Annotated in this window: 108 protein-coding genes (2 of these 108 cut by a window edge); 76 read left to right on the top strand and 32 right to left on the bottom strand. The window is 39.8% G+C overall.

Annotation, left to right across the window (positions count from 1 at the left end; translation table 11 throughout):
• On the bottom strand, positions 1 to 260 hold the start of the coding sequence (locus G3567_RS05125) for an MBL fold metallo-hydrolase (protein WP_164004242.1). 505 nt of this gene lie to the left of the window's left edge; only the first 260 of its 765 coding nucleotides appear in the window; its start codon is at positions 258 to 260; its stop codon lies beyond the left edge, outside the window.
• A 103-nt stretch (positions 261 to 363) separates the two neighbouring features.
• Here G3567_RS05125 and G3567_RS05120 point away from each other — a divergent pair, with 103 nt between their 5' ends.
• Entirely contained in the window at positions 364 to 882 is a 519-nt protein-coding gene (locus G3567_RS05120; protein ID WP_164004241.1) for a GNAT family N-acetyltransferase, read from the top strand.
• 69 nt (positions 883 to 951) lie between these two features.
• On the opposite strand, the gene G3567_RS05115 is transcribed toward G3567_RS05120, so the two are convergent.
• Positions 952 to 4,194 carry a S41 family peptidase gene (locus G3567_RS05115; RefSeq protein WP_164004240.1) on the bottom strand — a complete coding sequence of 1,081 codons (3,243 nt, stop codon included), beginning with the start codon at positions 4,192 to 4,194 and terminating at the stop codon, positions 952 to 954.
• 166 nt (positions 4,195 to 4,360) lie between these two features.
• Here G3567_RS05115 and G3567_RS05110 point away from each other — a divergent pair, with 166 nt between their 5' ends.
• From G3567_RS05110 to miaE, 3 genes are all read left to right on the top strand, one after another.
• Positions 4,361 to 4,534 (top strand): YqaE/Pmp3 family membrane protein, encoded by a 174-nt coding sequence (locus tag G3567_RS05110; protein WP_164004239.1) that lies wholly within the window; start codon positions 4,361 to 4,363, stop codon positions 4,532 to 4,534.
• Between the two features lie 118 nt (positions 4,535 to 4,652).
• Positions 4,653 to 6,482 carry a DNA polymerase III subunit gamma/tau gene (locus G3567_RS05105; RefSeq protein ID WP_164004238.1) on the top strand — a complete coding sequence of 610 codons (1,830 nt, stop codon included), beginning with the start codon at positions 4,653 to 4,655 and terminating at the stop codon, positions 6,480 to 6,482.
• Positions 6,483 to 6,486: 4 nt separating this feature from the next.
• Complete coding sequence (gene miaE / locus G3567_RS05100) at positions 6,487 to 7,068, top strand: tRNA-(ms[2]io[6]A)-hydroxylase (protein ID WP_164004237.1); 582 nt, start codon at positions 6,487 to 6,489, stop codon at positions 7,066 to 7,068.
• Between the two features lie 179 nt (positions 7,069 to 7,247).
• Here the strand turns inward: miaE and G3567_RS05095 are convergent, their stop codons facing one another.
• From G3567_RS05095 to G3567_RS05085, 3 genes are all read right to left on the bottom strand, one after another.
• Complete coding sequence (locus G3567_RS05095) at positions 7,248 to 8,198, bottom strand: aldo/keto reductase (RefSeq protein ID WP_164004236.1); 951 nt, start codon at positions 8,196 to 8,198, stop codon at positions 7,248 to 7,250.
• Between the two features lie 87 nt (positions 8,199 to 8,285).
• Positions 8,286 to 9,104: a lysophospholipid acyltransferase family protein gene (locus tag G3567_RS05090; protein ID WP_164004235.1), complete on the bottom strand. Its 819-nt coding sequence runs from the start codon at positions 9,102 to 9,104 to the stop codon at positions 8,286 to 8,288.
• 38 nt (positions 9,105 to 9,142) lie between these two features.
• Complete coding sequence (locus G3567_RS05085) at positions 9,143 to 9,781, bottom strand: NUDIX hydrolase (RefSeq protein WP_164004234.1); 639 nt, start codon at positions 9,779 to 9,781, stop codon at positions 9,143 to 9,145.
• Here G3567_RS05085 and G3567_RS05080 point away from each other — a divergent pair.
• Positions 9,769 to 10,485 carry a peptidylprolyl isomerase gene (locus G3567_RS05080; protein ID WP_164004233.1) on the top strand — a complete coding sequence of 239 codons (717 nt, stop codon included), beginning with the start codon at positions 9,769 to 9,771 and terminating at the stop codon, positions 10,483 to 10,485. The genes G3567_RS05085 and G3567_RS05080 overlap by 13 nt on opposite strands.
• A 2-nt stretch (positions 10,486 to 10,487) precedes the next feature.
• Here G3567_RS05080 and G3567_RS05075 read toward each other — a convergent pair whose 3' ends face one another.
• Positions 10,488 to 11,117, bottom strand: a complete 630-nt coding sequence (locus G3567_RS05075; RefSeq protein ID WP_164004232.1) for a trimeric intracellular cation channel family protein — start codon at positions 11,115 to 11,117, stop codon at positions 10,488 to 10,490.
• On the bottom strand, positions 11,117 to 11,833 hold the full coding sequence (locus G3567_RS05070) for an RDD family protein (protein ID WP_164004231.1): 717 nt from the start codon (positions 11,831 to 11,833) through the stop codon (positions 11,117 to 11,119). Before G3567_RS05070 ends, G3567_RS05075 begins: the two co-directional genes overlap by 1 nt.
• A gap of 32 nt (positions 11,834 to 11,865) precedes the next feature.
• Between G3567_RS05070 and G3567_RS05065 the strand changes: the two genes are divergently transcribed.
• From G3567_RS05065 to G3567_RS04975, 19 genes are all read left to right on the top strand, one after another.
• The gene (locus G3567_RS05065) at positions 11,866 to 12,852 is read left to right on the top strand and encodes a stage II sporulation protein M (RefSeq protein WP_164004230.1); all 987 of its coding nucleotides are present in this window, start codon (positions 11,866 to 11,868) and stop codon (positions 12,850 to 12,852) included.
• Positions 12,815 to 13,792, top strand: coding sequence for a hypothetical protein (locus G3567_RS05060; protein WP_164004229.1), 978 nt, complete (start codon positions 12,815 to 12,817; stop codon positions 13,790 to 13,792). The genes G3567_RS05065 and G3567_RS05060 overlap by 38 nt, the downstream gene beginning before the upstream one ends.
• Complete coding sequence (locus tag G3567_RS05055; protein WP_235923474.1) at positions 13,782 to 14,555, top strand: hypothetical protein; 774 nt, start codon at positions 13,782 to 13,784, stop codon at positions 14,553 to 14,555. Before G3567_RS05060 ends, G3567_RS05055 begins: the two co-directional genes overlap by 11 nt.
• On the top strand, positions 14,548 to 15,744 hold the full coding sequence (locus G3567_RS05050; RefSeq protein WP_164004228.1) for a DUF4350 domain-containing protein: 1,197 nt from the start codon (positions 14,548 to 14,550) through the stop codon (positions 15,742 to 15,744). Before G3567_RS05055 ends, G3567_RS05050 begins: the two co-directional genes overlap by 8 nt.
• Before the next feature lie 3 nt (positions 15,745 to 15,747).
• The gene (locus tag G3567_RS05045) at positions 15,748 to 16,734 is read left to right on the top strand and encodes an AAA family ATPase (RefSeq protein ID WP_164004227.1); all 987 of its coding nucleotides are present in this window, start codon (positions 15,748 to 15,750) and stop codon (positions 16,732 to 16,734) included.
• Positions 16,734 to 18,065 (top strand): DUF58 domain-containing protein, encoded by a 1,332-nt coding sequence (locus G3567_RS05040; RefSeq protein WP_164004226.1) that lies wholly within the window; start codon positions 16,734 to 16,736, stop codon positions 18,063 to 18,065. Before G3567_RS05045 ends, G3567_RS05040 begins: the two co-directional genes overlap by 1 nt.
• A complete protein-coding gene (locus G3567_RS05035; RefSeq protein ID WP_164004225.1) occupies positions 18,062 to 18,634 on the top strand; it encodes a non-canonical purine NTP diphosphatase in 573 nt (190 codons plus the stop codon). The genes G3567_RS05040 and G3567_RS05035 overlap by 4 nt, the downstream gene beginning before the upstream one ends.
• Before the next feature lie 68 nt (positions 18,635 to 18,702).
• The gene (locus tag G3567_RS05030) at positions 18,703 to 20,463 is read left to right on the top strand and encodes a DEAD/DEAH box helicase (protein ID WP_164004224.1); all 1,761 of its coding nucleotides are present in this window, start codon (positions 18,703 to 18,705) and stop codon (positions 20,461 to 20,463) included.
• Between the two features lie 62 nt (positions 20,464 to 20,525).
• Positions 20,526 to 21,296 (top strand): carboxypeptidase-like regulatory domain-containing protein, encoded by a 771-nt coding sequence (locus G3567_RS05025; protein WP_164004223.1) that lies wholly within the window; start codon positions 20,526 to 20,528, stop codon positions 21,294 to 21,296.
• 3 nt (positions 21,297 to 21,299) lie between these two features.
• Positions 21,300 to 22,016, top strand: a complete 717-nt coding sequence (locus tag G3567_RS05020) for an SIR2 family NAD-dependent protein deacylase (protein WP_164004222.1) — start codon at positions 21,300 to 21,302, stop codon at positions 22,014 to 22,016.
• 73 nt (positions 22,017 to 22,089) lie between these two features.
• Positions 22,090 to 23,427: an adenylosuccinate lyase gene (gene purB / locus G3567_RS05015; RefSeq protein WP_164004221.1), complete on the top strand. Its 1,338-nt coding sequence runs from the start codon at positions 22,090 to 22,092 to the stop codon at positions 23,425 to 23,427.
• A gap of 4 nt (positions 23,428 to 23,431) precedes the next feature.
• A complete protein-coding gene (menA, locus tag G3567_RS05010; RefSeq protein WP_164004220.1) occupies positions 23,432 to 24,346 on the top strand; it encodes a 1,4-dihydroxy-2-naphthoate octaprenyltransferase in 915 nt (304 codons plus the stop codon).
• A gap of 67 nt (positions 24,347 to 24,413) precedes the next feature.
• On the top strand, positions 24,414 to 25,295 hold the full coding sequence (locus tag G3567_RS05005; protein ID WP_164004219.1) for an SDR family oxidoreductase: 882 nt from the start codon (positions 24,414 to 24,416) through the stop codon (positions 25,293 to 25,295).
• Between the two features lie 90 nt (positions 25,296 to 25,385).
• Positions 25,386 to 26,150, top strand: a complete 765-nt coding sequence (locus G3567_RS05000; protein ID WP_164004218.1) for a ParA family protein — start codon at positions 25,386 to 25,388, stop codon at positions 26,148 to 26,150.
• A 4-nt stretch (positions 26,151 to 26,154) separates the two neighbouring features.
• Positions 26,155 to 27,057: a ParB/RepB/Spo0J family partition protein gene (locus G3567_RS04995; protein WP_164004217.1), complete on the top strand. Its 903-nt coding sequence runs from the start codon at positions 26,155 to 26,157 to the stop codon at positions 27,055 to 27,057.
• A complete protein-coding gene (locus G3567_RS04990; RefSeq protein ID WP_164004216.1) occupies positions 27,047 to 27,628 on the top strand; it encodes a DUF5683 domain-containing protein in 582 nt (193 codons plus the stop codon). The genes G3567_RS04995 and G3567_RS04990 overlap by 11 nt, the downstream gene beginning before the upstream one ends.
• Positions 27,629 to 27,633: 5 nt before the next feature.
• Positions 27,634 to 28,350, top strand: a complete 717-nt coding sequence (gene dapB, locus G3567_RS04985) for a 4-hydroxy-tetrahydrodipicolinate reductase (RefSeq protein WP_164004215.1) — start codon at positions 27,634 to 27,636, stop codon at positions 28,348 to 28,350.
• Between the two features lie 11 nt (positions 28,351 to 28,361).
• Positions 28,362 to 29,930: a signal peptidase I gene (gene lepB, locus G3567_RS04980; protein WP_164004214.1), complete on the top strand. Its 1,569-nt coding sequence runs from the start codon at positions 28,362 to 28,364 to the stop codon at positions 29,928 to 29,930.
• Between the two features lie 3 nt (positions 29,931 to 29,933).
• A complete protein-coding gene (locus tag G3567_RS04975; protein WP_164004213.1) occupies positions 29,934 to 30,566 on the top strand; it encodes a WbqC family protein in 633 nt (210 codons plus the stop codon).
• Here G3567_RS04975 and G3567_RS04970 read toward each other — a convergent pair.
• From G3567_RS04970 to G3567_RS04940, 7 genes are all read right to left on the bottom strand, one after another.
• A complete protein-coding gene (locus G3567_RS04970) occupies positions 30,556 to 31,590 on the bottom strand; it encodes an endonuclease/exonuclease/phosphatase family protein (protein ID WP_164004212.1) in 1,035 nt (344 codons plus the stop codon). The genes G3567_RS04975 and G3567_RS04970 overlap by 11 nt on opposite strands.
• Before the next feature lie 5 nt (positions 31,591 to 31,595).
• Positions 31,596 to 32,480 (bottom strand): rhomboid family intramembrane serine protease, encoded by an 885-nt coding sequence (locus tag G3567_RS04965; RefSeq protein ID WP_164004316.1) that lies wholly within the window; start codon positions 32,478 to 32,480, stop codon positions 31,596 to 31,598.
• 1 nt (position 32,481) lies between these two features.
• Positions 32,482 to 33,234, bottom strand: coding sequence for a rhomboid family intramembrane serine protease (locus G3567_RS04960; protein ID WP_164004211.1), 753 nt, complete (start codon positions 33,232 to 33,234; stop codon positions 32,482 to 32,484).
• Complete coding sequence (gene mutL, locus G3567_RS04955) at positions 33,235 to 35,082, bottom strand: DNA mismatch repair endonuclease MutL (RefSeq protein WP_164004210.1); 1,848 nt, start codon at positions 35,080 to 35,082, stop codon at positions 33,235 to 33,237. It abuts the gene before it with no gap.
• A gap of 3 nt (positions 35,083 to 35,085) precedes the next feature.
• Positions 35,086 to 35,379, bottom strand: coding sequence for a hypothetical protein (locus G3567_RS04950; protein WP_164004209.1), 294 nt, complete (start codon positions 35,377 to 35,379; stop codon positions 35,086 to 35,088).
• A gap of 89 nt (positions 35,380 to 35,468) precedes the next feature.
• On the bottom strand, positions 35,469 to 35,978 hold the full coding sequence (ribH, locus tag G3567_RS04945; protein ID WP_164004208.1) for a 6,7-dimethyl-8-ribityllumazine synthase: 510 nt from the start codon (positions 35,976 to 35,978) through the stop codon (positions 35,469 to 35,471).
• Position 35,979: 1 nt separating this feature from the next.
• Complete coding sequence (locus G3567_RS04940; RefSeq protein ID WP_164004207.1) at positions 35,980 to 36,747, bottom strand: tetratricopeptide repeat protein; 768 nt, start codon at positions 36,745 to 36,747, stop codon at positions 35,980 to 35,982.
• A 144-nt stretch (positions 36,748 to 36,891) separates the two neighbouring features.
• Between G3567_RS04940 and recF the strand changes: the two genes are divergently transcribed.
• The 4 genes from recF (at position 36,892) to G3567_RS04920 (ending at position 39,888) form a co-directional block, all read left to right on the top strand.
• The gene (gene recF / locus G3567_RS04935) at positions 36,892 to 37,986 is read left to right on the top strand and encodes a DNA replication/repair protein RecF (RefSeq protein ID WP_164004206.1); all 1,095 of its coding nucleotides are present in this window, start codon (positions 36,892 to 36,894) and stop codon (positions 37,984 to 37,986) included.
• Positions 37,976 to 38,401: a hypothetical protein gene (locus G3567_RS04930; RefSeq protein ID WP_164004205.1), complete on the top strand. Its 426-nt coding sequence runs from the start codon at positions 37,976 to 37,978 to the stop codon at positions 38,399 to 38,401. Before recF ends, G3567_RS04930 begins: the two co-directional genes overlap by 11 nt.
• On the top strand, positions 38,391 to 38,690 hold the full coding sequence (locus tag G3567_RS04925; RefSeq protein ID WP_164004204.1) for a DUF721 domain-containing protein: 300 nt from the start codon (positions 38,391 to 38,393) through the stop codon (positions 38,688 to 38,690). Before G3567_RS04930 ends, G3567_RS04925 begins: the two co-directional genes overlap by 11 nt.
• A 379-nt stretch (positions 38,691 to 39,069) precedes the next feature.
• Positions 39,070 to 39,888 (top strand): hypothetical protein, encoded by an 819-nt coding sequence (locus G3567_RS04920; RefSeq protein ID WP_164004203.1) that lies wholly within the window; start codon positions 39,070 to 39,072, stop codon positions 39,886 to 39,888.
• 91 nt (positions 39,889 to 39,979) lie between these two features.
• Here G3567_RS04920 and G3567_RS04915 read toward each other — a convergent pair whose 3' ends face one another.
• Genes G3567_RS04915 through galE form a run of 4 tightly spaced genes read right to left on the bottom strand, consistent with a single transcriptional unit; the run spans position 39,980 to position 44,547 of the window.
• Positions 39,980 to 40,402 carry a hypothetical protein gene (locus G3567_RS04915; protein ID WP_164004202.1) on the bottom strand — a complete coding sequence of 141 codons (423 nt, stop codon included), beginning with the start codon at positions 40,400 to 40,402 and terminating at the stop codon, positions 39,980 to 39,982.
• A 43-nt stretch (positions 40,403 to 40,445) separates the two neighbouring features.
• Positions 40,446 to 41,936, bottom strand: coding sequence for a histidine ammonia-lyase (gene hutH / locus G3567_RS04910; protein WP_164004201.1), 1,491 nt, complete (start codon positions 41,934 to 41,936; stop codon positions 40,446 to 40,448).
• 37 nt (positions 41,937 to 41,973) lie between these two features.
• The gene (locus G3567_RS04905) at positions 41,974 to 43,509 is read right to left on the bottom strand and encodes an NAD(P)H-hydrate dehydratase (protein WP_164004200.1); all 1,536 of its coding nucleotides are present in this window, start codon (positions 43,507 to 43,509) and stop codon (positions 41,974 to 41,976) included.
• Positions 43,510 to 43,533: 24 nt separating this feature from the next.
• Positions 43,534 to 44,547 carry a UDP-glucose 4-epimerase GalE gene (gene galE, locus G3567_RS04900; protein WP_164004199.1) on the bottom strand — a complete coding sequence of 338 codons (1,014 nt, stop codon included), beginning with the start codon at positions 44,545 to 44,547 and terminating at the stop codon, positions 43,534 to 43,536.
• Between the two features lie 83 nt (positions 44,548 to 44,630).
• Here galE and G3567_RS04895 point away from each other — a divergent pair, with 83 nt between their 5' ends.
• Positions 44,631 to 44,927 carry a DUF3817 domain-containing protein gene (locus tag G3567_RS04895; protein WP_164004198.1) on the top strand — a complete coding sequence of 99 codons (297 nt, stop codon included), beginning with the start codon at positions 44,631 to 44,633 and terminating at the stop codon, positions 44,925 to 44,927.
• Here the strand turns inward: G3567_RS04895 and G3567_RS04890 are convergent.
• From G3567_RS04890 to G3567_RS04880, 3 genes are all read right to left on the bottom strand, one after another.
• Positions 44,924 to 45,313 carry an acyl-CoA thioesterase gene (locus G3567_RS04890; protein WP_164004197.1) on the bottom strand — a complete coding sequence of 130 codons (390 nt, stop codon included), beginning with the start codon at positions 45,311 to 45,313 and terminating at the stop codon, positions 44,924 to 44,926. The genes G3567_RS04895 and G3567_RS04890 overlap by 4 nt on opposite strands.
• A 12-nt stretch (positions 45,314 to 45,325) precedes the next feature.
• The gene (locus G3567_RS04885; protein ID WP_164004196.1) at positions 45,326 to 45,751 is read right to left on the bottom strand and encodes an NUDIX domain-containing protein; all 426 of its coding nucleotides are present in this window, start codon (positions 45,749 to 45,751) and stop codon (positions 45,326 to 45,328) included.
• A 229-nt stretch (positions 45,752 to 45,980) separates the two neighbouring features.
• The gene (locus tag G3567_RS04880) at positions 45,981 to 46,562 is read right to left on the bottom strand and encodes a fasciclin domain-containing protein (RefSeq protein ID WP_164004195.1); all 582 of its coding nucleotides are present in this window, start codon (positions 46,560 to 46,562) and stop codon (positions 45,981 to 45,983) included.
• A gap of 393 nt (positions 46,563 to 46,955) precedes the next feature.
• Between G3567_RS04880 and G3567_RS04875 the strand changes: the two genes are divergently transcribed.
• From G3567_RS04875 to G3567_RS04860, 4 genes are read left to right on the top strand one after another with little or no spacing between them, the layout of a single operon-like run.
• Entirely contained in the window at positions 46,956 to 47,414 is a 459-nt protein-coding gene (locus G3567_RS04875; protein ID WP_235923472.1) for a GbsR/MarR family transcriptional regulator, read from the top strand.
• Positions 47,415 to 47,440: 26 nt separating this feature from the next.
• Positions 47,441 to 48,559: an efflux RND transporter periplasmic adaptor subunit gene (locus G3567_RS04870; protein WP_164004194.1), complete on the top strand. Its 1,119-nt coding sequence runs from the start codon at positions 47,441 to 47,443 to the stop codon at positions 48,557 to 48,559.
• Positions 48,560 to 48,564: 5 nt separating this feature from the next.
• Positions 48,565 to 51,723, top strand: coding sequence for an efflux RND transporter permease subunit (locus tag G3567_RS04865; RefSeq protein WP_164004193.1), 3,159 nt, complete (start codon positions 48,565 to 48,567; stop codon positions 51,721 to 51,723).
• A 3-nt stretch (positions 51,724 to 51,726) separates the two neighbouring features.
• The gene (locus tag G3567_RS04860; protein WP_164004192.1) at positions 51,727 to 53,121 is read left to right on the top strand and encodes an efflux transporter outer membrane subunit; all 1,395 of its coding nucleotides are present in this window, start codon (positions 51,727 to 51,729) and stop codon (positions 53,119 to 53,121) included.
• A 14-nt stretch (positions 53,122 to 53,135) separates the two neighbouring features.
• On the opposite strand, the gene G3567_RS04855 is transcribed toward G3567_RS04860, so the two are convergent.
• From G3567_RS04855 to G3567_RS04840, 4 genes are all read right to left on the bottom strand, one after another.
• Positions 53,136 to 54,467, bottom strand: a complete 1,332-nt coding sequence (locus tag G3567_RS04855) for a hypothetical protein (protein ID WP_164004191.1) — start codon at positions 54,465 to 54,467, stop codon at positions 53,136 to 53,138.
• 150 nt (positions 54,468 to 54,617) lie between these two features.
• The gene (locus G3567_RS04850; protein WP_164004190.1) at positions 54,618 to 55,877 is read right to left on the bottom strand and encodes an aminotransferase class I/II-fold pyridoxal phosphate-dependent enzyme; all 1,260 of its coding nucleotides are present in this window, start codon (positions 55,875 to 55,877) and stop codon (positions 54,618 to 54,620) included.
• A gap of 36 nt (positions 55,878 to 55,913) precedes the next feature.
• Positions 55,914 to 56,984, bottom strand: coding sequence for a PLP-dependent cysteine synthase family protein (locus G3567_RS04845; protein ID WP_164004189.1), 1,071 nt, complete (start codon positions 56,982 to 56,984; stop codon positions 55,914 to 55,916).
• Positions 56,985 to 57,059: 75 nt separating this feature from the next.
• Complete coding sequence (locus G3567_RS04840; protein WP_164004188.1) at positions 57,060 to 59,195, bottom strand: S9 family peptidase; 2,136 nt, start codon at positions 59,193 to 59,195, stop codon at positions 57,060 to 57,062.
• Between the two features lie 747 nt (positions 59,196 to 59,942).
• On the opposite strand from G3567_RS04840, the gene G3567_RS04835 reads away from it, so the two are divergent.
• The 5 genes from G3567_RS04835 to G3567_RS04815 all read left to right on the top strand — a co-directional run bounded on the left by G3567_RS04835 (position 59,943) and on the right by G3567_RS04815 (position 65,993).
• Positions 59,943 to 60,260 (top strand): YbaB/EbfC family nucleoid-associated protein, encoded by a 318-nt coding sequence (locus G3567_RS04835; protein WP_164004187.1) that lies wholly within the window; start codon positions 59,943 to 59,945, stop codon positions 60,258 to 60,260.
• Positions 60,261 to 60,458: 198 nt separating this feature from the next.
• Positions 60,459 to 61,244, top strand: coding sequence for a polysaccharide biosynthesis/export family protein (locus G3567_RS04830; RefSeq protein ID WP_164004186.1), 786 nt, complete (start codon positions 60,459 to 60,461; stop codon positions 61,242 to 61,244).
• Positions 61,244 to 63,718 carry an exopolysaccharide transport family protein gene (locus G3567_RS04825; RefSeq protein ID WP_164004185.1) on the top strand — a complete coding sequence of 825 codons (2,475 nt, stop codon included), beginning with the start codon at positions 61,244 to 61,246 and terminating at the stop codon, positions 63,716 to 63,718. The genes G3567_RS04830 and G3567_RS04825 overlap by 1 nt, the downstream gene beginning before the upstream one ends.
• A 14-nt stretch (positions 63,719 to 63,732) precedes the next feature.
• A complete protein-coding gene (locus G3567_RS04820; protein WP_164004184.1) occupies positions 63,733 to 65,013 on the top strand; it encodes a nucleotide sugar dehydrogenase in 1,281 nt (426 codons plus the stop codon).
• A complete protein-coding gene (locus G3567_RS04815; protein ID WP_164004183.1) occupies positions 65,010 to 65,993 on the top strand; it encodes an SDR family oxidoreductase in 984 nt (327 codons plus the stop codon). The genes G3567_RS04820 and G3567_RS04815 overlap by 4 nt, the downstream gene beginning before the upstream one ends.
• Before the next feature lie 119 nt (positions 65,994 to 66,112).
• Here the strand turns inward: G3567_RS04815 and G3567_RS04810 are convergent, their stop codons facing one another.
• The 3 genes from G3567_RS04810 to G3567_RS04800 are packed head-to-tail and all read right to left on the bottom strand — an operon-like array spanning position 66,113 to position 67,806.
• A complete protein-coding gene (locus G3567_RS04810; RefSeq protein ID WP_164004182.1) occupies positions 66,113 to 66,688 on the bottom strand; it encodes a YceI family protein in 576 nt (191 codons plus the stop codon).
• Between the two features lie 28 nt (positions 66,689 to 66,716).
• Positions 66,717 to 67,349: an NAD(P)H-dependent oxidoreductase gene (locus G3567_RS04805; protein WP_164004181.1), complete on the bottom strand. Its 633-nt coding sequence runs from the start codon at positions 67,347 to 67,349 to the stop codon at positions 66,717 to 66,719.
• Positions 67,342 to 67,806 (bottom strand): MarR family winged helix-turn-helix transcriptional regulator, encoded by a 465-nt coding sequence (locus G3567_RS04800; protein ID WP_164004180.1) that lies wholly within the window; start codon positions 67,804 to 67,806, stop codon positions 67,342 to 67,344. Before G3567_RS04800 ends, G3567_RS04805 begins: the two co-directional genes overlap by 8 nt.
• 161 nt (positions 67,807 to 67,967) lie before the next feature.
• On the opposite strand from G3567_RS04800, the gene G3567_RS04795 reads away from it, so the two are divergent.
• The 3 genes from G3567_RS04795 to dnaN all read left to right on the top strand — a co-directional run bounded on the left by G3567_RS04795 (position 67,968) and on the right by dnaN (position 69,874).
• Positions 67,968 to 68,279, top strand: coding sequence for a rhodanese-like domain-containing protein (locus tag G3567_RS04795; RefSeq protein ID WP_164004179.1), 312 nt, complete (start codon positions 67,968 to 67,970; stop codon positions 68,277 to 68,279).
• 4 nt (positions 68,280 to 68,283) lie between these two features.
• Complete coding sequence (locus tag G3567_RS04790) at positions 68,284 to 68,676, top strand: rhodanese-like domain-containing protein (RefSeq protein ID WP_164004178.1); 393 nt, start codon at positions 68,284 to 68,286, stop codon at positions 68,674 to 68,676.
• 76 nt (positions 68,677 to 68,752) lie between these two features.
• On the top strand, positions 68,753 to 69,874 hold the full coding sequence (gene dnaN, locus G3567_RS04785; protein ID WP_164004177.1) for a DNA polymerase III subunit beta: 1,122 nt from the start codon (positions 68,753 to 68,755) through the stop codon (positions 69,872 to 69,874).
• A gap of 209 nt (positions 69,875 to 70,083) precedes the next feature.
• On the opposite strand, the gene G3567_RS04780 is transcribed toward dnaN, so the two are convergent.
• On the bottom strand, positions 70,084 to 70,443 hold the full coding sequence (locus G3567_RS04780; RefSeq protein WP_164004176.1) for a DUF4870 domain-containing protein: 360 nt from the start codon (positions 70,441 to 70,443) through the stop codon (positions 70,084 to 70,086).
• Positions 70,444 to 70,580: 137 nt separating this feature from the next.
• On the opposite strand from G3567_RS04780, the gene mnmE reads away from it, so the two are divergent.
• The 8 genes from mnmE (at position 70,581) to G3567_RS04740 (ending at position 77,443) form a co-directional block, all read left to right on the top strand.
• Positions 70,581 to 71,993, top strand: coding sequence for a tRNA uridine-5-carboxymethylaminomethyl(34) synthesis GTPase MnmE (mnmE, locus tag G3567_RS04775; protein WP_164004175.1), 1,413 nt, complete (start codon positions 70,581 to 70,583; stop codon positions 71,991 to 71,993).
• A 263-nt stretch (positions 71,994 to 72,256) separates the two neighbouring features.
• Positions 72,257 to 72,892 (top strand): helix-turn-helix domain-containing protein, encoded by a 636-nt coding sequence (locus tag G3567_RS04770; RefSeq protein ID WP_164004174.1) that lies wholly within the window; start codon positions 72,257 to 72,259, stop codon positions 72,890 to 72,892.
• Positions 72,892 to 74,022, top strand: a complete 1,131-nt coding sequence (locus G3567_RS04765; protein ID WP_164004173.1) for a tyrosine-type recombinase/integrase — start codon at positions 72,892 to 72,894, stop codon at positions 74,020 to 74,022. Before G3567_RS04770 ends, G3567_RS04765 begins: the two co-directional genes overlap by 1 nt.
• Positions 74,012 to 74,890: a hypothetical protein gene (locus G3567_RS04760; protein ID WP_164004172.1), complete on the top strand. Its 879-nt coding sequence runs from the start codon at positions 74,012 to 74,014 to the stop codon at positions 74,888 to 74,890. The genes G3567_RS04765 and G3567_RS04760 overlap by 11 nt, the downstream gene beginning before the upstream one ends.
• Before the next feature lie 166 nt (positions 74,891 to 75,056).
• Positions 75,057 to 75,410, top strand: coding sequence for a helix-turn-helix domain-containing protein (locus G3567_RS04755; RefSeq protein ID WP_164004171.1), 354 nt, complete (start codon positions 75,057 to 75,059; stop codon positions 75,408 to 75,410).
• 62 nt (positions 75,411 to 75,472) lie between these two features.
• A complete protein-coding gene (locus tag G3567_RS04750) occupies positions 75,473 to 75,898 on the top strand; it encodes a hypothetical protein (RefSeq protein WP_164004170.1) in 426 nt (141 codons plus the stop codon).
• Positions 75,889 to 76,242 carry a hypothetical protein gene (locus tag G3567_RS04745; protein ID WP_164004169.1) on the top strand — a complete coding sequence of 118 codons (354 nt, stop codon included), beginning with the start codon at positions 75,889 to 75,891 and terminating at the stop codon, positions 76,240 to 76,242. Before G3567_RS04750 ends, G3567_RS04745 begins: the two co-directional genes overlap by 10 nt.
• Positions 76,232 to 77,443 carry a primase-helicase family protein gene (locus G3567_RS04740; RefSeq protein WP_164004168.1) on the top strand — a complete coding sequence of 404 codons (1,212 nt, stop codon included), beginning with the start codon at positions 76,232 to 76,234 and terminating at the stop codon, positions 77,441 to 77,443. Before G3567_RS04745 ends, G3567_RS04740 begins: the two co-directional genes overlap by 11 nt.
• Before the next feature lie 378 nt (positions 77,444 to 77,821).
• On the opposite strand, the gene G3567_RS04735 is transcribed toward G3567_RS04740, so the two are convergent.
• A complete protein-coding gene (locus tag G3567_RS04735; RefSeq protein WP_164004167.1) occupies positions 77,822 to 78,028 on the bottom strand; it encodes a hypothetical protein in 207 nt (68 codons plus the stop codon).
• A gap of 333 nt (positions 78,029 to 78,361) precedes the next feature.
• Here G3567_RS04735 and G3567_RS04730 point away from each other — a divergent pair, with 333 nt between their 5' ends.
• The 24 genes from G3567_RS04730 to G3567_RS04615 all read left to right on the top strand — a co-directional run bounded on the left by G3567_RS04730 (position 78,362) and on the right by G3567_RS04615 (position 110,506).
• Positions 78,362 to 79,183: a hypothetical protein gene (locus tag G3567_RS04730; protein WP_164004166.1), complete on the top strand. Its 822-nt coding sequence runs from the start codon at positions 78,362 to 78,364 to the stop codon at positions 79,181 to 79,183.
• Positions 79,184 to 79,629: 446 nt separating this feature from the next.
• Positions 79,630 to 82,602 (top strand): Eco57I restriction-modification methylase domain-containing protein, encoded by a 2,973-nt coding sequence (locus G3567_RS04725; protein WP_164004165.1) that lies wholly within the window; start codon positions 79,630 to 79,632, stop codon positions 82,600 to 82,602.
• 2 nt (positions 82,603 to 82,604) lie between these two features.
• The gene (locus G3567_RS04720; protein WP_164004164.1) at positions 82,605 to 83,144 is read left to right on the top strand and encodes a hypothetical protein; all 540 of its coding nucleotides are present in this window, start codon (positions 82,605 to 82,607) and stop codon (positions 83,142 to 83,144) included.
• Between the two features lie 49 nt (positions 83,145 to 83,193).
• Positions 83,194 to 84,168 (top strand): hypothetical protein, encoded by a 975-nt coding sequence (locus G3567_RS04715; RefSeq protein ID WP_164004163.1) that lies wholly within the window; start codon positions 83,194 to 83,196, stop codon positions 84,166 to 84,168.
• Positions 84,169 to 84,223: 55 nt separating this feature from the next.
• A complete protein-coding gene (locus G3567_RS04710; RefSeq protein WP_164004162.1) occupies positions 84,224 to 85,618 on the top strand; it encodes a GmrSD restriction endonuclease domain-containing protein in 1,395 nt (464 codons plus the stop codon).
• Between the two features lie 90 nt (positions 85,619 to 85,708).
• Entirely contained in the window at positions 85,709 to 86,395 is a 687-nt protein-coding gene (locus G3567_RS04705) for a GNAT family N-acetyltransferase (protein WP_164004161.1), read from the top strand.
• Between the two features lie 130 nt (positions 86,396 to 86,525).
• Positions 86,526 to 87,764, top strand: coding sequence for a hypothetical protein (locus tag G3567_RS04700; protein ID WP_164004160.1), 1,239 nt, complete (start codon positions 86,526 to 86,528; stop codon positions 87,762 to 87,764).
• A gap of 1 nt (position 87,765) precedes the next feature.
• The gene (locus G3567_RS04695) at positions 87,766 to 88,302 is read left to right on the top strand and encodes a hypothetical protein (protein ID WP_164004159.1); all 537 of its coding nucleotides are present in this window, start codon (positions 87,766 to 87,768) and stop codon (positions 88,300 to 88,302) included.
• 341 nt (positions 88,303 to 88,643) lie between these two features.
• The gene (locus G3567_RS04690) at positions 88,644 to 89,111 is read left to right on the top strand and encodes a helix-turn-helix transcriptional regulator (protein ID WP_164004158.1); all 468 of its coding nucleotides are present in this window, start codon (positions 88,644 to 88,646) and stop codon (positions 89,109 to 89,111) included.
• A gap of 95 nt (positions 89,112 to 89,206) precedes the next feature.
• Complete coding sequence (locus G3567_RS04685) at positions 89,207 to 90,589, top strand: alpha/beta hydrolase family protein (RefSeq protein ID WP_164004157.1); 1,383 nt, start codon at positions 89,207 to 89,209, stop codon at positions 90,587 to 90,589.
• A 467-nt stretch (positions 90,590 to 91,056) separates the two neighbouring features.
• Positions 91,057 to 91,263, top strand: a complete 207-nt coding sequence (locus tag G3567_RS04680) for a helix-turn-helix domain-containing protein (RefSeq protein WP_164004156.1) — start codon at positions 91,057 to 91,059, stop codon at positions 91,261 to 91,263.
• Positions 91,256 to 93,043 (top strand): DNA methyltransferase, encoded by a 1,788-nt coding sequence (locus G3567_RS04675; protein WP_164004155.1) that lies wholly within the window; start codon positions 91,256 to 91,258, stop codon positions 93,041 to 93,043. Before G3567_RS04680 ends, G3567_RS04675 begins: the two co-directional genes overlap by 8 nt.
• A complete protein-coding gene (locus G3567_RS04670; RefSeq protein ID WP_164004154.1) occupies positions 93,040 to 95,001 on the top strand; it encodes an N-6 DNA methylase in 1,962 nt (653 codons plus the stop codon). Before G3567_RS04675 ends, G3567_RS04670 begins: the two co-directional genes overlap by 4 nt.
• The gene (locus G3567_RS04665; RefSeq protein ID WP_164004153.1) at positions 94,994 to 98,209 is read left to right on the top strand and encodes an N-6 DNA methylase; all 3,216 of its coding nucleotides are present in this window, start codon (positions 94,994 to 94,996) and stop codon (positions 98,207 to 98,209) included. Before G3567_RS04670 ends, G3567_RS04665 begins: the two co-directional genes overlap by 8 nt.
• Before the next feature lie 230 nt (positions 98,210 to 98,439).
• Positions 98,440 to 99,906, top strand: a complete 1,467-nt coding sequence (locus G3567_RS04660) for a hypothetical protein (protein WP_164004152.1) — start codon at positions 98,440 to 98,442, stop codon at positions 99,904 to 99,906.
• A 181-nt stretch (positions 99,907 to 100,087) separates the two neighbouring features.
• On the top strand, positions 100,088 to 100,750 hold the full coding sequence (locus G3567_RS04655) for a hypothetical protein (protein WP_164004151.1): 663 nt from the start codon (positions 100,088 to 100,090) through the stop codon (positions 100,748 to 100,750).
• Positions 100,751 to 101,120: 370 nt separating this feature from the next.
• Complete coding sequence (locus tag G3567_RS04650; protein WP_164004150.1) at positions 101,121 to 101,561, top strand: hypothetical protein; 441 nt, start codon at positions 101,121 to 101,123, stop codon at positions 101,559 to 101,561.
• A gap of 283 nt (positions 101,562 to 101,844) precedes the next feature.
• On the top strand, positions 101,845 to 102,018 hold the full coding sequence (locus G3567_RS04645; protein WP_164004149.1) for a hypothetical protein: 174 nt from the start codon (positions 101,845 to 101,847) through the stop codon (positions 102,016 to 102,018).
• Between the two features lie 421 nt (positions 102,019 to 102,439).
• The gene (locus G3567_RS04640; RefSeq protein WP_235923471.1) at positions 102,440 to 102,955 is read left to right on the top strand and encodes a hypothetical protein; all 516 of its coding nucleotides are present in this window, start codon (positions 102,440 to 102,442) and stop codon (positions 102,953 to 102,955) included.
• A gap of 332 nt (positions 102,956 to 103,287) precedes the next feature.
• A complete protein-coding gene (locus G3567_RS04635; protein WP_164004147.1) occupies positions 103,288 to 103,848 on the top strand; it encodes a helix-turn-helix domain-containing protein in 561 nt (186 codons plus the stop codon).
• A 350-nt stretch (positions 103,849 to 104,198) separates the two neighbouring features.
• A complete protein-coding gene (locus tag G3567_RS04630; RefSeq protein ID WP_164004146.1) occupies positions 104,199 to 106,622 on the top strand; it encodes an InlB B-repeat-containing protein in 2,424 nt (807 codons plus the stop codon).
• A 59-nt stretch (positions 106,623 to 106,681) separates the two neighbouring features.
• Positions 106,682 to 108,634, top strand: a complete 1,953-nt coding sequence (locus tag G3567_RS04625) for an OmpA family protein (protein ID WP_164004145.1) — start codon at positions 106,682 to 106,684, stop codon at positions 108,632 to 108,634.
• Between the two features lie 320 nt (positions 108,635 to 108,954).
• Positions 108,955 to 110,064: an AI-2E family transporter gene (locus G3567_RS04620; protein ID WP_164004144.1), complete on the top strand. Its 1,110-nt coding sequence runs from the start codon at positions 108,955 to 108,957 to the stop codon at positions 110,062 to 110,064.
• 76 nt (positions 110,065 to 110,140) lie between these two features.
• Complete coding sequence (locus tag G3567_RS04615) at positions 110,141 to 110,506, top strand: cupin domain-containing protein (protein WP_164004143.1); 366 nt, start codon at positions 110,141 to 110,143, stop codon at positions 110,504 to 110,506.
• A 104-nt stretch (positions 110,507 to 110,610) separates the two neighbouring features.
• On the opposite strand, the gene G3567_RS04610 is transcribed toward G3567_RS04615, so the two are convergent.
• Entirely contained in the window at positions 110,611 to 111,153 is a 543-nt protein-coding gene (locus G3567_RS04610; protein ID WP_235923470.1) for a hypothetical protein, read from the bottom strand.
• Positions 111,154 to 111,338: 185 nt separating this feature from the next.
• On the opposite strand from G3567_RS04610, the gene G3567_RS04605 reads away from it, so the two are divergent.
• The 3 genes from G3567_RS04605 (at position 111,339) to G3567_RS04595 (ending at position 114,612) form a co-directional block, all read left to right on the top strand.
• The gene (locus tag G3567_RS04605) at positions 111,339 to 111,818 is read left to right on the top strand and encodes a DUF4199 domain-containing protein (protein WP_164004142.1); all 480 of its coding nucleotides are present in this window, start codon (positions 111,339 to 111,341) and stop codon (positions 111,816 to 111,818) included.
• Between the two features lie 143 nt (positions 111,819 to 111,961).
• Positions 111,962 to 113,284, top strand: coding sequence for a Na+/H+ antiporter NhaA (nhaA, locus tag G3567_RS04600; RefSeq protein ID WP_164004141.1), 1,323 nt, complete (start codon positions 111,962 to 111,964; stop codon positions 113,282 to 113,284).
• Between the two features lie 281 nt (positions 113,285 to 113,565).
• On the top strand, positions 113,566 to 114,612 hold the full coding sequence (locus tag G3567_RS04595; protein WP_164004140.1) for an alkane 1-monooxygenase: 1,047 nt from the start codon (positions 113,566 to 113,568) through the stop codon (positions 114,610 to 114,612).
• Positions 114,613 to 114,770: 158 nt separating this feature from the next.
• Here the strand turns inward: G3567_RS04595 and G3567_RS04590 are convergent, their stop codons facing one another.
• Positions 114,771 to 115,343, bottom strand: partial view of a S9 family peptidase gene (locus G3567_RS04590; protein WP_164004139.1) — the 3' portion only. Its footprint extends 1,851 nt past the window's final position; 573 of the gene's 2,424 nt are visible here — the last part of the coding sequence; its start codon lies off the right edge, out of view; it ends in the stop codon at positions 114,771 to 114,773.

Raw genomic sequence — 115,343 nt, 5'->3', positions numbered from 1 at the left:
AGGTTATTTTCTTTTAAAAAAGCAATTCCTGCCTCATCCAGATGGTCTGCATGCTGGTGACTGATGAGCACATGAGTCACCTTATTCAATAGAGCATCGGTATGATCCGGAAGCTTTACCAGTGGATTTCGTTTTGGCGGAAAACGCTCTTTGGTAAACGCCTCGATCGTTCCCACCTCGCCAAGCATGGGATCTACCAAAATAAAATCGGTTGTGGTTTCAAGGACTGCAGTTGCATTTCTGAGGTGATGATAGGTCATTATACTGATTTTGTTTGGAATTTGCTTTATGTTCAAAGATAATTCAACTTTGTTTATAAAGATATCTTGATGCTATTGCTTTTATTTGCAGAAAAATTAAAAGATGTCAATCCTCATCAAGGCCTTTAACTCATCTGAAGTAGAAACCCTGGCAGACTTAAGTGTGAAGACCTTTGTAGAATCTCACGGACACAGTGCTGAGCCTGCAGATATTCAGAAGTATATACAAACCCATTTCACCACCCGGAGCCTGTCTGAAGACTTGTTAAATCCTCGCATTTTTTTTAGCAAAATTTATGTGGAAAATCAACTTGCCGGCTATTCGAAATTGATTTTGAACGAATCTCATCCCGCTACTGAACTCTCACCTGCCGCCAAATTTGAAAGGCTTTATCTTCTGAAGGACTTCTATGGCCTTGGACTTGGTGAAGAACTTCTAAAGCATAATCTGGAGCTTGCGAAATTCCATGACCAAAAAGCCTTATGGCTTTTCGTCTGGACCGAAAATGAAAAGGGACTCCGGTTTTATCAGAAAAGCAATTTCAAAATGATAGGTCAGCATGATTTTAAAATCAGCGAGCAGCATTCCAACCCCAATTATGTGATGTTGAAAATGATTTAGATAAAAAAAACGAATCGCAAAAGAGTGTTCTCTTCCACGATTCGTTTTCTGTTCAATTCATTTTTTTCCTTAATCCTTATCGTAACCTTCAGGGCGCTTCCATCTTACCGGAGCTTCCGGTTCAGGCTGCAATTCAAATTCTTCGGTTTCTAAAAGCCTTAAGGCCTCCTCTACAGCTTTTTGCAACTGTATATCTATGCCTTTCAATGCATATTTTGGAGCATCTATGACTTCGATATCCGGAGCTACGCCAACACCTTCCACGGCCCACTCGCCTTCTGTGTCATAAAAACCACCCCGGGGAGCCACCATTCTTCCTCCATCTATAAAGCGAGGTGTATCCCAGGTTCCGACTAAACCACCCCAGGTCCGGGTTCCAATTAAGGGACCAATGTCTTTTTTCCTGAACATATAAGGCAGTAAATCCCCGCCGGAACCTGCTCGTTCATTGATGATCATCACTTTTGGACCCCATATGCCGGCAATAGGTGTTGTCCATGGACGATGATCTCCAACTTTAGAGTTGAAATACCCCATAGGTTCACGGGTCAAAATATCAATCATATAATCGGCTGCTGAACCTCCGCCGTTGTTTCTTTCATCCAGAACCACTCCTTTTTTATCTTGCTGCGCAAAGTAGTACCGATTAAAGCTTGTAAAACCGGGATTACTCGTATTGGGGATATACACATAAGCCAGCTTACCCTTAGACAGCTCATCTACCTTTCTTCTGTTGCTTTCTACCCAGTCTATATAGCGAAGGCCATTTTCGCTCCTTACAGGCTTCACATAGACTCGTTCTGCTCCGGATTTTGAGGGGGCGCTATTCACCAGTACCGAAACCGTTCTGCCGGCCGTCTGGGCGAAGTGCTCATAAATATTATCCATTGCAGAAATAGCACTGCCATTTACTTCTAAAATATAATCACCCGCTTTAACCTTTTGTCCTGTTAAACCCAAAGGGACTTCTAAATCAGGATTCCAGTGTTCGCCGTTATAAATTTTACTGATTTTATAAAAGCCGTTTTCAATTTCGAAATCAGCACCCAGCAAACCGACGGGAACGCGTTGCACATCCGGCATATCTCCACCAGATACATATGAATGACCAATGGCCACTTCACCACTTATGATATCCACCAGATAATTCAAATCTGTCCTGTGATTCACGTGTTTTACCCAGGGCTGATACCAGCTGTAAATCTTATCCCATGGCGCACCATGTACATTATCCACATATAGAAAATCACGCATAAAACGCCAGGCCTCCTTGAAAATCTGAGCGTATTCAGCCTGAGGTACGACATGCATTTTGGCAGACACCGATAAGTTATCTTCGGGCTTTGCTTTACCTTTTGTGTCGGTAATGGTCCAGGAATCTCTTTTTCGAAACAGCGTATAATCCCCATTTTTGGAGAGTACCATCTGACTTACACCCGCTTCAAAATCTTCTGCCTCTTCCTTTTTGACATCATAGCTGTGCACCTTTAAACCGCTTTGATTGGGAACGGCTTCGGCGATAAACAGCTGCTGTTCTTTCGCACTTCTGATGAACTGATAATTACGTACCGGTAAGTCCAGGGCCACTACTCTGTTTTGAATATTCTCGAAATCAATGTTTACAAGAATCTCTTCTTTCTTTTTGTCTTTATCATCCCCGGCCTTTTCCTCTTCCGGTTTTTTGATTTCTTCTTCGTCACTTTCCGGTAAATTAGGAGCCTTTCCGTCCGCACTTAAAACCGTGGCATACAAGGCCCTGTTTACAGACGGATCGTATGAACTCATGTCTAACCAACCCGAGCTCAGACCATAGTCGGTGCTGGCCAGAAAATACAGATATTTCCCGTTTTGATCCCATTGAGGCGAGGTGGCATCGGCCAGCGGATCCGAAACCTGCTGCGTTTTTTTAGACTGCGTATCATAAACAAAGATGGCTTTGAAATGGCTGTTTTGCTGCTTTTCATAAGCGATGTACCGGCTGTCCGGGGACCAGTTAGGATTGAGGGTCCGGTTTGGATGCGCATAGCGATCTGTATCCGCTTTTATAACTTCGCCATTTTCTAAATTGATGTACCATAAGTTATAGTCGGTGTCGGTATAGCTAATCAGTTTTCCATCGGGAGACCAGTCTGGTGTGAAATAGAAGGTAGGATTTTTGAGCGCGTAGGCTCTTTTATTTTCACCAAACTGATTGGCAACGACCAGCTCATATTCTCCGTTGTCATCTGAAAACCAGGCGATTTTATCACCCTGAGGCGACCAGATTGGAAACCGGTCGGCCACGCCGCTGCTCTGCGTGATATTTCTCCAGCTTCCCTCCTCTTTGGGAAAGGTAAAGATATCCCCTCTATGTTCAAAAACAGCGCGTTTGCCGTTAGGAGACAGGTTTGGGTTACTTACATTTCCGGCCGTGACCTCTTCCCAGCGTTCTCTGCTGAAATTTAAATCGCCCGCCACTGTTATGGCTAATTGTGTAGCCGTTTTATCCTTTGTATTCAGCCTGTGCAAATACCCGCCCTGTTCATACACAATCTGATCGCCAAAAGCATCCAGACTTTTGATGTCATATTTCTTATGAAACGTGATTTGTTCTTCGTTTTGAGAGGCGATATCATAACTCCAGATGTTACTCACATAGTCCCGTTCGGACAAGTAATACACTTTTTGTCCAATCCAGACCGGGTCAAGATGTCTTTCCCTGTCCAGTTGGGGAGTTCTGGTCAACTCTTGATTTTCCAGATTCAATATCCAGATGGGCATGGCCTGTCCGCCCCTGTAGTTTCTCCACTCGGGATCCCAGGACGTGATGGGCGTATAAGCCAGGTAAGTTCCATCTGGTGACACTTCTCCGTAAGACGCTCGAATATCTACCAGAGCTTCAGGAAAACTGCCCTGCACAGAGACCGTAAACAACTGAGACGTTTTGGTAGGATGTGCTTTCCTTCCTGTACGAAATAAAATCTCGCCTTCAGGAGTCCAGCCCTGAACATAATCTCCACCCGGATGGTACGTCAGTCGTTTGGGAGACCCTCCTTCTGCAGGAATGACATAGACATCGGTATTCCCGTCATATTCGGCACTGAAGGCAATCCATTTTCCATCATCAGAGAAATGAGGAGAAGATTCATAACCTTCATTACTGGTCAGGCGAATAGCATTCCCCCCACTGAGAGGTGCTTTCCACAAATCGTTAGCATAGACAAAAACCACGTGCTCTGCCGATAAAGTCGGCTGGCGCAAGAGCATGGTCCCCTGACTAAAAGCTTGAATTGAACTAAAGACTAGCGTAAGAACTAAACATAGATTCTTCATAAGAATGTGTATAAAAGTTGAGGAGTCTAATTTATGAAAATTGAAATCAAAACATTTAATAATCCAGATTCATTTTGATTTGGGGGAACATCCGAGTTAAATCTTAAATAGTTTGCTATCGGTAGGATTATTCAATAAGTTTATCCGAATAATCAAAATCAGACCTATGAGTATTCTTAGAATTATATTTGCAATCCTGCTTCCCCCGCTTGGTGTTTTTCTTACCGTTGGTATCCGTGGAGCCTTCTGGCTCAATATTTTACTCACCATTTTAGGCTTTGTTCCAGGTATTGTGCACGCCATATGGATCATCGCTAAAAACGATGAAAAAAGAGTATAACCAGCCTATAAGCAATCTCTGTACATTTTAAAACGATTGGAATCCTCAAGCTTTTAATATTTTAAATTAAAATGGAACTGGCGTTGCCGAATACTTTTCATAAAACTATATTTGTGACATGGAACATTTTGTTGTCTCTGCTAGAAAATACAGACCGGAAACTTTTGAAGACGTTGTTGGGCAAAAGGCCATTACCAATACCTTGCTTAATGCGATAAAGAACGACCATCTTGCTCAGGCCCTTCTTTTTACAGGACCCAGAGGCGTGGGTAAAACTTCCTGTGCAAGAATTCTCGCCAAGAAAATCAATCAGGATGCTACCGATGATGCGTCCACCGATTTTGCCTTCAATATTTTTGAACTGGATGCAGCTTCCAACAACTCTGTGGATGACATCAGAAATCTTACCGATCAGGTCAGAATTCCGCCGCAGACGGGAAAGTACAAAGTTTACATCATCGATGAGGTGCATATGCTGTCCCAGGCAGCCTTTAATGCCTTTCTGAAAACACTGGAAGAGCCCCCAAAACATGCCATCTTTATTTTGGCGACTACCGAGAAGCACAAAATTATTCCTACCATTTTATCGCGCTGCCAGATCTTTGATTTCAAACGCATTACCGTTGGAGATATCAAAGAACACTTGGCTGAGATCGCTAAAAAAGAAGGCGTTAATGCAGATGAAGATGCGCTTCATATCATTGCCCAAAAAGCTGACGGAGCCATGCGTGATGCCTTGTCCACTTACGACAGGGTCGTCAGTTTTAGCGGAAATGAACTGACGCGTGAAGCGGTTACGGAAAACCTGAATGTCTTGGATTATGAAACCTTCTTCAGAACGACAGATCTTTTACTTGAACACAATATTCCTGAGGTTCTGGTTTACTTTAATGACATTCTGGCCAAAGGCTTTGACGGACAGCATTTTATAGCCGGATTGGCCTCGCATTTCAGGGATTTACTGGTGTCTAAAAACCAGCATACCATTTCCTTACTGGAAGTTGGTGAACGCACCAAAACCAAATATTTTGAGCAATCACAGGCCACTTCTTATCCTTTTTTACAGGAGGGTATCGATCTGGCGAACAGCTGTGATTTCAACTACAAACTGAGTCAGAATCAGCGTCTACACGTAGAGCTTTGCCTGATGAAACTGGCTTCGCTTTCGGATCCTGATTCCACCGAAAAAAAAAAGGCTAAACACCACATCTTAAGTCCGAAAGCAGTCGAAGAAGCCTCTTCGCAATTTACGGAAGTAACTAAACCTCAGCCCACTACCACAAAACCGGTTGAAAAGGCTTCAGGGGAACCTGATGCTGAGAATAAAGAGAAGGCTTCAGAAACCTTTCCGGCTCAGGACGCAAACTTCACACCAACTGAAGCACAAAGCTCACCTACTGAAGACCTCAGGTTAACGGAGACAAATTCCGAAGAAATTCAACTGGCGGAAGAACCCCGGGAAAAAATCAAACCCACACTGAAGAATCTGCCCAACAAGGTGAACGGTCTCTCCATCAAAAGCATTCAGGAAAAGAAACGGCTTAAGGAACAGCTAAAAAAAGACAAGCCCGAAGAAGAGCAACTGACTTCGGAATTCAGCGAAGAAGACATGCTGAACGCCTGGACCGATTATATACAGGTCCTGAATAACAACGGGAGTAAAATTGTGGCTTCGGTAATGGGAACGGCCAAGCCAACACTCGACGGAGTCGTGATAAAACTTGAGCTGCCCAACGATTCCATGCGGTTGAATTTACTTCAGGACCAGGGCGAATTGATGACTTATTTGAAAGACAGGCTTCAAAACACCTCCATAAGTCTTGACATTTCTGTAAATCATAAATCTGAAAAGAAATACGTGTACACACCCCGTGAGAAATTTGAAAAATTGCGCGAGAAGAACCCGAATCTGGAATTACTGAGAACCACTTTTGATTTAGATATTTAAGGCTATGCTAGGACTAAAACTACCCACTGACCCGCGATGGGCGAACATCGCTGAAAAAAATATAGATGAAATCCTGATAGACCATGCCTATTGCGAGCAAAAAGCAGCCTCTACAGCCATTTCCCTGATCGTCTCTTTCCCGGAATACACCGAACTGGTCACTGCGATGACCGAGCTGGTCCAGGAAGAAATGAGTCATTTTAAAATGGTACATGACTTGCTGAAAGAAAAAAACATTCCTCTGGGCAGAGATCGAAAGGACGATTATGTGGCCCGCCTGGTGACCTTCTTCCCTAAAGGCGGCAGCCGCCAGACGCAGCTTGCCCATCGCCTGCTTTATGCTGCCCTGATAGAAGCCAGAAGCTGTGAGCGTTTCAGACTTTTGTCTGAAGAATTGAGCGACGAAAAACTGAGGCGATTTTACCGAAAACTGATGATTAGCGAGGCGAATCATTATACCATGTTTTTAAAATTTGCCAGACAGTATCACGATGTTGACGAGGTGAACCAGAAATGGTCGGATTTGCTGGATTATGAAGCCGAAATTCTCGAGTCTTTCCAGTCCGGAGCTTCTGTACATGGGTAGTAGTAAGCCTGCCTGCGTTCCTTGGCAAAGTCAGGTGTTGAGTCGAATTTAAAATTATTTTGGAATTAAAAGCATCGCATTCGATTTAATTTCAAATAAAAAAGTCAGAGCAAAACGAACTCAGTTAAAAGCGATTTCACCCTGACCTTCTAGTATTAAATATTCAGTATTCCCTAAGATTACTCATCGAAAACATTAGAATACAGGCCATCGGAAGTTTCAAAGATATTTCCTTTGACATATCTGTAGTGATTGCCCAGGCTGCTGAGCTTTTTCATATCATCGGGATCTAGGCTCACCTGTTGACTTTCGAAATTTTCTTCGATTCTGTCTTTATGAACAGATTTCGGGATGGTAGCCACATCTCTTTCAGAATGAAAACTGATTAAGATTTGAGCTGGAGTTGCGCTGTGCTTATCGGCAACTGCATTTACAACCTTATTATCCAAAAGCGTTGGCTCATCATCTGCTTTCATCGCTTCGGTTCTATCCTGGCTGCCTAGTGGTGAATAAGCGGTCACCAAAATGCCGTTAGACTGACAAAATTTGACCAGTTCTGCCTGACGCAGGTACGGATGAGACTCCACCTGATTCATTTCAGGAACAACATCACTTTCTTTCATCAACTTAATCAGTTTCTCCTTACTGAAATTGGAGACGCCCACGTGCTTCACTAAATTATGGTTTTTAAGATCTACCATAGCTTCCCAGGTTTCTTTGATGGGCACTTCTTCCAGAGAAAGAAATCCATCATCAGATTTCGGAAAGCCTTCCACATCCGATTTGAAGGCTACCGGCCAGTGCATTAGGTAAAGATCCAAATAGTCGAGTTGCAAATCCTTCAGGGTTTTTTCCAAAGCTGGTTTTACATCTTCTTTTCGGTGGGCATTGTTCCAAAGTTTGGAGGTTATGAACACATCCGTTCTTTTGATATTCCCCTCTTCGAAAGTCTCATTCAGGGCTTCCCCTACTTCTTCTTCATTACCATATATGGCTGCACAGTCTATGTGTCTGTAACCCGTTTTCAAAGCGTGTTTTACAGCCTTTTTGACTTCGCCAGGCTCAGATTTCCAGGTTCCCAGACCTATGACATCCAGCTGATCGTTATTGTTAAATCTTAAAGTTTTCATGATCTTTTAGTTTTGTTTGAAGTTAGATTCAAAACAGGGAATATCAAAAATCAAAACCTTATTTAGATAAGATTTAACTATGCCTTTTTATTTTTTTTTGTTTTTAGCGCTGTAACGGCGTTGTTCGTTGAGCGATTCGTGCGCCATAATCTCACTTTCCGGAATGACTTTTAAGAAAGAGGGATGCTGCTCTATGGCGAATTCAATTTTTTCGATGATGCTTTCTATTTCTTCGTTGTCATAATCGATTTCCAAAGGCTCTTTAATCACCATGGACTGAAGTATGTTTCGCTTTTTAATACGGATTCCCTTTTTATCGAAGGATCGTCTAAAACCATCGATAACGATAGGGACCACAACAGGTTTATATTTTTTGATGATAAAGGCGGTTCCTTTTCTGATGGGCTTCCAGGGCTTTGTAGTCCCCTGAGGAAAGGTGATTACCCAGCCGTCATCCAGTGCTTTTCCGATATTGGAAATATCACTCATTTTCACCTGCCGGTTCACGCTTTGTCCGTCTGCTCTCCAGGTCCGGTCGATACTCACAGAACCTGCATAAGCCAGTATTTTTGGCAGTAAGCCTTTTTTCATGGTTTCTGCTGCGGCCACATAATAGATGTTGAGTTTAGGATTCCATAAGTAACCTACATTTTTGATATTATCATCTCTGCCGCTCAGGGACGCATTAAACACATGGTACATCGCCACGACATCGGCAAAGTAAGTCTGATGATTTGACACAAAAAGAACATTCCTGTCGGGTAGATTCTTTATGATAGAAGAGCCTTCTATCTGAAGATCATTAAATCCCTGATAGCGCTGATGAGTCAGTCCTCCCATGATCCTGATGAGCCACTTCTTTAAAATTAAATAATGCCCAAAAGGATTTTTCTTGAATAAGCCCATATCTCAAATTTAATTGACAAATATAAGGATTTATAGACTTATGCTAATCGAGCAAAGAGTTCTCTTATTTCGCTTAAAATCATAGCCGTAGCTCCCCAAACCACGTGGCCTTTAAAATTATAGGCCGGGACTTCTACGTTTTTAGCATAGGACGCATCTATGATTGCAGTTTTAAAACTGCGTTCATCCAGACACACAGAAAGTGGAATTTCAATGAGGTTTTCAACTTCGCTTTCCTGCAACACAAACACAGGTTCTTCCTCAACCATGCTTAAATACGGATGTACCAAAAAATTGGAAGGCGGAATATAAAGTTTGGTTAAAGCTTTTATAACATGAATGGTGCTGGCGGAAACCCCAATTTCTTCTTCGGTCTCTCTTAAAGCCGTCTGCATCAGGTCTTCATCGACGTCTTCATACCTCCCACCCGGAAAACCGATTTGATTGGAATGCACGCCTTTGTAAGTTTTTCTTAAGATGAACGCCATATAGGCTTCCCCGTTTTTGGGGTATAAAAGCGAAACCACACCGGCATAATTAGGGTTTTTTCCGTTTAAATCGATGCGCTTAAGCTCATCCTGTCTGAATAATGGAGCAAGTTGGTACTGAAAAAATTCGCCTGGAAGCTCTGTTTTTTTTAATTTTGAAACCAAATCCGTTAACGATGAGAAATCCATTGCTGAGTTTATGTCTATTAGTTGTTTTTATCTCTTGTAAAGAAAACAAAGATAATTCAACTGAAGAAAGAGAGGTTAAGAAAGATACCCTTGTCGAAAAAATTGAAGTCAAAATTCCATCCAACGGCAGAACGGACAGGGATCTGTCTGACATCAAATTTGTAGAACAGGAAGAACTGATTCCCTTCCTGAAAGCTTATGGAGAAAACAATCCCGAAAGCATTGTGGATGTTGAAACGGAGTTTGGAAGCTTTAGGATTGAGCTTTTCCCGGGGCCCGTTCTCCATCGCGCTAATTTCTTAAGGTTAGCAAAACTCGATTACTTTAACACGACGGTATTTCACAGAGTGGATAGCGATTTTGTGATTCAGGGAGGCAATAGCGACAGAATGGCAACACACGAATTCAGAAGAGCCGTTGGAGATTATTTGATTCCTAATGAATCTACCCCGAAATATCCTCACGACTACGCTATGGTCTCAGCGGCCAAATATGCCGAACAGAATGTGAGCAATGCTTCTTCTCCTTTTGAATTTTTCGTGGTTACCAAACCGGACGGAGCCTACCATCTCGACGGGAAACACACTGTGTTTGGAAGAGTTATAGACGGGATGGACGTTGTTGAGATAATCGATGATTTAGAGACCGATGACAGTGAATGGCCGCTTAAAAATGTGGGTATGGACATGAAAGTGATCCGGTAACTCTACCAGTAATCTTCTATATCCTCGTCCCTTTTATAAACCGAAGGCAAAGACAGTTTGAAGATGACCGCTGAAAGTCTCACAAGAATAACCACAAATCCGGAACAGATAAAGATGAGACTGAGTGGCAGGTTCAGTCTTAAGAATACAAAATAACTAAAGCCGCCCAAAATACAGGCGGTGGCGTAAATTTCCCTTCTGAAAATCTGAGGGATTTCATTACACAGAATATCCCTGATCACACCGCCAAAACAGGCACTGACAGTTCCAAGAGCAATACAGATGATAGCCGGAAGCCCTTCTGCTATACCCTTTTCTACACCAGCCACCGTATAAAGGCCAATACCAAAGGTATCGAACAGGAAAAGCGATTTCCTCAGGTAAAACAGCTTTTTTCTAAAGAACACCGCTAATACCGCAGTGATGATAATGACATACACATAGGTCAGATTTTGCATCCACATCACGGGAACCCCTAATAAAACATCTCTTAAAGTTCCCCCGCCAACCGAAGTAACAAAGGCTATAATAAATATGCCAAAAACATCCATCCGTTTCTTCAAAGCAGAAAGTACTCCCGAAATGGAAAACGCAATTACGCCAAGTATGTCAAGTATGAGGGTATATTCCATTACTGGGTGCTATAGTATTGATAATCTTTCAATACGGTTTGTATAAAGGTTTTTGAGGACTGGCTGTTTTCAACCTGAAGCTGACCTGCAACTTTATCGGCGAGCTTGATGAGTATCGCATGGTCTCCATCCTTTTCAGCTTTATCATAAACGGATTTGATCCGTCTCACATCTTCATCTTTGAGCGTGGCCACCTGCGGATAATGAGGGAGATAAGACGCATCAATCTCGAATAAGGGCATCTTTTTGAATCCTGTTTTGCGTCGTTCTGTAATAACGGTCGTCCTGGCAGCAATATCTCCTAAACGCTGGCCTTTTCCATTTATTAATATCGCGACAATAGCAATGGCACCACTCACTAAACTTATTTCTACAATTCTAAGCAGCCACCGAATCAAATATCCTGAAAACTGAGGCCTGGAACCGTCGAGGTTAACGACTCTAAGTCCCATGGAGGCCTTACCAACACTTTGTCCATTCATAAAGGTTTCCATAAGCAGATGGTACAAAAAAGGAGGTAAACCCAGGACCAGGGAAGTCGCCATACTTTCAAACGGGGAAACATCCATCAGGCCAGACATGACAGCTGTAGTCGCAAGCACATAGGCCAAAATCACTATAGAATCGATGAGATAAGCCAAAATTCTATCCCAGACTGTAGCCACACTTTGTTGAATCTTTACATTTTGTGCGGTTTCGATTTGAAAATGACTCATAGATTGCGTTTCTTTGGATAAATTAAATTCAGATGCGAGAGGCGGCTTTTGTCAAGCAAAATAAAGACAAATGGTTAAAATTTGAAAGGCTTGTGCAAAATAATATGCGTATTTCTCCTGGCGAACTCTCCATACTCTATGTTGAGCTCACAGAAGATCTCAATTATGCCCAGACTTTTTATCCGCATAGTGAGACTCTGGCTTACCTGAACGAACTTTCGGCAGGAGTACATCAGAAAATCTACAAGACCAAAAAAGAATCCAAAAACAAGATTTATCAGTTTTACACTCAAGAATTCCCCCTGTTTTTCTATGAATACCGCTCAACCCTGCTGCTCGCCTTTTTACTGTTCCTGGGGTTTAGCGCTATTGGCGCTTATTCTGCAGCCTCAGACGACGGGTTTGTCAGACTGATTTTGGGGGATGCTTATGTGAATTCTACTTTAGAAAATATTGATCAGGGAGATCCTATGGCGGTCTACAAAAAAGCCAACCAGACCGATATGTTCCTGGGAATCACACTCAACAACATCAAGGTGGCTTTATTTGCGTTTGTCGCGGGGATTCTTGCTGGACTGGGAACTATCTACATCCTCCTGCAAAACGCCATCATGCTGGGCTCATTTCAGTACTTTTTCTATGATGAGGGCATCCTCTGGGAATCGGCCAGAACCATCTGGATTCACGGAACCATTGAGATTTCGGTCATCATTGTTGCGGCCTGTGCCGGACTGGTTATGGGCAAAAGCCTCCTGTTCCCCAAAACCTACACCCGCCTGGAATCCTTTACTCAGGGGGTTAAAGCAGGGCTTAAAATCGTGATCAGTACCATTCCTTTTTTCATCATAGCGGGTTTTCTGGAAGGATTTGTAACACGTCTGACGGGAATGCCAGACTGGCTCGCTATTTTAATCATCGCATCCTCATTCATTTTAATCGTCTATTATTACGTTATATTACCACTACTAATCCATAAGCAACATGCAAAACAACTACATCGACTTCAAAAAAGAGCGTGATCTAGGCGCTATTATTTCAGACACCTTCGGCTTTATTAGAGAGGAATACAAAACCATTTTCAGGCTTTATCTCAAGCACGTAGGTTGGTTGTTGTTATTACTTGTAGCCGCAAGCACCTATTATCAATACCAATCGCTCAAGTTTACAGGAAATTTGTCAATAGGAAATGATCCTGGAGCCTTTTTTCTTGAAATGATTTCATCAGCTGGTGTCGGCTTACTTCTTGTAATACTTAGCTCAATAGCTTATTCTGCCCTTAGTATTACTACCATCAATAGTATCATAAAAAGCTATGTCAAAAATGAAGGCGAAGTTAAAGACGACGAAGTCAGTCAATATATAGGAAAGTTTTTTTCAACAACCTTGGGTAGTTTTGTAGTTTATGGTTTAATGATTTTTTTAGGTATAATTATTGCCTTTTTAGTAATAATTTCAATTTTTCTTCTTACAAACAATATTAATATGGCTTTGTCGGTCATCTTTACCATTCGAATTTGTTTACTGATTATTGTTTTAATAGTTGTATATTTTATTAGCCCCCTAAGCTTAATGTTCTGCATTATTGTCTTTCAGGAAAAATCATTTTCTGATGCGTTTTCAGAATGTTTTAAACTCATCAAAGAAAATTGGTGGATTACCTTCGCTACTTTACTTATTATCACAATTTTAATGTGGCTCATCAGTAGTTTATTTCAAATCCCAATCGTAATCATGAGTTTCATGGAGACCCTTACGTCTTTACAAGAAGGCTCAGAAACGCCTGGCACTGCAAACCTGGCAACCAATTGGTTATTCATGATTTTTTACGTTTTGGCAACACTAGCCCAATATATTTTAGGGCTTGTCACGCTCATTAGTGTGGCCCTCATTTATTTCAACTTAAATGAATTTCACAACAAAACTGGAACCTTAGAAGACATTGACAGAATTGGAAGTTAAATCAAGTTCATTTTTTAAATTTTTAGCTCACTTTTTTATTCTGAATTTAATAGGAATTGGATTTATTTGGGCTTCTAGTCAGCTTCAACCTGGCGATAGCTTAGAGAATCGTCCAAAAGTTGTAGAATTTGATAAATCCATCATTGGATCTTATCAGGCAGATGATGACTATGACTATTTTAAATACACTGAAGAAGAATCAGCTTGGACAAAGCTTCAAAATTGGCTGAACTTACAATGGAGCAAATTTTTAGACTGGGTATTCTCTGGAGTTTCTGAAGGCAATTTCTGGAATTACCTGGCCCTTACTTTAAAGATTCTCTTAATCCTGGGGCTGGGCGTGCTCATCTTTTGGCTGTTTAACAAGTACTATGTGGTCCGGCAAAAATCACCACCGGCAGATCAGAGCCAGATCAATTTGTCTGAAGAGGAACGCTTAATCCAGAAAAAGGATTTATCTACGCTTATAGAAGACGCTGAATCTGAGGGGGATTACAGGCTTGCGTCCCGCTATCTGTTCCTGAATATTTTAAAGTATCTGAAGACGCATCATTTCATCGATTATCAGTTTCAGAAAACCAATGCTGATTATAAATCTGAAATCACCCAGCAAGACATCAAATCGGAGTTTACTTTCGCTTCCAGATTTTATGAATTTGTGTGGTACGGGGATTTTAAACTCGAAGTATCAGATTTTAAAAGTGCTAAAACGCGGTTTGAAAACTTAATCGATAAAATTCAAAAGACCAGAGTCCATGGATAAGAAAATGAAAGGCTTACTTTGGGGACTGATTGGACTTGTGCTTCTGCTTATCGTCCTGGACGAAACCGCCGAAGAACCCACAGACTGGTCGGCGAGTTATGTGCATACCGATGACAGAGCCCTGGCGGCTGAGATCTTTTACGATGGCCTGCAGTCGGTGTCAAAGGATATCCGGCATTTTGACAAATCGCCCTTTCAGGTATTTCAGGACAGCCTGCAAAACTCGGGAACTTACTTCTTTTTGAACCGATTTGTCAACCTGACTCCTGAAGAAAGTGAAGAACTATTGGACTGGGTAGAATCTGGTAATACAGCTTTCATAGCTTCAGAAGGTATTCCAGAGCTTCTTTTGGATACCTTAGATCTAGATATTAGTTTTCACGTCAGCAATTCCGCACTTGTATACCAGCCCAGCTTCAATCTGACAGAAGAGCCTCAAACCTTGGCTGAATTCAAAACCTCGCGAAAAACCTTTGAATACCTTTATTTTTCTGAAACAGACTCCGCTACGACCAAGGCTCTTGGTCTTGTAAAACCCAAAAATGCTGAACCTGAAAAAACAAAGCATATCAATTTTATCGAGGTCAGCTGGGGAGAAGGAAAATTCCTTTTACACCTCGCCCCTCAGGTCTATACCAATTATTTTATGGTAGACGGGGATAATGCAGAATACACCGCCCGGACATTGAGCTATTTGGATTTAAATCAGCCCTTGTTCTGGGATAACTACTATAAATCTGGAAAAGAACGGATTACCAGTCCTTTGTATTATCTGCTTTCCAATCCTTATTTAAAGTCGGCTTACTATCTCATCATTTTCACCTCGCTGTTGTTTGTGCTTTTTGGAGGAAAACGCAAGCAGCGCCCCATCCCTGTTATTCCGCCAGTTCAAAACCGCTCTTATGAGTTTGCGCAAACCATTGCCGGTATGTATATGGATAAAAAAGACCACAAAGCCATGGCGCAAAAACAAATCACAAGCTTTTTGGAACGCATCCGCTCTGCATATCACTTATCCACCAACGACATTACGACCGCTTTCCTTAGAGATCTGTCTTCTAAAACCAGTACGGATTATGAGGACTTAAAAGCATTATTTCAGTATATTGAATACATCAACACCTCTGAAATCATCAGCGAAGACGAATTAAAAACCTTAGATACAAAACTCACAACTTTCAACAGCTAGATTATGCAAGACGAAAATCCACTAGAATTCAATAACAGAATTCCCTTAGAAGAACTGAAATCGGCGACAGATGCCATACGTCATGAACTTTCGAAAGTCATTGTAGGACAGGATGATTTTATAAAACTGCTTATCGTAGGCTTATTGACCGACGGTCATGTCCTCATTGAAGGCGTTCCCGGCATTGCCAAAACCATCACGTCCAAGTTGTTTGCCAAATCCATCGACACTGAGTTTAGCAGGATTCAGTTTACACCCGACCTGATGCCCAGTGATGTGCTTGGAACTTCCATTTTGAAAGCGGACCAGTCTGATTTTGAATTTAAAAAAGGACCGATTTTTTCCAACATAGTCCTGATTGATGAAATCAACCGGGCCCCGGCCAAAACCCAGGCCGCTTTGTTTGAGGTCATGGAAGAACAGCAAATCACGATGGACGGTAAGGAATACAAAATGCCACCGCCGTTTATGGTGATTGCCACTCAAAACCCCATAGAACAGGAAGGCACCTATGCCCTGCCCGAGGCTCAGCTGGACCGCTTTTTATTCAAATTAAAAATCGATTATCCCAATCTGGAAGAAGAAGTCCAGATTTTGAAACTTCAGCACAATCGGAAGGCCAGGCTTCCTTTAAGTGAAATTGAAACGGTGATGAATGTGGAGACTCTGCTCAAGTTTAGAGATCAGATTCACGATATCGTGGTGGAGGACAAAATCTTCGATTATATCGCAGAAATCGTACTGCAAACCCGAAAGCATCCCCACCTGTTGCTGGGCGGTTCACCTAGAGCCTCGCTTTCCATTTTGAAAGTGGCAAAAGCCTTTGCTGCCATTCAGGGAAGGGATTTTGTGACGCCGGAAGATGTCAAACTGAGTCTGAAGCCCACACTGAACCACCGGATTATTCTTTCCCCGGAAAAAGAAATGGAGGGGACAACCCCTGAACAAGTCATCGATCTCATTCAGAAATCTGTAGAAATTCCAAGATAGTGCGTCAATTTATTTCATCCCTTTACTTTGGTAAGCGGGTCTATGCCATGCTCTATGGCTTAGCCGGCATGTTTTTGCTTTCCTTCTGGTTTGAAAGCCTGTTTGTCATCAGTACAGGCTTACTGATCATAGGGACAGTCCTGCTCATCATCGAAATGCTCAGGCTTTACCAGGGGAAAAAGTTTACTGCCCATCGCATTCTGCCTGAAAAGTTTTCCAACAGCGACGCCAATGCGGTTGAACTACATTTTGAAAACAACTACCGCTTCCCCATTCACCTGGAACTCATCGATGAAATCCCCGAGCAATTTCAGAAAAGAGATTTTTTAAAAAAATTATCACTGGCCCAGAATTCCAAAAGGGACTATACCTATACGCTTACCCCGGTCAAACGCGGGGAATACAAATTTGGTTATCTCAACTGTTATGTCAGTACCAGGTCCAGTCTTGTAAAACGGCGTTATAGGTTTGAAAATGAAGGTATGGTGAAAGTATACCCGTCATTTATACAGATGCAGGCCTTGGATTTCCTGTCCATCGACCAGAAAATGAGTCAGTATGGGATGAAGAAAATCAGGAGAATCGGGCATACCATGGAATTTGAACAAATCAAGAATTACGTCATCGGCGATGATATCCGCACCATCAACTGGAAGGCAACGGCTAAGCAGAATGCCCTGATGGTAAACCAGTACCAGGATGAAAAATCGCAGCCGATTTATAATTTGATCGATGTAGGCCGGGTGATGAAAATGCCCTTTGAAGGCTTATCCTTACTGGATTATTCCATCAATGCCGCCTTGGCCTTCAGCAATATTGCCTTAAAGAAAAAAGACAAGGTCGGTATGCTGACCTTTGCCGATACGATTGAAAATTTCGTTCCCGCCAATTCCAAAAAAACACATTTGAATACCTTACTGGAAACCTTATATGGCATTGACAGCGGCTTTCTGGTGTCAGACTTTAACCGACTCTATGCACACAGTAAAAGGAAAATCACGCAGCGCAGCCTGCTCATGCTGTACACCAACTTTGAACACATCACCAGCCTGAAGAGACAACTTCCCTATCTTCGCGCTCTGGCAAAATCTCATCTCCTGGTCGTCATCTTTTTTGAAAACACCGAATTGAATGAATTAGCCGGCAAATCAACGACAAAACTGACAGAAATTTACGAAAAGACCATTGCTCAGGAATTTATCTATAACAAACAGCTGATGGTAAAAGAGCTGGAGAAAAACGGCATACAAACTCTACTGACCAAGCCGAAAGACTTATCGGTCAATACCATCAATAAATACCTAGAAATAAAAGCAAAAGGACTCCTATGAAACTGATCTTCGCTACGCACAACCCCAACAAAGTCAAAGAAATTCAGGCTTTACTTCCAGAACACATTCAGATTCTCTCTTTAAACGATTTGGACTACCACCAGGAGATTGTAGAATATGGAGAGAGCATTGAAGCGAATGCCAAAATAAAAGCCGATACGATTTCAGAATTATATGATTTGCCGTGTTTTGCAGATGACACCGGACTGGAAGTGGAAGCTTTGGGCGGAAAACCGGGAGTCAAATCTGCGCGATATGCCGGTCAGGAAAAAAACGATGAAGCTAACAAGGAAAAGTTGTTGAAAGAACTGGAAGGAAAAGAAGACCGCTCAGCAAGGTTCAAGACGGTCATTGTTTTTAAGCATGGGGATAAGGAAAGGATATTCACAGGACGATGTGAAGGAGAAATCACAAAAGAAGCTTGCGGTTCAGAAGGATTTGGTTACGATCCCCTATTCAAACCCAAAGGCTATTCACAGACCTTCGCGGAAATGCCTGCTTCTGAAAAAAACAAAATCAGTCATCGCGGTTTGGCCTTCCGGCAACTCATAGAATTCCTAAAAGCCTAAAATAATAACAAATAGCCCTGATAACCAGTTTAGGAATACGTACCTTTGCACTTATTTTTAAATTACTTATGACTACATTTGAATCATTAGGCTTAAGCCCTGAAATCTTGCGAGCAATCGAAGATTTAGGATTTGAGTCCCCGAGTGAAGTACAGGCACAGACGATTCCTGTCTTACTCGAAGAGCCTACCGATATGGTAGCGCTAGCCCAAACAGGTACAGGTAAAACCGCAGCATTTGGTTTTCCATTAATTCAGAACATCGACCTTAATTCCAAAAAAACACAGGGTTTAATTCTTTCTCCAACGCGTGAGTTGTGTATGCAAATCACCAACGAGCTCAAGCAGTATGCCAAGTACTATCAAAATCTCAACACAGTTGCGGTTTATGGTGGCGCAAGCATAACCGACCAGGCCAGGCAGATTAAGAGAGGTGCACAAATTATCGTAGCGACTCCGGGACGTATGAAGGATATGATCCAGAGAAATATCATCGATATTTCAAACATCAACATTTGTATTCTTGACGAAGCCGATGAGATGTTGAATATGGGCTTCTTTGAAGATATCAAAGAGATTTTATCCCATTCTTCAGATCAGAAGAACACCTGGTTATTTAGTGCAACGATGCCAAAAGAGGTGTCGATGATCGCTAAAAAATTCATGAAAAGTCCGAAAGAAATCACGGTTGGACAAAAAAATATTTCTACAAAATCGGTAAGCCACGAATACTTCATCGTAGGTGGTCGTGATCGCTACAGTGCTGTAAAGCGTGTGGTAGATGCCAATCCCGATATCTATGCAGTTATCTTTTGCAGAACCAAAAGAGATACTCAAAAAGTAGCCGAAAAACTTATTGAAGACGGTTATAGTGCCTCTGCCCTTCACGGCGATTTGAGCCAGGCTCAGAGAGACATGGTGATGAACAGTTTCAGAAAGAAACAAATTCAGATGCTTGTCGCTACAGATGTAGCAGCACGTGGAATTGATGTGGATGATATTACTCATGTCATCAATTACCAGTTACCGGACGAAATCGAAACGTATACTCACCGTAGTGGAAGAACAGGTCGTGCCGGAAAAGAAGGTAAATCTCTGGTGATTGTTACTAAAAGTGAGGTTAGAAAAATTCGTCAGGTTGAAAAAATTATCGGTCAGAAATTTACTCAGGAAGAATTGCCTTCCGGAGATGAAATTTGTAAACGTCAGTTATTTCACCTTGCAGACGAAATCAAGAACACTAAAATCAATCCGGACATAGATTCGTTCATCCCGGATTTGGAAGCTCAATTTGAAGACTTAAGCAAAGAAGAAATCATCAAGAAATTTTTCTCTGTAGAATTTACGAGATTCCATAATTATTATAAAAACGCGCCCAAAATCACTCAGCATTCTGCCGATGAAGCCTATTCTTCTGGTAAGGATTATGGGGATGAAACGCGTTTCTTTATCAATATTGGTGAAAAAGACGGTTTCAACTGGATGTCTATGAAGGATTTCCTGAAAGAGCAGTTGAATTTGGACCGCGATGGCGTAGCCAAAGTGGATGTAAAAAACACATTCTCTTTCTTTAATGTCGCTACAGATGATGTTGAAAAGGTGGTGAGCACCTTCGACAACTTTATGCTCAAAGGCAGACATGTTAACGTCGAAATCACCAAAGACCAGAAAAGTGGTGGCTTTGGAAAAGGTGGCGGTGGTGGCCGTGACCGAGGAGATCGCAAACCTAGAAAACGCTTTGATAAAAACAAATCTTCAGATTTTAAAGGAAAAAAATCAGGCGGTTCAAGCGTGAAGAGTTCTTTCGAAAGAAGAAGAAAAAAGAGCTAAATTAATATTTAAAAAAGTCATTTCGAGGCAAAAGATTGCCTCGAAATGACTACTTTTAATAGATGGATTTCAAGTACACGATTACATATATATGCCTTGTTCTGATCTCAGTTACAGCCTGGAGTCAAGACAAAGAATTGATAAGCATCAAAGGCGTTGTGATGAATGCCGCCAATGATAAACCGCTTGAGAACGTCAATATTGTAAACATCAATACAGTAAAAGGTTCTACAACCAACGAAGAGGGTCAGTTCAATATCAAGGCAAGTATAAATGATACCCTATACCTTTCCTACCTTGGCTTTAGATCTATACAGGTCAAAATTACAGACGACTGGGTAAAGTTTGGAGATGTCAAAATCAAAATGACAGAATCTGCTATCGCTTTACAGGAAGTCAGATTACAGGAAGTTCAGCTTACCGGCTATTTAGAAATTGACGCTAAAAATATCCCTATCTACGATAACTACAGGTACAGTATCTCTGGTTTAGATTATGCCTACGAAGGCGGTAATTACCAAAGCAGCGCCATTTCAAAAGTTTTACAATCCATTTCCAATCCAGCGGATTTACTCTATAAGACCTTCAGCAAAAAGGATCAGCAGATGCGTCGTCTTCGAAAGATGAAAATGAACGAGAGCATTCAGGAGATTCTCCAGGACAAATTCGACAGAGAAACACTCTCAGCCGTACTCCAGATCAGCAAAGACGATATCGATCAGGTTCTGGACAGATGCAATTATTCCAGAGACTTTATCACGACAGCCAACGACTTGCAGGTTCTTGACGCTATAAGCAGCTGTTACGAGGAATACAGAGCCATAAACCGATAAACATTGAAACACATCAGCATACTTACTGGAGCAGGAATAAGCGCAGAAAGTGGTGTAAAAACATTCAGAGACCACGACGGACTCTGGGAAGGCCATGATGTGATGCAGGTCGCTACCCCCGAGGGCTTCGAGCAAAATCCAGAATTGGTTTTAGAATTTTACAACAAAAGACGCCAGCAGTTAAAAAACGTGCGTCCAAATGCAGCACATAAAGCCTTGGTCGATCTCGAAAAGCACTACCAGGTGGATATCATCACTCAGAATGTGGATGATTTACATGAGCGTGCCGGCAGCTCCCGAATCACTCATCTTCATGGGGAACTCATGAAAGCAAGAAGTGTATCTGATGAAAGCCTGATTTACGACTGGAGGGATGACCTCAGGCTCGGCAATGTCAATAGCGAAAACCAGCAGTTAAGACCTCATGTGGTCTGGTTTGGCGAGGAGGTTCCTATGATGGAAAAAGCCATTGACATTCTCAAACAAACCGATATGATCATCATCGTAGGGACCTCCATGCAAGTCTATCCGGCTGCCGGATTAATCGATTATGCTCCGAAACACACTCCCATTTACTTTATCGACCCAAGTCCCTCCATCACGCCTTCCAGGCATGTTCAGGTGTTTGCTGAAAAGGCGACGACTGGCGTTGAAAAAGTCGTTAAGCAGCTTCTTGACTTAAGTCGATTTAAAACAGGTTCCGAAGTGATTCAGTACTGAAAACTAAATCGGTTTTACAAAAAAGAAGTGGTCCTGATAGCTTATATTTGCGGGTAAAATTAAATTTGAATTCATGAATTCACTTGATGCTATTTCTCCTATCGATGGGCGCTACGCTAACAAAACGAAATCTCTAAATCGCTATTTTAGCGAACACGCCTTGATCAAGTACAGAGTCCGTGTGGAAATTGAATATTTTATTGCCTTGTGTGAACTGCCACTTCCGCAGTTAAAAGAGGTGGACAGGGCCCTATACCCGAGTTTGCGCTCTATTTATCTGGATTTCAGCCTTGAAGATGCGGAACACATCAAATCGATTGAAAAAGTGACCAATCACGATGTGAAAGCGGTGGAGTATTTCATCAAAGAGCGCATGGATCATCTGAATCTGAAAACCTCTAAAGAATTCATACATTTCGGACTGACTTCTCAGGATATCAACAATACGGCTGTGCCGCTTAGCTTACTTGAAGCCATTCACGAGGTTTATATTCCAGAGCTGGAACAGGTCATCAGCAAGATAAAAGCGAAAGCTGAGGAATGGGCTGCAGTTCCTATGCTGGCCAGAACTCACGGGCAACCCGCTTCCCCTACCCGACTGGGAAAGGAATTCGAGGTTTTTGTCGTGAGACTTCAGGAACAGCTAAGTCAGTTGACAGCTATACCTTCCTCCGCCAAATTTGGTGGCGCTACCGGGAATTTCAATGCGCATAAAGTCGCTTATCCGGACATCGACTGGCGGGCTTTTGGAAAAGAATTTGTTGAAAACCGATTAAAGTTAAAACATTCCTTTCCAACCACCCAAATAGAGCATTACGACAATATGGCCTCTAGTTTTGATGCCATGAAACGTCTCAATACCATTCTTCTCGATTTCGATAAGGACATCTGGAGCTATGTGTCAATGGATTATTTCAAGCAAAAAATCAAAAAAGGAGAAGTGGGTTCTTCCGCCATGCCGCATAAGGTCAATCCCATCGATTTTGAGAATTCTGAAGGGAACCTGGGTATTGCCAATGCTTTACTGGAGCATCTTTCAGCAAAACTCCCTATCAGTCGCCTGCAAAGAGACTTAACCGATAGTACCGTTTTAAGAAATATTGGCGTGCCGATGGGTCACATGCTGATTGCCCTGCAATCCACCGCCAAGGGACTGGACAAACTGGTTTTAAATGCAGATAAAATTGAAAGAGATCTAAATGAAAACTGGGCTGTTGTGGCTGAAGCCATTCAGACGATTTTGAGACGAGAGAATTTTGAAAATCCTTACGAAGCTTTAAAGGGCCTGACGAGGACCAATTCTAAAATAGATGAACAAAGCATTTCTTCTTTCATCGACTCCCTAGACGTTTCAGATGCAGTCAAGACCGAGTTAAGAGCCATCACCCCGTCCAATTATACAGGAATTTAAGATTATGAGTAAAACCGCAGCCTGGATTTCTGCAGCGCGATTACGCACTTTACCGCTTTCCCTGTCCGGAATACTGGTAGGCTCCGGCCTGGCTTTTCCTTATGGCGAATTTGATTCTGACATCTTCTGGCTGGCCATGCTTACTACTCTTGGACTGCAGGTCCTTTCCAATTTCGCCAATGACTATGGCGATGGCGTTAAAGGAACCGATAATGCGGAGCGCATTGGTCCGATGAGGGCTCTGCAAAGCGGTGTGATTACAGATAAGGAAATGAAAAAGGGAATCATTCTGACTTCTGTGGTGACCGCCTTGCTGGCATTAACGCTTATTTACGTGAGTTTTGGTAAAGACGATTTCTTATTGAGTCTGGCCTTTGTGGCTTTAGGCGCATCGGCTATTCTTGCTGCCATCAAATATACTGTAGGCCGTTCTGCCTTTGGGTATAAGGGCTTAGGCGATGTCTTTGTCTTTATCTTTTTCGGGCTCGTCAGTGTTTTAGGCGTGCATTTCTTAATGACCAAACAGGTGAATGTATGGCTCCTGCTGCCGGCCGTTAGTATCGGTTTGCTGAGCAGTGCGGTTCTTAACCTGAATAACATGAGAGATGAGAACAGCGATAAAAATGCTGACAAAAAAACCCTGGTGGTTCTCTTCGGAAAGCAATTTGCGAAAATCTACCATTTTAGCCTCATTATTCTGGCCTTTCTGAGCCTTCTTGTGTTTTTGATACTGCGTCTGGACAGCGAACCGCTCTGGATTTTAACACCGCTTCTAGCCTTTGTTCCCCTGGCCGTTCACTTAAAAAAAGTAAGTGCTTATAAAGATCCTAAAGTCCTGGATCCAGAATTAAAAAAAGTGGCCCTGAGTACATTTGCGCTCTCCATCACATTCTTCTTTCTGTTGATGTTTGCCAATTAAAGAATTCACTAAATTGAAATACTTGATTTTAAAACATTAATTTGTAAATTGAGAAAAAAAATATCTGATGGATTTTACAAAGAAAATGCTACGCGATGATGCCTTGAAAGGCAAAACTATAATTGTGACCGGTGGCGGAAGTGGTTTAGGCAAATCAATGACTCGCTATTTCCTGGAACTTGGAGCAAATGTAGTCATCAGCAGTAGAAATCTTGATAAACTGAAAACGACGGCTTCTGCGCTTGAGGAGGAAACCGGAGGTAAATGCTTACCCGTTCAGTGTGATGTAAGACACTACGACGAAGTGGAACACATGATCGACCAAGCCCACGACGCTTTTGGGGAAGTGGATATTCTGCTGAACAATGCAGCGGGAAATTTCATCTCTCCCACCGAAAGGTTGTCTGCCAATGCCTTTGATACCATCATTGATATCGTTTTAAAAGGATCCAAAAACTGTACTTTGGCGCTGGGAAAATACTGGATTGACAAAAAACAAACCAACAAAACCGTCCTCAATATCGTCACGACTTATGCCTGGACCGGATCTGCCTTTGTGGTCCCAAGCGCTACTGCAAAAGCGGGAGTGCTGGCCATGACCAGGTCTCTGGCTGTAGAATGGGCCAAATACGGCATCCGTTTCAATGCGATTGCTCCGGGCCCTTTTCCAACCCAGGGTGCCTGGGACAGATTATTGCCAGGCGAACTCAAAGAAAAATTTGATTTGGCTAAAAAAGTGCCTCTAAAGCGTGTGGGTGACCATCAGGAATTAGCCAATCTGGCTGCGTACCTGGTGTCCGATTTCGCGCATTACCTCAATGGTGAAGTGATTACCATCGACGGTGGCGAGTGGCTGAAAGGCGCCGGACAGTTTAATCTTCTTGAAGCCGTGACCCCTGAACTATGGGATCAACTGGAACAAATGATTCGGGCTCAGAAGAAAAGTTAATTTGAGGTTTTTTAAACCGGATTACTGAATTAGACTTATTCTAATGCCATAAATAATTGTAGTTTTACATCTTATAAATCAACTGTTTTAATGGGTAAAATAATTTCGATTGCGAACCAAAAAGGGGGTGTTGGTAAAACCACCACTGCTGTAAACCTAGCAGCAGCTCTAGGTGTTTTAGAAAAAAAAGTCTTGTTAATTGACGCCGATCCTCAAGCCAATGCAACTTCCGGATTAGGCATCGATATAGAATCTGTAGAGATTGGGACTTACCAGCTTTTGGAGCATACCAAAAAGGCTGAAGAGGCAATCATTGAAACCGATTCTCCCAACTTAGAGCTCATTCCCTCTCACATCGACCTTGTAGCGATTGAACTGGAACTCGTGGACGTGGAGCGACGAGAATACATGCTGAAAGAAGCTTTGATGCCTATCAAATCGAAGTTTGATTACATTCTCATCGACTGTGCTCCTTCGCTTGGATTGTTGACCTTAAACGCATTAACCGCTTCAGATTCTGTTTTGATACCGATTCAGTGTGAATATTTTGCTCTGGAAGGGCTTGGGAAATTATTGAATACCATCAAAAGCGTACAAAAAATACACAATCAGCAACTCAGCATTGAAGGATTATTACTGACCATGTATGATTCCAGGCTGCGTTTGTCCAACCAGGTGGTTGAAGAAGTCAAAAAACACTTCAACGACATGGTTTTTGAAACCATTATACAACGAAATGTCCGACTAAGCGAGGCTCCAAGTTATGGTGAAAGCATTATTAAATACGATGCCGCCAGTAAGGGCGCTAACAACTATTTAAGCTTAGCTGAAGAAATAATAAAAAAGTCAACATAGATTCATGGCCAAAACGACAAAGAAAAAAGCCTTAGGAAGAGGACTCTCTGCCTTACTTAATGATCCCGATAATGACATCAAATCTGCAGGAGATAAAAATGCGGACAAAGTCGTTGGAAATATAGTGGAGTTAAGCCTTGAGGCTATTGAAGTCAATCCTTTTCAGCCCAGAACCAGTTTTAGTGAAGAGGCGCTCAAGGAATTAGCCTCCTCAATCCGAGAACTTGGGGTGATACAACCGATCACGGTAAGAAAGTTAGATTTTAACAAATACCAGCTGGTTTCAGGGGAACGACGTTACCGGGCTTCCAAAATGCTTGGCCTGGAGACGATTCCATCCTATATCCGAATCGCCAATGACCAGGAATCTTTGGAAATGGCCCTGGTTGAGAACATTCAGCGTCAGGACCTTGATCCCATTGAAGTGGCGCTTTCCTACCAGAGACTCATCGATGAAATTGACTTAACCCAGGAAGAGTTAAGCGACAGAGTGGGCAAAAACAGATCTACCATTGCCAATTACCTGAGACTCCTGAAGTTAGACCCTATCATTCAAACAGGGATGAGAGACGGTTTTTTGAGCATGGGCCATGGCCGTGCGCTTATCAACATCAGCAGCACCAGCGTTCAGCTGGAGATTTACGAGCAAATTCTAAAAGACAAGCTTTCGGTGAGAGAAACTGAAGCCCTGGTCAAACGCACACAGGAGGGTTCCAAAACTTCCAAATCCAGGGAAAAGCCAAAAGTCGACGAAAAGAAACAAAAAGCACTCAAGCAGATTTCTTCTTATTTCGGTGCTAAGGTGGAAATGAAGATCAACAAAAAAGGCAATGGAAAATTGATTGTTCCCTTTTCTTCTGATGAAGATTTTCAGAGAATCAAAAAATTAATTCAAGGTGACTCGTAATTTTCTCTATTCGCTTGTTTTAATTTTCGGAGGTTTACTTGTGGTTTTGGGTCAGGAACAGGATTCCTTATCCATTAAAAGCAGCATGGTTTCCACTAAAGAGGCTTTCAAACTTGATCTTTACGATCCTTTAGCGCCTGCCAGATCTGCGTTTTATTCAGCCGTACTGCCTGGCCTTGGGCAGGCTTATAATGGCAGCTACTGGAAGATTCCTCTGGTCTATGCCGGCATCGGAACCAGCATGTACCTGGTGATCTTCAACGATAAACAGTACGATAGGTATCGCGAGGCCTACAAAAGAAGACTCGCTGGCTTTGATGATGATGAATTTCAGGGTATTTTAGAAAACGATGGGCTTATCAATGCCCAGAAGCAATTTCGACAAAACAAAGAATTTGCCATATTGGCCACAGTAGCTTTTTATTTGCTGAATATTGTAGATGCAAATGTGGATGCGCATCTGCGCCAGTTTGACGTCTCCAGAAATCTTTCGCTGCGTCCGAATTTTGAACCCAATTATTTGAGTGGGAATGTAGACTATGGCTTAACTTTGAATTTTAAATTAAATTAAATTAAATGAAACTCGCTATACTTGGTTACGGAAAAATGGGTAAAACCGTTGAAGAAATCGCAAACTCCAGGAATCATGAGATTGTCTATATCACTTCCGATGAACTGGATATCGCAGCATTGAAAAAAGCCGATGTTGCCATAGACTTCAGTATTCCCGAAGCCGCTTTTACAAATATCACCAGCTGTCTTGAAAACAAGGTTGCCGTGGTTTCCGGAACAACAGGCTGGCTCAATCAATACGAAGAGGCGGCAGACGTCTGCAGGTCAGAATCCGGTCGATTTCTCTATGCTTCCAATTTTAGTGTAGGGGTCAATGTTTTTTTTGAATTGAATTCCTATTTAGCCAAAATGATGTCGGCTCTGGAAGATTACACCGTCAACATGAAAGAAATTCACCATCTGGAAAAGAAAGATGCCCCAAGCGGTACAGCCATAAGCCTGGCAGACCAGATTATAAACGAATCGAGTTACCAAACCTGGAATCATCCCCCTCAAAACGACAAATTATCCATCGGTATTGAAGCAGAAAGAAAAGAAGGGGTGTTTGGTTTTCATGATGTCACTTACGACTCGGCTATCGATACCATTAGCATATCCCACAATGCAAAATCCAGAAAAGGCTTTGCTCACGGCGCAGTGATTGCCGCAGAATGGATTCTTAACCAGGAACAGGGCGTTTATTCAATGAAAGACGTACTTCAACTCAATACTCCAACTTAATTCATACGTTCATGTCATTTACGGATATTTTATTGTTCATCGTATTCATTCAGGTCCTTCATTTTTTTGGAACCTGGAAATTATATCAAAGTGCCGGAAAACACTGGTGGGAAGCTGCCATTCCCGTGTATAATGCCATCGTCCTGTTCAAAATCATCAACAGGCCCTGGTGGTGGGTCTTTTTGATTTTTATACCCATAGTCAATCTGATCATGTTTCCTGTGATTTGGGTAGAGACGGCCAGAAGTTTTGGAAAAAACTCGACCACAGATACGCTTTTACAGCTTTTTACGCTGGGGCTTTACACCTATTACATCAATTACTTCACCAAGCACAACTACATTGAAGACAGAAGTCTAAAAGCCAGGTCGAAAACCGGCGATTTTGTAAGTTCTATTCTGTTTGCTGTGGTTGCAGCAACGATTGTACACACTTACATCATGCAGCCGTTTACGATTCCAACATCATCCCTGGAAAAGACATTACTTGTAGGTGATTTTCTGTTCGTCAGCAAATTTCACTACGGAGCCAGAGTACCGCAAACGGCAGTTTCATTTCCAATGGTTCACGATACGATTCCATTTTTGGGAGTCAAATCTTATCTTAAAAAACCGCAGTTGCCCTATATGAGGTTACCGGGATTTGAAGATGTACAGCGAAACGATATTGTGGTTTTCAACTGGCCGGTAGATACGGTACGCATGTTTAGAGACGAGTCTGGAAGGCATTACCATAAACCCATAGATAAAAAATCAAATTACGTTAAACGGGCCGTGGGTGTTGCCGGAGATTCTTTGGAAATCATCGACGGAAAAATCTATGTCAACAATGCTCCTCTTCAGCTTCCGGACCGTGCTAAACCTCAGTTTTCGTATATCGTCTATGGGAAAGGACAAGGTTTTAACTCGCGCAGTCTCGTTGAAATCTATGGCATTACAGACGGCTTAGGATGGCTTGACAGAGAACGAGACATTTATCAGGTCAAAGCGATTACTGAAGAAAATTTAGAGAAATTTAAAAATCATCCCAACGTCAAATCGGTTCAGCGTATTATTTCCCCTGAAGGTGAAGGAGATCCCAAGATTTTTCCTAATAACGGGAAGGTCGACTGGAACCGGGATAATTTTGGCCCTATCTACATCCCTGAAGCCGGACAAACCGTAAAACTAGACCAGGACAGTTTTTCACTTTACCGGCGAATTATTGAGGTGTACGAGGGTTCAGAAATGGGATTTGAGAACAATCTGAAATTGAAAGGTTCACAGGTTTACCTTAATGGCGAGCCCATAGACGACTATACCTTTCAGCAGAACTATTACTGGATGATGGGCGATAATCGACACAACAGTGAAGATAGTCGCTTCTGGGGCTATGTTCCGCAAAATCACGTGGTGGGCAAACCCGTGTTCGTCTGGATGAGTCTGGACCCCAATGCCAGTAACCTGGTGGACAAAATAAGATGGGAAAGAGTATTCACGACCGTAGGCGGCGAAGGAAAACCCACCTCCTATCTGGTCTATTTTTTAATTGCCCTGGTTCTTATATTCGGTTACAATTATTTCATCAAAAAGAAAAAATAAATCTTGAAACCCGTTCTCATACACCCTTGCTATTTCGGCCCTGTAGACCTCTATGCCTTCATCGCTCAGGCCGATCAACTGGCCATGGAAAAACAGGATAATTATCAAAAGCAAACCTATAGAACACGTCAGTACATCTATGGCGCTAACGGAAAACTTTTGCTGAATGTGCCTATAAAACACCGGGAAAACAAGACGGGAAAACATCAGAAATACAAAGATATTCAGATTGAAAATGCCTTCAAATGGCAGCGTTTACATTGGAAATCCCTGGAAGCTGCCTACAGAACCTCACCTTACTTTGAGTTTTATGAAGATGAATTTGTGGATATATTTGAAAAAAAAGCGACTTTCCTGATGGATTTCAATCTGAAATGCATGCAGATTATTTTTGACTGTCTTAACCTGGATTTCGATTTTGTTTTTACTGAAAGCTTTGAATTGTCCACTGAGGCTTACGAGGATCAGCGTGCTTTGGTGAGATCAAAACGCAGGCAACAGGCAGAACTCGAAGACTACATTCAGGTGTTTCAACCCAAATTCGGTTTTATCTCTAACCTGAGTATCCTGGATTTGCTTTTTAACAAAGGGCCTTCAGCCTTAAATTACCTGGAATCCCAGAAGCTTAATCACTAAGTTTAAAGCTGGCCATGATGGGGTAATGATCGGACAACCTTAGATCATAATTTTTGAAATTGATATTTTGAATGCTTTTTTCATTGAAAATAGCATCGATACGAAGCGGCAAAAAATCGAAATCGAAAGTCTTTCCAAGTCCCTGCCCCGATTCTACGAAAGCATCTTCTAGATTGTGAGCCAAAAGCTGATTGGCCACATAGGAAAACGGGGTGTTGTTCATGTCGATGCAAACGATTTTTGGCAGGTGGGTAGTTTCAAAATTTTCGGTAAGCATTTTGGTTTGCTCCTGTTGTTTCACAAAGGACTTGCCCACCCTGCTTATCAGTTTTTGATGATTTTCTTTCTGCAGTTCCTTCACATCGGGAATGACTTTCAGAGATTCCAGATGCACGGCGTAGACCCTCAGCGTATCGTTTTGAATCAAAACATCGGCAAAAATCGCATTGTTATGGGTGTTGGGAAAATCAATAGATCCTTTATTGATAATTTTATACTTGCTGAAGATGGCAATCCCTATCCTGGAGGAAGTTGTCTTGAATTTTTCAAACGAATACGGAAAAGCATTCATGGCCAAATCCGGCGCCTTTTTATAATCCTGAAAGGCGACAATATCGGGAGATTCTTTAGCAATAAAATCTGAAATTTTCTGTTCCACATCCTCTTTATCAATCCAGTCGTATGCATTGAATAAACGCACATTGTAGCTCATGACTTTGAAGGTGTTTTCCGTCACTTCCTGAGCATTGTCTTTGAAAACAAATATCTTTTTCATGTAAGAATAACCTCCTAAAACCAGTACTGCAGAGACTATAAAGTGCAGCCTTAACTTCAGAAGCCAGTATACGGCAAAACAAAGATTAATGAGCATGAATACGGGCAGTCCCAAATTCAGAATAGAGAGAAAGGCAGAAAACTTGGGGGGAACAAAAGGCAGGATATAAGCGACGAGCAAACAGGCAGCAAAGAACAGGTTGACTGCAAAAACCAGGTTTTGAAAGAAATTGAGTTTTGCTTTTTTCATGACAATTACATGTCTTTACCTGCTTTAAACAGAAAATCTTTTTCTTCTTTAGAAAGACTATCGTAACCGCTTTTGCTGATTTTGTCTAAAATGATATCTATTTTTTTCTGATTATCGGTTCTGCTGGCGGGAGCTGACTTCTTTTTCCCCCTGGTCTTATGAACCGTTTTCATCTTGCCTTTTCTCGTATTAGGCTGAAAAAATTCGGCGAACCAATCGGTAAGAGACTGCAGCCACGAGCCTATATCATTTCCTTTGTTGAGTTGGGTGATATACAAATAGCCAATACCTGCCCCTCCTAAATGCGCCAGGTGCCCGCCCGGATTGGAAATAGGAATCTGAATCACATCCAGAACCACCAAAAAAGCAGCAATCCACCACAGCTTAAGGTTGCCTAGGAAAAACAATCTGACTTCCATATTGGGAGACTGAGTTGCTATAGCCACCAAAACGGCCATGACTGAAGCTGATGCCCCAATCAAATACGATCGCCCGGTTTCACTAAAGGCGGGCAATAAATTATAACTCAGAGTATAGATTAAAGCACCAAAAATGGCACCTAAAAAATAGAGGTTGAGCATGCGTTTACCAGAAAAGAACGTCAGAAACAGCTTCCCTGAAAAATACAGAATCAGCATGTTGGACAGAATGTGGAAAATACCCGAATGCATAAACGCATAGGTAATAATGGTCCAGGGTTTATAGGCAAGTTCCAATAAACCTTTAGGAAACACAAGCCATTCCACAAAAAAGTCGGCCGGAATCTGAAACAGAAATCCCAGGGTTCTGAACACAAAAGTCAGGATGAACATAAGCACGTTGATACCGATGAGTTTTTCCAGGGTATCGGCCGTGTTGTACTTGTAGATTAATTTTTGCGTCCAGTCCATATCAATTCCATCTATTTGCGTCAAATGCGTTTTTCTTCCAGTAATACATGGTGATGAATCCAATCACTGCACCACCAATATGCGCCCAATAGGCAGTATTGGAAGGTCCAAGCAAAGTTACTCCAGTTATGGCAGAAAACAGGTTTAATAGGAAATAACCTCCGATTAAATATTTTGCCTTGATAGGGATGGGAACGAATATGATATACAACGGGAGGTTGGGATAAACCACTGCAAAAGCGGCCAAAATTCCGAAAATCGCTCCGGAAGCCCCTACCATGGGCGTCACATAATTTCTGAGTAATTGATTGCTTACATCTTGCGGAATAGAGGGATAAACCCTGTATTCTCCTGTAGACATGACACTCTCAAAAAGCTGCGAAATCTCACTGGGAGTAACACCTGCGTCAAGATAGGCCTGATACGCGTCATTGAAAGCTATATAACTGAAGAGAATCTGCAGTCCCGCGGCACCCAGGCCGGCAGAAAAATAGATAAAGAGAAATTTATTCTGACCCAGGTATTGCTCCAGCAGACTCCCGAACATGTACAAGGCAAACATATTGAACAAAATATGTGAAAAACTTCCATGCATAAACATGTGGGTCAGGATTTGCCAAAACCCGAAATTAGGATGTTCCGGAAACCACAAGGCAAAAATCTTATAGGCATAATCTCCTAAAAAATTGGCTCCAAAAAAGAATAAAATATTGGCGATTAATAAAACTTTTACCGTTTCGGTTATTCTTCCCATTTACATAAATTTTTTATCGAAGTCTGCGGCAGACTGTTTCACGAAAACTAAGCGATTTAGCGGAGTTAACATGGGTTCTTTGCAAGAAAATAACAGATTTACAAGTTCTGTTTGTTCTTCCTTCTGAAGCAGAGTCCCATTTTTTATCGCCATGCTTTGAGCCAGTGATTTTGCAAGCCTGTCGGTTTGGTCAAATCCCGAATCCGGAATGTCATTTTCAAAATCGGATAAAAGCTGGTCCAGCAAAATTGAGGTTTCACTTTCAGGTAAACGGTTTGGAATCCCATTTATTTTGACAAAATCCTCACCGAATTCTGAAATGGAGAATCCAGCGTTAATCAGAGACTCCTTTAGCACCTTGAATACCCTTATTTCAATGGTGTTTAACTGGAGTTTCAGCGGAAACAACAGCTGCTGACTCAAAGCAGGCTGAGCCGTAATGTTTTTCAATAGCTCCTCATATAAAATTCTGAAATGGGCGCGATGCTGATCGATGATAAGCATTTCAGATTTTGTAGAGGTTATGATATATTTCCGCTGAAGCTGAAAGGTTCCGGAGGTTTGATAAGGGGTTGCCTGTCCCTGGAACAGGGAAGGTGAAATCTGTTCACTCTCCACTTCAATATCCATCAGGTCTTCTTTATCCTCCAGGATTTCGGTGTAAAGCGATTCCCAGTTGGCGGTAGATCGCGATGGAGATGCCCCTGCAGGTCTTGCGGCTTTGCCAAACTTGGTTTCAGATTCAAAGGGGTTGAAATTTCTATCGACGTCGATGGAAGGAATTTTGGCCTTGGCTTTGTGCAGACCATACTCTGTTTCCATGCTCGAGTCTTTGTTGAAGTCTAAGACCGGAGCTACATTAAATTGCCCCAGGCTGTGCTTTACACTGCTTCTTAAAATCGAATAGATAGCATGTTCATTATCGAATTTCACCTCCGTTTTGGTAGGATGAATGTTGATGTCTATAGACTGGGGATTGACCTGTAAATACAGGAAATAAGAGGGATAAGCCTTGTCTTTGAGCAAACCTTCAAAAGCGCTGCTAACCGCATGATGCAAATAGGGATGCTTGATAAATCTATCGTTCACAAAGAAAAACTGCTCCCCTCGGGATTTCTTGGCAAATTCCGGTTTCCCTACGAAACCGGTAAGTTTGATCAGGTCTGTTTCCTCTTTCACTGGAACCAGTTTTTCATTGGTTTTAGCCCCCATCACTCCAACGATGCGCTGCCTGTGATTGGCTGCAGGAAGATTGAAAAGTTCGGAACCGTTATGAATCAACTTGAAAGCCACAGAAGGGTGAACCAAAGCCACCCTTTGAAACTCGTCGATGACGTGCTTTTGCTCGACCGTTGTGGATTTTAAAAAGTTGCGACGTGCGGGAATGTTGAAGAATAAATTCTTAACGGCAATGGAGGTGCCTACAGGTGTGACACAAGGTTCCTGCTGCACTACGCTACTGCCCTCAATGATCAAATGGGAACCCAGGTCTTCGTCTTCGGTTTTGGTTTTCATTTCCACATGAGACACCGCAGCGATAGAAGCCAGCGCCTCTCCGCGGAAACCTTTGGTATGCAGTCGAAATAAATCTTCGGCCGAATTGATTTTTGAAGTCGCATGCCGTTCAAAAGACAATCTGGCATCGGTATCTCCCATACCCGAACCATTGTCAATGACCTGGATCAGGGTTTTGCCGCCTTCCTTTACCAGCAGTGTAATGGAGGTTGCCTGAGCATCCACTGCGTTTTCCAAAAGTTCTTTCACTACAGAAGCGGGACGTTGTACGACCTCTCCAGCAGCTATTTGATTCGCAACATGGTCTGGTAATAAGTGAATGATACTATTCATCGACTATTTTGAAGAAAAAATTGACAGATCAAAATCAATGATCCATAAAAAGATAAAGCTTAAGATAAGCGCGATAACAATAACGGTCCTGTTGATTCCCCGGTTCCCCCTGTTTCTGGAATTCTCCCGGGCTTCTGCCCAGTGAGAGCCAAAATCAATGGAATTGTGCGTCTCTTTATATTTGGCAAATTTCGAATCGAAATCATAAGGATTTCCAGTGTCTTTACCCTTGTAATACCGCGGGGTATAATTGTATCTGGAATTCTTCCTGAGTTGTAATGACTTGAGTTTAAACATAATTTTTGATGAATTTCCAAAATTAAAGAAATTCCATCAATTCTTTAAACTTAATGCCTTATTTAAAAAAAGAGAATTTAAATGCGGGCCTAGGTCGCTTTGTAGAATTTAGCATCTTTCCGAAGCTGACCCATTTTAATGGCTGCAATAGCGGCCTCTGTCCCTTTGTTGCCATGGATTCCACCGGAACGCTCTTCAGATTGTGCCTTGGTGTTATCGGTGAGGACACAAAAGATAACAGGAATATCCCCTTTCAGATTGAGTTCCATGATGCCCTGGGTTAAGCCCTGGCAAACGAAATCAAAATGTTTGGTTTCCCCCTGAATCACATTGCCAACAGCTACAATGGCATCCAGCATATCGAAACTTTCCTGCATTTTTTTACAGGCGTAAGGCAATTCGAAACTTCCCGGAACGTTCCATCTTACGATGTTTTCTTTCAGCACACCTACATCCAGCAGAGCATCAAACCCGCCCTGAAAAAGGCTTTCTGTAATGTCCGGATTCCATTCTGACACTACAAAACCGATTTTCATGTCTTTAGCGTCAGGAAGCTTATCCTTGTCGTAAACAGAAAGGTTTTTTTGTGATGTTGCCATATTAAAGCACTTCGGCCTGTCCTAAATAGACTTCTACGGTATTAGCCTCTTCAGAATCTGGAAATTCATCTTTAATTCTGTTCAGGTGCTTTTCTGCAGTATCTCCATCCTTAAGGCTGATGGCGGTTACGGCAGCTTTCATCAAAAACTTGGGCGTTGTAAACCCATTGGTTCTCATGTTTGCAGCCTGTTCAAAATAACCCAAAGCCTCTTCTGGCTGACCTAACTGTAAGAAAGCGTCTCCAATTGAGCCTTTGGCCAGTGGAGTTAATATTTCGTCGTCTACATTGAATTTATCAAGGTAATCGATAGCCTGCTGATAGTTTCCAATATTCAGATGAGCAATACCTGCATAATAATTAGCCAGTTCTCCTGCTTTGGTCCCGCTATAGTCTGAAGAGATGTCTTCAAAACCGAATTTTCCGTTACCGCCCTGCAAAGCTCTTGTGAACAGAGAATCCTGTTGTGCTCCTGTAGCCTGCAAAGCCGAGTCAAAGTATTGCTGTGCCTGGTTCATCTCATTCGCAGCTTCTTCTTCATTTGGCTCCTGAATAAATTTCTGGTAACCCAGGAAACCTAAAATAACTACAGCTATGACAATGATCACACCGAAAATAGGTTTTTGATATTGAGCTAAAAACTTCTCAGTAGAACTTGCGCCCTCGTCTAATGTCTTGAATACTTCAGCAGTTGTAGATTCGTTTTCAATCTTCTCTTCGCGTTCAGCTTTGTTATTCGGTTTGTAACCTCTTTTCTTGTATGATGCCATAATTGTATTTTGTTCGAGTGAGCAAAAATATAATTTTATTCCATATAGAATACACTATTTATTTGATATTTTTACATTTCAACTTTTATCTAATTCTGAAGTGAAAACCCAGTATTTACCGCAATTGAATATTGAAGTATAGATATGATTTTAAAAAAACTGACGCTTATTAATTATAAGAATTTTGAAGACCTCACTTTGGAGTTCGATTCTAAAATAAATTGCTTTGTAGGTAAAAACGGAATTGGCAAGACCAATATTCTGGATGCAATTTACCATCTGGCCTTTGGCAAAAGCTATTTCAATCCCATCACCAGTCAGAATGTAAAACATGGAGAAGAGTTTTTTATGCTGGAGGGGGATTTTATAAACGAGGATAAATCTGAAAAGATCATTACTTCATTTAAGAAAGGACAGGGCAAACTCATCAAAAGAAACGGGAAGGATTATGAGAAACTCAGCGATCACATCGGTACCATTCCTTTGGTCATCATCTCTCCTACCGACCGGGACTTGATTCTTGAAGGCAGTGACACCCGAAGAAAATTTATGGATGGTGTTATTTCACAGGGCGACAAATTGTATTTGAACACGCTTTTGAAGTATAACAAGGTGCTTTCTCAACGCAATGCGCTATTGAAGTATTTTGCAGCTAACCGAACCTATGACGAAACCAGCCTTGAAGTTTACGATGACCAGATTATAGAACTCGGGAAGCTTATTTTCGACAAACGCCAGGAGTTTATCGATGAATTTAAACCCATTCTTCAAAAGCGGTATCAGGAAATCAGCAACTCCAGGGAACAGATCAGTCTGACCTACAGAAGTCAGTTTAACGAAGAGGAATCCTTTGAAAGACTTTTGAAATCGGGTTTAAAAACCGATTTACAGCGTCAGTTTTCAAATTATGGCACGCATAAAGACGATCTGATTTTCAAAATCAAGACGCATTCGGTCAAGAAATTTGGATCTCAGGGTCAGCAAAAATCCTATTTAATCGCTCTGAAGTTTGCTCAATACGATTTCCTCAAATCGCATTACGGCGTAAAACCCATTCTGCTGATGGATGATATTTTCGACAAACTCGATGAGGATCGCGTTTCTCAAATCGTAAAAATGGTCACCGATGCGGAATTAGGACAAATGTGCATCAGCGATACTCACCCCGAACGCACGGAAGAGGTGGTCAGGAAAAACGCAACCCACTATAAAATGATAAATCTTGAACATGAAAATTAATTACCTACTGCTCAGCCTGTGTTTTATAGTCTCCTGCAATTCGAAGCCCGACATGGAAGAGGTTTCAAAACTCAACGGCTTTTGGGAAATACAAAAGGCGGAGACCCCTTACGAAGAGAAGACCTATACCATGAATCAAACGGTAGACTATATTCAGATTGAAGACTCCACCGGATTCAGGAAAAAAGTTCAGCCGAGTTACCTGGGCAATTACCAATCCTCACAAAACCGGGAATACTTCACTGTCAAGGATTACGAAGAGAGTTTGGTTCTGGAGTATCGCAGTGATTACGATACCTGGACAGAAACTTTGCTGAATCTCGAAGAAGACCAGTTTGTGGTTAAAAACGAACAAAATTTTATCTATACCTATAAAAGACACGAACCCCAAAGCATAGATTTTGATGAAGAATAAGCGCGCAAACGAGGAAAAGTCCATGAAAGATTTGATGGAGATTTTCAAAAACAAACACCGGTTAAATCCTGGTCTGGACAAGGTGGATGTTGAAAATGCCTGGATGACACAGCTTGGACCGGCTATCAAAAATTACACGAACGAAATCAAGTTCAGAAATAACACCCTCACCGTGCATTTGTCCTCCTCTACCCTGAGAGAAGAACTGAGTTATGGTAAGGAAAAAATTATAAAAACTTTGAACGAGAGTCTGGGCCGGGAACTCATTTCCAAATTAATACTAAGATAGACACCTCTCATTTACTAACGACCGGACTTGCAAAACACACTGCTATGGGGCTGCAGATGAATGCCAGGAGCAAAAAACGGGAACTGGAAGAAATTCGTTAACAACTGAGTGATGAGAAAAATGAAAGGCGAACCTCAGGACGGCAAAACCAAACAAAAAGATTTTTTTATAAAAAAACCGAGATTAAAGTTAACTGGGTGAGTCAGAGATGAAGGCTTTACTGGAAGATTGGTGACAGTTGTCCTGTACAAAAAACCTCTACTTGTGAGCTGGATTTCTTCAGAACTGATAAACTAAAAGTAATGTTAAGTTAATCCCCAAATTTGAGCAAGGCCAGTATTTAAGCTACATTTACGATGAATTTTAAAAATAAATAATTATGAAAACAATAAATCTATTAACTTTTGCTTTTAGTTTGTTGGTCCTTGTAGGCTGCAAGCAAGATAAAAAAGATAGCGATGAAAAAATGGATGCCGTTGGTGTAACCGACACAATCGTTACCATTACACCTCTTGAGCAAACCTCTCCGAAATATCCGGAGGCTACTCTAACCCACCCTGGTGGAGATGTCATAGAAGTTCCTGCTGGTTCTGTAAATTTTGATTTTACAGTAGAAAACTACGAACTCGGCGTTCAAACAGAAAATGCCGGTGAAAATGGCCTGGCTAATTCTGGAAATGGTCAGCATATTCATTTCATTTTGGATAATGGTCCCTATTCTGCGCATTATGAAAGTGGGTTTAGTAAAGAAATTGAAGAAGGCGAGCATGTGATGCTGGCTTTTTTATCCAGGTCTTACCACGAATCCGTTAAAAATCCAACCTCTTTTGTGGTTAAGAAAATTGTAGCCGGAAATCCTTCTGAAGATCAAAAAATGGATGTTGATTTCACAGCGGAACACTTGTTTTACAGCAGACCCAAAGGCACCTATACAGGTGAAGATACTAAAAAGGTTCTTTTAGATTTCTTTTTAGTAGGAACAGAAATCAGCCAGGAAGGTAATAAAGTAAAGGTTACTGTGAACGATGGTAGCGATTACCTAATTACTGAATGGGTACCTCACGTTATTGAGAATATGCCGATGGGTGAAAATAAGATTCAGCTTACCTTAGTTGATGAAAATCTAGAACCTATTCCGGGACCTTTTAATGCGGTGACACGTGTCATTACCCTGGAAGAAGCTGAGGAAGACATGTAATTATCAACACGTCTTAAGTCTTTAAACAAAAAACCATCCGCCTGAGGCGGATGGTTTTTTGTTGGTATGCTTATGTTTAAATCTACTGAAATCAATCCAGTTCAAAGTTTTTGGAAGAGGTCACAACATAGGAACTCGGTTCATTGTTGGACGAAGTTCTTTCCGCAGTAATGACAATTCTTTCGGGTTTAAAGGCTGTAGTGGTAGTTAAAGTCCCTTTTTTGACTTCAGAAAACAGACCGCTGGATATGTTCAGCTGCCCCAGATTTTTGGTTCCTCTGGAGGTTTCAATCCATACTACATACATTTCTCGTGGTGGCTCCAAACGATCCGGAGAGGCCAGGTTAACCGCAGTCAGGTCAATTTTGTAATTGTTGTTGTTATCCATTTTAATCTTTGCACTGACTTCAGCACCCGGAACGGTTTCAGAATTAGGGAAATCCACTCTGGTGGCACATGAGGTTATAAAGAATACTGCAAATACACTTAAAAGCGTAATCATTTTATTAGTCATAATTTATTTTTTGTGCAAACTTAGAAGTATTCTGCTCCACAGACTATATTTTATGATTTCTTATGAAATCTATTGCATTTTGTATTTCTGAGGCCATCACTTTATCTTCATTGACAAAAGGGACCCGAAGCCTAAAGGCTTTCAGTACAGCTTCAAGGCTGTCTGAACTTTTCAAAGGAAGCCTGAAATACATCGCCTGAGAGGCATTAAAAAGTTCAATCGCCAAAATGCGCTCCAGATTATCTACAACTCTGGAAAGCTTGGTCACGGCATTGGCACCCATGCTGACATGGTCCTCCTGACCATTGGAAGACACAATGGAATCGACACTTGCCGGTGTACAGAGCTGCTTATTCTGACTTACGATACTCGCCGCGGTATACTGCGGAATCATAAAACCGCTGTTAAGTCCGGGCGAATTGACCAGAAAGGTGGGTAAACCCCGAAGACCAGAAACCAGCTGGTATATTCTGCGTTCAGAAATATTACCGATTTCACTCACTGCAATAGCCATCACATCTGCTGAAATCCCCAAAGGCTGACCGTGAAAATTACCTCCGGATATGATTTTATCCGCCTCGGCAAATACATTGGGGTTATCGGTTACAGAATTGATTTCTGTGAGCAGGGTCTGCTCGACATAACGCAGCGCATCTCGGGTTGCACCGTGCACCTGAGGTACACATCTAAACGAATAAGGATCCTGTACATTTTGTTTTTGAGTTGAAGCCAGCTGGCTTCCCTGAAGTAAATCCCGAATTGTTCTGGCCGTCTCTACTTGTCCTTTGTGGGGTCTTACTTTATGCACCAGCGCATCAAAAGGAGCCATATTACAGTCGAAGGCGTCTATGGATAGGGCAGCAATCGTGTCGGCCCATTTCATCAGGCTTTTGGTTTTCAAAACATTCCTCAGCAAATGAGCACTCATAAACTGGGTGCCGTTCAGCAGAGCCAGGCCCTCTTTGGACTGAAGGACTAAAGGCTTCCAGCCAAATTTCTCCTCCAGAAGGCCTGCCTTTTCAATTTTATGATCGATACTGACTTCTCCTTTGCCAATAAGCGGTAAAGCCAGATGGGCCAAAGGAGCGAGATCTCCTGAAGCCCCCAGGGAGCCCTGTTCGTAAATCACCGGGAATACGCCGGCGTTATAAAAATCGATCAGCCGTTCTACCAGCTCCAGAGACACCCCCGAATACCCGTAACTCAAGGACTGTATTTTGAGCAACAGCATCAGTTTTACTACCGAATCGTCTACACGGTCACCTGTTCCGCAGGCATGAGACATCACCAGATTTTCCTGTAAGTAGGTGAGTTTATCCTCGTTAATTTTAATATTACACAAGGAGCCAAATCCCGTATTTACGCCATAAATTGGATCTTTTCGCTCTTTCTGTTTCTGGTTGAGATAGGCTCGTGCCTTATGGATATTGGAAATGGCCTCTTCGCTTAGCGCGAGTTTATAGGAGTCTTCAAGCAACTGCTGAAGCCTGGAAAAGCCTAAAACATCAGAGTCTATATAATGAACATGGGACATGAAATATCTTTTTTCAAAGATAAGATTTAAGACTTGTTTAGGCTTTCAGTTTTGAAAAAGAATCTCCGAAATATCTTATAATATCCGAAGCGGTCAGACTTTCTTCCGACATTTCTTCAGCAGCCAAATCCCCGGCTAAACCATGCAAAAACATACCCAATACAGCGGCATTCAGGCTTGAGTATCCCTGTGCCAGCAGACCGGTCAGCAATCCGGTAAGCACATCTCCACTTCCGGCGGTTGCCATTCCTGAATTGCCCGTGGAATTCACGAAGACCTGATCCTGATAAACACAAAGGCTGTAAGCATCTTTTGCCAGTACAATCACATCGAATTGTTTGGAGAAGTCTTTGATCAAATTTAGTTTTTCAAAATCGTCTTTCCAGCTTCCTACCAGTCTCCGGAGCTCACCCGGATGTGGGGTTAAGATGGATTTCTTCGGAACCTGCCCATCCAGGGTACGCAAGCGTTTCTTATCCTTAAGCGTTATGTGCTCAGCGATAAGATTCAGGGCATCCGCATCGATCACCAAAGGGCAGTCAGCCTTTTCCAGCCAGGCGCCTAAAGCGCTTAAGGCAGCTTCTGAAGTGCCGATACCGATGCCAATTCCGATGGCATCTGCGTTAAAACCAAGGTCCTGATCGCTGATAAAATCCTCCGATGCATTCTCCACAAGCATAGCCTCCGGCAAATGCTGTATCAGGGCCGAATGACCTCGACTAGGCATCAGCACACTGGTCTTGCCCACCCCGGAATGCATACAGGATTTGGAAGACAGGATAACACTTCCCAGCATCAACTCACTTCCACCAATCAGAACCGCATGACCGTATGTGCCTTTATGTGAAAATCTGGGTCTGGGTCGATAAAGCTTTTTTGCCAGACTTAAGTCAACGAGATTTAATTCAGAAGAAATTTCGCTGAGGCGTTTCTGGCTTAAACCGATGTCTATGATTTTCACTTCGCCTACAACCCCCGAATAATCGGGCAGATAAAAGGGAAGTTTGGGCGTTTGAAACGTAAGAATTAGATCCGACTGAAAAACGGCCTCGTCCTCACCCGGAGACTGATCCAGGTACATGCCGCTTGGGACATCGATGCAGATGCACTGGGAAGCCGAGCCGTTATGCTTTCTGGCCAGTTTCTGAACGAACTCTGGCATGGACCGATTGAGACCTACCCCAAAGATGGCATCTATCACAAGATCCTCTGAAGTGAATTCAGGGAGTTCAGAATCTTCAGTCAATTCCCGGATGTTAGACTTAGCCTGGTTTTTGAGACGAACAAGGTTTTTCTGGTTATCCGGAGACCTTGAGGAAGTAAAATTGACTAAGAAGACGTCGACATCCCAGCCATCCTGAGCCAAAAAATAAGCAATGGCAAGTCCGTCTCCCCCGTTATTACCAGGACCTGCGAGGACTTTTATTTGTTGAGTAGCTGAGTTTAGTCTGGTTTTAATCTCTTCGTAGGCCAAACCCGCGGCGCGTTCCATCAGTTCCCAAGAGCTTATGTTTTGTTCTTTGCAGCTATAGCTGTCCAGGTCTGCCAGTTGTGAAGCCTCTAAAATTTTCATGAGTTAAGGGTTTAAAAAATTATCTTATACCTGTTTCTTCTCCCATGCCCAGGCATCTTTTAAGGCCTGTTCCAGATTTCTTTGGTAATGCCAGCCCAGGGTTTTATTGGCTTTCTGAGTGTCTGCATAAGCGGCTATAACATCTCCCGGTCGCCTGTCTACAATCTTGTAATTCAGTTTTTCCCCGGAAGCTTTCTCAAAAGCCTCAATTACTTCCAGCACCGAAGAACCAATGCCTGTACCTACGTTGAAGACTTCAAAGTTCTCCTTACTTTGGGAACTCATCAGGCGTTCCAGAGCCACCACATGGGCTTCAGCCAAATCCATCACATGAATGTAATCCCGGATGCAGGTCCCGTCTTCAGTGGGGTAATCCTTACCATATACCGACAATTCCTGGCGTTTTCCAATGGCCGTCTGGGTGATAAAAGGGACTAAATTCTGTGGAGTTCCGATGGGCAGTTCTCCGATTTCGGCAGTAGGATGCGCCCCAATCGGATTAAAGTACCTCAGGGCAATGGCTTTCAGTTTATCGTGAGCAGCACAGGTGTCGGAAATGATCTCCTCGCCTATCTGCTTGGTATTTCCATACGGGGACATCGCTTTTTTGATGGGAGCCGATTCAGAAATAGGGAGTTCATCGGCCTCCCCGTAAACCGTACAGGAAGAACTGAAAATGATATTCTGTTCCGGTAAAAGGACTAAGTTCTGAAGCAGGTAGGACAGCGCTGCAAGGTTGTTTTCATAATACAAAAGCGGATTCTCTACACTTTCGCCTACAGCTTTGGAGGCTGCAAAATGAATAACTCCGGAAATGTCCTGATGTTTGGAAAAGAAATCCTGAAGACTGGATTTATCTCTTAAATCGAGTTTATGAAATGCAGGCGTTTTCGAGGTAATTTTGGTGATGCCCTCAAGTACTTTTAAAGAAGAATTGGACAAGTCATCCAGGATAAGGACCTCATAGCCTTTATCCTGGAGAGCGACAACGGTATGTGAGCCAATAAAACCAAGCCCTCCCGTAACTAGTATTTTCATTTTAGATGTGTTAAATTTAGTATGCAAATTACGAAAATTGACAGGTATAACTCAGGTAAATCCTATTTTTGAAAAAAATAATTATGTCAAAAGAGGACAGATCAATTACCGCATTTAGATGGATAAGCATTCTTGAAGCCGTTTCATTTCTCTTACTGCTTTTCGTAGCCATGCCTTTAAAATACATTTGGGATCTGCCGGAATATGTAAGCATTGTAGGGATGGCTCACGGCATCCTGTTTATTTTATACCTGTTGGGTGGCTACTGGATGTATGAAAAACTAGGCTGGTCTGTCAAAATTCTCTTGATCGTATTTCTCAGCTCTATTTTGCCTTTCGGTCCCTTTATCGTGGAACGCAGGTACTTACCTAAGCCTTAATGCTCTAATCTGTCTTTTACGAATTCGACTTTAGTTTTCCCGTGAGGTTTCGCATTGCCCGCTTCATCCAGGCTAACCATGACGATTTTGTCCACCACGATGATGGTCTGTCTGGTCATTTTATTTCTGACTTCGCATTTTAAGGTAAGAGAGGCGGATCCGAATTTGACCACTTCAATCCCGATTTCAACTATATCGCCTTGTCTGGCGGAACTTTTGAAATCGATTTCACTCATGAATTTGGTGACGGTTTTTTGATTTTCCAGCTGGATGATAGAATATAATGCCGCTTCTTCATCAATCCAGGCCAGAAGCTGTCCTCCAAATAAAGTTCCATTGGGATTTAAATCTCCGGGTTTGACCCATTTTCTGGTATGAAATCTCATAGTGTTTAAATTTTAAAGGGTTTTGTGCAGGGCATCCTGTATCATTTCAGAATGGTCGAAGGCTAATTCTGGCAAGTCCTGAACATCGAACCAGCGCGCTTCCTCGGCATCATCATTCCCTTTCACTTCCGCTCTTGTAGGGGTGACAGCCCTAAAAGCAAAGCTTATGGTTCTGCTTCTGGGATCCCGATCAATCTGATCGTAATAATCTAAAAACAAAAGGTCTTTTTCATCCAGATCCAGTCCGGTTTCTTCGTTCAATTCACGCTGACATGCACGCTTGACCAGCTCGTCTTTTTCAACAAAGCCACCTGGAACTGCCCATTGATTTTTATAAGGTTCCTTCTTTCTCTTGATCAGCAATACAAACCTATGCTGTTCTTCTTTTGAAATGACCACAGCATCCACGGTTATAAAAATAGAAGGGGAATAAGACATGAAATTTATACATTAAACCTGTTGTATTCAGTTGTGCTCTTCTATACCAGTTGAACTCTAATCATACTTAGTTAACAATATAAAAGTAACCAAAATAATTTAGCTGCAGCTTCCGCAAACCAGTTTATTCTGAACGGCTGCGGAACACCCTGACATTTTAAATCGCTCAAAACCGGGCATAAAAAAAACCCTTCATCGCTGAAGGGTTTCATCTGTAATAAGATAATGCTTATGATTTTGGCATAACTACAGCATCTATAGCATGGATTACTCCGTTTGATGCATCAACATCTGCCATAACTACTGTCGATTTATTACCGTTGGCATCCGTTAGAACAACGCTTTCTCCTTTCAGAGTCGCAGTTAGTTCTTCACCTTGTACCGTTGGAATTACAAAACTTCCACCGTTGTCATTGATAGCCGCTACAACATCTGCAGCCATAAATTCGCCGGAAACAACATGGTAAGTCAAAATACTGGTTAGCTTTTCTTTGTTTTCTGGTTCTACCAAAGTAGCTACAGTCCCTTCAGGTAATTTCGCAAATGCAGCATTGGTAGGTGCAAATACGGTGAATGGACCTTCACTGTTTAGAGTCTCAACAAGCTCCGCCGCCTGAACAGCTGTTACCAGGGTACTGAAGTCTTCATTACCCACGGCAATTTCGACAACAGTTTGTCCCTCAGACATTGTTTCTTCAGAATCCATAGCAGCTTCTTCCTGCTGTGCCTCGCTTTCTTTGCTTTCGTTGTTTTTACAAGAGGTAAACGCAATCATTGCAATTACACTCAAACTTAAAATTAATCTTTTCATAGTTATACTTTTTATTTGTTCAAAAGTATCTTAATTAAATTAGACAATATCAGACATTGTTTTAATTTATTGTTAATTCTACAAATCCTTTCATTTTATATCTGAAACCTAGACCATTCTATGCAACAGCATGGGATACCTGCAGGTATAACTTTTAGCATTGCTCCAGTTTTACATTTTTTTATTGGATCCAAACCCAGCATGAAGCTAAAGCAGTTCTAAATGGACTAAATTTTTTGATCCATGAGTCACCATCTGTTCGTATTTATTTTAAGACAGTAAATTCCAATTCCAACAATCAGAGTCTACCAGGTCTTGTGAAAAAACCAAAGCTTAACATTTATTTATAGTCAAGCAGTTCGTTTGAAACCGAACTAAAATTAGTTTTGGTGCATGAAATCGAATCACGATTCTACACAGACCTGCCATCCTGAGCTTGAAAAGGAATTGAGCCTGCATCTTGAGAAAGAACAGCATCTGCCTCCTTTGGCAGCAAAGATATATGCCCTGCTTATTTTAGAAAAAATTGAAGCACTTAGCTTCGAAGAGATTAAAGACTTTACAGGAGCCAGTAAAAGCTCGATTTCAAACCAGTTGAATTTTTTAATTGAAGAAGGACGCGTTGATTTCATATTTAAAGACGACAAGAGAAAACGCTACTTTAAGACCAAACGCGATTTTTTAAAAAAGACCCTGGAGTTACATTTGGAAGAAACCACTAAAGAAATCGACATGCTTTCCAAAATTATTCGACATAAAGTAGATCAGGATTTTAATAAAAAACTTGTCAGCATCTTCAGAACACATCTTGAAAACCAAAAAAAACATCTTAGAAACCTTAAAGATTCTTAAAGAAACAAGTCATAAACTAGATCCTTATGAAAAATAAACGCATTATTCTCCTTGCTGTTTCAGCCTTACTGGCAGCTTCCTGTCAAAATCAAGGTCAGCAGCAGACACCTCCTCCACCTGAGTTGCCCGTTATTGAAGTGGCTACCCGAGACATCACAACGAATTCTGAATATCCAACTCAACTGCAAGGCATTATAAGCAGTGATATCCGGGCCAAAGTTTCCGGATACATTTTAAATGTACTGGTTGAAGAAGGATCTGCGGTAAAGAAAGGTGAAACTCTATTTGAACTTGAGACCGAAAGTCTCAGCGGTGAAGCTTCCGCGGCAAGAGCACAGGTGAATGCAGCTCAAATTGAAGTTGAAAAACTCAGGCCCCTGGTGGAAAAAAATATTGTAAGTGAGAATCAGCTGCAAACGGCTAAAGCCCGGTTAGAAACCGCAAAAAGCAACCTGAACAGCATTTCAGCCAGTGTAGGTTATGCGACTATAAAAAGTCCGGTGGACGGTTATATAGGAAGCATTAATTACAGAGATGGAGCTTTGATCAACCCTGCCGACAGACTCCCTCTGACCAGGGTTGTAAAAACCGATAAAGTGTTTGCCTACTTCTCTGTGAACGAAAAAGATTATCTGAATATGCTCATGAAGTTCAATCAGAATTCTAAAGGGGAATCCAGTTTGATCTCTTCTTTTCCCGAGGTCGTTTTGATCCTGCCTAACGGACAGGTTTACGATAAAAAAGGAAAAATCACTAGCATCTCGAGCCAGGTCAACCCAGAAACGGGAACCCTCAGGTTTCGGGCAACATTCGAAAATGCCAATCTGATTTTAAAAGACGGCTTAACCGGTAAGATTCGAATTCCAAATTATATACAGGATGCTGTCTTGGTCCCCAGGGTTTCTACCTTCTCCAGACAGGGAAAAGAATTTGTATTCCTGTTTAATGCATCGGATTCTACCGTGACTGAAAAGGCTGTTGAAACCAGGCGGGCCGATCCCTACCTCGTCATCGGATCGGGACTTCAAAAAGGAGAAAAAATAGTAGGAAGTGGAGTCAATAAGGTGAAAAACAACGATAAAATCAACCCGGTCTCCTCTACCATGGATTCCATTGTCAATTCATTTGATACAGTTTTTAAATAGAAGATATGCTTAAAACATTTATAGAACGGCCGGTTTTATCTACAGTGGTTTCCATCATTCTGGTCATGCTGGGCATACTTGGAATTCAGGAACTCCCGGTTACCCAGTATCCTGATATTGCTCCACCAACGGTGCAGGTCACGACCAGTTTTCCGGGCGCTAATGCGCAGACTATTCTGGAGAGTGTTATCATTCCTATAGAAGAGCAAATCAACGGCGTGGAGGGCATGACATACATCACCTCTTCGGCCAGTAATAACGGAAGTGCAACGATTACAGTATTTTTTGAACAGCAGTACGACCCGGATATTGCGGCTGTAAACGTTCAGAACAGGGTCGCGCGGGCAAATGCCGTACTTCCCGATGAGGTCCTTAGAAGTGGGGTCATCACCTCAAAACAGCAAAATTCGGCTTTGCTTTATTCTGCCTTATATTCAACCAACGAGGATTACTCGGATACCTATGTTCAAAATTATCTGAACATCAATATAAAGCCAGAATTAGAGCGTATCAATGGCGTTTCCAATGTATCTGTGTTTGGGGGTAAAGATTACTCCATGCGGGTTTGGCTGGATCCGGAAAAAATGGCCAATTATGGTCTGAATGCCACCGAAGTCATCGCCGCCATAAGAGAACAAAGTCAGGAGGCTGCCCCGGGCGCCGTCGGGCAAAATGCCGGAAAAGCCTTTGAATATGTCATCACCTATAAAGGCAGACTCAAGACCTCTGAAGACTATGGCAATATCATCCTGAAGACGTTTGATAATAATCAGTTTTTAAGAGTAAAAGATGTAGCCAAAGTTGAACTGGATGCCTTCTCCTACAATTCGCTTTCACGAAGCAGCGGTTACCCCGGGGTAAACTTTGGTATTTTTCAAACCCCGGGGTCGAATGCCCAGGAAATCATTGAGAAGATCTATGTCAAAATGGAGGAGCTCGAAGAAAATTTTCCGTCAGGTATTGAGTACCTTGTAAATTATGACACCAACGAATTCTTAACGGCGTCGATCTCCAAGGTTAAAAAAACACTTATCGAAGCCTTTCTGCTTGTATTTCTGGTGGTGTTTCTGTTTTTACAGGACTTCAAATCCACTTTAATACCTGCCATTGCTGTACCCGTGTCTATCATTGGGACCTTCTTTTTCCTGAACCTGTTTGGTTACTCCATCAATTTACTCACCCTGTTTGCGCTTGTGCTGGCTATTGGTATTGTGGTGGATGACGCCATCGTGGTTGTGGAAGCGGTCTATGCCAAGCTGGAAGGCGGTGCACAGGATGCCAAAGAAGCTTCTGTGTCGGCCATGAATGAGATTGGCGGTGCCATCGTCTCCATTACGCTGGTGATGGCCGCGGTATTTATTCCCATCACTTTTATCAAAGGTCCCGCAGGCGTGTTTTATGAGCAGTTTGGGGTGACCTTAATTGTCGCTATTATCATTTCAGCCATCAATGCCCTGACCTTAAGTCCGGCCTTATGTGCCTTGTTTTTAAAGCCACCCAAAGCACAGAAAGAGCAGCCCGGCCTGTTACAGCGTTTTTATAACGCCTTCAATGCCGGATTCAATGCTATCCGAGGCAAGTACATTCACTCTTTAAAATTTCTGGTGAGACAAAAATGGGTGACGCTTCTTATTTTGGTCATAGCCGGAGTCTCCATTTATTTTGCCAACGAACTGACGCCAACAGGTTTCGTCCCTACAGAAGACCGGGGTGTTGTCTTTATGAACATGGGATTGCCGGTAGGTTCTTCCCTGGACAGAACCTTTCAGGCTACAGAAGATGTATATGACCGCATTCAGGATATAGAAGGAATTCGAACGGCTTCGCTTATTACAGGCAGGAACTTTTTCTCAGGGGCTGGAAGTTCCTATGCCCAGGGGTTTATCATACTTGACAACTGGGAAAAACGCACTACCGATGAGACCGAAATCGAAGCTATAGTCGACAAATTAAATCAGGTTACGGCATCGATACCGGATGCCCAGATTCAGTTCTTCACTCCCCCGAGTGTTCCCGGATACGGTGCAGCTGATGGTTTTGAAGTACAACTACTCGATAAAGCTTCAGGACCTCTAACCGGTTTGGATCAAAAAGCTGAAAAGTTTGTGGGCGGTTTATTTCAGAAACCTTCCATCGCTTTTGCCAACTCTTCGTTTAGTACAGAATTCCCTCAGTACGACATGGATTTAAATGTGCCCAAAATCAAAGCCAGTGGCTTAACTGTCAATGATGTTTTATCGGCCATGCAATCCTATGTAGGCGGTTTTTTTGTGTCTAACTTTTCAAGATTTGGAAAACAATACCGGGTATTTGTCCAGGCTTTGCCGGAAGACCGTGATGATGAAGAAAGTCTGAACAGTATTTTTGTTAGACTGCCTTCCGGAGAAAATGCACCGGTCTCTGAATTTGTCAGCCTCGAAAGGGCTTACGGACCTCAGGTGATCAACAGATTCAATCTCTACAATGCGGTAACCATTAACGGCAGTACCGCTCCCGGATTTAGCTCTGGTGACGCCATACAATCGATCCGAGAGGTAGCCGATGAGCAGCTTGGAAGCGAATTTGATATTGCGTTTTCAGGAATTACACGGGAAGAAATTGCAGCCAGCGGTCAGTCGATTGTCATATTCGGATTGAGTATTCTTTTCGTTTACTTTTTTCTGGCCGCTCAGTATGAAAGCTATTTACTTCCGTTCGCCGTGATTTTCTCATTGCCCATCGGCGTTGCAGGGGCCTTTTGGAGTACTTATCTCACAGGCCTGCAAAACAATATTTATTTCCAGATCGCCCTGATTATGCTGGTAGGTCTGCTGGCCAAAAATGCCATTTTGATTGTTGAATTTGCCATACAGCGGCGAAATGAAGGCATGAGTATTTACGATGCTGCTCTGGACGGTGCCAAAGTCAGGTTAAGACCCATTTTGATGACGTCCTTTGCTTTTATATTAGGACTGCTTCCGCTGGTGCTGGCTACGGGTGTAGGCGCCAAGGGAAACAACTCCATTGGAACCGGAGCTGCAGGCGGCTTACTGGTAGGTACTGTCATCGGGGTCTTTGTCATTCCTGTGCTCTTTGTCGTTTTTCAATGGCTTCAGGAAAAAGTAAGCCCCTCCAGCAGAGCCCGGGTCCAAAATGCTCAATCTAATTCTAAAGAATCTGAATAGACTATGAACTATATCTTTAAAACACTTCTCATCCTCTTTGCTTTGATTTCAATGCAATCCTGTTTTGTCACCAAAGACTATGAACGCCCTGAAGACCGCATAGAGGCTATAAGCTACAGAACCGATGAGCTGGCTAAGGATTCTGTCCCCCTTTCCAGACTAAGCTGGAAGCAGATGTTCACAGATTCCATTCTTCAACATCATATTGAAGAGGCCCTGGAAAACAATCAGGATATCCGGATAGCCCTGCAGCAAATAAGCATAGCCAATTCGTATTACAAGCAGGGGAAAGCCGGTTTTTATCCTTCCGTCGCCCTGAATGCCTCCTACACCCGGCAGGAATTATCCCCTAACTCTCAGTTTGGAGGTTTTTTCTCCTCTGTGGAACAGTATGAACTCAACAGCGGTTTATCCTGGGAAGCCGATATCTGGGGTAAACTAAGCAGTAACAAAAGAGCAGCTCAGGCCAGGTTTATGCAAACCCAGGCCGCGCATAAACTGGTAAAAACCAATCTGATTTCCAGAATGGCTTCCGGGTATTATCGATTACTGGCTCTGGATGAACAGGTGAAAATCACCCAGGAAACCCTAAAAAGCAGAACACAAAGTCTGGAAACTTCCAAAGCGCTTAAGCAGGCAGGAAATCTGACTTCCGTGGCGGTAAGTCAGACGGAAGCTCAGGTGTATGCCGCTCAGGCCATACTGCTCAGTTTGAAAAACGACATCAAACTCCTGGAAAATACACTTTCCATCCTGAAGGGGATATCCCCTGAACCTCTGGAACGAAGTGCGTTTTCGGTTCAGAACCTGGATCCCGAACTCACCACTGGAGTGGCGTCAGATTTACTTGAAAACAGACCCGATGTGATCGCTGCAGAATATGAACTGATCAATGCTTTTGAACTGACCAATGCGGCCAGGGCGAGGTTTTATCCTTCGGTGACGATATCCGCAACCGGCGGATTTCAAAGTTTGAATCCCTCCAATTTTATTTCACCCAATTCCCTGTTCTTAAATTTGATTGGAGGCTTAACGCAGCCCATCTTCAACAGAAGAGAGATTAAGACAGGATATGAAGTCGCCGGGAGTGAAAAGGAACAGGCCCTTTTGAATTTTGAAAAAACGCTGCTCACCGCAAGCAGGGAAGTCTCTGATGCCCTGCTCAATTACCAAAATGCCACACAACGCATTGAGGTCAAAACCAAAGAGTATGAGGCTTATCAAACCGCGCTGGAGGATTCCCGGGAACTGCTGAACAATGGTCTGGCCAATTACCTTGAAGTTCTAAACGCCCAGGAAAACGCCCTGAACACGAAACTTGAAGTCAGTCAGATCCGCTTTGATAAATTTAGTGCCATTGTAGACTTATACAGAAGCCTTGGCGGAGGCTGGCAATAGATTAAAATTGAAGATTAGAATAGTTTATAGGACAGGATCAAACTGATGGCTCCACTGGCCTCATGTTCGTAAAAATTTTCTTCTCCAAAAGATCTATCCAGATAATAATTTAATGAAATGGAATATTTGTCTTGGTAGTTAGCCCCAAATCCCAAAAAAATACTGCTGGTCATACCAAATTGATTCGCTGGTGATAAGACAATACCTATGTTTTCAGAAAGCAGGTCCAACTCAAAATTTTCTTCGAAATTAGACTCTATCAAATAATTGAAGGAAACAGCAACATGACCGAATAATTTGAAATTTTCATTCCATCTCGAATAATAACGTATACCCAGTGGCAATTCTAATGATGAAAACTCAAATTCAAACTCAGGAAGGGTTCTGGATGTCAAAAAATCTTCATCCAGCCTGTAACTACTGGTCTCCCCACTGTAATGCTGGTAATTAGGAGCAAAAAAGAGGCTCCATTTATTTCGTTGTATGGGAAGAAATAATTCATTTTCAAATCCTACGATATAATTCAATTTTGTTTTATAATGTATACGCTCACTGCTTTCTCCACTTACAGGTATGCTTACATTTCCTGAACTTGGTGGTGCTGGCTTATCATAATTGTACGTGAATTCATAAGATGTACTCACATCGCTGAGAAAGTTAAGCCCGGAAATCAGTTTGAAATCATACTTAAACCTGGTCCGCCTGGTATAGGTGGTTTCAAAATTATAGTCGTTACACCTGTAATAATCTTTAAATAAACTGATCAAATCTTTTGCAGTATACTCTAACTTTGAATAGCGGCTGATTTTAAACTTTACACAGTTCAATTCATCATAAAGCTGTTTTTGAAATGCTCTGCTTTTAATCGCTTTGCCTTTATCATTTATCGTTTTGTCATACCTAAGCAGAACAGGCTTCTCGTCACCGAAGAAAAAAAAGCGTTCACCACTTTTTTTATAAGAATACAGTTTGGTTTCAGAATCGATTAACACTTTTATGAAAACAGCTTCACCCTTTTGTTTGATCGTCTTTGAATCCTCGTAGGATACTAAATCTGAATTGAGTTTGAAGCGCTTGTAGTAATGCTCGGTGTTATCCAGCTTAAACTCGGTTATATCCTCGAGAGTTGCTGTCTGGGTTTTGGAATCCTCATCCATTTTATAGGTGATCTCCTCCGGGTTTTGACCCCAGTCCCTGTTGTAGATCAGACACTCAACTTTTGAGTTGTCTTCAGTTATAAAATATCCACTGACATACGCCGATTGTGACTGAGCAATAGACATGAAGGAACACAGAAAAAAAAAGAATGGAATGGTGTAGGATAAAAAGCGGGGATTGTAGTTCATAAGTTTAGAGATTGGTAGGATTAAGGATTAGGCACGATATTATAAAAAACAAAGCAGACTTGCTAGTTCTACGACCGAATAAACCTATCGGTTTAAGCATAAAAAAGCCGGGCAATGCACGGCTTTTTCGTGTTTAGTTTTCAGAAGGATTTACTCTCCCATTTTCTCCATTAAAGCCTGAGAAAGTCGTTTATAGGTTCCGTTTTCCAGTCGCTCTCTAATGGCTGAAAAGGCTTTAAGCGTTAAGTCGATATCTTCCATCGTATGCGTTGCCGTAGGAATCATTCGCAATAAAATCAAGCCTTTAGGAATGACCGGGTAAACCACGATTGAGCAAAATATACCATGATTCTCTCTGAGATCTTTCACCAGCGCCATGGCTTCAGGAATACTACCCTTTAGGTAAACCGGCGTCACACAGCTGGTGGTGGTTCCAATATCGAATCCATTGTCTTTTAAGCCATTTTGCAGGGCATTGACGTTATCCCATAGTTTGTCTTTAAACTCAGTAGACTTTCGCATAAGCTCCAGGCGTTTCAGGGCGCCTTCCACCAGTGACATCTGCAGGGATTTTGCAAACATCTGCGATCTTAAATTGTACTTTAAATAATCGATGATTTCTTTATCGGCGGCAATGAATGCCCCGGTACTTGCCATGGATTTTGCAAAGGTGGCAAAATAAACGTCGATCTCGTCCTGTACCCCCTGCTCTTCTCCTGCACCGGCACCGGTTTTACCTAAGGTCCCAAAACCATGCGCATCATCGACCAGCAGTCTGAAGTTGTATTTTTTCTTAAGCTCTACGATTTCCTTGAGTTTTCCCTGCTCTCCTCGCATTCCGAAAACCCCTTCAGAAATAAACAGAACCCCTCCTCCGGTTTGCTCTGCAATTTTTTCAGCCCGGGCCAGGTTCAGTTCGATACTGTCCAGGTCGTTGTGCTTATACGTAAACCGCTTACCTAAATGTAAACGCACCCCGTCAATAATACAGGCATGAGCATCTACATCATAGACAATCACATCATCTTTCCCCACAAGGGCATCGATGGTGGATAAGATACCCTGGTAACCAAAGTTCAGCACGTAAGCCGCTTCTTTACTGACAAAATCTGCCAGTTCTTCCTGAAGCTTTTCATGCAGCTCGGTATGGCCACTCATCATTCTGGCACCCATCGGATAGGCACTCCCCCATTTTTTGACGGCTTCCTCATCGGCTTTTCGCACTTCAGGATGGTTGGCCAGCCCCAGGTAATCGTTGATACTCCAGGTAATGACTTCACGCCCCTGAAATTGCATCCTGTTGCTTATCTGTCCTTCCAGTTTTGGAAAAACAAAATAACCTTCGGCCTGATCTGCCCATTTACCTAAAGGGCCTTTATCTCTGTAAATCTTTGAAAATAAATCTTTCATTATTTATCGTGTTTTGTTTGACTTATAGCTCAAATATCAGTTGTGGATATTTGTAATTTGTTGATTATCTAAACTTTTAACAGGGGTTTCGTCTTCTTCAAGTCCCGGATAATTCGTAAATCCCTGTGCTTTCATCCAGTCGTCTGAAAACACTTTACTCATATATCTGGAGCCATGATCGGGAAAGATAACGACTACTTTACTTTTAGCATCAAACTCCCCTTTCTGCGCGAGTTGTTTTACGCCCTGCATAACAGCTCCGCTGGTGTATCCTACAAACATACCCTCAGCCCTGGCTATATCACGAGCCATATAAGCAGAGTCTTCGTCATTTACTTTTGTAAATTTATCAATGCTTTCAAAATCAGTGGCCGTTGGAATCAGATTTTTGCCAAGACCTTCTATTTTGTAAGGGTAAATCTCGCTTTTGTGAAGCTTTCCGGTTTCGTGGTATTTTTGAATAACCGACCCAAACGCATCAATTCCTAAAATGCGGATGTTTGGATTTTTTTCTTTTAGAAACCGGGCTGTTCCTGAAATGGTACCTCCGGTTCCGCTGCAGGCGACCAGGTGAGTGATTTCACCTTCCGTCTGAGCCCAGATTTCAGGACCGGTTGTCAAATAATGGGCATCGATATTTAAATCGTTGAAATATTGATTGATATAAATGGATCCGGGGGTTTCCCTGTGAATGCGTTTGGCAACTTCATAATACGACCTGGGATCTTCCGGGGCTACATTGGAAGGGCAAACGGTGACGTCTGCACCCATGGTTTTTAAAAGTGAAATTTTATCCTGGGACGATTTAGAACTAACTGCAAGTATGCATTTATAGCCTTTTATGGCAGCCACCATCGCTATGCTGAAACCGGTATTACCCGAAGTGGTTTCAATAATGGTATCGCCAGGTTTTAAATCACCGTTTTCCTCTGCTTTTTCAATGATATAATGAGCAATCCTGTCTTTAGAAGATAAGCCAGGGTTCTGGGCTTCATACTTAGCTAAAAACTCTCCCTGAAAATCTTGAGTGATATTTTTTAATCTTATTAAAGGTGTGCAGCCCACCATGGATAATAAGCTGTCGTGAACATTCAAATTTTTATGCATAAAGCCAACGTCTTTTCACGTAAGTAATGTCTATAAACTAAATAACAGGGGGCAAATTTACAATTATTTTTGTGATTACTCGGTTATTTGCTCCAAATCCAGAATAAAAGCATAGTCTTTGGCCAGCTCTTTTAAAGCTTCAAAACGTCCGGAAGCACCACCGTGACCGGCATCCATATTGGTTTCTAAAAACAACCTGTTCTGATCTGTTTTCATCTCTCTCAATTTGGCAACCCATTTGGCAGGTTCCCAATACTGTACCTGAGAATCGTATAAGCCTGTCGTCACCAATAAATTGGGATAAGCTTTGGCTTCCACATTATCGTAGGGAGAATAGGTCTTGATGTAGTCGTAGTAAACCTTATCGTTCGGGTTCCCCCATTCATCGTATTCGCCTGTCGTGAGCGGAATGCTTTCATCCAGCATGGTCGTGACCACATCCACAAAAGGAACCGCAGCTACCACACCTTTATAAAGTTCCGGAGCCATATTGATGACCGCTCCCATCAGCAATCCACCGGCAGAGCCTCCCATGGCATACAGATGCTCGGGTGAGGTGTATTTCTGATCGATCAAATGCTTGGAAACGTCAACAAAATCGGTAAAGGTATTCTTCTTCCGAAGCAGTTTTCCACTTTCATACCAGTCCCTGCCCAGGTATTCGCCTCCTCGCACATGGGCTATGGCATAGATAAAGCCCCGATCCAGCAAGGATAATCTTGTCGTTGAAAAATAAGGATCCATGGTAGCGCCATAACTTCCGTAGCCATATTGTAAAAGCGGATTTTCACCATTTCGCTTGATACCCTTTTTGTAAACCAGAGACACAGGAATTTCGGTGCCGTCGGTTGCCGTGGCCCAGATGCGCTCAGAGATGTAATTGTTCTTATCGAAATCCGGATCCTGAACTTCCTGCTCTTTCAGGATGGTTTCGGTTTTGTCGACCATGTCAAATTCGATCATAGAAGCCGGGTTGGTCAGGGAATTGTAAGAATACCGCAATTTGTCAGTATCAAAATCTACATTGGTAGTGGTACTGGCCGTATAGGTTTCACTTGAAAATGGGAGGTAGTAATCTTCGGTTTTATCCCAGCTTTGCACATGAATCCGGGTCAGACCATTGGAACGCTCACTGGTCACCAGAAACTTATTGAAAATATCTAGGCCTTCTAATAAAACGTCTTTTCTGTGAGCAATCACCTCTTCCCAGTTCGATTCGGAAGTCGCCGCGACAGGGGTCTTCATCAGTTTGAAATTCTGGGCCCCATCTTTATTGGTGAGGATATAAAAATGATCCTTGTAATGCGCAAGATCAAACTCCAGACCTCTTCGGCGCGGGGTGAAGAGTTCAAAATCACCATCTGGCTGACTGGCATCCAGGATTTGATATTCATCAGACATGGTACTTGAGGAACCGATGATGATGTAGTCTTTGGATTTGGTTTTGTAAACGTAAGTGTTGAAGGTTTCATCTTCTTCTTCAAACACCAGCTTGTCGTTGTCAGGAGTATCCCCAAGTCTATGCTTAAAGATTTGACTGGATCTCAGGGTTTGCTCGTCTTTTCGGGTATAGAACAGGGTTTTGTTATCGTTGGCCCAGGTAGAGCCTCCGGTAGTGGTTTCGATTTTTTCAGGAAGGATTTCTCCTGTCTTCAAATTTTTGATTTGAATCGTATATTTTCTGCGACTCACGGTATCAATTCCAAAAGAGGCATAGGTGTTATCCGGGCTCACACTCAGTCCACCCAGATTGAAATACGCATGACCTTCTGCCATTTTATTCACATCAAACATAATTTCCTCTTCGGCGTCCATCGTCCCTTTTCTCCGGGTATAAATGGGATAATCCATGCCCTTTTCATACCTCATCTGGTACCAGTAGCCGTTGGATTTGTAGGGAACCGAAGAATCGTCTTCCTTAATCCTGGACTTCATTTCCTCAAACAGGTCTTTCTGAAAGGCTTTGGTATGGGCAGTAGACTCCTCGTAATAGGCGTTTTCAGCATTCAGATAAGCGATCACCTCCGGATTTTCTCTGTCGTTCATCCAGTAATAGTTATCGACTCGGTCTTCGTTATGTATGGAAAGCGTTTTTGGAAGTTTTTCAGCTACAGGCGGTACAACATTAGTGTTTATCATCTTCGAGTTATCGGTTTTGCAAGAAGCTGCAAATATAAAACTTAAGACTAGAACAGGAATTAATTGTTTCATAAGACTGGATTTAAAGTTATGGGCTTTCTCTTTTTTAAAAGCCCAACAATATAGCATTTTTACTTTTAAGGCTAACGTATGAACACTCAGGCCTGAAAATAGTACCTAAATTCAAAGAATACCCGCCTTTACAATGAATTAGCCTGCACAAAATGATTGTGCAGGCTAATCCTGTTCTGAAATTAATCGATGTTCTAAAATCGATTAGATTTCACACAGCTACCGGTTATCAAACCACCGAATCCTGCTGTATAGGTTCCGGGTGAATTGTAAGTCCTTATACTCAAACTTCTGTCCTCCAACTGATATACCTGCCTTGGTCCCAGCCTTTGACATGGATATGACAGCTATTCCGTCTTTGAATTCGACACCCTCTGAAACCCCTTCATCAACCATGACAACCGAAATTTCTGAAGAGAGTTTAAGGTTTCCGGTTTTGAACTTTTCAAAGGCTTCATAGGTCTGGAAAACAATAGCTTCGCTAAAGGCATGGCCGAAACCCGGTAAAGGCTTAATTTTGTTCAGTTTTTATAAAAAAAAGACTCTTTATTTTCAACTTGCTTACAGACTGGTTTAGAGGTAAATCCGTGTGACCCGACAAAAATAAGATTCCAATAAGCAAGCTTCTTCTAGGTCAGAAACAGGGATTCTTGCGTTTAAAGCGCTGTACTTAAATTTATGGGATTTATCCTTTTTAAGCATCCAACATTATAGTAATTTTGTCCTTCACCACAATACAAAAGAATTATGTTTGGAGATATGATGGGTATGATGAATAAAATCAAAGAAACCCAGGCTAAAGTTGAAGAAACCAAAAAGCGTCTGGACACGGTAACCTTGCAGGAAAAGAGCAGTGACAACTTACTGAACGTGAAAATCACCGCCAACCGGGAGCTCAAATCCATTGAAATTGATGACGAACTGCTTCAGGATAAAGAACAACTTGAAGACTATTTAATTCTCACCCTCAACAAAGCCATTAAAAAAGCGGGAGAGGTAAACGAAGCAGAACTCTCTGCGGTTGCCAAAGACGGTTTACCGGACATTCCGGGCTTAACCAGCTAAAACGGAATACCCGCGTTCTTTTATGAGTCTTTGCATATCTGTTATGAGTCAATTTTTAGCCCCTTTGCCTTTGCATGGATACGAAACTTTTAATGAAGTCTGGCTTAAGCACTTGGAAGCTTAACATATATAAATTTGAACTAAACTGATTTTTTTGAAATCAAAAACTATATTTGCTATATTAATTATAACCTCTGGATGAAATTATCTGCATTTGTTTTCATTGTAATCGCCTTCCTTTCACTGACTTCCTGTATTGGCACAAAACAGCTCACCTATTTAGCTGCAGAGGAAGAAATTTCAGACAGTCTGATATCCATTCAGCAGATGCAGCCCCCTTACAGGGTTCAGATCAACGATTTATTAAGCATACGCGTCAAAGCCCTGGACCAGGAACTGACCGGTATGTTCAATCCGATTGGGGATGCTGAAAATTCTACAGCAACAACCGAGGAAAAAGCCTATTTTGATGGTTTTCCCGTAGACCGGCATGGTGACATCCGGATTCCTACCTTAGGGACTGTCAAGGTTTTGGGCCTTACCCTGGAAGAAATCAGGTTGAAATTAAAGGACAAACTCTTAAATGAATATTTTAAAACCGAAGCGAATATTTTTATCACGGTAAAATTAGCCGGATTGCGGTATACGACCCTGGGAGAAATCGGTTCGGGTAGCCAGGTGATCTACAAAGAACAGGTTTCCATCATGGAAGCCATCGCCAATGCTGGCGGAATTAACCTGTATGGAAAACGAAGAGCTGTAAAAATTTTGCGGCAGTATCCGGAAGGACAACGCCTGCACAAAATAGACCTGACAAAAATCACGGCGGTTAACTCGCCCTTTTACTACATACAACCCAATGATTTGATTATCGTGGATCCCCTGCCCCAAAAATCCCTGGGCATTGGAGAAACCGGTTTTGGTACATTTGCAACCCTGTTTTCCCTGATTACGGGAATTACGTTATTATTGTTTAGACTCTGATGGAAGAAGATTTTGAAATTAGCGAATCGAATACTCAATTTGACTTTAAAGGATTTATAGTCAAGATATTCAGCTACTGGTATTTATTTGTCATCAGTATAGGCGTGGGGCTGGGCATTGCGTATTTCATCAATGTGCGCAAGCAGCCGATCTATCAAATCAGTAGTCTGATTACCATCAAGGACGATCAGAATCCGTTTTTCACTTCCAATACCAGCCTGACCTTTAACTGGGGCGGCGTTTCCGATAAGGTCAACACCGTCGTCACCACTTTGAGAACCCGTACGCACAATCAAAAGGTGGTGGACCGACTACATTACTATATCCAGTATATGGTAAATGGCAAGTATCAGAAAGAAAATGCTTACGGCAGGACTCCATTTATCGCTGTTGAAGACAGCCTGCATGCACAGCTTATTGGCAGACCACTCACCATCAGGTTCCTCAATGATGACGAGTTCGAACTGAGTCTGAATTTCGCAGAAGAAGAGGCTCCCGGAAACCTTAGTTTTTATAACTACTATACCAAGGAACAAGAAGTCTTTTATTTTGAAAAAGAGGACTACAAGGCCACCTTTTCGGCCTCCGAATATGTGGATTCACCCTTCTTTAAGGGTCGGATTTTAAGAAACAGCCGGCCGGTGGTCGTAGGAAAACCCTACTATATCCGATTCACCAATTATTATTCTACGGTCAAGCGGTTTCAGAATGTAAATGTAAGTCCGGAAAACAAAGGCAGTTCCATATTGAATCTGTCTCTAAATGGTAATAACAAACAGGAGCTCGTAGATTATCTCAATACCACGGTACAGGTGCTCAGTGAGGACATGCTGAACAGGAAGAATCTTTTTGCAACCAAAACCATACGCTTCATCGATAGCAGCCTGGCTCAAAAATCGAAGGAGCTCAAACTGGTGGAAGAAGAACTGAATGCGTTCAAAATCAGCAATGACATTATCGATTTAACTTCAGAAAGCAGCGAAATACGCCAAAGACTTACCAATCTCGACCTCGAGAAAAATGTCATCGAACGGCAGCTGGATTATTACAACCGACTGGAAGACTACCTAAGGAGCCGACAAAATTATACGGATGTTCCGGCACCTTCGGTAGCCGGCATCGATGAGCCAAGTATTAGTTCGGCTGTTGGAAAGATTTTAGCGCTTTCGGAACAGCGCAGTAAATATGCTTATTCCATCAAAAGCGATGCGCCCATCTTCGATGATATTGACCGGCAAATCAATGCGACAAAATCAGTCCTGCTTGAAAACATAGAGTCCTCCAAGAAAATCCTTCGGGAACAAATACGCAGTGTCATTGAAAATGTGGCCGAACTCGAAAAACAAATCCGAAAACTGCCTAAGGAGCAGCAGGATTTATTGAAAATTGAACGCCGCTATACCATCAATGAACAAACCTACAACCTGTTTCTAAGCAAGCGAAACGAAGCCGGTCTGATACGGGCAGCCAATGTGAGCGATGTGCAAATCATAGATAAGGCCATGGACACCGGCGGCGGACAAATCGGTCCAAATACACAGCTCAACTACGTTATGGCACTGCTCCTGGGTAGCTTTGTGCCTTTGGTCTTTGTTTTCCTCCTGGTCTTTTTAGATAATAAGATCAACAACCCCAGAGACATCAATAAGCTGTCTCCCATACCTGTACTGGGGGTGGTCGGTAAAAGCAAGGTCAAAGGCAATCTGGCTGTTTTTGGTATGCCCCGTTCGGCCATTGCGGAAAGCTTTAGAGGCCTGCGAACCAGTATGCAGTTTATTTTTAAGCAGCAGTTTATCAAAGGAAACAAAACCATACTGATTACCTCCTCCGTGAGTGGGGAAGGCAAAACATTCACCGCCATAAACATGGCTTCGGTTTTCTCTCTGAGCGGAAAAAAAACCCTGCTTATCGGTCTGGATCTTCGAAAGCCTAAAATCTTTGAAGATTTTGAAATCTCCAATGACCTAGGGATCGTCAATTATCTGATCGATCAGAATTCAATTGAGGAGATTACGCAAACAACCAAGTTTGACAATTTGGATATTATTGTTTCAGGGCCCGTCCCTCCCAACCCGTCCGAACTTCTGGTTTCCGATAAAATGGATATCCTGTTCGATACCCTGAAGGAAAACTACGACTGCATCATCATGGATACCCCGCCTATTGGACTGGTGTCTGACGCCCTGAATCTGGGGAAATATGCCGATGCGTCTATTTACCTCTTAAGACAGAATTATACCAAAAAAGCCATGCTAAGCGTGATCAATGAGCGGTATGAAAAGGGAGAGATCAAAAACATAAGCTTTATCCTCAATTATTTTCAGCATAAAGCCAAATATGGCTATGGCTACGGTTATGGTTACGGCTATGGCTACGGATACGGACGCTATGGAAACGCTTATTTGCAAAATGAAAACGACGCTTCCTTCCTGAAAAAAATACTCCGGAAATTGAAAAACACATTTAAATCTTAAACCCTGTCGCTTTGATGAATTCTCCTAAAATTGCAATTATTGGTCTGGGTTACGTGGGTTTACCCCTGGCCGTTGCTTTTGCTGAAAAGTACAGGGTTATAGGCTTTGATATCGATCAGCATCGCGTACAGGCCCTTAAGAAGGGCACCGATCATACCCTTGAGGTCCCTGAGGCGAAATTGCTGGAAGCCCTTCAGGAAAACAGCAGCGCCGGTTTAAAGTTGACAGCCGATCCCGAAGCGATGAGGGAGGCGACCATATTCATCGTCACCGTCCCCACCCCTACCGACAAAAACCGAAAGCCAGTCCTGACACCTTTGATAGAAGCCAGTGAAAGCATCGGAAAATTACTGAAAGACGGCGACATTGTCATCTACGAATCCACGGTTTACCCGGGAGTAACCGAAGAGATCTGCGTCCCCGTTCTGGAACTGCATTCGGGCAAGACCTTCAATAAAGATTTTTTTGCGGGCTATTCTCCCGAGCGTATTAATCCCGGAGACAAACTGCATACCGTGACCAGCATCTTGAAAGTGACTTCGGGATCTACCCCCGAAATCGCAAAAAAGATCGATGCCTTATACGCTTCTGTAATTACCGCAGGGACACACCTGGCCAGCAGCATTAAGGTGGCTGAAGCCGCCAAGGTGATCGAAAATTCGCAACGGGATATCAATATCGCCTTTGTGAACGAGTTGTCAAAAATATTCAGGCTCCTGGATATTGATACCAGTGCCGTTCTTGAAGCCGCAGCCACCAAATGGAATTTTACCAAATACACCCCGGGTCTTGTTGGAGGGCATTGTATTGGGGTAGACCCCTATTATCTGGCGCAGAAAGCATTGGAAGTCGGCTATAATCCTGAAATCATCCTGTCGGGAAGGCGGATGAATGACGGCATGGGTAAATATGTTGCGAATGAGGTCATCAAATTGATGCTGAATAAAGAGGCAAAGGTCAAAAATGGAAAAGCCCTGGTTTTGGGCATTACCTTTAAAGAAAACTGCCCCGATACCCGAAATACAAAAGCCATCGACGTCATCAGGGAATTAGAAACCTATAATATGCAGGTGGATGTGTGCGATCCCTGGGCGGATAAGGCTGAAGTGAAAACATTATTTGGAATCGATTTACTGACCTGCAGCGAAATTCATTCGACCTATGACAGCATTGTCCTGGCGGTTTCCCACCAGGAGTTTCTTCAGCTAGATATCAGCGCTTTAAAAAACGATAAAGCAGTCGTTTTTGATGTCAAATCTTTTTTGCCCACAACTATAATTGACGGCCGATTATGAAATTTGAAACCCGCTACCACGAGGCAGACCTCTCTAAAGTCAGGGTTCTGGTCACCGGAGGTGCCGGCTTTATCGGTTCCAATATCGTTGCGTATTTACTGGGCTTTGGAGCAAAACAGGTACGGGTCTTGGACAATTTATCCAACGGGTACAGAAGCAATATTTCTGAATTTGAAAGCGAACCTAATTTTGAATTCCAGGAGGGCGATATTCGAAACCCCGAAGACTGTCAAAGGGCGGTTAAAAATATGGATATCGTTTTGCATCAGGCCGCTTTGGGCTCGGTGCCACGCTCCATCGCCGATCCTGTCACCAGCAATGCAGTGAATGTATCCGGGTTTTTGAATATGCTGGTCGCCTGTAGAGCTTCCGAAACGGTGAAGCGTTTCGTGTATGCTGCTTCCAGTTCCACTTACGGCGACAGCCCTGCGCTGCCTAAAGTTGAACACAAGATAGGAAAGCCTTTATCCCCGTATGCGGTCACCAAATACGTGAATGAGTTATACGCCGAGGTCTTCGCCAAAACCTACGGGATGGAAATTATTGGCCTGCGTTATTTCAATGTCTTCGGACCCAACCAAAGCCCAGAGGGGGCTTATGCCGCAGTGATCCCGTTGTTTATGCAGGCGCTTAAGGACCGACAATCCCCGATTATCCATGGGGATGGAGAGCAGACCCGGGACTTCACCTTCGTGGAAAACGCAGTGCAGGCCAATATCAAAGCCGCTTTTGCTACACAGGACGCCACCAACCAGGTTTACAATGTCGCCTGTGGGGAACGCGTCAGTTTGAATGAACTCTGGGAAATCCTGCAGGAGGCTTCCGGTATAAAACTGAAGGCTAATTACGGCCCGCCAAGACCTGGCGATGTGAGAGATTCTTTAGCCGATATCGAAAAAGCCAGAACACGGCTGGGTTATGAGCCAAGGTTTAGCGTAAGAGCAGGCTTAAAACTGACCTGGGAGGCTTTCAAAACCTAAGCGGACTCCTGGGGTCATTTCTATATGTACAAATTTCAAAACAAGTACAGATCTTCAGGTTTTAGCATAAAAAAAAACCTGCCATCTCTGGCAGGTTTTAAACAAAACAAATCAATCAACTAAAATTTTAAATCGATCGCCAGATTAAATTCGTCATAGATCGTCTTATCTCCTAAATTGTCGAAGAAGGTGTTTGAACCATATCTTACGTCATATTTGGTTCTGTCTATCACCAGATTTGTGGTTGCTGAATTTTCATTCATTTCCAAATCAAAAGCAATCGGGTTGGTTTTCCCTTTTATGGTTAGATCACCGGAAATCCCGTAAATATTACCTTTCTTTTTAGCCACGGTGTTGATCACAAATTTGGCGGTTCCATAAGTATCTACGCCAAAGAAATCATCTGATCTTAAGTGGCCCATCAATTTTTCTCTGCTGTCGCCTTCCAGATCGGTAACGTTGATAGAGGTCATGTCTGCTGTGAATTCACCGCCTACAAGTTCACCCTCTTCCATCAGGAAGTAGCCGTCTTTCAGGTCGATGGTTCCCTCGTGAGAACCGGTCAGTTTTTCACCTTCCCAGGTAATGCTGCTATCCTTGATGTTTACTTTTTTCTTCTCAATCGCATTGGTAAACGCTACCAAGGTCAAGATAACTGTGGCGGCTAGTGCGCCTTTTAATACATTCATTTTCATAGTTTTAAAGTTTAAATTTGGGTTATAATTAAATTCTTGTAAATAATTCATCTTTGGATTTTCTAACTTTTTTCTCCTTTTGTAACTGATCGTCTCCACTTCTGTAGCCAAGGGTCGTAAGTGCGACTGACTTTAAGTTTTTCGATTTCAGGTCCAGTAAGTCGTCAAATTCCTCAGGATTAAAACCTTCCATAGGACAGGCATCTATTTCAAGATGAGCGGCTGCAGAAAGCAAATTGCCCAAAGCGATGTAAGCCTGACGGGCTGCCCACTCTTCTTTCTTTTTCTCTGAAAAAGTAAGCACAGAATTCTCAATCATATCCTTCAGCCCTTTGAATTCGTCTTCGGGTTTATTACGGATATCAGCGTTGCTTTTGATGAATTTATCGACATAGGCCTGATCTACATTCGTATTGTAGGCAAACACCAAAAGATAAGACGCATCTGTTATCTGCGGCTGGCTAAAAGCTGCCGGCTTCAGTTTGGCTCTCACTTCCGGGTCCTTGATGACAATCACTTCATAAGGCTGTAATCCGTAAGAGGAAGCTGATAAGCGGATTGCTTCCAGCAGGGTTTCCAAATCCTCTTCCGAAACCTCTTTTTCGGGATTGAATTTTTTTGTAGCGTAACGCCAGTGTAATTTTTCGATGTAATTATTCATATTGTCCTGTTCTTAATTTATGTAATAGTCTGTTTAATTCCTTTAAATCTGCCGGTGATAGCCGGTCTGTCATCTTCGTTTCCGCTTCATCAACCGCAGTATTGATCAGATCGAGCATCTTAATGCCTTCCTCGGTAATCGTGATATCGACTTTCCTCCTGTTGGATTCGCAGAGTTCGCGCTCCACGTAATTCTTCCGGATGAGTTTATCAACCAGTCTGGTGGTATTGCTCATCTTATTGATCATCCGCTCCTGGATGGTCTGCAAAGAACAAGGCTCTCCCTTTTTGCCTTTCAAAATGCGAAGTACATTGAACTGCTGCGTGGTAATATCAAAAGGCTTCAGCACCGAGGTGATTTCATCCGTGATCCAGTTTCCCGTGTATAAAAGGTTCAGTAAAGCCCTTTTACATTCAGGTAAAGGTTTTGATATCTTAAGCTCTTTTTCTATAATCATGTACTTACAACTATTGTAGATACAAATGTAATACGAGGCAGACTTTATAATTTAAAAGTTATGTTAAACTTTCCGCTCAAAAAATTAAGAGAAGATTGGGTCAAAATTTAACTAACTAACAGGAATATTGTACTTTTACATTTGGAATTCAAAATTAGATTATGGAAAATTTAAGTGAAAAAAAGTGGGTTGAAGGCTTCAAGGCTTCAGACCAGGCTGAAATTATAGATGTGAGAACTCCGGAGGAATTTAACGCCGGTTATATTGAAGGTGCAAAACTGATCAATATCCAGGATTCCGGAACATTCATGGCGGAAATTGAACAGCTTCCTAAAGACAAAGCCTATTATGTATACTGCAGGTCCGGAAAACGAAGTGAAATGGCCTGTCAGCTCATGAACAGGGCCGGAATAAAAAATGCTTACAATCTGGAAGGGGGAATCCTCGACTGGACGGGTGAGGTAAAACAATAAGCCCATGAGACGTCTACTATTACTTTCACTGGTATTCGGTTTATTCAGCTCCTGCGATGCTGACAAAAACCAGTCTACCCTGGTGTCTCCTCAGGAGATGAAGGAGCTAATGGTTATGGACTCGGTTCAGCTCATCGATGTAAGAACACTCGAGGAATTTCGGGAGGGGCATCTGATCGGGGCCCAAAACCTAGTTTACGATAATGAATTTGCTTATAAGATCAAGCAGCTCGATAAATCAAAGCCGGTGGCCGTCTACTGCAGAAGCGGGAGACGTTCTCAGGAATGTTCTCAGATTCTTAAGCAGGCCGGTTTTAAAAAAATCTACCAGCTTAGAGGGGGGTTGTCCCAGTGGGAGTACGAGGATTTAATCGTCAGCGACAGTTTAACCCCATGAATCACTAAGATTATTAAAGACTAGTCATTATTCATCAGAATAAAATATATTTGCACAGATCAAACACTTAAGTCACATGAAATTTATCATTTCCAGTACATATATGTTGAAAAACCTCCAGACGCTTGGAGGAGTCATCAACACCAACAACACCATGCCGATTCTGGATAATTTTTTATTCGAACTGAATCACAACTCCCTTAAGATTTCATCCTCCGACCTAGAAACCACGATGAGTGCCAAACTGGACGTGGAGTCTCATGATGAAGGAGAAATTGCGGTTCCGGCACGACTGCTTTTGGAGACCCTGAAGGCGTTTCCGGAGCAGCCCCTCACCTTCCACAAACTGGATAATCATACCATTGAAATCAGTTCGGAGCAGGGTAAGTATGCTTTGGCCTATGCCAATGCAGAGGATTTCCCTTCGCCGGTTAGCATTGAAGATGCCAGTGAAACGGTTCTGGTTGGCGATATTCTGGCCACAGCCATCAACAAGACCATCTTTGCCACCGGGAATGATGATTTAAGACCCGTGATGAATGGAGTCTTCTTTAGATTTACGGAAGAGGCTTTGATTTTTGTAGGAACCGATGCCCACAAACTGGTTAAATATGCCAGAACGGACATCAAAACCGATAAGCCTGCAGAATTCATCATGCCGAAGAAGCCTTTGAACCTGCTGAAAGGCGTGCTTCTGGGCAGCGAAGAAGAGGTACAGATCGAATTCAATGAATCGAATGCTAAGTTCAGCTTTGAAAATGTAGAACTGACCTGCCGCCTGGTCGATGGGAAATACCCTAACTATGAAGCGGTGATTCCACAGGAAAATCCGAACATCCTGACCATAGACCGCGCTTTATTCTTGAGCTCGGTAAGACGGGTGTCTATTTTCTCCAATAAAACCACGCATCAGATCCGACTTAAAATCGCTGGCGCAGAACTGAATATATCCGCTGAAGACCTGGATTACTCCAACAAGGCCGAAGAACGCCTGACCTGCGATTATCAGGGCGACGATCTTACCATCGGCTTTAACTCCAAGTTCTTAACCGAGATGCTGAACAATCTGACGTCTGACGATATCAAAATCAAAATGAGTTTACCCAACCGGGCCGGAATCCTGACCCCCGTGGACGGACTGGAACAGGGTGAACACATCACCATGCTGGTCATGCCCGTGATGCTCGGAAATCAGTAAAAAATCCTATAAAGACCGCTGTCTCAACATCTATTTCCTTGTCATTCTGAACCTGCCTGACTGCATCAAGCAAACAGGTAGGTTCAAAATCTTAGTTAGTGATAACCAAATCATTATAAGACCTTGAAACTCCCGAAGGATCGGAACAAGGTGACAATTTAGATATTTTGAGACGGCTGTTTCGGTATAAACGAACTGAGCATTTTAATCTATTTAAAAAATTCGATACTCAGTGGATAATGCGTCGGTTCCCCATTATTCGCTTTGATGGCATTGATGATCGGAAAAATCAAGGTCAGTAAGCCTACCAGAGCCAGGATAACAAAGCCAATCAGGATCAGCATTAAAGGCACGGCTACTATCGCTGCGATCAGCATGGTTAACTGAAAATTCAGTATTTGCTTCCCCTGCGCATCCATATGCTCGATCTTATCTTTTTGGGTTAACCAGATGATGAGCGGAACAATGAATCCTCCAAAGCCGGTAAACAGGTTGAGGAGTTGAGAAAGGTGAGCAAAAAGCAGCATTTGACGATCTTCCCTTAACACGGGATCTTGATAAACTTCCATGGTTTTGTTTTTTGATTGGACCTTAAGTTCTGTTTAATGTTACAAAATTTAACGATTAAATCCTAAAAAACCAAACCGAAATCTCATTTCCCTGCGAAAACCGATTCAAATTAAAAAACAGGCTGTAACTTTGCAGCATGATACATACCGATACCATTGTTGCGCTTGCTACTGCTTCCGGGAGCGGTGCTATTGCCATCATCCGCGTGAGCGGATCTCAGGCTTTAGAGCTGTGCAGTCCCCTCTTTTACGCGAAAAGCGGGGTTTCCATCCTGGATCAGAAAAGCCATACTTTACAATTGGGAACCATCCGCAGCGGGGAACGCATTTTGGATGAAGTCCTGGTAAGTGTGTTTCGGGGTCAGCGGTCCTATACCGGTGAACCCACCGTAGAGATTTCCTGCCACGGCAGTGCCTTTATTCAGAAAGAAATCATTCAGCTGCTCATTTCCAATGGCTGTCGGGCGGCACAAGCCGGGGAATTCACCCTAAGGGCTTTTCTCAACGGCAAGATGGATTTGAGTCAGGCCGAAGCCGTAGCCGATCTCATCTCCAGCGACAATGCGGCCAGCCACCAGCTGGCCATGCAGCAAATGCGGGGCGGGTTTACCAGTCAGCTGAAGGAATTGCGCCAGGAACTCCTGGATTTTGCTTCCCTGATGGAACTCGAACTCGATTTTTCAGAGGAAGATGTGGAGTTTGCTAACCGGGAGCAGTTCCAGGCCTTGGTGTTGAAGATCCAGAAGGTACTGTCCCGACTGATCGACTCCTTTGCCGTAGGCAACGTGATCAAAAACGGGATTCCCGTGGCCATTGTCGGCGAACCCAATGTAGGCAAATCTACCCTGCTCAATGCCCTGCTCAATGAAGAACGCGCCATCGTAAGCGAGATCGCCGGGACAACCCGGGACACCATTGAAGATGAAATCTCCATAGGGGGCATCGGCTTTCGTTTTATAGACACGGCCGGTATCCGTGAAACCCAAGACACCATTGAAGGCCTGGGCATACAGCGCACCTTCGAAAAGATCAAACAGTCACAGGTGATTGTCAAGCTGATCGATACCCCCAAGGTTTTTGATCAGAAGCATCAGCTCATCCCTGAGGAATGGCAGCGGGTGAAAGCAGACATTCAGCAGCTCAAAGACGCCTTCCCGGAGCGGCCTTTCCTCCTGCTGGCCAACAAGGCCGACTTGCTTACCGACGCTAATAAAGACAGACTGCGGGCGGATTTTAATGACCTGCTCTTTATCTCAGCCAAAGCCAAAACCGGCATCGAGGCCATACAGGAGCAGCTCCTCAGCTATGTGGATGCCGGTGCTTTGCGCAACAACGACAGCATCGTCACCAACTCCAGGCATTACAATGCATTGCTGCTGGCCCTGGAGGAAATCAACAAGGTTCAGGACGGCCTTAACCAGGGCTTAACTACCGACCTGCTTGCCATTGACATTCGTCAGGCCCTGTACCACTTCGGGGAGATTACCGGCGAAGTGACCAATGACGAACTTCTGGGCAATATTTTTGCGAATTTCTGTATCGGGAAATAAACATCAAAACATAACAAAATAAAACACAATAAAGCGCTGTAAATCAGCGCTTTATTTTTTTGCGTTTTTTCTTCTGTTTGTTAAATTGTTTTATTTTTTGGTTTTTTTGTACCTATTTGTACCTCGAGACGAAAAATTGATGTTTTTTAAAAACAAGCCTGGTTAACTAATACACTTATTACACTTAAGGATACTTGTTTCACTTATTACACATCGTTGGTCGTCTCTCCAAAAAGGAGAAATAACCGGCGAAATTATTAAATATGTCATCAAAATTAAAGATAAAAAAAACCTGTCAATTCTGTAAATCTGAGTTTATAGCCAAGACTACCGTGACAAAATATTGCTCTCACAAATGTGCCCAAAGAGCCTATAAACAAAGGAAAAAAGAAGAAAAGGTAAAAGTAGCTAATGAAAATTCTGAAGCTAAAAAATCAAATCAAAAAACTAGCTCAGAGATGAAAATTTCCTCTCCCGGGCAGGGGGGTGAAATTACTGGCGAAATTACCAACGATGTTGTTCAGAGGGGTGAAATTACTAGCGAAATTACCAACGATGTTATGACTGCAAATGAAGCCGCAAAGGCTTTAGGGGTCACTAGAAAGACCGTTTATAATATGATTAAAAACGGAAAAATTAGAGCCTATAATATCCACAAACGTCTGACAAGAATAGACAGAGAAAGTGTAGAGCAACTCCTCTACTTTGAGCCTGAAGAAAGTGAAGAATATGACTCCGAAGATTTTTACATTATTTCAGAAATAAGTAAGAAGTATAATGTATCCCCTTCTACCGTTTATGAGACCTTAAAGGAATACAAGGTCCCAAAAAGAAGCGCTGGGAAATTTGTGAAAGTTCCAAAAAACATAGTAGATTTAATTTTTAAAAAATTTATTTAATGGCTGTAAAAGTAAGTTTAAGACAGAAACCCATTAAAGGAGGAAAACTCAGTCTATACCTGGATTATTATCCTCCGATCATCAACAAGGATGGAAAAGAAACCAGAAGAGAATTTTTGAAAATGCACATTTTTGAAAAGCCAGCCAATTCAGAACAAAAATCTCACAACAAAACCACCTTATCCATCGCTGAAAAAATCAGAGATAGCCGGAATTTAAGTATTTACAATAAAGAGTATGGCTTTAAGGATAATGTCGTCTTAAACATAGATTTTATAAAATACTACGAGGAGTTAGTAGAACGCAAATCAAATACGGTTTCGAAAAAAAACCACCAATCCTGGGAAGCATCATTGATGCATTACAAGGATTACGCTAAGAAGATTTACACCAGGTCTTTAAACAAGAAGCATGTTGAAGGTTATAAAGAACATTTACAGACAGTCGTGAGTAAAAAGACAGGTCATGCACTTTCATCCGCAACTGTGGCCTCTTATTTCAAACATTTCCTTAACGTATTGAATCAGGCTTATGAAGAAGATGTATTAAAAGAAGATATCACAAAAGGAGTCAAAAATGTAAAGGTTGAGAACAAGCTCAGGGAGTATTTAACCCTTGAGGAGCTAACCAAGCTTTGGAATACGCCAGTGGAAAATAGTACCGTCAAGAACTTATGTTTTTTCTGTACTCATACTGGTTTTAGATTTGCCGAAGCCAGCAAACTGCAATGGGAAGATATCTCAAAAGACAATTCTGGTAATTATGTTGTAAGGGTCTATCACACTAAAGGCAAAAAATATACCTTAAATCCGATCTCAAAAGATGCTTACCAACTACTAATCGATGAATGTCCTGAGAAAGAAGGAAAAATATTTGACATCACCTATGATATTGCCATTAGGGCCGTCAAGGAATGGGTTAAGGCTGCTGAAATAAATAAGAATATTACACTACACAACTTTAGACATACCTATGCTGTTCTGCAAATCGAAAATGGAACAGATGTTTTTACTGTGTCTAAAATGCTGGGGCATAAAAATATAAATACAACCATGATTTACGCCAAAGTCACCGATATAGCGAAAACCAAAACTCTAGATAAAATAAAAATCAATACAGATGAAGAATAGTCAAATTTTTGAGAAGAAATATTTCGAAATCATTTCAAAAGAAGAAAAATCCATTTTACAAAAATTCAAAGAAGGAGTTAAAAATGAATTACAATTCAATTATGTGTCAAATGGAATATTAAAAACATACACCGATGAAATTAACTCCATCCTGGAGGATCAGTTAGTCAAAAATTCTCAAAGGTTTATCGAAACTAATTTTGACAAGTACGAAGGTGATCAGATTTCTAATATACTTGACAATGATTTCAATTCATTTGTCTCTGAGCATGAAAAAGAAATTAATCTACCTGAATTAATAGAAAGTATTGCGCGTCTATATGCCTATAAAAGAATTAAAAATAATGTTAGCAATAACCATAATCCTTACAGCTTTATGTACAAGCTGAATGATTTTGAGGAGTTTACATATAAGAATATAAAAAGTGAAAAGCCTGAGCTTACAGAAAAGCTGAGATTAAGAGTTTATCCAAGCGACAGGCCTGATAACAAAAAGCGTAAAAAGGACTATTCCATAGAAATAGAGAATACAAACAGATATTTAGACACATTCAGCGATAATGAGAAAAAGGTATTGTTGAAAGCATTATATAAATTCTTTGAGAGCAATTTTAAAAGTAAGTTCTATAATGATTTCAGGGATGTTATTCCAGCAACTGAATTTACCAAGATCGTTTTGATCATCTCAAAACTAAAAGAGCCTGAGGTGTTTTATAAAAGTTCAAATCAGTCAAGTATTACAAAGAAAATCTCAGAAGAATATACCAGGCCTGAAATTGAAATTTTACACGGCCTAAAAGACCGTCTTGCTAGCCAAAAAATGACTAAAACAAAAGAATATATAGCAGGTCTTATCGCAAATCGATAAGAAAATTTCCTAAATTTATAATTATTTTTAAAACCTTATACTACTGTATATCAGTATTATAAGGTTTTTATTTTTTAAGAAACACTTATCTCTCGCTAAGGAAACGACACAACCAAACAAAGCATAACCCAATACCTTCGTAGTGTAATTATAAAAAAATAACACAATGAAAAAGACATTATTTGTCGTAACCGAAAACGGTGAACTTCATCCCGTTCAAAACATCCAGGTCAAATTCGAAAACGAAACTGGAGAATTTACTACAAGTCCTAAATCTTCTAAATCGAATGCTGCTTCCAATGAGCATTTTGATGTAGAGGGTATTGCTGAATTTTTAGGCATGAAACCTTCAGGTATTTATGGCTTAGTCCATAAACGCAAAATACCACACATCAAAAAAGGCAAGCGTCTTTATTTCTTCAAAAACGAAATCCTGGAGTGGCTTCGCAACGGTAATGTTGAAACCGATCAGGATATTCAAAACCAGGCCAATGAATACCTAAGAAAACACAAAGTCTAATCCAAATGCTCTAGTTTTTTCAAACTAAGCGTAAAACAAACGTTTATTTAATTCATAATCCTATGGAAACACACACTTATATATGTGCTTATTGCTCTAAGGAATACGTTCCACGTCGTAGAAAAGTTCAAAAATACTGTTCAGATACCTGTCGTGTAAAAGCGCATTTTCAAAAGAACAAGCTTCCTAAAAATGAAACTGGACTTGCAAAACTTAAAACTGATGAGACCTATAAAGAAAAAATAAATTTAGCAGGCATCGGTAATGCTGCCATAGCCAATGTGGCTACCGACACCTTAAAAAGCCTGCTCACAAGTGAGGACAATAAGCCCTTAACCAAAGGAGATTTTAAAACCTTAATGGCTCAGTTTAAAAAACGATACGAGAAAGTTGACAACATACCTAGAAGAGCTGACGGCACGCAGGCCTATTTCGATAGCGAGACAAGAAAAGTAATATACCTTAAAACAACTTCAGCATGGAATTAAATAATAATGGAAAAACCTGTCTGAACAGCCAGTTGATTGACTCTGATTATGGTTTTCAGAAAACGATAACCAAGATCTTAAAAATCATATTCAATATTTTGAGAAATATGAAACTTGAAAATCGCTGTAGAGCTGATCTAAATCTTTGTTATGAATTGCTAGTTGGTATACTCAATAAAGAACAGCGACCGCTTAAACCTACAACCAGAAGATTAAGAGAAGAAATTAATCAGACACTTTTAGAAAACAAGGATGGAGATGGGGTCTTAGTAGTCATCTCAACGAAACCTGATTATAAATTTGAAAGAATGTCGAAGCTAAATTTTAATATTTATGGAAACTAATAAAAACGAATACATAAGAGTAGGCACAACCTATTACAAAATTGTATATGAACCTGATATTTATGACAGTAAGCAAAGTTTTAGACGGCTTGCTAAATGGGATAAAACATCAATAATTGATGATCATGGTAAAAATTTCCCAAGTAGTGTTAAGAAGTATGATGGCTTCATAAATTTTCCTTCACATGAAGGTTACAGAAGAAATGTTGGAGGATTTTATAACGAATACCATCAACTTAGTGGTCCTGTGAAGAAGGGAAACTTTCCATATACGCAAAAATTGCTTCAGCAAATATTTGGAGATCATCTGGAACTAGGATTAGACTATCTCAGTATCCTTTGGAAAAAGCCTACACAGCATCTACCCGTTTTATGTTTGGTAAGCAACGAAAGAAACACAGGTAAAACTACTTTCCTTAATTGGATGCGTATGCTGCTTGAAAATAATGTAGGTGTTATTAAAAAAGAGGATTTTAAAAGCCGCTTCAATGATGCCTGGGTCAACAAACTGATCATCGCTGTGGATGAAGCTAAATTCGATAAGAAAGAGGATACAGATTATATAAAGATGCTGTCTACCTCAAAAACTCAACAAAGGGAAAAGAAAGGTGTGGATCAAAAGCAGGAGAACTTTTATGGGAAAATAATATTGGCGTCCAATAACATTCACGACTTTATTGTAGTTGATGAAGAAGAGATCAGGTTCTGGGTTTTGGAGATCAAGAAACTTAGCGAGTATATAGAAGATTTTGATGAGAAAATAAAAGAAGAAATACCACATTTCAAGTATTTCTTAATGAATAGAAAAATAAAATATCCTAAATCCTCCAGAATGTGGTTTAAACCAGAAGATATCAAAACTGAAGCATTGGCCAGAGTTGTAAAAAACTCCTATGATATTGATGAAAAGGATTTAAAAGAAATACTGCTGGAGTATTTTGATGTCGCAGAAACGGAAACGGTTAAACTAACTTTAAAAGATTTGACTAACTTATTAAAAAATGATCGCAGTCATATTAGAAAGAGTGATATTACAAATATCCTAAACTATAAATGGAAGCTCTATCCATCAGAATCCACAACTTATAAGTTTTATTACAAAGTCTATGATGAGTTTAACAATACGCATAAAATACAAGTTTTAAATAAAAAAGGACGTGTTTACACCTTTCATAAAACTTTTATTGAAGGCTTAATTTAATGTTGACTTGTTGACATCATTGGCAAGCAGTTTAAAAAGTCAACAAGTCAACAACATATTTAAGTCTTAGAAATTAATTCTAAAAAATCATAAGACAAACTGATGAGTCAGAGCTTAATGACATAAGAGTTTCAGATAATGATGACGACTTTAAGAATGCTTAAAAAACTATATTGATTTCATGGAATGGGTAAAATGAGTGTCTCGATCTAAATATACAACGACTAAACCAAGGGTCTTTACAATTGACCTTTGGTTTAGCCGTTGCAAGCGTTGGTTTCTAATCAATAGTCCACCTTCAGCTCTTAGAAATACATTTTAAGGACAAAAAGTTTTATCCTTTGGCTTAAATGCAACCGGATTAGATGTTATCCGATATTAATCGTCACTGTTTCGATTCATGGCCCAAAACGCTAGTCCTGCCGCTGTGATTAAGCCCCCAACAAATAAAGCTATATTTCCATCGCGCTGTACTTTTTTAGCTTTACTGAGCTGTTTCGAGCCTATCCCCTTTTCTGCAATGAGATCTTCCAGTCCTTTAATTCTTCCTTCTAATTCTTTTTTAATCTTATCGTTAAATTCCATGATCAATTGTTTTTAAAATTTGCTTACCCTTAATATAAGAGAATCCCCTTAAACTTAAACTGGTTTTTTAAGTTTCTTAGGATAGGTTTGTGATACTTTTTGAAATTTTTCATGGCTCCTGACTTTTGGCTTTTGGCTATTAGCCGATGGCCGTTTGCTCTTATCTTGCAACTGAATACTGGATACCGGCTTTTGGATGTTAGCCGCTGGCCATTTGCTCTTTTCTTATATATTCTCACTTCATAAGTCCATAATTAACAGGTTGTTCTTATATTCGAAGGGACTTTTATGCTGAAATCCCCGGATTTCACTAGCTCAATCTAAACGAAACCTATGGGATTTTTACAAAGCGCAATCAATCAGGTCGGCCGGGATATGGGCCGGGTGGTGAGTAATACGGTCTTTAAAGACAGGCATTCCATTCCCATCAGGCGCGCCCGATCCTATACATCGGCCGAGACTCCATCCAGGCCGGCCGTTGCTCATCAAAACGCAAGACCCATTCAGGAGGTCCAGGATGAATTTAATAAAGCGATCAGCTTTAAAACCGGATACAGGCCCTCTACCTTAATTTCAAAACTAGGCGGCGCCTTTGTGGTGATAAAAAACGAAGCCAGGGCGTTTGTGGCCGATGGCTATTTAGACGTAAACGAAAGTCAGCAGCTTTTCGCGATGATGAAGCAGTTTATAGACAAATGCGGGGATGTGGAAGACGTCATTAGCTTTACCGAAGCGGAAGATGCCAAAGAGTACAAACAGCTTGAAAAAATCACCCTTACCACCAAAGACGTCTTTGTGGACGTCCTGAAGATCTCCGCAAAAGCCTGCAGGGAACGTGCCCTGGACTACGAACATCAGGCGAAGGCACTTAAGTCAGATAGCTTTGGCGGCTATGTAGGCTTACACCTCATTTGGATGCCGAGATACGCCAAGGGCGGGGAAAAGAAAGTGAACAGCGCGATCATCGCCAACATCCTGGATATCATCACGCTCACCTTCCCCCTCACCCGAAGCGTCCTGCTCCTCATTGGGGTAGTGACCTATCCGGGGGAAATCCGTAAAACCAAGCAGGCTAAAGAAAGCTTTAGCCTCCTGGCCGAACAGGAACAAATTCGTGCAGAAACTTACAAAGAAATAATAAAAAGCAATTCTTAGTATATAAAACTTTAAATGTAACTGCTTTGGAACAATTTGAAATTTTCGGTTGTAAAATATGCAACAGGTATACAACACATCCGGGTTAAATGATACAAAACTAGCAACGGCATTGCAACAACTTAACAACGGATCTGTAATAAATCCAGATTAACTGTTGCAAAAATGCAACGGCATTGCAACAGCTATAGCAACGGCTCTCATCAATAGCCGCTGGTTTTGACAGTTGAAGCCATCGATCAGACAATTTTTACTCATTTATTCATATTCCTGGAGTTAATATTTTGTAAGTTTTTCTTTAGCTGTAAGGTTCTTCAAAATGAATTAAATAAATAGGCTAAATCTGATCCAGCATCATTTTATCAATAAATGAAATTCCATTCACCATTTACTCAATAAGTTTACTATTTTAGAGGCACCAATCAATTTAGAAATTATTTTATCCGATGGCGTTATTCCAAAGCACTGTTATACAGAAATACATCAATGCCCAAGATCAAACCCTATTAAAAGAAAAGTGGGAAGCCTACCAGGCTCACTTTCATGATCCAAGTATTCAAGAGAATATTAGAAATGCAAAGGAAGAACAATACCAGGAAGGCTTTCTTAGAGATTTATTTGTAAAGATTTTAGGCTATACCCTCAATCCTGCAACTGATTATAACTTGACCACCGAACTTAAAAACGTCAAAGACTCTAAAAAAGCTGATGGTGGTATAATTGTAAAAGATAAGGTCGTTGGTGTTATTGAACTTAAAGGTACCAACACAACAGATCTTAGTAAAATTGAAGCTCAGGCCTTTGGCTACAAAAACAACCAGTCCAGTTGTACCTATGTGATTACCTCCAATTTTGAAAAGATCAGATTCTATATCGATAATGCCATTGAGCATGAAAATTTCAATTTATTTAAACTGACTGAAGATGACTTTAGCTTGCTTTATCTTTGTCTGGCTTATGAAAACATCAAGCGAGATATCCCCAAAAAAGTTAAAAATGATTCTCATAATCAGGAGGACATCACTACCAAACAGCTTTATAGAGACTACAGCGTTTTCAAAAGGGAATTGTATAACAATTTAGTAGAGCTTAATCCTAAATATGAGCCTTTATTGCTTTTTAAAAAATCACAGAAATTATTGGATCGTTTTCTGTTTTTATTCTTTGCTGAAGATAGACACTTACTCCCTCCAAATTCTGTTAGACTTATACTGAAGCAATGGAAGCAACTTCAAGAGATGGATGCTTATTCACCACTTTATAAACGGTTCAAAAAGTATTTTGGGTATCTCAACACAGGACACAAAGGCAAACAGTATGATGTTTACCCCTACAACGGTGGTTTATTTAGACCTGATGAGGTTTTAGATAAAATTACTATTGAGGATGACTTACTTTACAAATACACGCTTAAACTATCCGAATATGATTTTGACAGTGAAGTTGATGTCAACATCCTTGGTCATATTTTTGAAAATTCATTAAATGAGATTGAAGAAATTCAAACTCAGCTTGAAGAGAATCCTTCTGAAGTCAAAATCTCTAAACGGAAAAAGGATGGTGTGTTTTACACGCCAAAATACATCACTAAATACATTGTTGAAAACACAATAGGTAAGCTTTGTGAGGAGAAGAAAACACAAGCAAATCTTGTTGAAGAGGATTACAACATCAAGCGACAAACTAAAACCAAAAAGGATTTATTAAAAAAGCTGAATACCTACAGAGACTGGTTGTTACAAATTACTGTGGTAGATCCAGCTTGTGGCTCTGGGGCATTTCTTAATGAAGCTCTTAATTATTTGATTGCAGAACACCAATTTCTGGATGAACTGGAAACAAAACTCATGGGTGGTGGTTTAGTGTTTCCAAACGTAGAAAATAGCATTTTAGAAAACAACCTGTTTGGCGTTGACATTAATAATGAATCTGTTGAAATAGCCAAGTTGTCACTATGGTTGAGAACAGCACAACCCAACCGAAAACTTAACGATTTAAGTAACAATATAAAATGCGGTAACTCCTTAATAGATGATCCAGAAGTGGCTGGCAAAAAAGCCTTTAATTGGGAAAAGGAATTTCCACAGGTGTTTGCGAAAGGTGGCTTTGATGTGGTGATTGGTAATCCGCCCTATGTAAGTGTTAAAGCTTTAGACTCAGAGATTAAAAAATATCTTGCTCATAATTACGAAACTTCGAAAGGTCAATTTGATTTATATACCATTTTCTTTGAAAAAGGTTACTCCCTTATCAAAAATGACGGAATACTTTCTTTCATATCATCTAATACATTTATTAGCAATAAAGATTTCTTAGAATTTAGAAAGTTTATCCTTGAAAAATCAAAGGTTTTAGAAATTATAAATCTAGGAGAGACAGTATTCGAGGATGCTAATTTAGATGTAGCTATTTTGAGTTTTAAAAAATCTAACGAAAAACATGACATCAAGATAATTCAGAGCAGAGATAAATTTGATGAATTAGACTTTTCATTTATTAATCAAAACATCTTCTTAAAAGATAATTATGAAATGAGAATTAACGTCACAAATGATGACATTAAAATTATTTCAAAAATGAGAGAAAACTCAATTTTATTAGAAGAAATCATAGACCTGCCTAGAGGAATTGAGTTTGGTAGTAATTCTGAAAAAATCTTTAATGAAAATAAAGATGATGCCTACAAAATTATATTTGGAAAAAATATTGATAGATACGCAATAGATAATAATATTAGTAATTATTGTTTTTTCGAAGATAATAAGTCAGTCTTTAAAAGTTTAGAATATTACACTAATGAAAAGATTTTTATACAGAGAATAAGAAACCTATCTTTAAAAAGGAGAATAATAGCAGCTTATGATGACAATAAACATCTATGCACAAACACGTTAAGGATGGGTGTTTTAAAAAATGAACTTTTTGACTTGAAGTTTATTTTATCTTTAATTAACTCTTCATTGATTAATTATTTATTCTTAAAACTGTTCTTTAATAAAGATATTTATTCATACCAGCTTAAGCAAATACCAATTAAAGAGGCATCAAAACAAACTCAAGAAATATTTAATAAAAAAGCTAATCAAATGTTAGCTTTAAATAAAGAATTACAAGAAATATCATCAAAACTCCAGAGAAGCTTACAACGTCAATTTCCAGAAGAACTAGAAAAACTATCTAATAAGCTTCATGATTGGTATGAGTTAAGCTATGCCAACTTTATCAAAGAGCTTAAAAAGAAAAAGATTAAACTCAGCCTCTCCCAGGAAGCTGAATGGGAAGAGTATTTCCTTTCAGAACAGCAAAAAGCAACAAGTCTAACAACTCAAATCCACCAAACTGATAAGAAAATCGATCAGATGGTTTATGAATTGTATGGGTTGAGTGAGGAAGAGATTGAGATTGTGGAAAATAATTAGATATGGAAAAGGTAAGAGATTCGCTAGATTATCGTACTTATATCATGCATGCAGATTTGCACAAATTATCTGGTGATGAAATGATGTCAAATTTCTTAGAAATAAATAAGAAACCATACATGGAAGTCAGAGAAAAGCCAGTTGCATTTTTTAGAACAACTAAACTATTATATGCATTGTCATTAGAGTTAATATTAAAAGCTAGAGGTTTATACATAGAAAAAGAGAAAATTAAAACAGATATTATTAAAGACTTCAATGATTTTTTAAAAAGTTGGAAGGGTAAAACTAATGGACATGATATGTTAAAGCTCATTGAACATTACAAAATAAACTTAACCCAAGATGAAGAAAAACTTTTAGAAAATTACAGTGATTTTATGGTTTGGGCTGGTCGTTTTCCTTATCCCAAGCATGAAGAAAAAACTAAAAAAATGGAATTAGGTGGCTTTTCAAGTACTGGAAATTTAGGACAAAAAGACAAAATTTTATTATCTAGATTTATAGAAAAGCAAAAAAGAATTATGAGAGAAGAATTTTAGTCAATGTTGACTATTCTATCCTCATCTTTTAACTAAAAGCAAAATTTAAATGAACCATAACCAGAGTAAAAATTCATTTGATAAAGGTCAAGCTTTTGAAGATTTTGTAGAGAATGTTCTCTTTCCAGCCCAGCATTACGAGTTAATGCATAAAACCAATGATTATAATCAAAATAGTGATCGCTATGTCTATGACTCCAAAAAGCCAGATTTTAGGTTTAGGAGTAGACTAACTGGAAGAGAGTTTCATGTTGAGGCTAAGTATAGAAGTAAAGCCTATAAAAACGAATATGATATACTAAGTGATACACAAGTAAAGAGTTTTCAAACAATCCATACAGGTAAAGTCCCGATATTTGTAGCACTAGGTTATGGTGATAAGGCAAACAATCCAGAATATGTCAGCTTCATTCCTTATGCTATTAACCATGAAAAAAAAGTAACTGCAACAACAGCTCTTCAATACAATATACCAAAGCAGGCCGTAAAAAGCACACTTCTTGACACCTACTCAGAAAAGCTAAAACTAGAACCAAAGACAGAGACCAATATTACAAGTAAAAAGGTCTCGATACCAAATAAAAAAGCCTACTGGGTCGCCTCAGGAGTCTTAATTCTAATGGCGAGTATCTATTTCGTCATAGCTACTGGAACTGATCAAACTTCTAATCTTAAAGAACGCATAGAAACATACTACCAGTTAAGTGATGCTAATAATACTAAAGAATTAGCAAACTATATTTCTCCAGAAATGACCTATTGGTATGGCATTAAAAATCCAACAACGGTAGAAGTTTTAGAAAATATAGAAAACTATAGATCCGAATATCCTTATGCAGAATCTTCCTTAGACTGGGATAGTTTTAGCATAACAGAGAAACCAGACGGTAGATTTTACGCAACATATTCTCTTAATTATAAAGTCAAACCTAAAAATAATAATCAACTCAAGAACTTTGACTTAAAAGTCCTTACGATTTGGGATCAAGATCTGAAACTCGTTAGCATAAAAGAGTTGCAGTGATAGAAATCATAAGACACATAAATTAAGAATCAAATTAAAATACAACCCAGTAATTATGGCATTTAACCCTAAAACAGAATATACAATTGTACCAAAAGAGTTTAACATCGAAGATTTCTATAAATACAAGGAAGACTTCATAACAAGACCACCATATCAAAGAAAAGCTGTTTGGTCAAGAAAAAAGAAACAAGCTTTGATGGATAGTTTATTTCGTAGATACTACATACCAAAATTAGTCATAAGAGAAGTAAGATTAAGCGACGATAGAACAGTAAACGAAATAGTTGATGGTCAACAAAGAATCACAACAGTACAAGATTTTTTTGATAATAAATATAAGTTACCAAAGACTTTAGAGGATCTAAGTGAAGGCTTATCTGGGAAATATTATAAAGATTTAGAAACAGATGTTCGAAAGTTTATTGACAAATCACTTAAATATCAAGCTGATGTGATTAAAAATATTGACAAACCTCAGAATGTAGATCACCAAATAATAGCAACAGAAATATTCTGGCGTTTACAGCAAGGTGAAACATTAAATTATATGGAAGTAGCTCATGCGCAGTTATCTAGTTTAGGTAGAAACTTTGTAGTAAAATATGCTGATGATTTAACTTTCGATTATAACAACTACGAGCCAATAGATACCAACCCTGATAAGATGCCCTTTTTTAAACTATTAGATGTAAATAATGAAAGAATGAAGCATTTACAGTTTATGGCGAGATTTTTATTGATTGAAAAAAATGAAGGTTATGCTGACTTAGGTGAGAAAAAAATAACCGATTTTATAGAAGATACTAAAGTATCAGATGGTATTGGAGATTATAGTTATGAAAACAACTCCGATGCGGAAGGTGTAAGAAAAAACCTTAAAATATTTTATGATATTTTCAAAGACGACACTATTATAGACGAGAACAATGGTATCAAAGAATTATCTACTGAATATTTTATAGTTTCTGTATATATGTTAATTCGTCATTTGAGAATACATTACATCTTAGATGATGATACTCAAAAAATAGTGAGAGAGTTCATCTATTATTTCTATGCACGCTGGAAAAACTATGATGAATCCGACGATACAGATATGCTGACGTTTAGTAATAGAAGACAGCAAGGAGAAAATGATTTAGAGGTAAGAGATAGAATAATGCGTCAAATATTTTTCGAGTATTTACGTGATAATAATTTTTCTTTAAAAGAAAAAGATAATAAAAGGGCTTTTTCAGAATTACAAAGAATCATTATTTATCGTAAAGGGAAAGGTTTATGTCAAGAATGTTTGCGTGAAGGTAAACCAGAAAAAGAAGCAATTGTTAGTTGGTCTAAGTACCAAGCAGACCATGTCATACCACACTCTAAAGGAGGTAAAACTGCTATTGATAATGGAGAGTTACTTTGCTCACACCATAATCAATCTAAAGGAGCAAAAATGTAATGAGTACCAAATTAATCAAAGAAATAAAAGTTTTCTAAACCAAGCTACCAAGCCTAGAACCTTTGATATACCGATATAAAAAAATAATTTATGACCGATGATACAATTAAAGGATTTATAGATCAATTGAATAAAGAAGAATCAACCGAATCCATTTTCACACGTCAGATAAGTGAAAATGTTGATATTGCAAAGGTTTGGGAAGAGCAGACAACAGAGTCTGACCAGATCGCTATGTATACTGGTTCATACAGTTTTTTCTTTATCAAAAATCAATCAAATGAATATGTAGGAGCTATACTTGACATGATTAGAGATTTGCACTGGTATATTATTCCGAAATTTAGAAAGCAAGGTTACTTGAGCAAAGCTTTAAAAGAAACTGTTCTCCCCTACCTTTTTATTGAAGGAAGGGATACGCAAAGAGTTACAATAAACAAAAAAGACATTGGGGAAACGAATTATCAAAACTCTAAAAATGTAGCATTAGGTTTAGGTTTTAAGTCAATAAACACTGAAGAAACGGAATTTGAACTTCAAGAATCAGATTATAATTGGGATAATGAAAGCATTTTTGAAGTCAACTCTAAAGTGGACCCTGAAAGATTTAAAGTCTTAAGAAAAAGAGCTTTATATGCCTACAGATTATTAAGTAAAATTAGTGATGAACTTCTAATGACTGTTGACGATGATAAAGGTTTAAAAAAGATAGCAAGCAAAGTAAGTGATTACACGTGGAAAATAGAGGATATTGAGTGGGAAAACAATGAAGACTGACATTATAAATTGTATTTGTTCACTGGATAATTGATATAAACGTGTATTTTTATTTACACATAAGTAGCTGCGATAATAATAGGAAAATTTTCCTAAAATAAATGCAATCATTTAATAATAAGCATTATATTTGGGAAAATTTTCCCAACTAATGAATGAGTTTTCAATTTCTAATCTACTTAAGGAATCCTTTAAAAAAAAAGACACAATAAATCCACGTGATATTTTTGAGGAAAAATTAGCCGAATTAAACATAAGCGAAAATCAAGCATTTAATCTTATTGGTCTTGATAAAAATTCAGTTAATCCAATTTTAGATGGTTCAATCAAACATCCTAACCTATTTAATGTTTTAAAATTATCGGACTTTTTAGACATTCCCTTAAAAGAATTAATTGTATTTCTTATTGCTAATCAACAAAGTGATAAAATAAAAAAACTCGAAACTTCAAACGATTATCAATTCATCGAAAGAAATTTTGACATTGATAGATTAAATAGAGCTGGATTAATAAATTCCAAATCGGATTCTTCTGAAATTAAGCAAAACCTATTAGATTTCTTTGGCTTCAAATCAATACAAGAGTATGAGGATTACACTCTAAAACTCGATATGATTCTTTACAGTTCTACAAAAAGGAATTTTGCGGATAAAATGAGATATTTTTCGGTTTCTTCTGCATATATGATTTTTGAAAGAATAGCCAATCCGAATTATTACGATAGAGATAGCTTAAAGGAACTTATACCTAAAATAAAACCATATACACAAGATGTTGAGAAAGGTCTTTTAACTGTTTGTCAGGCTTTGTATAGTATAGGTGTTACAGTTTGTTTTCAAAAGCAACTTACAACATCTCAATTCAGAGGTGCAACATTCGCAGTAAACAGAAAACCTTGTATTGTACTTACAGATTTAAATAAAAATTTTGGCTCTATTTGGCACGCATTATTACACGAATTATATCACGTACTATTCGATTTTGAAAGTATTTTATCCCAAGGTTATCATCTAACAGGAGAACCAGATTTATTACTTATAAACGAAAAAAATGCTGATGAATTTGCACAAGACTTTTTCTTTGATTCAAATCTTTTAAGGTTTATAAAACCTCATATAAACAACGATTTAATGGTTAGTCAAATTGCCAAAAAGAATAATATTCATAAATGCTTGGTGTATTTTGCTTTTCAAATCGAAATGTATTTTAATCAAAATAAAAACTATTGGAAAGCCTTTGGTCAATACTTTCCAGATATTGATGAAACAATCAAACGATTATCGCCATTGGTTTGGGAAAAAGACTCAATACCTCAAAAAGCAAAAATCATAAAAGAAATATTTGAATTAAATAAAATAATAGAATAATATGGAAAATAAGAAAAAAACAGCCAAAGATATAGAGCTTGAGAAACTAAAAAATATTGAGAAATTAGAAATTCTTCAAAAAGCAAAAGAAACTCAAGGAAAGCAATTGACCATTAATATTGAAGATGGAGGATTAAAAGAAATTGACGAGTTAAAGGAGTTGATTGACCAGAAATTTGATAATCCAGAGGAAAAGCATTCTCTTTTTTATAACGGTATTCAAAACCTATTAAAAAAGTATCTGCCAAAAGGAAAAGAATATGCTGAACAAAGAAAGATAATCCACGAAGAAAAATTAATTTTCTTAAACCGTGGAGTAGCTTTAAAACCAGACGGAACAAGAGGTAGTGATTCCAGAATGACTTATGCAGAGGATATGAACGAGATGGCTAAACTTATTTCGGATTGGGTGTTAACATCACAAGATTTTGTTGATTTGTATTTGAAACTTTATGAGTTAAATGAAAAATACGATTATGGCCATCAAATTAATGACGATTCAAGTAATCCGTTTTTCAACCGAATGAACGAAAAGTAAAGTATTAAAACAATCGAGTAGACGGCTCCACCAGTAATTGACGGAGTGCGCCCTGCTTGGACGGACGGGCAGGTCTCACAACACCGTATGTTCGGGTCTCGTATACGGCGGTTCGATAATGAAACTTATGATTGTAATATTCGATTTAACTAAAATTATCTCTCATAATCACACCTCACAAAATTATAACTGCAAAAAATAAAATTCCGATAATAAAAATTAGATGAAAAATAGAGAACCTTTTACAGAAAGAGACAATTTAAAGTTAAATGGGATTTAGAGTCGACATAGATTCATGGTTTATTTTCAGTATTTTATTCATAAGTGGAATGTCCCTTTTTATGATAGGTTATATTGTTTTTCCTTATTTGATAAGAAAAAGACAAATGAACCGTATTGAGTTTAGATATATCAGAAAAAAGAATCAATATGAGCAACTGGAAAAAAGAGCTATTGAACGTGAGATTTCTAATTTAGAATTACGAAATCAAGTTTTAGAAACTGATTTGAGTAAGTCATTACAAGACATATTAAAGTCAGATTTAAACACTCTAAAAGTAATTTCCTTTTATTCTGATTTTGAAAAAGTCTATCCTGATTTTAATGACTCACTTTCTAAAAAAGTTCCTAATATAACACCTCACGAGGTAAAAATATGTTCATTGATAAGAATGAAATTGACAGCAAAAGAAATAAGTAGAATTATGAATGTTACACCTGCAAGTGTAAATAAAGCTCGATATAGGATTCGTAAGAAAATCACACTTGATACCAAAGAGGACCTTGATTTATTTATTGCAAATATCTAGATAACAGGTTTTTATGATTCTGTCTATCATTTGTCTATAGAACTATCATCTTCTTTAAACAACCTCTTTCTTATGTTTGGCTAAAATAACTAGACATGAGAACATTTGAGATACTTTTATTGACTATTGCTACTTTATTTCCTTTCTTTTTAACAACAGCGGTGTTTCGAAAACATAAACTCGCAATCACATCCATCATCATCTTAGTATTACTTTATAACCTTTTTTTTGAAGGGTTTCGATGGCAATTAATACCAGGACTCATAATCATTCTGCTTTCAATTATTTTCTATTATAAAGAAATAAAATTTTTGAAGGGCAGTTGGATGTCATATACACTCAAATTAATGTCATTGTCAATACTATTGGTTATAGCATGGGGACTGCCAATCATTTTTCCTGTGTTCGAATTACCTACTCCAACTGGGGATTATAAGATTGGTTCTAGATATGTAAAAGTAACCACAGATAGACCTGAAATTATCACCCAAAATACTAAAGACGTAAGAGAATTTATGGTCAAGATTTGGTATCCTGCCGATATAAAAAAAGAAAAAAAAGAATCTTATTTAGATAAAGGAAATAGACTTGGTTTTGCTAGCAAATATAAGCTTCCAAAATTTACTTTAGACCATTTAGATTATATACACACTAACACGTATATGGAACCAGATTTAGCAAATGGTAAATTTCCAGTATTGATTTTTTCTCATGGATTGCATTCAGAGGCTTATGGATATTATTCATTGATGGAAGAAATTGTAAGTCATGGTTTTGTCGTCATTAATATTAATCATACTTATGAAAGTAGTGGTTCCCTATTTCCTGATGGGGATATTAAATATTATAATTCAGAATTTGATAGAAAAACGAATGGTTCAAAAATGGCAGAGATGGCTTGGAATTCATTAGAAAACTACAACAAAGCAACTACTGATTTAAAAAAACTTAAAGCAGTAGAAGATTTAATTAAAAACTATGTTGCAGCAGATATTACCAGAAGATGGAGTGCTGATATCTCAACCCTTATTGACAAGCTAGATATATGGAATAAAAACTCATTTTTTACAAACCATCTGGATATGGATAAAATTGGGGTTTTTGGTCATTCCCAAGGAGGTTCTGCGGTAGGACAAGCTGTATTAGATGATAAAAGAATTGATGCAGGAATTAATTTAGATGGCGCTCAATGGGGAAATATGATTGACAAAAGTTTCAGCAAACCTTTTTTATTAATTTCTTCCGAGTGGCCTGAAAGTCATATGGACATTAATAAATTTTCGTATCGCAACCTGTCTAGTTCTACCTTTCAAAAACATGTAGTAAAAAATAGTGGACATTCTAATTTTATGGATATCCCCTTAATGATAAATTTTTCATACGTGAACGAAGCAGGTGAAATCAACCCATTGGTTGCTTATAAAGAAACAACAAACATGATAATAAATTTTTTTAATAAAAATCTAAACGATAACTGAAACCAAACGATACTTTCTTCATTTTAAGTGTTACTCACATATACGGAACTTACTTCCGTTCTTTAGTTCGTGCAAAAGAACTATACCATTGCATACATCCATACTAATCGCTTGAATGAATTTAAAGGTCTAGAAAGTAAGTTATTAGAGATGAGGCTCAATAGTTCTGATCTCGTCACAAACAAGCGATTGAAGAAGGTATTATATAGATGGGGGTTATAAATTGTGGTTATCCCGCTATAAATTGAAATAAACATGTATTTTTATGAACATATAACTAGTTGTATGCCATTTGAAAAAAGTAAAAGCCACCGCACGTTCAAGCACATTTGCTGCTTCGTGTCTCAGCAACAAAAGAGCTTTCACTACCCCACCGCCACCCAAACTAAATGATTATTTTAATACTCATTTAATGAGATAATAAATTATTATTCCTATTTTGCTGGCTGAATTAAACAATTCAAAAAATGAACCGAATAAAAGAGGTTTTAGAAGAAAAAGGAATCAAGCAAATCTGGTTGGCGGAGAAGTTGGAAAAGAGCTACAACATGGTGAACTCTTACGCACAAAACAGAAGACAACCAAGTTTGGAAGACTTATATAAAATTGCCGAAATCCTTAATGTAAATCCAAAGGAGTTATTGTACGACCAAATTATAGATAAAGATGAGTAGTAATATTGCGGACATATATAATTTGCCTATAAAAAGTACACGAAGTGGCTCTTTGTTTATGGCTTTTTCCTATCCTACCAAAATTTCACCAGAAACTATTGCTGTTTATATTCTAGCTCACACAAAACCAGGGGATACAGTATTAGATGTTTTTGGAGGCAGCGGAACAACTGGACTCGCAGCGTTATTATGTGATAACCCTAATGACAGGCTAAAAGAATTAATTAAAGAATCTAATATCGAAGTTGAATACGGTCCAAGAACTGCATATGTAAGTGAAATTAGCGGTCTTGGTTCTTTTGTATCAGAAGTAATGACTTCAAAAATAAATTCAATAGAATTTCAAAATGAAGCTACAACCTTATTAAAAAGAGTACAAGAAAGAGCAGAAAACTTATACGATACAGAAGATCCAAACGGTATCCGTGGGATTATTCGTCATGTCATTTATACAGAATTTTTAATCTGTAAGAATTGTAGTTATGAAACATCGTTTAGTGATGCTTGCGTAATAGAAGATCCAATTAGCATTCAGCACTCTTGGAAATGTTCCAAATGCAATTCAGAAAACTTAAATAATGATTCTAAAAGAGTACTTGAAAAGGTCTACGATCCTATTCTCAAAAAGAAAAGAGAAGTAAGGAAAAGAAGACCTTATAGGATATATGGTCAGACAGGAAATGTGAAGTGGAAAAGAACTGTTCAAAGAAGCGATCAGCCTGAGGAAGAATGGATTAATAAGGCAAATATTGCCTCAATACCGGTAAATGAGATTGAATGGGGTGATTTATATAGGTCAGGTTATCATAATGGAATTGATTATCTCCATGATTTTTATACCACAAGAAATATAACCGTATTATCTATTTTCTGGGACGAATTAAAAAATTCAAAGATAGAATATAGAGAAGCATTAAAACTATGGATACTCAGTTACAATTCTTCACATTCTACTCTAATGACTCGGGTTGTCTTAAAAAAGAATCAATCTGATTTTGTATTAACAGGTGCACAACCTGGCGTATTATACATAAGTAGTCTGCCAGTTGAAAAAAACATAATTTTAGGTTTACAACGGAAAATCAAAACTTTTTCAAGTGCATTTAAAATAGTTGAAAGTAGTAATTCTGTTGTCAATACTCTTTGGGGTTCAAGTAGCACTTTAGCGATCCCGGACAAGTCTATTGACTATGTTTTTACCGACCCTCCTTTTGGTGATTATATTCCATATTCAGAACTGAATTTTATTAACGAAGCTTGGTTAAATAGAATCACTGAAAAAAAAGAAGAAGCAATTATTTCAAAGTCCCAAAAAAAAGGAGCTAGTGACTATGAATTATTATTAACCTCTGTATTTACTGAAGTAAATCGAGTATTAAAGGATAATTCACATGCTTCCGTAGTGTTCCATTCTGCCAGTGCTAAAGTTTGGAATGCCTTAAAAGCAACTTTTAAGAATTCACATTTTGAGGTTATAAACAACTCCGTTCTTCAAAAAGAACAAGCAAGTTTTAAACAAACCAATTCAAAAATAAGTGTGAAAGGAGATGCTGTTCTCTTATTAGCTAAAGGACATACAAAAGTGAATAATCAATTTAATCATGTGTCAAATATTCTAACAGAACTTGTTAGAGTGGCTAAGCTTGATAACAATCCATCTGAATTAGAAAATGAAAGACTTTATTCAAGATACGTTGGGTACTGTATGTCTAATCACATGGAAGTTGAACTTGATGCTAAAGACTTTTATTCTCAGGTTTCTGAACTAATTAATGGATGATCAATAAGGAAAGAAATAAAAGGTTAGGACAGTATTTCACAGGACAAGAGCTTGCCAAGGTTCTATGTACAATTGCGCTTAAAATAAATCCTAAAATTACTTCGGCAATAGACCCAATGATGGGTAAGGGGGATATGCTCACTGCTGTGAATGAAATAGATAATTCTATTTTAACTTATGGAATTGAACTTGACAAACAACTCGAAAGCAAATTGACTTCTAATGTTAGAATAAGATCTAACATTGTTTTTGGTAATTCATTCGAAAAAAGCACTCATAACAAACTGGATAAAAGAGCATTTGATCTTGTTATCACCAACCCTCCTTACGTTAGGCACCTTAACCAGAAGCATGAATCACAATTCGAAAATTTCACAGCTGCTTCTAATCTTCAAATCCGAAAGGAGTTAATAAATGGTCTTGTAGCAAATCCAATAATAAAGGAAGATGAGAAAAAATTTCTTATTGATGTAGCGAAAAAATATTCTGGATTGTCTGACCTAACTGTCCCATCAATAATCCAATGCGCTGCATTTACAAAAGAAAATGGAATATTAGCGCTTGTTATACCTGAATCCTGTATCACCCGTGAATACAGCATTGCAACTTTGCTTGTTCTTTTCACACTGTTTGATATTAAAGTCATTGTAAAAGATGAAGGAAGAAAATGGTTTGAAGATGCTCAAGTCAAAACTCTACTGTTAATAGGTCAAAAACTTAAAAAGCCAAGAAAATCAATTGAATTTCATCCCAAAATATCCATTGTTGAAATTTCTAATGGCACAAAAAACTCACCCTTAGGTAAAAATCATTTCTCAAGTAATTACGATTTATTTGCATCCTCTTTATTAGTATCTAACAAATCCTTCGATAATAATAATAACGCTTCTCAATATTTCAGTTCCGCAAAATCCTACTTATCGCCTCTAATAACCAGGAACTCTTTAAAAAAATATCCTGAGTTACAATCTATTGCTTTCAATATTGACAATAACAAATTAAGCCTTGACGCAAGATTAAAACCCTTTGTCGACTATACTGACTTTATAAAACTTGCTGATCTTTCAATTGAGATTAATCAAGGACTCAGAACTGGAGCAAATAATTTTTTCTATAATGATTTTATATCTGAAAAGAATAACAAGATCAAGGTTAGCTTTAAACATAAAAATGCATCCAAAAAGTTTGAGGTTTCCAGTAACTGTCTAAAACCAGTTCTCAGAAAGCAAAAAGAAATATCAGATGGATATTTCATCCCTTCGTCCAGCCTTAATGGCCGTCTATTAGTTTTGAGTAATCACTATACTGCATACGACATTCAAAAATACGATCTTAAAAAGGAAGCGATAACAGAATTATCTACTGAGGTTTCCAAACATATATACAATTGTGAAACACTAAATATTGGAACTGAAGCTTTGCCCAAATATTTTCCAAAATTATCTGCGGTAAGAACAAACATTTCAGAGAGGAATGGGAAAATAAAAACCTGGTATCAACTTCCTGAATTAAAACAGAGACATGTTCCTGATATATGTATACCCAGGGTGAATTCAAAATCAGTAAAGTCATATATGGTTGAAGAGAACGTTGTAGTTGATGCTAATTTTTTGACAATTAATTTAAGGCAAGATTCAAATATTCCAGTTTATGGACTAATAGCAATACTTAATTCAGATTGGATTAAGGTACAGCTCGAACTAAGTGGTAATGTTCTTGGGGGAGGTGCCTTAAAACTTGATCGTAATCACCTTCTCAACATTTTTATTCCTAAGTTTTCTAAAACTGAAATAACAAAGCTTGATAAGCTCGGGAAAGAGCTTATTAATTCATTCAATTATGCTCCCATACTCATTAAAATAAATATTTTGATTAATTCAATATTGAAAATTTCCGACAATACTGTTTTAATCACGTTAATAGAAAAACGTTTAAAATTAAGATCTAAAAATGGCTGATATATATTCAGAACAACAATTACAAAGCAGTCAAGAATGTATAGATAGCTGCTCAGAAATGAGAAAAGATGGGGCCTTAGAGGATGCTCTTCGTCATAATCTATCTTCTTTTCTAAGGCTTATGTTTACCAATAACCCAAAATGGGTTGAATTACATATTAGGGGTTCTGAAGCTCAAGTTGAATTCTCAAGAAATCAAAATGAACATAGAGGTTTTGTTGACAGTTTAGTTGGGGCAACAGCAATAGAATACGAAGGAAATCTTCAAAATACAGCCAAGTTTAGAACTGGTTATAGACAAGTAGAAGAATATTGTGCAGGGCTACTGAATCTTGGATATCCTGCAGCTAATATAAGAGGTATTCTATCTGACACGGTACAGTGGTATGCTTATGATGTTAACATTTTAACTACTGACAAATTATCCAATTTTAGTGCTGAGGACTTGGAGTTAATTGAGATTGAAGATATCAATTGCGAAGTTGATACAAATTCAAATTTTACATTATTAGATTTCCTAGACAAACATCTTGGTCGGATCGGTTCAAGAATTTTAAATGCTGATTTGATTAATTCCGACCTTGGCTTTAGTTCAGAAATAGCCTCAGAATTCATTCCTCTTTTACAAAATGCTCTTAATGAAATCTCTACTTCTAAACCAGAGTACGCTGAACTTATACAGACCGTATGGAATAAATTTGTGAATTCAGTTCGAGAGAATGAAACTGCGGACTCATTCGATATAGAGTTCTATGTAGACGAATTCTTTTTGACAACAATCGCTAAATGCCTTTGCGCTAATGTGTTGTCTGAAAACGCTCTAATATCAAATGACGAAGAACTCAAAAGCATATTAAATGGTGATTTCTTCAAATTAAAAGGTTATGATAATGTAGTGGAATATGATTTTTTTGGATGGCTTAATAATTTACCTGTACATGCTACCATTATTAATCTAACTAGAAAAATTCAACTGGATCTTAGGGCATATGATTACACTTTAACCATTGAAGAAGATTTATTTAGTAATTTGTTTTCTGAGTTGGCAAATAAATCAAAACGATTACTTCTTGGTCAGGCCATGACCCCGTCTTGGTTGGCAAACTCAATTGTCAGAGAAGTTATCAATAATATTGATGTGCAGCCAAAATTAATCGACATGTGTTGTGGATCTGGCACATTTGTAGTAGAAACCATAAAAATTGTTACTGAGGAATTAGAAGAATTATCAGAAAGCCAAAAACGAGCCAAAATTATCTCATGTATAACAGGGTTTGATATAGATCCACTTGCAGTTATTTTGGCCAGAATTAACTGGTTAATGGTCGCTAAACCTTTTATCTCAATTACAGGTTCTGAAAAGATCACAATTCCTATTTACAATGCGGATTCATTATTTGCCGTAACTCCTGTCTCAACCAATGTAGATACAGGTAATTATTATTCATTAAGCTTACTTGATGAACAAGTTAATTTACCCAAGACATTACTGATGCCAGCCAACAAATCTCTGTTTGAGAAAATTTTAGATGTTGGTTATTCGTCAATCATTCAGCTTTCAGAAATACCAGAAGATGAGTTTTATCTCAATACTCTGAATACTATTCAAACACAACTAAGTATAACTTTATTAGATGAAGACCAATCACAAATCTTAGTATTTATGCGAGAATACTATAGTGCCATTTTCCGCCTTCACTCTCAAGGTAAAAATGGTATTTGGAATTTTCTTCTTTTAAATAGTTTTAGGCCTGCGTTGGTAGAAAACAGCTTTAATGGTCTAGTATCAAACCCGCCCTGGTTAACTCTAAGTAGAATTGCAGATAATCCATACAAGGAATTCCTTCAAAACCTTGCAAATGAACTAAGTATTAGACCGTCAGGATCATCATTTTTACATATTGAATTAGCAACTATATTTCTACTAAGTTCAATAGAACGTTACTTAACCGATAATGCTGAAATTGGTTGCATTTTACCAGGCACTCTTTTGTCGGGTGACCATCATCATCCATTTAGAAGTAAAGAATATGATAATTCCGAAATTGAATTTAAAATATCGAAGATTTGGGATTTAGATAAAGTAATATTTAACAATAGAGGTATTGCCGTATTTGGCAACAAGTCTGAAGGAGAGAATTCGAGACCTATCCCATACCACTTTGAAAGCCAAAATCAACAAGTCGAAGAGAGTCAATTGTATTATTCAACTTTAGATTCTAAAAGTGCTTGGACTCAATATAATATCAATAGAACTAGCGAAAATTCCTACGTCAATAATTTCACCCAAGGTGCTGATGTTATGCCTCGTTCAATTTACTTTCATGAAATATTAAACTATGATTCAACCAGTAATTCTACACATGTCCTACCAATCAACAAACAAACTTCAGACCATGCATATTTATTGAAAGATTCAAAAAAATTCTCGGATTTTAGAATTGAACCTAGTGATGTAGAGACTGCAACAGTATACCCTGTAATGATCTCAAATGCCTTGCTACCATTCCACATTACTAATCCGCCTTTAGCAATTTTACCAATTGAAAAACATCAAGGAGCTTGGAGAAGTATACTCGCTACATCATTAGTTACTATGTCAGCTGGGTTTCAACGTTGGTTCAACCGAGCTTCAGCAATGTATGGTCAAGGCAGTAACATAACAACTTTATGGAGTTGGCTAGATACCAGATCAAAATTAAGTGATCAATCTATTCCTCAAAGGGGATTTATAGTTTGCTCTGGTACAGGAGGTGAATATGTTTGTGCGCATTATTTAAGAGATGAACAAGTTGATTTTAGTAGATTAATTATTGATCAAACTGTTAATTATTACCATACAAACAATGAAAATGAAGCTAAATATCTAGTTGGTTTACTAAATAGTCCTTCCATTTCGAATGCTATTAGAGGCTTTCAATCTGAGGGGAATTTTGGTGCAAGACACATTCATTCATTACCATATAGAATAATAGAGCCATTTGAAGAAACTAATGATTTGCATATTTCGATAGTGAATTCAACAACAAATCTAATTTCAGAATTAGATGAGTTTTTCAATGATTCAACCGATCCTAAAGTTCTAAGATTAAGAAACCCGAATGAAAGCAGTATAGCATTTAAACGCAGAGCGATTAGATCCATAATAACTACATTACCTTCTTACAATGAATATTTAGAAGCCTGCGAAACTGTACTAAATAGCTAATGTCAGCCCATAGCATCCATACACATTGCCAAGTCGCTCAAAGCCAACCTCACGAGCCAAAACTTGTCAAAGAGTATGTTTGCCCCAACGCTGAAAACAAAATGAAAAATAAAAAACGGCATACAACAATGTGTATAGTGCATAGCACCCTGCGGGATGCAAAGACACCATACACAGAACGTTGTATGCCATTTGACCAAACCAAGAACAATCAATCAATAGAATAGTATATGTCCAATTTTAAATTACTTTTTTCTGATTATTTTGAAATTGACGAATCAACTTTGGAAAATTTTGGTGCTTTAAATATTTGCTTAAGTTCTGACTTACCAATGTTTATTGACCCTTTTTTATTATTCGCTTCTGAAAAACAACAATACAAAGAATTACACAAAAAAGTAGTTGAACATTTACTAATACTAAAAGAGCATGCTACTGAAAACAATGGATTAGGTGTAGACATAAACTTATTCAAGTTTCCAGAAATCAAACAAAATTGGTTAGGATTGTCAAAATACGGAAATGGTGGAAAGGGTTTAGGTAAAAAATTTGCAAATGGAGCTATAACTGCTTTTAATGGATTCTACAGTAATTTTGGCGAAGAAGAAATAACTGCCGAAACACATATAGAAAAACTGACTCTTGTTAATTCTGGAGTCGGAAAAGACTTTATAAGTGATTTTACAACTAATTTAATACAAGAATATCTTCTTGAATACACCGAAAAATTTGCAAAAAAATATTTGACAGAAAACCAAACGAAAAACTTTTCAGTAAGATGTCGTTTTGATAAAAAAACAAAATTATGGCAACCTCGAACTTTTAAATTACCATATTTTTTTAGAGAAAAAGGTGGTGATTTTATAATTCTAACACCTTTAGATATTTTAACCGTAGATGATGCTGTAATCAATAATTCTGATTTTTATTCAAGTTTTAACAACGTAACTCGGTCTTTAGAAAACTCATCTTTACGTTCAGCTATCAATGAATTTTTCAGGTCTCACTTACCTCGAAAACCAAAAAAGAAAGACAAAGAATACGCCTTTTTAAAAACGATTAGAAAATTTCCCGAATTAGTAGATTTTTATATAAAACTAAAAGAAGATAAAAAGCACGAAGTAAGCTTTGCTTCTTTGTCCCAGATTAAAGAGTTAAAAGAAAAATTAGTAGATGCTCTTACGCCATTATGCGAGTTATTAAATAAGAATAGTGATTTTTACGAATTACAATCTAATAGCTATGACGAATCTTTAAAAAGAGCTTTATATCTAAAAGATGTTATAGAAAATAATGATGGCTATCGGATTTTTTACGATGGACACAAGCCTATAGCAAAAGAAGATACCATACAAAGAATATTTAGGCTTACTTGGTATGCTTCACCATATGATGTCAACGCAGAAGTTAATAATGGTCGTGGACCAGCCGATTACAAGGTGTCTTTGGGAAGTGGAGATTCGACAATTATAGAGTTCAAATTGGCAAAATCGTCCTCGTTAAAAAGAAATTTGGAAAATCAAACAGACATTTATAAAGCTGCATCAAAATCAGCAAGTGATATTTCAGTAGTATTATGCTATACAGTATCGGATATTAGAAAAGTCAACAAAATTTTAAAAGAAATTGATAGAGAGAATCACGAGAATATAATAATAATTGACGCTACAAGAAAAGCGTCAGCATCAAAAGCATAACGAATTGAATAACAACAAACTGAACAAATAAAAACGGCATACAACAATGGCTATAAGTAATTGCTTGTTCTCGCCTACTTCTGAAAATCCTCGCGGATTTTCAGCTTGGTGTGTACTTGCAAAATTTGTTACTTTACCACGCAACAAACCATATACAACACGTTAGCCAAAATTTAAAAAATTGATTTTAGACTTCATTGAAAAAATAGAAATTTATTCAGGTATAACTCTTCTTGCTAATTTTCATTCCATTCTACAGCTTAAGGAAGGAATCTTTATGGTTTATAATAATATAAACCAAATCCAAAATAACTATTGGGAACTGCGATATCCTGATGCTTCCCCGGAACAATTAGAAATTTATAATAAAACTAAGTTATCTTTTAGCGGAGAATCAAATCAAGTGGATGCACAAACCGTCAATTTATTCCATTGGTATTCAATAAACCTAATTAATTACGCGAAATGTTGCGGACTAATTAAGTTCCTAAATGAAAAAATGATCCTTCCGGAGTATATTGCATTGGACAAAAAGTTAATCGCAGAACTAAGAGAGACCCAGTCAAATTATATAAATAATATCACCGAATTAATTCCTGTAGTTCATTTTAGAAATAAGGCGAGTGCTCACTTGGCTTTCACCGATCCAAAGAACTATGATAACCCTGCCACTTTAATTGAATCAATGTCCATTATCCCGACTTATTTAGAAGGCAAAATGACAATGGGAGCTTTAAAAAGAAAAAAAGGGCTTCACGTTTCTTCTTTTTCAGAACATCAATGGAACATCACAGACAATTTTGACAGTTTAATTCCAAGGTACTTTAAAGAAAAAATTGGCTAACAACGGTAACCGTTGCACCCGTCCGAATGGAACGGGCGTGCAAGCCACTAAATTCTAAAAAACAAGTCGTTTTAAGCCCTTTTCCAGGCTTTTGACTTTTTCTCTAGTTGGTTTTACGTTAAAACTTCTCACCAATAGCTTGCGTTGCAGTAAAACTTAGCGAGTCACTTAAGGGTCGAGTCTCAAATTTACTTATCCAAAAATGCAGCTTGATACTTATGAAGTCTTTTCTAATCAACGGTCGGGGATGTTTTGTTTAGATTCATCTTATAAATTTTTATCACACTTGGGATTTGTGAAATAAACGTTTATTTTTATAAGAACATAACAATTTGAATAACAGATCTAATAACCAATTAAAATTACACTCATGAGTGCAAAGACTATTATGATGATTTTTTTTCTAACTTTAACTACAATTCATTCATTCGGACAAATAAAACAAGATAGTATAAGTTCGATACAAGAAATCGAAAAGCAAGTTGAAAAAAATACAGAAATTCAAAAATTAGAAATTCCAATTTACAGATTATTCCCAACTGAGAACTATTGGACATTTCTTAAATTAGACACACGAAATGGAAAAATATGGCAAGTTCATTTTACTGTCTCTGATGATGCTTACGAAGGGGAACTTGTCCTAAATTCAAGTTCACTCATATGGGATGATAAGGAAATTAACGGTAGGTTTAATCTACACCCAACTAATAATATGTATAACTTCATACTCATTGACCAATTAAAAGGAACAACTTATCAAGTACAATGGAATAATGATGAAAATAAACGATTTGTCAGTCGGCTATATTAAACTAGATGATTAAATAAAAACATGGGGCAACAGCCTATATACTTAATAACAGGTTTTCTCTTAACAGTATATTATTTTTCAAGAAACTTTATAGCTCAACCGAATGGTTTAAGATTTGTTTTCAACACATATCATATTGGTGAAATGCTGAAAAATCGTCTTCTTATGAATACTAATTTTGTCTTTAAATTTTACAAAGCAGACCCGTACACTTCCCCTTAAAAAACCATGGTTGAGAAATATTTTTGAATTTCGCTACAATTACTATCAATACTTATAGATTATGGAATCAACTTACAAAAGATTTATCGATGTGACTCTGAAAGAGCTAAAGCATGAGTTGGTAAAAGAAATCAAAGAGGATTTTACCAGAGAACTAAGAGCCACTACTAAAAGATTTAAAATACAACGAACCGACAAGGTGGGGTTCCGGAAAAAGAGCCGCAGAACTTCTTGACGTTTCAATAATGACTTTAAATATGGAATAAAACCGGCTAATTAAAAGCTCATAAAATAAGCGGTATAGTGCGATATGATCTGGAAGATATCAATAAAAAAAGACTAGTTAAACACTCCCCTTTTTTACCTAAAAAACTATAGTTTTGATCAGATTTGTACCTCGAAAGGTACAAGAAAACCGAAAAATTGACAGATTTAAAATTTAAATATTTTTATAATATTGATTTACAGATACTTAAAAAAGGTACAAATCAAATAAGAGGAAAAAAGAGGGGTGATTTTGGCCAAATACTAATTTTTGTGCGCTCGCAGGCCCCGTCATTGCTGGAATGTTAATTTCTTCACGGAAAGTGGTAAAATTCTGTACCTTTTTGTACCTCCATATCCCGAAACCCTATATATACTGGCAAACCAACTTCTTGTATCGTAAATCGGGGCAGGATCTGGAAAAAAGAGTGATCAATAAAAAACTGGCCAGGATCGTTCGGGAGTTGGACGAGATTCCGGGCTATGAAATTTTCAAATACTATGATGAAGCCGGGCATAAAGTGGATGTCAAAAGCGAGGACCTCAATGCCTATATCCGGGAACACATGGGCGAAGCGTTTTCTGCCAAAGACTTCAGAACCTGGGCCGGCACCATGATTGCCGCCATTGCCCTGGATGAGCTGGGCGCTGTGGATCAGGAGGACCAGGACTTACTGGATGAAAATATTCGCAAAGCCGTGATACGGGTTTCAGAAAAATTGGGAAATACCCCCGCTGTAGCCCGAAGTGCATACATAGACCCCAGGGTGATTGAAGAGTATACCCAGGGCAAAACCCTGAAGTATTTCCAAACGGAAATCGATAAACTGCTCGATTCCAATCAAAGCCTTTCCAGGGAAGAGGTGGGTGTGTTGTATCTGCTAAAAAATGAACTCGATCCAAACTAAACCAGGCTTCAGGCATGCCGGCTCAAAGTAGATCAAGTTAAAAACACCTCTATAAAACTCATTTTTTAAAAATTCTGCTTTGGATAGCCATCGCTCTTGTCACTTCTGCCACAGTCCTGCCAAACATCATTTTACTTACCCAAAAACGGCTTTAATACTAAACCTGTTAATTAATAAACAATTGTTAAGGTTTAACAAAATAGAACCTTAACTATAAGCTACCTTATTAAAAAAAAGAGTGAACGTATAATCGGTCATTGAGGCTTTAATCCTTAAAGCAATGTACGATTGAGTGGCTGAGCATTTCAGCATAATGGGTTAAATAAATTACCATGAAGTTATATATAAAAGACATGCTTAATTTACCTGAAGAAGAACAGGTTAAAAAAGAATTGAATAAGTTAAAGATACCTTACGGATGTATTGCCGACGGGATTATCGACCTTCCTCAGGATTTGAATCCGCGTAAACACAGCAAACTCAAAAACAGCTTATTGCCTTATGGCTTAAAACTTCACGACACCAGCAAAGTCATCCTCGTAGAAAAAATTAAGGTGGTCATCAAAGAAATGCTTAGTTATGCCGATGGACTGCAGATCATGAGTTATTCAGATTATATAAGTATGAAATTACGCTATGACTACACCTATTTAGCCAATGTGTTTTCTATGGTTAATGGTATTTCCATTCAGCAGTTTATTATTCAGCGTAAAATTGAGCGTGTAAAATTCTATTTTTTAACTACTAATATCAGTCTTTCTGAAATCTCTTACCTCATGCATTACAGCAGTGTGGCTCACCTGTCCGGTCAGTTCAAAAAAGTAACCGGACTCTCCCCTTCCTGTTATAAGCAAATGATGAGTCAGAGAAAAGACTCCTTAAGCCTCGGCTAAGCCTTACCCGTTTTTTAAAGTTTTGCAAACAGCACAGCAGTATTCATCTTTGAAATTTTAAACCGCTGTGGTGTTTTTTTTAGTCCAAAATATTTATTTTTTCGTCAGGGCAATAATTCAAATATCTGCGCAAATTTTATAACTTATTTTGATTTAATTTATTTTTTTGATCAAAAAATAAGCACATCCAGAAGGTTTCAACCCAGTCCAGCCCTGCAACACATCCTCTTTCTAAAACAATATTCAAATGTGTGACTTATATAACATAAGCCATGGCATTGTCACCAGCTTTGTAAAGTGAAAATTAGTTCACGCCGGCTGAAAGCCAATAACAACTTAATCAAGAATCTATGCTTTTCAAAAAATTAAATCTAATCCCCGCATTCGCCATAGTGTTTGCTATAACACTTATGACCACAGGCTGCGCCAAAGACGATGCAGAAGAAATGGCAGGTCTTTGTCCCATTGTAGTCTCTACCATCCCCGTAGATGAAGCCGTCAACGTCCCCCTCGATCAGGTGATTTCGGCTACCTTCAATGAGGAACTGAATCCCGAAACATTAACTTCAGCAACCTATAGTGTAAGCGGAGCATCTGAACTCACTGGAACCCTCAGCTATTCAGAAATGACTGCTTTTTTTACTCCTGCTGAGAATCTTTTACCTTTTACAATTTACACAGGTACAGTCACAACAGGAATTGAAGATCCAATGGGTAATGCCTTACAGGAAAATTATGTGTGGAGTTTCACGACCATCCCACAGCTTTCCTTATCGGTTGCGCCAGAGGCTAGCGGAACGGTTTCCGGAGCCGGTTTATTCGATAATGAATCTACCGTAACAGCTGTTGCAGTTCCCGGTGAAGGTTTTGTGTTTGTAAACTGGACTCAGGCTGATGAAGTGGTTTCCACAAATTCAACCTATGAATTCCAGATGAATGGAAACACCGCCTTGGTTGCCAATTTTGAAATTGCAACTTACGCGCTGGAAGTCACTGCTGTAAATGGGAGTGTAAGTAAAACCCCGGATCAGGTTATGTACGCTCATGGAACAGAAGTGGTACTTACAGCAACTCCAGACTTAGGTTATGAATTTTCATCCTGGAGTGTAGATGCTTCTGGAAGCACCAATCCATTAACTGTTGTTATGGATAGTAATAAGGCTATCACGGCTAATTTTACGCTGATACCTTTAATTCCTTATACCCTAACGGTAACTGCTCAAAACGGTACTGTGGATAAAAACCCAAATCAGGCCACTTATGACGAAGGAACCGATGTCATTTTGACTCCAACGCCTGCAACAGGCTATGAGTTTTCATCCTGGAGTGGTGATGCTACCGGAACCAACAATCCACTCACCGTCACTATGGATGCGGATAAGGCCATCACAGCCAACTTCACACTGATACCCGTAAACACCTATACCTTAACGGTAACTGCGCAAAACGGAACCGTGGATAAAAATCCAAATGAACCAGCTTATGACGAAGGACCCGATGTCATTTTGACCCCAACGCCTGCAACAGGCTATGAGTTTTCAGCCTGGAGTGGTGATGCTACCGGAACCAACAATCCACTCACCGTGACTATGGATGCGGATAAGGCCATCACAGCCAACTTTACACTGATACCCGTAAACACCTATACCTTAACGGTAAATGCTCAAAACGGAACCGTGGATAAAAATCCAAATGAACCAGCTTATGACGAAGGAACCGATGTCATTTTGACTCCAACGCCTGCAACAGGCTATGAGTTTTCATCCTGGAGTGGTGATGCTACTGGAACCAACAACCCACTAACCGTCACTATGGATGCGGATAAGACCATTACAGCCAACTTTACATTGATACCTGTCAATACGTATACCTTAACGGTAAATGCGTTAAACGGTACGGTGGATAAAAGTCCAAATCAGGCGACTTATAACGAAGGAGAAGATGTCATTCTAACAGCTACGCCAGACAATGGCTATGAATTTTCATCCTGGAGTGGAGATGCTACTGGAACGAACAATCCACTAACGGTAACCATGAATGCTGATAAAGCAGTCACAGCTAATTTCACACAGGTAAATACAGGCCAAATTTGTGCCAGTCCTGCTGTAGATTTAGGCCTGGCTGGTGATTATGCCATGCTGGCAAAATCTGGTATTTCAACTACGGGTAACACCTCCATAACAGGTGACCTTGGAATTAGTCCTAACAGCTCAACGGCCATAACAGGATTTGGTTTAATTCTTCATTCCAGTGGTACGTATTCTACTTCAAGTTTAGTCACTGGTAGGGTTTACGCTTCAGATTATGCCTCTCCAACACCAGCCAATCTAACCACCGCTGTAAGCAATATGGAAACGGCATTTACTACTGCCAATGGAATGGCTCCGGATCAAACTGAACTTTTAGCTGGAAATATCAATGGTCAGACTTTAGCTTCAGGGGTCTATAAATGGTCTTCAGGACTTTCAGTAACCAATAGCATTACCTTAGATGGTGGTGGTGTGGACTGCGCTAAATTTGTTTTCCAAATTGCAGGAGACCTGACGATAGCCGACAACACTGAAATCATTCTGATCAATGGCGCTAAAGCCGATAATATCTACTGGGTAGTGGCAGGTGCAGGTGCTGTGCTTGGAACAGACGTTAATTTCAGTGGAAACATTTTATCTCAAACACTGATCTCTGTCAATACACGCTCTACAGTATTAGGAAGATTATTAGCACAGTCTGCGGTGACTTTAGACGCCAATGCAGTTGTTAAGCCTTCTAATTAAATATATCATTATCCCCTGCCAGATGGCGGGGGATTTATAAAATTCAATTCACTATACTTATGAAAAAAATACTTTTACTTATCATTTTTGCATTAGGTTTTCAAATGCAGACGACAGCCCAGGAGGTTGAATACGAGAAACCCAACTGGTATTTTGGAGTAGCCGCCGGTGCTAACTTCAATTTCTACCGGGGAACCACCCAAAACCTCAATGCAGGTTTAACTGTTCCTGCGGCTTTCAAAGACGGTAATGGAACTGGTCTTTATGCTGCCCCACTGGTAGAATATCATTTCACAAATTCGGTTTGGGGAATTATGCTGCAAACAGGATACGACAGCCGTCAGGGCGAATGGGACCAGGTGATTTCACCATGTAACTGCCCGATGGACTTATCCACAGATCTTAGCTACATCACCGTTGAACCAAGTGTGAGAATAGCGCCCTTCAAAAACGGGTTTTATGTTTATGGCGGACCAAGACTGGCATTCAATCTCGATAAATCATTTACCTATGAAAAAGGAACCAATCCAAATATCCCAGCACAGGTCGCAGGACCTGCAGTTAATGAAGAGTTTGGAGATGTGGAAAACACTATTTTGTCAATGCAGATAGGTGCAGGATTTGATATTCCTTTGACTTCCAATACCAGGAAGACTCAATTTGTGCTTTCGCCATTTGTGGCTTTTCAACCCTATTTTGGACAAAATCCACGTTCCACAGAAAACTGGAACATCACTACGCTTAGAGCTGGTGCAGCCCTAAAGTTTGGTCAGGGTAAAAAGTCGGTTGTTGAAGAAATCGAAATTATAAGACCGGTGGTTGATTTCAGCATTGTGTCTCCCCGAAATCTTCCGGCAAAAGCTACGGTTTCTGAAACCTTTCCGTTAAGAAACTATATCTACATGGATCAGGGGTCTACCAAAATCGCAAGTCGATATGTCTTACTGAAAAAAGACCAGGTTAAAGGCTTCAGGGAAGAGCAGGTTAATCTGAACACCCCTACAGACTTATCCGGGCGTGCGAAACGCGGGATGACTGTCTATTACAATATTATAAATATTCTTGGAGACCGTATGGTCAAAAATCCAAATTCTGCGATCACTTTGGTGGGATCTTCAGAACAAGGAAGTGAAGACGCAAAAGCAATGGCTCAATCGATTAAAACCTATTTGACCGACGTCTTTTCAATAAACCCGAACAGAATAGCCATTGAAGGCAGAATAGAACCTAAAGTGAGTTCAGAACGAAAAGGAAGAACTCAGGATTTGGATCTGTTAAGAGATGAAGACAGACGCGTGAGCATAGAAAGCAATTCTCCGGTTTTGCTTATGGAATTTCAAAGCGGTCCTACTGCTCCACTGAAACCTGTACAGTTTAAAGTTATGGAAGCACCTGTAGACAGCTATGTGGTCTTTAAAGCCGACGGTGCCGAAGAAGCCTTCACTAGCTGGAGACTCGAACTCACAGACAAAAACGGAATGCTGAAAACTTACGGCCCCTTTGTTGAAAATGAAGCGAGTATCCCCGGGAAAACCATTTTAGGAAATGAATCTCAAGGAGACTTTAAAGTCAAAATGATAGGAACCACAGAGGATGGTCTGGAAGTTATCGAAGAATCCGATGCAAACGTAGTGCTTTGGGGACCAGCTCAGGCTGATGAAGCCATGAGGTTCAGCATTCTCTACGAATTTGACGATGCTACTGCCATCAGGATGTACGAAAAGTACCTGACCGATGTTGTGGCACCAAAGATTCCTAAAAACAGTAAAGTGATTATCCATGGACATACCGATGTGATTGGTGATGCCGAAAACAATAAAAGACTGTCCTTGGCACGTGCCAATAATGTCAAAAACATTCTCGAAAAAGCACTCGTAAATTCAAATAGAAAGGATGTAAAATTTGAAGTACAGGGCTATGGCGAAGATACAAGCAAATCTGATTTTGGAAATAAACTTCCGGAGCAGCGTGCGTATAACCGTACAGTGATTATTGATCTATTCAAAATCTAAAAACCTGAATACCTTTAAAGTATAGTCAAAGGATCTGATTTAAAATCAGGTCCTTTTTCTATTTCATTTAGTATGGATTTGTTCCTGCAAGATTTCGGGTTTAGAAATACATTGCTTCAGGCACAGTCCTAACCTGAGCCTACAGCTTGGTTTTGAGAGGTGTTCCGGAGTAGAGACTAAAAAAACACCGGAGTAATTCTGAAAAATATCCCCGCATAAAAAAAGAGTTCATAAATTTAGAATGGTTAATTTTACTAACATAAATCAGGTTTTCGTTCAAATACTCCTTAGCTTATGCCTTTTCTAAAAAATAAACACTTATGAACGTATCATTTCAAAAATCGTTTTTCATCTTAGCTTTCCTCGCTTTGTTTATCGCTTTTTTAGTCGTGGGAAAACCCATACTCGTTCCTTTAGGCATAGCCTTGCTCCTTGCCTTTATCTTATATCCAGTTCATAAAAAGCTAACCAGCTGGGGAGTGGGAAATATTTTAGCCGGATTTCTTTCCATCCTCCTCATGATCATTATCATAAGTGGAGGACTTACCTTTTTTTCTGCAGAAATCATAGCCTTATCTGATGAGATCAGTAATTTCGGGGCGAAGCTCTCCAGTCTCTACACCGATGTCATTATCTATATCAATCAAAATGTAAGCTTTGTAGACCAGCTCGATGAGGACGAATTGTTAAATGATCTGACGTCCTGGCTCAAAGATTCTGCAGGAACGGTTTTGGGAGGAACATTCAACAGCACGGCCAGTTTCTTGACCGGCATGATAACCATGTTTATTTATTTGTTTTTATTTCTTATTTTCAATAAAGGCCTGGTGAGAGCCTTTATGAAATTTTCACCCGCCGATAAAAAAGAACAGTTCTTTACTATGCTAAAGAATATTCAGCAGGTTGGACAAAAGTACCTTTCAGGCATGCTGATTTTGATTTTAATTCTAGGTACGCTCAACAGCATTGGCCTTTGGATCATCGGGATAGACAGTCCGTTATTATTTGGTTTTCTGGCGGCTTCACTCTCCATTATCCCCTACATAGGCACAACCCTGGGAGCTACTATTCCAGTGTTGTACGCCTTTATGTCACATGACCAGCTTTGGGTCCCTTTTGCGGTGGCCATGTTATTTTGGTTTGTCCAGCTGCTCGAAGGCAATTTCTTGAACCCTAAAATCGTGGGAAGCAGTGTGAATGTCAATGCCTTTGCTGCCATTTTAAGCCTTATCATTGGGGCTTCAGTCTGGGGAGTAGCAGGCATGGTCCTTTTTCTTCCCTTTGCCGCCATGCTGAAAGTGATCTGTAAGGAGTATGAAAGCCTGGAGCCGGTAGGCATGTTGATTGGAAATGATAATTTTGAAGAAAACAAGAAAAATAAAAAGGGCCTGTTTAAAAAATTAAAAGAGAAATTGACCAGTAAGACATAGGTATTCCTCAGGATTTAAAAAATATACTAAAAGAGTCGCTCAACCAGCATAAAGCTGAAAGAAAACCTTTAAAAAAATGGAAATAAAAAAAGTAAATCTTCAACAAAAATTTGATTCTTTTTCAGAATTCTGGAACCCCAAGATCCTTGGAGAGCTCAATGGCCAGCACGTCAAAATAGCCAAGTTCAAGGATGAATTTATAATGCACCAACACGATGATGAAGATGAATTATTCCTGGTGATAGAAGGCAAGATCAAAATTGAACTTGAAAAAGAAACTCATGAAGTAAATGCAGGAGAATTTATTATAGTTCCAAAAGGAACCCCGCATAAACCATCAGCAGTAGGTGTTGCAAAAGTCCTGATGTTCGAACCTAAATCCACGCTGAATACGGGGAACACAGAAAATGAATTGACTGTAAAAGATCTGGATATTATCTAAGCAAGATCATAAACACGTCCTCAACCAATAAGCCGATTATTTTTCTGAATCAGGACTAAATATAGTTTGATTTTCAGAGCATACTAAGCTTCAAAATATCATTTTTAATTGTCGAGCGGGACTTTAATCGGATCAGTGGACTTTCGTTTAGTGGCCACCCACCCCAAAGTAAAGTTGAGTAAGGCTCCGTGGCCGGAAGGGACTCCAAAACCATCATAATACCCATAACCTAGCTCTATATTTATATTAAAGCCCTGTTTATTGGTCCTCTGGAGACCATATACGGCGCCGTAAAAAGCAAGAGAAAAGCCTTTATCCGCATCCAGATTATTTGCGATCTGAAGAGGATCCCAGAAGAATGTAGTGGCAGGGCCAATATAATTAGCTGAATTACCGGTTACAGTGTTACCAAGATCTTTACGCTGTTTAAAATTATGATAATAGCGCACACGGGTATGCCATGCAAATCCAAACGTATAACCGCTCTGGTAATATCCAAAGGCGGGCGACAGACTTGTGGATGCACTTAGATTTCTAAACAGCCCTAATTCATACCGAATGCCGGGTCCTAAAAAATTGAAAGTCACTTGGTGCCGTTCTAGATCAAGGAGGCCTCCAGCTCCTTCTGAAGCATATTGAGACGACATTGAAATACTATTTAACAGGATGAAGCAGGTAACAATTGGCTTTAAGATTTTCATTTTAAAAAGATATAGATTCAAAAGTTAAGACTCAGCAGGGTTCTAAAATGAATATCAACTGGATTCCATTAAAAATTCTGAGCTAATACTACGTAAAAATAATCTAACTTAGTGACTCAAGTAATAAGGTAATGAAATCAATAAAAATTGAATTAAAATGGGGTTTTATATTCATAGGATCCCTGTTGCTTTGGATGCTACTGGAAAAATGGGCAGGTCTTCATGACACCTATATCCATCTGCACCAGTATTTCACGATGCTATTTGCGATCGTCGCTGTAGCCATTTACGTGCTGGCTCTAAAAGAGAAGCGTAACATCTTTTATGGTGGAAAGATGACCTATTGGCAAGGTTTAAGATCTGGTATAATCCTCACCCTGGTCATTACGATTTTCAGTCCTGTTACCCAGTGGATTATTTCTGAGATCATAACTCCAGAGTATTTTAAAAATGCTATTGAATACGCTGTTCAAAAAGGATATTACAAAAGTCTGGCAGCTGCAGAATCCGAATTTAATCTTAAGACATACATCATCAAATCTAGCATCTGGGCCCTTGCTACCGGGATTGTCACTTCTGCAATCGTAGCTGTGTTTACAAGGAAGAAATAAGATATTGAGCGCTTCAGGTTTTTTTTACAAATTGAGTATATCTCAATAGAAGTAAAAGATCGCTTACAATCTGATTATTATCACATTTGAATGCAGCTTTATTCATTAACTTAGTGGTTTTAGTTTGTTTAGATGTATCTACAATGAAAAAATCCAACCTCGACACCCTACTCCTACTACCCATCAAACATTTCATCCAGAAAAAAACATCTGTGGGCAATTTGCTCATCATTTCTGCTGTCCTGGCCATACTGGTCGCCAATTCTCCCTGGTCCGATCTCTACCATAGTTTTTGGAAGCAATACGTGTACATCGGTTTTGAAGATGTTGTGATTAAGAAAAATATACTGCACTGGATCAATGACGGTTTGATGTCTGTTTTCTTTTTCCTGGTCGGTCTGGAATTGAAACGGGAGTTTGTACACGGACATTTGTCAAAGCCTAAGGATGTCCTGTTACCCCTGTCGGCCGCCCTTGGGGGTATGCTGGTGCCTGCCTTAATCTTTTTTAGCATTAACCAGGGAACCGAAGCCATATCAGGATGGGGGATTCCTATGGCCACAGATATAGCCTTTGCACTGGGGATTATTTACCTCCTGGGAGACAAGGTCCCCATAGCCCTTAAAATATTTCTAACGGCACTGGCCATCATAGATGATCTTGGTGCCGTAATTGTCATTGCTTTTTTCTACACCGCAGACCTGTCCCTGTTCAATCTTGCCCTGGGGGCTCTGTTTTTAATCATTCTCCTCGCAGCCAATAAATTAGGCATCAGAAATACTATTTTTTATGCCATTTTCGGTATCGGTGGCTTGTGGCTTGCAGTATTGTTATCTGGAGTCCACGCCACCATTGCAGGCGTTTTGGTAGCCTTCACCATACCCAGTAAAGAACGAATCAACACCCGTCTCTTTTTAAGAAAAGCCCGTCAGCTTTCTTATAAAGTTCGAAGCATCTTCAGGGAGGAAGAGGATGAAGATGAAATTTCAAATCAAATCGAAAAATTCTCTTCCCTTTCAAAAGAGGCTACAGCTCCCTTACACCGACTCGAGAACGCCTTATATCCTGTCGTCAATTTTGTAATCTTGCCCCTATTCGCCTTTGCCAATGCGGGAGTCACCATAAGTCAGGATGCCTTAGCCAACTTTTTTTCGCCGGTAGCGCTGGGCGTTATGCTGGGTTTGATTTTTGGAAAAACCATAGGAATAGTGCTGTTTACCAAACTGATGCTGTCCCTGAAAATCAGTTTATTGCCGGAAGGGGTAAGCTTCAAACATATCTTTGGAATCGGCATCCTGGCCTCCATAGGATTTACCATGTCCATTTTTATCACCGAACTGGCTTTTGAAAGCGATCTTTATAAAACCCAGGCCAAAATCGGCATCCTCTCGGCTTCTGTCCTGGCCGGCATCGGCGGCTATTTTTATCTGAAGTATGTCGGAAAAGACAAAGAGCCTCAGGCTTGAAAGTGATCTGTTTTTTTCTTCGGAATTTGATAATGCCAGCTTGAAGCCTGAACCTATGGCTTCAGGCTTTAGGTGAACTGAAGACGGGTGTTTTACCTGACGATTATGTGAACACGCAGAACAAAGCATAACCTCTGAATACCTTTGAAAAATTGAAAAGCAATTTTCAAAAGCCTGTCAAATGAAAAATTACCAGGCCTTTCTGTGATTCAGGAAATCCCTGCTCCTGTATTAAATATTTCACTACCTTCATAATTCGCTTACAGCATTAAAATCTAAACGTGAAATTCACTGACCTGAAATACCTGACAGCCTATCTCCTTCCGTTTTCTGCCATTCTAGGAATACTCTATCCGGCGAAATTCAGCTACCTCACTCCTATTGTCACTTTTGGAATAATTCCGGTTTTGGAGTTGTTCACGCCTCAGTTTACTCAAAACTTGTCGGAGACCGATAAAACCTCAAAGGCAGGTCATCCTTTTTTTGACTGGCTATTGTATTTCAATTTACCGCTGGTCTACTTTATCTTAGCCTTTTCATTAGTTAGCCTGGAATTTAAAGAACTGAGCCCGGTTCAGCTTCTCGGTTTGGTTATAAGCACAGGTATTGTTCTGGGGAGTAATGGCATCAACGTGGCTCACGAGTTAGGTCACAGAGATGATTGGTGGAGTCAGCTTGCTGCAAAATTGCTTTTGCTGCCCTCGTTTTACACGCATTTTACCCTGGAGCATAACTTTGGGCACCATGCCAAAGTGTCGACACCAGAAGATCCGGCAACAGCCAAACTCAATCAGAGTGTTTTTTCGTTCTGGTTCACCTCCTCAATTCGGCAGTATCAAAGCGCCTGGCGACTGCAAAAGCAAATGCTTACTGCTAAAAATCGAAAGTTTTGGTCTCTAAAAAACAGCATGCTGATCAATTCTGTTTTGCAACTGGCATACATCAGTGTGCTGTTTATTGTTTTTTCATGGACAACGGCACTTCTGGCCATCGCCATGGGAGTTCTAGGTTTTCTATTGCTGGAAAGCATCAATTATATCGAGCATTATGGTTTACTGAGAAAACAGCGAGAAAGCGGCAGGTATTATCCAGTCAAGGAAATTCATTCCTGGAATTCCAATCATCTCCTGGGCAGGATTTTGCTTTACGAGCTCACCCGACACAGCGATCACCATTACAGAGCCTCCAAAAACTACCAGTTACTGGAGTATTACTCCACAAGCCCCGAATTGCCCTATGGTTACCCCACCAGTATTCTTATAGCCTTTATCCCTCCGCTTTGGTTTGCGCTTATGAATCCCAGAATTCCCAGGGACATGCGAGAATAAGACCGTCCTAAATCGATGAAAATCGTATAGATATATCAAGTGGTGACGCCTGCTTCAGAAATCATCTACACCCAGCTGAAGGCTACAGATGAACTAAAACAAAAAAGACTAGGAGTAAAACTCCTAGTCTTTTCTTAAAACGAAATTCAGAATATACCTTACTCCTGCAGTTCTCTGTTTTTAACATATTTCTCTAGCCACTCATCCTGCTCCCACAACATGTGCATGATGCTTTCTTTGGCAGCATATCCGTGACTTTCCTTAGGCAGCATCACCAGTCTGGCGGGTGCGCCAAGGCCTTTCAGGGCATTGAAATAGCGCTCACTTTGCATGGGATAGGTCCCCGAATTATTGTCGGCCTGACCGTGAATCAGCAATAAGGGGGTTTTCATTTTATGGGCATTCATAAAAGGTGACATGGTGTTGTACACCTCAGGGGCTTCCCAGTAACTGCGCTCTTCAGACTGAAACCCGAATGGCGTTAACGTCCTGTTGTAAGCACCACTACGCGCAATGCCTGCTGCAAATAAATCGGAATGCGACAATAGATTAGCCGTCATAAAAGCACCATAACTATGTCCGCCAACCGCTACTTTGTCTCTGTCGATATAACCCAGCTCGTCTACAGCATCTATTGCTGCTTTAGCATTGGATACCAATTGGGTTTTAAAGGTGTCGTTGGGCTGCTCATCTCCTAACCCGATGATAGGAAAGGCCGCATCATCCAGAAC

This window comes from Psychroflexus aurantiacus, from assembly GCF_010820555.1.
Classification (GTDB): Bacteria; Bacteroidota; Bacteroidia; order Flavobacteriales; family Flavobacteriaceae; genus Psychroflexus; species Psychroflexus aurantiacus.
The sequence above is the reverse complement of the archived record's forward strand: the minus strand, read 5'-3'. Positions and strand labels throughout refer to the sequence as shown.

Excerpts from the sequence above, each read along its gene's own strand:
- G3567_RS05120 (WP_164004241.1), top strand. The coding sequence starts at position 364 with ATGTCAATCCTCATCAAGGCCTTTAACTCATCTGAAGTAGAAACCCTG.
- G3567_RS05115 (WP_164004240.1), bottom strand. The coding sequence starts at position 4,194 with ATGAAGAATCTATGTTTAGTTCTTACGCTAGTCTTTAGTTCAATTCAA.
- G3567_RS05110 (WP_164004239.1), top strand. The coding sequence starts at position 4,361 with ATGAGTATTCTTAGAATTATATTTGCAATCCTGCTTCCCCCGCTTGGT.
- G3567_RS05105 (WP_164004238.1), top strand. The coding sequence starts at position 4,653 with ATGGAACATTTTGTTGTCTCTGCTAGAAAATACAGACCGGAAACTTTT.
- miaE (WP_164004237.1), top strand. The coding sequence starts at position 6,487 with ATGCTAGGACTAAAACTACCCACTGACCCGCGATGGGCGAACATCGCT.
- G3567_RS05095 (WP_164004236.1), bottom strand. The coding sequence starts at position 8,198 with ATGAAAACTTTAAGATTTAACAATAACGATCAGCTGGATGTCATAGGT.
- G3567_RS05090 (WP_164004235.1), bottom strand. The coding sequence starts at position 9,104 with ATGGGCTTATTCAAGAAAAATCCTTTTGGGCATTATTTAATTTTAAAG.
- G3567_RS05080 (WP_164004233.1), top strand. The coding sequence starts at position 9,769 with ATGAGAAATCCATTGCTGAGTTTATGTCTATTAGTTGTTTTTATCTCT.
- G3567_RS05085 (WP_164004234.1), bottom strand. The coding sequence starts at position 9,781 with ATGGATTTCTCATCGTTAACGGATTTGGTTTCAAAATTAAAAAAAACA.
- G3567_RS05075 (WP_164004232.1), bottom strand. The coding sequence starts at position 11,117 with ATGGAATATACCCTCATACTTGACATACTTGGCGTAATTGCGTTTTCC.
- G3567_RS05070 (WP_164004231.1), bottom strand. The coding sequence starts at position 11,833 with ATGAGTCATTTTCAAATCGAAACCGCACAAAATGTAAAGATTCAACAA.
- G3567_RS05065 (WP_164004230.1), top strand. The coding sequence starts at position 11,866 with ATGCGAGAGGCGGCTTTTGTCAAGCAAAATAAAGACAAATGGTTAAAA.
- G3567_RS05060 (WP_164004229.1), top strand. The coding sequence starts at position 12,815 with ATGCAAAACAACTACATCGACTTCAAAAAAGAGCGTGATCTAGGCGCT.
- G3567_RS05050 (WP_164004228.1), top strand. The coding sequence starts at position 14,548 with ATGGATAAGAAAATGAAAGGCTTACTTTGGGGACTGATTGGACTTGTG.
- G3567_RS05045 (WP_164004227.1), top strand. The coding sequence starts at position 15,748 with ATGCAAGACGAAAATCCACTAGAATTCAATAACAGAATTCCCTTAGAA.
- G3567_RS05035 (WP_164004225.1), top strand. The coding sequence starts at position 18,062 with ATGAAACTGATCTTCGCTACGCACAACCCCAACAAAGTCAAAGAAATT.
- G3567_RS05030 (WP_164004224.1), top strand. The coding sequence starts at position 18,703 with ATGACTACATTTGAATCATTAGGCTTAAGCCCTGAAATCTTGCGAGCA.
- G3567_RS05025 (WP_164004223.1), top strand. The coding sequence starts at position 20,526 with ATGGATTTCAAGTACACGATTACATATATATGCCTTGTTCTGATCTCA.
- purB (WP_164004221.1), top strand. The coding sequence starts at position 22,090 with ATGAATTCACTTGATGCTATTTCTCCTATCGATGGGCGCTACGCTAAC.
- menA (WP_164004220.1), top strand. The coding sequence starts at position 23,432 with ATGAGTAAAACCGCAGCCTGGATTTCTGCAGCGCGATTACGCACTTTA.
- G3567_RS05005 (WP_164004219.1), top strand. The coding sequence starts at position 24,414 with ATGGATTTTACAAAGAAAATGCTACGCGATGATGCCTTGAAAGGCAAA.
- G3567_RS05000 (WP_164004218.1), top strand. The coding sequence starts at position 25,386 with ATGGGTAAAATAATTTCGATTGCGAACCAAAAAGGGGGTGTTGGTAAA.
- G3567_RS04995 (WP_164004217.1), top strand. The coding sequence starts at position 26,155 with ATGGCCAAAACGACAAAGAAAAAAGCCTTAGGAAGAGGACTCTCTGCC.
- dapB (WP_164004215.1), top strand. The coding sequence starts at position 27,634 with ATGAAACTCGCTATACTTGGTTACGGAAAAATGGGTAAAACCGTTGAA.
- lepB (WP_164004214.1), top strand. The coding sequence starts at position 28,362 with ATGTCATTTACGGATATTTTATTGTTCATCGTATTCATTCAGGTCCTT.
- G3567_RS04970 (WP_164004212.1), bottom strand. The coding sequence starts at position 31,590 with ATGAAAAAAGCAAAACTCAATTTCTTTCAAAACCTGGTTTTTGCAGTC.
- G3567_RS04965 (WP_164004316.1), bottom strand. The coding sequence starts at position 32,480 with ATGGACTGGACGCAAAAATTAATCTACAAGTACAACACGGCCGATACC.
- G3567_RS04960 (WP_164004211.1), bottom strand. The coding sequence starts at position 33,234 with ATGGGAAGAATAACCGAAACGGTAAAAGTTTTATTAATCGCCAATATT.
- mutL (WP_164004210.1), bottom strand. The coding sequence starts at position 35,082 with ATGAATAGTATCATTCACTTATTACCAGACCATGTTGCGAATCAAATA.
- G3567_RS04950 (WP_164004209.1), bottom strand. The coding sequence starts at position 35,379 with ATGTTTAAACTCAAGTCATTACAACTCAGGAAGAATTCCAGATACAAT.
- ribH (WP_164004208.1), bottom strand. The coding sequence starts at position 35,978 with ATGGCAACATCACAAAAAAACCTTTCTGTTTACGACAAGGATAAGCTT.
- G3567_RS04940 (WP_164004207.1), bottom strand. The coding sequence starts at position 36,747 with ATGGCATCATACAAGAAAAGAGGTTACAAACCGAATAACAAAGCTGAA.
- recF (WP_164004206.1), top strand. The coding sequence starts at position 36,892 with ATGATTTTAAAAAAACTGACGCTTATTAATTATAAGAATTTTGAAGAC.
- G3567_RS04930 (WP_164004205.1), top strand. The coding sequence starts at position 37,976 with ATGAAAATTAATTACCTACTGCTCAGCCTGTGTTTTATAGTCTCCTGC.
- G3567_RS04925 (WP_164004204.1), top strand. The coding sequence starts at position 38,391 with ATGAAGAATAAGCGCGCAAACGAGGAAAAGTCCATGAAAGATTTGATG.
- G3567_RS04920 (WP_164004203.1), top strand. The coding sequence starts at position 39,070 with ATGAAAACAATAAATCTATTAACTTTTGCTTTTAGTTTGTTGGTCCTT.
- G3567_RS04915 (WP_164004202.1), bottom strand. The coding sequence starts at position 40,402 with ATGACTAATAAAATGATTACGCTTTTAAGTGTATTTGCAGTATTCTTT.
- hutH (WP_164004201.1), bottom strand. The coding sequence starts at position 41,936 with ATGTCCCATGTTCATTATATAGACTCTGATGTTTTAGGCTTTTCCAGG.
- G3567_RS04905 (WP_164004200.1), bottom strand. The coding sequence starts at position 43,509 with ATGAAAATTTTAGAGGCTTCACAACTGGCAGACCTGGACAGCTATAGC.
- galE (WP_164004199.1), bottom strand. The coding sequence starts at position 44,547 with ATGAAAATACTAGTTACGGGAGGGCTTGGTTTTATTGGCTCACATACC.
- G3567_RS04895 (WP_164004198.1), top strand. The coding sequence starts at position 44,631 with ATGTCAAAAGAGGACAGATCAATTACCGCATTTAGATGGATAAGCATT.
- G3567_RS04890 (WP_164004197.1), bottom strand. The coding sequence starts at position 45,313 with ATGAGATTTCATACCAGAAAATGGGTCAAACCCGGAGATTTAAATCCC.
- G3567_RS04885 (WP_164004196.1), bottom strand. The coding sequence starts at position 45,751 with ATGTCTTATTCCCCTTCTATTTTTATAACCGTGGATGCTGTGGTCATT.
- G3567_RS04880 (WP_164004195.1), bottom strand. The coding sequence starts at position 46,562 with ATGAAAAGATTAATTTTAAGTTTGAGTGTAATTGCAATGATTGCGTTT.
- G3567_RS04875 (WP_235923472.1), top strand. The coding sequence starts at position 46,956 with ATGAAATCGAATCACGATTCTACACAGACCTGCCATCCTGAGCTTGAA.
- G3567_RS04870 (WP_164004194.1), top strand. The coding sequence starts at position 47,441 with ATGAAAAATAAACGCATTATTCTCCTTGCTGTTTCAGCCTTACTGGCA.
- G3567_RS04865 (WP_164004193.1), top strand. The coding sequence starts at position 48,565 with ATGCTTAAAACATTTATAGAACGGCCGGTTTTATCTACAGTGGTTTCC.
- G3567_RS04860 (WP_164004192.1), top strand. The coding sequence starts at position 51,727 with ATGAACTATATCTTTAAAACACTTCTCATCCTCTTTGCTTTGATTTCA.
- G3567_RS04855 (WP_164004191.1), bottom strand. The coding sequence starts at position 54,467 with ATGAACTACAATCCCCGCTTTTTATCCTACACCATTCCATTCTTTTTT.
- G3567_RS04850 (WP_164004190.1), bottom strand. The coding sequence starts at position 55,877 with ATGAAAGATTTATTTTCAAAGATTTACAGAGATAAAGGCCCTTTAGGT.
- G3567_RS04845 (WP_164004189.1), bottom strand. The coding sequence starts at position 56,984 with ATGCATAAAAATTTGAATGTTCACGACAGCTTATTATCCATGGTGGGC.
- G3567_RS04840 (WP_164004188.1), bottom strand. The coding sequence starts at position 59,195 with ATGAAACAATTAATTCCTGTTCTAGTCTTAAGTTTTATATTTGCAGCT.
- G3567_RS04835 (WP_164004187.1), top strand. The coding sequence starts at position 59,943 with ATGTTTGGAGATATGATGGGTATGATGAATAAAATCAAAGAAACCCAG.
- G3567_RS04830 (WP_164004186.1), top strand. The coding sequence starts at position 60,459 with ATGAAATTATCTGCATTTGTTTTCATTGTAATCGCCTTCCTTTCACTG.
- G3567_RS04825 (WP_164004185.1), top strand. The coding sequence starts at position 61,244 with ATGGAAGAAGATTTTGAAATTAGCGAATCGAATACTCAATTTGACTTT.
- G3567_RS04820 (WP_164004184.1), top strand. The coding sequence starts at position 63,733 with ATGAATTCTCCTAAAATTGCAATTATTGGTCTGGGTTACGTGGGTTTA.
- G3567_RS04815 (WP_164004183.1), top strand. The coding sequence starts at position 65,010 with ATGAAATTTGAAACCCGCTACCACGAGGCAGACCTCTCTAAAGTCAGG.
- G3567_RS04810 (WP_164004182.1), bottom strand. The coding sequence starts at position 66,688 with ATGAAAATGAATGTATTAAAAGGCGCACTAGCCGCCACAGTTATCTTG.
- G3567_RS04805 (WP_164004181.1), bottom strand. The coding sequence starts at position 67,349 with ATGAATAATTACATCGAAAAATTACACTGGCGTTACGCTACAAAAAAA.
- G3567_RS04800 (WP_164004180.1), bottom strand. The coding sequence starts at position 67,806 with ATGATTATAGAAAAAGAGCTTAAGATATCAAAACCTTTACCTGAATGT.
- G3567_RS04795 (WP_164004179.1), top strand. The coding sequence starts at position 67,968 with ATGGAAAATTTAAGTGAAAAAAAGTGGGTTGAAGGCTTCAAGGCTTCA.
- G3567_RS04790 (WP_164004178.1), top strand. The coding sequence starts at position 68,284 with ATGAGACGTCTACTATTACTTTCACTGGTATTCGGTTTATTCAGCTCC.
- dnaN (WP_164004177.1), top strand. The coding sequence starts at position 68,753 with ATGAAATTTATCATTTCCAGTACATATATGTTGAAAAACCTCCAGACG.
- G3567_RS04780 (WP_164004176.1), bottom strand. The coding sequence starts at position 70,443 with ATGGAAGTTTATCAAGATCCCGTGTTAAGGGAAGATCGTCAAATGCTG.
- mnmE (WP_164004175.1), top strand. The coding sequence starts at position 70,581 with ATGATACATACCGATACCATTGTTGCGCTTGCTACTGCTTCCGGGAGC.
- G3567_RS04770 (WP_164004174.1), top strand. The coding sequence starts at position 72,257 with ATGTCATCAAAATTAAAGATAAAAAAAACCTGTCAATTCTGTAAATCT.
- G3567_RS04765 (WP_164004173.1), top strand. The coding sequence starts at position 72,892 with ATGGCTGTAAAAGTAAGTTTAAGACAGAAACCCATTAAAGGAGGAAAA.
- G3567_RS04760 (WP_164004172.1), top strand. The coding sequence starts at position 74,012 with ATGAAGAATAGTCAAATTTTTGAGAAGAAATATTTCGAAATCATTTCA.
- G3567_RS04755 (WP_164004171.1), top strand. The coding sequence starts at position 75,057 with ATGAAAAAGACATTATTTGTCGTAACCGAAAACGGTGAACTTCATCCC.
- G3567_RS04750 (WP_164004170.1), top strand. The coding sequence starts at position 75,473 with ATGGAAACACACACTTATATATGTGCTTATTGCTCTAAGGAATACGTT.
- G3567_RS04745 (WP_164004169.1), top strand. The coding sequence starts at position 75,889 with ATGGAATTAAATAATAATGGAAAAACCTGTCTGAACAGCCAGTTGATT.
- G3567_RS04740 (WP_164004168.1), top strand. The coding sequence starts at position 76,232 with ATGGAAACTAATAAAAACGAATACATAAGAGTAGGCACAACCTATTAC.
- G3567_RS04735 (WP_164004167.1), bottom strand. The coding sequence starts at position 78,028 with ATGGAATTTAACGATAAGATTAAAAAAGAATTAGAAGGAAGAATTAAA.
- G3567_RS04730 (WP_164004166.1), top strand. The coding sequence starts at position 78,362 with ATGGGATTTTTACAAAGCGCAATCAATCAGGTCGGCCGGGATATGGGC.
- G3567_RS04725 (WP_164004165.1), top strand. The coding sequence starts at position 79,630 with ATGGCGTTATTCCAAAGCACTGTTATACAGAAATACATCAATGCCCAA.
- G3567_RS04720 (WP_164004164.1), top strand. The coding sequence starts at position 82,605 with ATGGAAAAGGTAAGAGATTCGCTAGATTATCGTACTTATATCATGCAT.
- G3567_RS04715 (WP_164004163.1), top strand. The coding sequence starts at position 83,194 with ATGAACCATAACCAGAGTAAAAATTCATTTGATAAAGGTCAAGCTTTT.
- G3567_RS04710 (WP_164004162.1), top strand. The coding sequence starts at position 84,224 with ATGGCATTTAACCCTAAAACAGAATATACAATTGTACCAAAAGAGTTT.
- G3567_RS04705 (WP_164004161.1), top strand. The coding sequence starts at position 85,709 with ATGACCGATGATACAATTAAAGGATTTATAGATCAATTGAATAAAGAA.
- G3567_RS04695 (WP_164004159.1), top strand. The coding sequence starts at position 87,766 with ATGGAAAATAAGAAAAAAACAGCCAAAGATATAGAGCTTGAGAAACTA.
- G3567_RS04690 (WP_164004158.1), top strand. The coding sequence starts at position 88,644 with ATGATAGGTTATATTGTTTTTCCTTATTTGATAAGAAAAAGACAAATG.
- G3567_RS04685 (WP_164004157.1), top strand. The coding sequence starts at position 89,207 with ATGAGAACATTTGAGATACTTTTATTGACTATTGCTACTTTATTTCCT.
- G3567_RS04680 (WP_164004156.1), top strand. The coding sequence starts at position 91,057 with ATGAACCGAATAAAAGAGGTTTTAGAAGAAAAAGGAATCAAGCAAATC.
- G3567_RS04675 (WP_164004155.1), top strand. The coding sequence starts at position 91,256 with ATGAGTAGTAATATTGCGGACATATATAATTTGCCTATAAAAAGTACA.
- G3567_RS04670 (WP_164004154.1), top strand. The coding sequence starts at position 93,040 with ATGATCAATAAGGAAAGAAATAAAAGGTTAGGACAGTATTTCACAGGA.
- G3567_RS04665 (WP_164004153.1), top strand. The coding sequence starts at position 94,994 with ATGGCTGATATATATTCAGAACAACAATTACAAAGCAGTCAAGAATGT.
- G3567_RS04660 (WP_164004152.1), top strand. The coding sequence starts at position 98,440 with ATGTCCAATTTTAAATTACTTTTTTCTGATTATTTTGAAATTGACGAA.
- G3567_RS04650 (WP_164004150.1), top strand. The coding sequence starts at position 101,121 with ATGAGTGCAAAGACTATTATGATGATTTTTTTTCTAACTTTAACTACA.
- G3567_RS04645 (WP_164004149.1), top strand. The coding sequence starts at position 101,845 with ATGGAATCAACTTACAAAAGATTTATCGATGTGACTCTGAAAGAGCTA.
- G3567_RS04635 (WP_164004147.1), top strand. The coding sequence starts at position 103,288 with ATGAAGTTATATATAAAAGACATGCTTAATTTACCTGAAGAAGAACAG.
- G3567_RS04630 (WP_164004146.1), top strand. The coding sequence starts at position 104,199 with ATGCTTTTCAAAAAATTAAATCTAATCCCCGCATTCGCCATAGTGTTT.
- G3567_RS04625 (WP_164004145.1), top strand. The coding sequence starts at position 106,682 with ATGAAAAAAATACTTTTACTTATCATTTTTGCATTAGGTTTTCAAATG.
- G3567_RS04620 (WP_164004144.1), top strand. The coding sequence starts at position 108,955 with ATGAACGTATCATTTCAAAAATCGTTTTTCATCTTAGCTTTCCTCGCT.
- G3567_RS04615 (WP_164004143.1), top strand. The coding sequence starts at position 110,141 with ATGGAAATAAAAAAAGTAAATCTTCAACAAAAATTTGATTCTTTTTCA.
- G3567_RS04610 (WP_235923470.1), bottom strand. The coding sequence starts at position 111,153 with ATGTCGTCTCAATATGCTTCAGAAGGAGCTGGAGGCCTCCTTGATCTA.
- G3567_RS04605 (WP_164004142.1), top strand. The coding sequence starts at position 111,339 with ATGAAATCAATAAAAATTGAATTAAAATGGGGTTTTATATTCATAGGA.
- nhaA (WP_164004141.1), top strand. The coding sequence starts at position 111,962 with ATGAAAAAATCCAACCTCGACACCCTACTCCTACTACCCATCAAACAT.